The sequence below is a fragment of the Cobetia sp. 1AS1 genome, from assembly GCF_029846435.1.
GTDB lineage: Bacteria > Pseudomonadota > Gammaproteobacteria > Pseudomonadales > Halomonadaceae > Cobetia > Cobetia amphilecti.
The window spans coordinates 115,343-230,685 of the sequence record NZ_JARWKU010000002.1; the positions used below are offsets into that span (position 1 = coordinate 115,343).

Sequence of the window (115,343 nt, forward strand, 5' to 3'; positions counted from 1 at the left end):
CAAGGTCGGTCTCTACTTCCTGCTGCCGGTCGTGGTGCTGGTGTGGTGCCTGACCGTCGAGCGCATGTCACCGGGGCTGTCGGCCTTCTGGGCCGTGCTGTTCATGATCTTCATCACCGTGACCCAGCGTCCGCTGGTGGCCATCTTCCGCAAGGAAGGCAATGTCGGCGGCGCCGCACAACGCGGTGGCGAAGACCTCTTCCATGGCCTGGTGATCGGTGCCAAGAACATGATCGGCATCGGTGTGGCCACCGCGGCGGCAGGTATCGTCGTGGGCACCGTGACCCTGACCGGGCTGGGCCTCAAGATGACCGCCTTCGTCGAGTTCATCTCGGCCGGCAACCTGATGCTGATCCTGATCTTCACTGCCGTGATCAGCCTGATCCTGGGCATGGGCCTGCCGACGACCGCCAACTACATCGTCGTCTCGACGCTGATGGCGCCGGTCATCGTCAATCTGGGCGCGGAAAACGGCTTGATCGTGCCGCTGATCGCCGTGCACCTGTTCGTGTTCTACTTCGGGATATTGGCCGATGACACGCCACCGGTGGGGCTAGCCGCCTTCGCGGCGGCCGCGATCGCCAAGGCAGACCCGATCAAGACCGGTATCCAGGGCTTCACCTACGATATCCGCACCGCGATCCTGCCGTTCATGTTCATCTTCAATACCAACCTGTTGCTGATGAACATCGACAGCTACTGGCACCTGGCGATCACGGTGGCCTCGGCCGTCGCGGCGATGCTGGTCTTCGCGGCGGCGACGCAAGGCTACTGGCTGACGCGTACGCGCTGGTACGAGACCATCGGTCTGCTGCTGATCACCTTCACGCTGTTCCGTCCGGGCTACTGGTGGGACATGATCTATCCGCCCACCACCATGGCCGCGCCGCAGCAGATTGAGACGCTGATCGCCGAAGCGCCGGTGGACAGCAAGCTGCCGATTCACGTCTCGGGCATCAACCTGGATGGCGACGAGGTCTCCAAGACCGTGTTGCTGCCAGTTTCTGATGCCGAGAGTGGCGAAGCCCGTCTGACCGATGTCGGCCTGACGCTGGATATCAGCGACGAGCAGGTGCTGGTCAGCATGATCGAGTACGGCAGCGTGGCACAGCAGGCCGGCATCGATTTCGACTACACCATCGATGGCATCCAGCAGACGGCTGAGCGTCCGCCGAAGGAAATCGCCATGCTGCCGGCACTGGCATTGCTGTGGCTGATCGGCTTCCTGCAAGTACGTCGACGTCGTCAGCAACCCGCCGTTGCCTGACGCCCAAGCGCTATCTGCTCGACAAGATAGCGCTTGAGCACCAACCCTCACGGCTGATGCCGTGAGGGCCTAAACAAAAGCCGCCCCCGAGATGCTCGGTGGGCGGCTTTTTCATGCCTGCGGCGCTGACCTATACCTGAGGCGCTGACTTTGCGTGCGGCGCGGCTGGCTCTCTCTGCTGCCAGGTGGCGCTGCTCAGCATGACGCTGTTCACCACCAGGCAAGGGGGCATTTCATGAGGGAGCAACAGTATGCGCCTGCCTTGCGTGACCTGTCTGCAAGGCTAGCGTGAAATATGAACGCGCTTTTGCAACACGATCGACATATTCAGCGTGCTAGCTTCAAGGGGCACACTCCAACGGAAGGCATGTCGCCAATGGTAAGAGTCGAGAAGCAGTCCCGTCGTCTGTACGTCCTCGATACCAACGTGCTGATTCACGACCCCTCAGCCCTGTTCCAGTTTGACGAGCATGATGTCGTCATCCCGATGACGGTGCTGGAGGAGCTGGACAAGCACAAGAATGGCAACAAGGAGATTGCCCATACCGCCCGCCAGATCAGCCGTACGCTGTCCGATCTCACCGCGGATGTCACACCTCAGGAAATCCTGCGTGGAATTCCGCTCCCGCCTTCCATGAATGGCGCGGGCAACCTTCACTTCCTCTCCGGCCATGTCGATCAGAGCGACGCCTGTGCCGACAATCGCATTCTTGCCGAGACCCGCAGCCTGTCTGCACGCTGTCAGGACGCCTCGGTCATCCTGGTGACCAAGGACATCAATCTACGCATCAAGGCCGCCGCCCTGGGCATGGCGGTGGAAGACTATCTGACGGATCGCGCCTTCACCGACAGCGACGCCATGATCGAGGGCGTCAAGCTCTTTCATGAGGCCGGCCACGACGGCCAGGGCGTCTGGGACGACATGCAGGTCGATGTCACCGTCACGCGCGAGCACCATCGCACCTTCTATGAACTGTCAGGCCAGATGCCCAAGGACTGGTACCCGGGCATGCTGATCGCGGATTGCGATGGGGATGATGGCGCCAGTTTCGAGGCCATCGTGCGCGAGCTGGAGCACGATTATGCACGCCTGGAAGTGCTGCAGAACTATCGCAACGAGCGCAGCGCCTGGGGGGTGAATGCCCATGACAGTCGCCAGAACTTCGCCCTCAACCTGCTGATGGACGACAGCGTCGACATGGTGTCGATCGCGGGCAGTGCAGGCACCGGCAAGACCTACATGACGCTGGCTGCCGCGTTCGAGCAGACACTGGAGAAGAAGCGTTTCGAGCGCATCATCTTCACCCGCGCGCCGATCGCGATGGGTGAAGAGATCGGCTTTTTGCCTGGCACCGAAGAAGAGAAGATGTCGCCGTGGATGGGGGCCTTCCACGACAACATGGACAACCTGTTGCGCAAGGAGGGAGAAGGCACCAGCGCCTGGAACGAGGAGGCCACGCGCGCCTGGATCGGCAATCGCGTCCAGATTCGCTCGCCGTCCTTCATGCGCGGCCGCACGCTGAGCGACACCTTCCTGATCATCGATGAAGCCCAGAACCTGACACCCAAGCAGCTCAAGGGCCTGCTGACACGGGCGGGCGCCAACACCAAGGTGGTACTGCTGGGCAATGTGGGCCAGATAGACACTCCCTATCTGACCGCCAACACCTGCGGCCTTGCGGTGGCAGTGCAGCGCTTCAGCTCGTGGCCGCATGCCAGTCACGTGACACTCAAGTGCGTCGAGCGCTCACGTCTGGCACTGGTCGCGGAAGAGCTGCTGTGAGGTATTCGCTGCACCTTCGACAACTTGATAGCCACCCGATGGCGTCGCCATCACGACACTGACGGCTCTGATATCACAAGCTTGGTATCACGAGAATGAGAACACGGTAGCACTGACAAAAAACGCCGCCCTGATGGGCGGCGTTTTCGTGTGCATTGCGTCATGTCAGTCACGGAGATCACGCCGCAAGTGCGTGGTGATCACTCGACAAGGCTTTCAGCATACGAAAGGCGGCAAGGGCGCAAAGGCCAGCCGTTCCTTGAGCAGTTTGTTCTCATGCGTCAGCTGCCCGAGCTGGGCCTCCAGGCGTGAGTATTCCGCCGAGGAGTGCTCCAGCTGCGCACGCATGTCCTTGAGCTCCGTCTCGCGCTGCTGGCGAGCCGAAGTCTCCTCAAAGCGGCGACGCTCTTCTTCCTGCACCTGCTTGCGTTGCTCGGCTGCCTGGGTATCGAGACGCTCGACACGCTTCTCGAGCTGCTCCTGACGACGTCGATGCTGCTTGTCGAGCTCGCTCTTCTCGAGACGTGCATCATCCAGCATCTTCATCAGGCGCGTTTCACTGGCTTCATGACGCGCCTCTTCCTGCGCGAGGCGCTCCTTCCACTCGCTTTCCTGTGCCTGAATCGCCTGCTGATGGCGCTCATGGTCCACTTCACGCGTGCGCTCCATGGCCGCGATATCTTCCTGGGCCAGGGTCAGACGCTTTTCGAGCTTGTCCTGCAGCTGCTGCCAATGTTCCTGCTCATTGGTCAGCGTCGCCAAGGCCTGCACGCGCTCTTCAAGGCGCGCCTGCACCTGGGCCAATTGCTCGGACAGGGCGCTGAGGCGCTGTTCGGCATCTTCCGCGCGGCGCTGTGCCTGCGCTTCGGCCTCACGCGCCTCGATGGCCTGCTTGTCCGCTTCCTGGCGATAGTGCACCAGGCTTTCATTGGCCAGTGACTGCGCCTCCTTCCAGACCGTGGCCAGGGTCTCGGTGAGACTGTCAGGCATGGCCTGGCTCAGCGGCTCATCACGTTTCTCGGCGCGCCGCTGGCGCCAGTCACGCAGGTGATCGCTGATGGTGGTGAAGCTGCCGGTCCCCAGCACTTCACGAATCTTCTGCACGCTCGGGGCCTCGCCCCGTGCCATCAGTGACTCGATGGCTCGTTGTACATCCTCGTACTGGACGCCAGTGCGCGCCATGGGAATCTCCGTCCGTAGTCTGTCATTGATACGTCGTCAGTCGTTGCTGCTTGACCGCCATTACGCCATGAAGCGCGGCCAACTACCACTCTCCAGTACGCACTCTCATACACGCAAAGGCAGCGGATGGTGCACGCCGTCTGACGAGAGCGTCAGCGTGGCTGCCGCTCGCCTTCTTCTGCCGTCAGCCTGTCATCAGCCTGGCGGCCATCTTAGCGATGTTTTCTGACAAGATAAAGATAATTACATATTACGTAATACGTAATTTACGATATGGATAGGTTAATAAATTCATGATTACGCGCCTTATCTTGAATTATCATGGCCGTAACGTCACAATCAGCCCCGAGGACAGGCCAAGCCTGGTCAGAACAGGGAAGGATAGAGCAGGAAAGGGGCGCCACAGAGCGGCGCACGCCTGATATGACGCGCCAGACGGGCGATATACGGCCAAGATTCTGCAACGGGAGTTGATCGGTGGAAGAAAGCACGCATGACGGTATCACCGCGCTGGTCGGGCATCTGGAGGGCGAGCTATCCAGAATGCAGCGGCATGCCCAGCTGACGACCGCTGACGATCGCTCATTAATTCGCGCCCGCACGGATGTCGAAGCTGTGGCCGCCTGGATCAATGAATACCGGCACAGTGCTCAGACGTTGCGTGCCTATCGCAAGGAGGCGGAGCGCCTACTGCTATGGCTCAAGGCCGAGGGAGAGCAGGGCAGAGAATCCGCTCTGGCCAGTCTGGATCGCGAACGCCTCGAGCACTTCGAGGCGTTTCTGGCCGACCCTCAACCTGCAGAGGTCTGGATTGGCAGCGTGCGCGCCCGCAAGCATCCGCAGTGGCGACCCTTTCGCGGCCCGCTGGCCCCCGCCAGCCGCCGTCAGAGCCTGGTGATTCTGCAGGGCATGTATGCCTGGCTGATCGAGGCCGGCTACCTGTCACGCAACCCGTTCCGCCTGATGCGCGACAAGCGCCGCATGGACAACCGCACGCTGCGCATCGAACGCTATCTCGAGCGCCCCTTGTGGGACTGGTTGTGGGGGCGTATCGAAGCGCATTGCGAGGAGCTGGCACCGGTCGGTGCTTCGCCTGAGGACGGGGTGTCCCGCGAGCGCTTCGTAGCCGAGCGCCAGCGCTTTCTGTTCGCATTCGCCTACTTGATGGCGCCGCGCATCGCGGAAATGGCCGCCGCGAGGATGGGCGATATCATCAAGCGGGAAGACCAATGGTGGTGGCGCGTGATAGGCAAGGGCGCCAAGCTGGCCGAGATTCCATTGCCGCCGCCGATGCTCGAGGCGCTGGTTCGCTGGCGACGCCTGCGCGGGCTCAGTGATCTGCCGCAGGCACTGCCCGCCGACGAGTCGCTGCCGCTGCTGGCGCGCCTGGATGGCACGACACCGCTCGGCGACAACCAGCTCTACCGCTTGATCAAGCAGACTTTTGCCCAAGCCGCCATCGACATGCGCCAGCGAATCCAGAGTCCCGGCGACGCCAGCGAGCTGATGGCACGCACTCTCGATCAGGCAAGCCCTCACTGGCTGCGCCACACCGCGATCACCCATCAGGCACAGGCCGGGGTAGAGCTGCGCTTTCTGTCGCGCTCCGCCAGACACTCGCGACTGGATACGACATCGCGCTATCTGCACGCCGAGGACAGCGAGTGGCAGCAGCAGATGGCCAGGCATTCTCTGGCGACGTCAGGCCATCCGCCCAAGGCGCCAGAACACGACCCATGAGCGCTGTCACCACGCTCAGACCCCAAGGCGCCGTGCGTCCGGCAAGGTCAGGCGTTATCATGGCGACAGCGTATCTTCAGACACTTTGCAGTGACATCATCGGGAGTCAGCATGAGCGACGCGCAACAAGCGCAGGCGGAACTGGTCGAGGAATTCAGCTTCTTCGACAACTGGATGGACCGCTATCAGTACATCATCGACATGGGCAAGGCGCTGCCGGAATACCCGGAAGCGCTGAAAGGCCCTGAGACCAAGATCGATGGCTGCCAGTCCAACGTCTGGATTCATCCTGAAGTGCGTGGCGAAGGCAGCGAGCAGCGCCTGCATTTCCAGGCGACCTCGGACGCCGCCATCGTGGCAGGCTTGATCGCCGTGGTGCTGCGCATCTACAACGACCGGACGCCGCAGGAAATCGTCGCCACCCAGCCGACCTTCCTCAATGAGCTCGGCCTCGACAAGCACCTGTCGCCGACGCGCTCCAACGGCCTGCATGCGATGCTCAAGCGTATCTACGGCGTCGCCGAGCTGCACGCCAACGCCTGAGGCCTGGCGCTTTAGCTCTGATGCTTAAGGTCTGGGCCAACACGAGTAACGCAAGACGCCCGCCATTCCAGTCTCGAGATTTCGAGCGGAATGGCGGGCGTCTTTTTTTGTGTCTTTCTAAATAATTTCTCAGGGCTTTCTCACCCAGGGCGTTCTCAGGGTAATTTCAGACTGTTCAGCAGGGCGCCTGCACGCTCTCAGCGATGCTCGCGCACTTCCAGCACATGCGTCATGGCCTGATGCTGGCCATCCCAGACATAGCGCAGGTGCGGCCCCTGAATGGGGATGCTGACCGCCGGCGGACGCAGGATGGCAGCGCACTCGGCGCTTGCATCCACCTGAGCGTGGCGCACGCTGGGGTAGAGCAGGCCGAAGCTGCCAGCCTCCCTCAGTCTGGCGGCAAAGGCCTGACCGGCGGGGTAGCTGGCCATGTCTGGCTGGCAAAGGGCGTCATGGCCCTCGCGAATGTCATGCAGTGGCTGCGTCACGCGATTGACGTAGCTGCGCATGGTCATTTCCTGACTGGGCTGCGCGGTATCGGCCAGAAAGCGCGCCATGTGGAAGCGGGTCTCGCTGATCGCGGTATCCAACGTACTGGCGCAGTAATAGACCCCGAAACTGCCATCGGTGAAGCGCGAGGCACGCCCGATGTGCGTGAAGGCTGCCATCACCGGCGTGGAGCCCGGCCCGCTGATGCGGTCTTGCGGCGCGACGCGACTCAGCTCGCCGGCTTCTTCGCGCAGGCGGTCATTGGTCAGCGCCTCGATGGCAAACGCCATCTCCAGCTCATCAGGCTCGAGAATATCCTCGAATACCGAAATGGGCGGAAAGGCGCTGGAGATCACGCGCCAGGCGCTCTGCCAGTCCGGCAGCGTCAGCGCGGGCAGGGCGGAGTCATCGACATGCTTGCCTTCGCTCGTCCATTCGCTCATCCACGCACTCCGTCGAGATAACGGCGAGTGTCGGCCAGCGAGACCACCTGACCGGCCAGCATGTAATCCAGCGCACTCTGACCATTGAAGGGCGCCGCACGATTGGGACGACGCACCCATTCATGGGCCATCTCGGGCGTATTGCTGAACAGGATGCGCAGGGCCTTGTGGATCCCCATCACGTAGGAGATACGCTCCAGGGTGTCGTTGGGCAGGCGCACTTCCGGCAGCTTGCGATACTTGTGATAGGTGGTGGTGCCGATGCCCCCCAACAGCACGCGCTGATCCGCCGCGCTGCACTGCCACTTCTCCATGATGTTGAAGAAGGACTTGAGGGCGACACGGCCCGCACTGGGGCTGGTCGGGGACACACGATCGAGGGCGGCTGCGGTGGACATGACATTCTCCTGCTGACTGACGATGGCATCACAGCTGACGCCATACACATGTGAATGATAGCACAGAAACACTTCACATGCGTGCAGCCAGCCGCAAGACTCCGCCGCTCGCAGGGCACTCAACCCAGTCAATCACAAGGCGTATGCCCTCAAGGCCTGGGCGCGTCGTCCTGATCATGCGCACCGCAGCAGCTGGCAGACGAGGCGTGACCCTTGCGCGGTGGCACGGGGTCCACGCCACCCGGCCCGCCCAGCGGGTGGCAGCGCGACAGACGCCTGGCCGTGAGCCAGCACCCCTTGAGGGGCCCATGCACCTTGATGGCCTCCAGTCCGTAACTGGAGCAGGAAGGATAGAAGCGACAGCGCGGCCCCAGCAGCGGGCTGAGCACCAGCTGATAGCCGCGCAGCAAGCCGGTCAGCAGGCGCGTCATGACCGACGTCACGCCGCGCCTGAGCGGGTGGCGACGTTCAGGCGTTGCCATACAAGGTGTTCGGATCAATGATCGGTGCATCGGTAATCTCGGCGCCTTCAGCATCCAGGCGCCAGTAGAAGCAGCTCTTGCGCCCGGTATGGCAGGCAGGGCCTGTCTGATCGACCTTGACCAGCAAGGTGTCGCCATCACAGTCCAGATGCGTACTGACCAGCTTCTGCTGCTGGCCCGAGCTCTCGCCCTTGCGCCACAGCTTGCTGCGCGAGCGTGAGAAGTAGCACACGCGACCGGTGGAGAGCGTCTCGCGCAGGGCTTCGGCGTTCATCCACGCCATCATCAATACCTCGCCGCTGCCATGCTGTTGCGCGATGGCGGGAATCAGGCCGTCGCCATTCCAGGGCAAGGCGGCGATCAGCGCTTCCAGCGCGACCTTCTCGCCGACGTCGGCATTCTCCAGCGACTTGAGCAGTCCATCCTGTGCCATCGAGGGTGTTTCCTTGCAGAGTCCATATCGAAGCCCCTGTCAGCGTCATGTCACGCCGGCAGGGGCTCACGCAGTATTCAATATCACAAGCCGCGAATCAGCGACGCAGCCCGCCACGGGCGCTGCGCCAGATGAGCGACAGCAGGTAGGCGACACCGGCCACCAGCACGATGGTCGCGCCGGCCGGCAGGTCGAACTGCCAGGAGAGCGCCAGCCCACCGGTGGTGAAGGCCATGGCCGCCAGGCTAGCGATCATGATCATCATGCCCAGTGAGCGCGCATGATGACCGGCAAGCGCGGCAGGCAGGGACAGCAGGGCCAGCACCATTATCAAGCCCACTGCCTGCAGCAGCAGCACGACGGTGATCGCCACCATCACCAGCAGCAGCAGGTAGAGGGTCTTGACCGGCACGCCCCGCAGACGCGCGAACTCTTCATCGAAGATCACCGCAGTCAGCGGGCGATGCACCAGCAGCAACACCAACGCCAGACCTCCCACCATCCAGGCAAGGGTGCCGATGGCATCCGCGGGCACCAGCAACAGATTGCCGAACAGATAGCTCATCAGATCGACCTTGTAACCCGGGGTCTGACTGATGAACAGGATGCCGGTGGCCATGCCGATGGCCCACAGCGCGCCGATGACGGTGTCTTCCTGATCAAAGCCCTTGAGACTGATGTAACCGATCAGCAGGGCGGCAAGAATGGCACTGATGAAGGCGCCGACCAGCGGGCTTGCGCCCATGAAGTAGGCGATCCCCATGCCGGCAAGCACGGTATGGGCGATACCCCCGGCCAGATAGCCGATGCGGCGTACCACGACATAGGGGCCGACCAGCCCGGCCGCAAGACTGGCCAGCAGGCCGGCGAAGAGGGCGTTCTGGAGAAAATCCTGGCTGCCCAGGGCGGTGATGAAATTCATGTAATGTAAGCCTAGAGCGCAGAGCGGGCGACGTGAAGGAAGTGAAACAGGCCAGACGGACAGTCACCGGCCGCGACATCAGTGATGGTGATGGATCATCTGGACGTTTTCACCATAGAGTCGCTCGATCGATTCAGCGGTGAGCGTCTCGGTGTCATGGACGATCATCTTGCGGTTGAGGCAGGCGACCCGATCGACGTAATCGCTGATGAAACCGAGATCGTGACTGATCACCACCACGCTCATGCGATTGGCCAGCCGATTGAACAGCTCGAACAGGGAGCGCTCGCCATCGCTGTCGACACTCGCGGTGGGCTCATCCAGCAGCAGCAACTGAGGCTCGGCCGCCAGGGCGCGGGCAATCAGCACACGCTGCAGCTGACCGCCGGAGAGGGCATCGATATGCCGACGGCGCAGATGACTGATGCCGACTTCTTCCAGCACCGCACCGATCGCCTCACGGTCCGCGCGTGGCCAGGGGCCCCACTGACGACGACGCCCCTGACGTCCCATCAGCACGACATCTTCCACGCGGATGGGGAAGCGCTTCACGAAGTTGGCAAACTGCGGCACATAGCCGATATGGCGCGCGGCAGCCTTGGGCGTGCGCCCCAGCACCCGGACACAGCCAGCCGCCGGCTTGTGAAGACCGAGTATCAGCTTGAGCAACGTGCTCTTGCCGCCACCGTTGGGCCCGATCAGTCCCACTATCTCGCGCGCGCCGACCTGAAAGTCGACATCGTCGAGAATGACCTGCTCGCCATACCGGAAGGTCACGCCGCGAATATCAATGGCATCCGGTGCATCTGCCGGCACCGGGCGAAAGACCGGTCCGACACTGCGCCCGGTGGCTGACGCCTCCGGATGGCTGTCCGTGCGCGGGCGCGCGACGGAGATGGGACTGACCATGACGTAAGCTACCTCGTTGCAACGCAGACGGGCGCATGAGCGCCCGTCTGACTTTTCGATGGGGCAGGGCATTGTGCAAGATCAGACGATATGCGCAATACCCGGCCGGCAATTACTGGCTGTCAGTCAACTCGAAACCCGCCTTCAGCGCTTCGGTGGCGTGCTTCAGGTTGTCGAGATAGTCCTCTGCCAGCGGGTCCAGCACGGCCACTTCGGCCTCCAGGGAGCTGGCGATCCGCTTGGCCGCCGTCTGGGAGAACTGCCCCGAGACGAAGATGGTGCCGATGTTCTCATCCTTGGCACGCGTGATCAGCGTGGCCATCTCGCGCGGCGTGGGCTCACGGCCACTGACCTCAATGGCATGCTGCTCGAGCGAGTAGCGATCCGCGAAGTAGCCGAAGCTGGGATGGAAGATCAGGAAGTTGCGGCCCTTGTAGGGCGCCAGCGTCTGAGCGATCTGCGCATCCAGCTCGCTCAGGGTCTTGAGCAGACGCTGCTCATTGGCATCGATCTCGCCGGCATGCTGCGGCAGGCGGGCCTCGAGCACCTCGGCGGCACGCTCGACGACGGTCTGCATGCGCTGCGGGTCCAGCCAGAGGTGGGGGTCGGCTTCGCCGAGGTCCTCATCCTCGCCATGCTGGGCACCATGCTCCTGATGATCAGCGTGCTCATCGTGGTGTTCTTCGTGGGCCTCATGATCAGCATGCTCGTCATGATGCTCGTCGTACTCATCACGATCGTCGTGATCACCATCGTGATGCGCGTCCTGCTCATGAGCATGCGCTTCATCATGACCGTGGTCATGGGCCTCACCACTGCCGAAGTGGCGTGTGTTGAGACCCTCTTCCAGATGCACGACCTGCATCTCGGCGTTGTTCTTCACCAGGCGCGGCAACCACACCTGCTCGAAGGGCACACCGATGGCGAGATAGAGCGGGACCGTCGACAGCTCGGCCACCTGGCGCGGGGTCGGGTCGTAGGCGTGCGGGCTGTCGCCCGGCTTGACCAGCGTGGTGATCTCGACATGCTCACCGGCCAGCTGATCGACCATCCACGCGATGGGCGGCACGCTGACGGCCACATGCAGAGGAGCGCTGTCCTGGGCGTGGGCGGCAGGCGTCGCGAACGCGGCAAGCACGCCCAGCACACTCAGCGGCAAGACACGCGCAGCCCGCGGACCCAGCGTGCGCTGGACCCGGGACAGCAGCTTTTCACACAACACTTGGCGAGACGCCAGGGGAGAGCCCGCATGCATACTCATGACACCACTTCCTTTGCTAGTGATCACGGCATGATGCGGGCAGGGCGTGCCGAGAACCGGCACGCCAGGACCGCCATCAGCCGCGGTTGAACGAGAGACGCTGGCCGTTGGCCACCGGATTGACGGTCTTGCCGTCATAGGCTTTCACGCCGTTGACGAAGGTCGCATCGATACGTGCCTTGAAGGTCACGCCATCGAAGGGGCTCCAACCACACTTGTAGAGCACGTTGTCACGCGTGACGCTGGTCTCGCCATTGAGGTCGACCAGCACGAGGTCTGCGAAGGCCCCTTCACGGATGTAACCGCGATCGACGATGGAGAAGCGATCCGCCACGTTGTGGCTGGTCTTCTGCACCAGGGTCGCCAGGTCATAGATGCCGTCCTGTACCTGATCGAGCAGTGACAGCAGGGCATGCTGCACCAGCGGCAGGCCGGAAGGCGCCTTGAAGTACGGGTTCTGCTTCTCTTCCCAGGTATGCGGTGCGTGATCAGTGGCGATGATGTCGATACGGCCATCCATCACGGCAGCGCGCAGGGCGGCGCGGTCTTCGGCGGTCTTCACTGCCGGGTTGCACTTGATCAGGCTGCCACGGGTGTCGTAATCGGCGTCGCTGAACCACAGGTGGTGCGCGCAGACTTCGGCGGTGATCTGCTTGCCCTTCATCGGGCCGGCCTTGAACAGCGCCATTTCCTCGGCGGTGGTCAGGTGCAGGACATGCAGCTGGGTACCGTTGCGGGTCGCCAGGTCGATCGCCAGACGCGAGCTCTTGATGCAGGCTTCGCGCGAGCGGATCAGGCCGTGTTCGGAGAAGGGCACGTCTTCCCCGAAACGCTCACGCCAGCGCGCCTCGTTCTCGAGAATCATCGGCGTGTCTTCGCAATGCGTGACGATGGGCGTCGGTGCATGCTTGAAGATGCCTTCGAGAATCTCCGGATCATCAACCAGCATGTTGCCGGTAGAGGCGCCCATGAAGATCTTGATGCCGCAGGTCTGGTTCGGATCCAGCGTCTTGATCGCTTCCAGGTTGTCGTTGCTGGCCCCCAGATAGAAGGCGTGGTTGGCATGAGCACGACCGGCCGCCACGGCAAACTTGGCTTCCAGTGCATCGCTGTCCAGGGTCGCCGGCTTGACGTTGGGCATGTCGAAGAAGGTGGTAATCCCCCCAGCCACGGCAGCAGCGGACTCGGTGGCGATGTTGCCCTTGGCGGTCAGGCCCGGCTCACGGAAGTGCACCTGATCATCGATCATGCCCGGCAGCAGATGGCGGCCGGCGGCATCAATCACTTCACGTGCAGCAAGGTGAGACAGGTCGCTGCCGATGGCGTGAATACGCCCGTCCTTGATGCCCACATCCTGAGTGGAAATGGTGCCTTCGTTGACGACTTGCGCCTGTGAGATGCGGATGTCCAGCATGTGACGTCCTCCGTGGGAAGCAAATGTTATATCGTATCAAAAGCGCTCGCAAGCGCCGTTCACTGAGCGTTTTCTGCCATGGCAGCTGCTTGAGAGGTGCAATCTTGGCAACGCCCCTCGAGTTCGATGGTCTGGCGTTCGATCGAGAAACCATGGCGATCGGCGCTGGCGACAAGCCGGGTGCCGAGATCGTCATCATGCATTTCCTCGACACGACCGCAGCCGCGGCAGATCAACAGCTGAAAGCCGTGCTGATGTTCCGGGCAGTGGCAGGCAAGGTAGGCATTGAGTGATTCGATGCGATGGACGAGGCCCTGTTCGAGCAGGAAGTCCAGTGCACGATAGATCGTGGGAGGGCGGGCAGCGCCATGTTCCTTGGCGAGCTGGTCCAGCAGGTCATACGCCTTGAGTGCGCCATGACTGGTCGCGATCATTTCCAGTACACGTCGCCGAATCGGCGTAAATCGCACACCGCGCGCCAGACATTGACGTTCGGCCTGGTCGATCAGCGAAAGTGGCTCTGGCATGAAGAATCCTGAGTGTCGTGAATCCCGGATGTCAAAAGGCGTCAAGCGCGATGAGGGCAAGTGCGTCAGCGCGCAGCCTGAATGACCAGATGCTTATTCTAGGGCAAACGGGCCATGGCGGGCCACCGGCAAAGGCATCGGGGCTGCGTGAGTCACGTAAAGGCAACGCACGGCGCGGAGCTAACATGAAAGCATGGACAAGTGATCAATATGATATAACATAACAATTATCGCTTTCTGGTCGCGGTGATAGACCCGCGACCATCCCTGACAGGAGGAATTCATGGCCCAGTTCGAGGCGCTGCACCCACCCCTTCACACACGACCCGAGACACGCCTGGCAGCCAGTTCGTCACCTTCGACCCTCGCGTCGGCGCCAAGGCCCGCGACCCATTGGCATATCGGTCACGAGGCACGTGACCTGGGGGCCATCTTCGACCCCGACATCAGTCTGGCCGTGATGCAACGCCGCATCGATGCGGCATTGAAGATGGCGGTCAAGGCCCAATCCTCGGGTGCCTACCCGCTGCGCATGCGCTGGCGCGGCCCGATCAGTGACCTGCGTGAGGCGCTGGAGCGCTACCTTCCCGCACCGGATGCCGGGACTGCGCTGATAGAGGATATCCGTGTGCTGGGTGAGGCCATGGGCGAGCTCTTCGAGGTCAAGGATATCGGCATGCGACTGGAGATGACCCAGAGCGCCATGTGCCCGCGCTTTCATGTCGATCGCATCCCGGTCAGATTGGTGACGACCTACGATGGACCGGGCACCCAGTGGCTGCCGGAACATGCCGCCGACAGACTGGCGCTGGGCCACGGCCAACCCGGCCATCAGGACATCTGCCTGGCCCCCGGCGAGATACATGAGCTGCGCCCGGGCAGCCTGGCGTTGCTCAAGGGCGAGTGCTGGCCGGGCAACGAAGGGCGAGGGCTGATCCATCGCTCACCGGTGGTACCCAATGGTAGCCGCCTGATGCTGAGCATGGACCCCGGCTGAGCCGAGGCTTCGCTTGCGACTCACCAAACAGAAACACCCCGCCAAGGCGGGGTGTTTCTGTTTGCGGGTTGTCAGGCTGCCTGATCATTCATTCAGCAGACCTTCAGGACCTATATCAGTCCGCGATGGGCGCCATGCCGACATTGGCGACATCTTCCTTGCTGCGCGAGAAATGCTTGCGCGCAAAGGCGACACGCTCGGCGACCGGCACACCGTCGGGCTGACGCTCGATCAGCTCGAGTCGCTTGCGCAGGCCCTCGCCATTGGCCATCTGGATGGCCAGCCCCGGTCGAGCGTTGAGCTCCAGAAGCATCGGACCATGGCGACGGTCCAGCACCATGTCGGTGCCCAGATACCCCAGTCCCGTCATCTCGTAACAACCGGCAGCCAGCTCGAGCAGGGTGTCCCACTGCGGCACCTTGAGCGAGAAGATATCGTGCCCGGTATCGGGGTGCGCGAACTGCGGGCGATCGTACTGCACGCCGCGCACCGCCCAGCCACTGCCGATATCCAACCCGACACCGACCGCGCCCTGGTGAAGGTTGGCCTTGCCATCCGAGGCCGCCGTCGACAGGCGCATCATCGCCATCACGGGATAGCCCTTGAAGACGATGACACGAATGTCCGGCACACCCTCATAGGTGAACTCGGCGAAGGCCTGATCGAAGGAGATCAAGCCTTCGACTAGCGCCACATCCGGTGAGCCGCCCAGCGAATAGAGCCCTGACAGGATGTTGGAGACGTGGCGCTCCATGTCGGCACGCGTGATGCGCGCGCCGCTGGGCTTCACATACTCTTCGCCATCATGGTGCTCGATGACGAGGATCCCCTTGCCGCCTGAGCCCTTGGCCGGCTTGATCACGAAACCCGCGTGATCACGCACCATGTCGACGACGCGCTCGACCTCGAACTGACTGGCGACCTTGCCGATCATCTCCGGCGAGGCCAGGCCGTATTTCTGACACAGCAGCTTGGTCTGCAGCTTGTCATCGACCAGCGGATAGAGACGGCGGTCGTTGTATTTCGAGATATACCCGATGTTGCGGCGATTCATGCCGACAACCCCCCGGGCGCGCAAGGCGCCCGGCGTGGTCCAGTTGCGCGACCAGCGATTCAGCCATGACGAGAGCATCTCAATCCTCCGTCAGCGGCTTGAAGCGGCGCAATTCCAGCAGACGATAGCCGGTGTAGTTGCCGAGCAGCAGGATGAAGGCCATCAGCACCAGTTGCAGACCGAGGAAGTTGAAGGTCAGGTGACGCACCCACGGATTGTTCATCGCCAGATAGGCCAGCACAGCGGTCAGAAGGCTGCCGCCACCTTGCTTGAGCACTTCCTTGGGACCTTCCTCTTCCCACAGGATCGACATGCGCTCCACGGTCCACGACAGGATGATCATCGGGAAGAAGGTGATGGTCAGGCCGGCGTTCAGACCGAAGCGATAGGCGAGTACCGAGAAGATCGAGATGATCGCGATCACCGTGATGATGACCACCGAGACCCTCGCCACCAGCAGCAGATTGAGCCGTGACAGGTAACTGCGGATCACCAGGCCCGTCGCGACGATCAGCAGGAAGCCGATCAAGCCGGTCACCAGACTTGTCTGGATGAAGGCGAGGGCGATCAATACCGGCATGAAGGTACCGGAGGTCTTGAGACCGACCAGCACACGCAGCAGCACCACGACCAGTGCGCCGATCGGGATCAGCAGGATGGTCTTGAACAGCGCCTGCTCTTCCAGCGGCAGGGAGTGGATCGAGAAGTTGAGCAGCTCGTCATTGGCCAGCTTGTTGCGCACCGCGACGGCCGCCGGCTCGTTGTGACGGATCATCGAGAAGCTGACACGGGAATTCACGCCGCCTTCGACTTCCAGCATCGGCGCGCCACGACCTTCCCACAGCAGTAGGTTATCCGGCTCACCTTGCTTGCCGGTTTCCGGGTTGATCAGCACCCAGTCGGTGTTGATGTTTTCAGCGTCGGCGGCCTCGACATCCACTGCCTCGTTGCCTTGCGGCGTTTCGGCGAAGACCTGCAGCCAGGACGAGACCGTCTGGCGGCGACGGCCGTCTTCCAGACTCAGGCCGCTGACCAGACGCGCACTGACACCGGCCTCATTGAGCAGGCGCAGCATGAGCTCCGGACGCTCGAACTGGGTCAGCAGCAGGCGCGCATTCTCGCCCTGACGCTGATTGTCGAACTGCTTGATCAACTCGCGGGCGAAGGTAAACGAATCGGCACTGCGCTCACGGGCCTGATCGATGACCTGGGCCGCGGCGGTATCGTAAGGACGCTCCCAGGAGACTTCCTGAGGGGCCGGCAGGCGTTTGATGGCCGCAGGCGTCGCGTTGTCGGACTCCAGCATGGTCACGGTGTAATACAGCAGCTGCGAGCCTGCCGCTTCACGGATCGACCATTCGGCACGACGCCCCGGCAGGTCATCCAGATAGGACAGCCCGAAGCCCGAGGACGCCGTGTTCTCGGTCAGGACGCTGTAGCCTTTCTGATTTTCCGGCAGCGCCAGCGACGCCTTGACCGGGCCGCCAGTGGCCGTGAAGGCCACCTGGGCTTCGATATCCCACACTTTCTGCTGTGCACCGGGCACCCAGGGCACATCAAACGATATATGGCGATAGGCGGTCAGGCCCACACCGATCAGCATCAACAGGCCGACCAGAAGATAGAAAGCAAAACGCGACATGGGAGTCCTTGAAATGTCTGGAGCAGTCATGATGGCTCGGTGGAGCACCGAGCCATGTCAGGCAGCGAAGCCGGGCAGAGGAGACAGGAGGGCGCTTGCCACTCAGTCACGGTTGCCTTCGTTCGGGTCCTCGTCCTTGGCCGCTTCGTTACTGGGTGCACTGCCCGGATATTCCGGACGTGCATTGATGAAGGTACGGCTGACGTCCACCGCAGCGATGTCCATCATGAAGCGACGGCCAAGCAATACCGGATAGGTGAGATCACGACGATCATTGAGGGTGAACTCGACCTTCTGCTTGATGTCACCCAGCGTCATCAGCAGGCTGACGACGGGACGCTCTTCGCGACCGGAGGCCTGGATGATGGTCACCGTGCGGCTGACCTGGGCTTCGACCCATTTGTCACGGTCGCCCGCCACGAAATACTTGCCGTCATCCCGCAGTGCCAGCTTGAACTTGACCCACTTGGCGCCATCGCGCTCGAATTCGGTGATATCACGCGCGGACAGCGACGAGGTGTTGGCCCCGGTGTCGATACGTGCCTTGAAGTAGCTGCTGATGGTCGGGAAGCCGACCCACTCGACGCGCCCAAGCAGGGTCTTGTCGAGGATGGGGTTGTCGGTCACGGCCTTGCAGGCTTCCACGGCCTGCGGCTGTGCGGGCTGCTCCATTTCGGCATGGATCTGGCGCAGCTGACTGCCGACTTCCCGCACGTCGCGACGCAGAGAGCGGCTCAGCGCCTGCTGGTCGGCAAGTTGCTGCTGTTGGACGTTGCATTGGCCTGCCAGCTGTTCCTGCAGGGCGTCGATGCGCTGCGAGAAGGCATCTGGCGTCAATACCGGTTTCTGCGGTTGCGGTTGTGCCGGGACGCAGCCGGCCATGACGACGACACTGGTCAAGGTAACAGGCAATAGCAGCTTGCGGATCAGCATAGGGGAGAAGGTTCCTGTTCAGCCTTGCTGCCGCTCTACAACCTGTGTGAACGGCAGACATAATTCTTGTCCATCGTCAGTCAGTCAGCACACTGATCCGACGATGCCTGGGTATTCCCTTGTATAGCTTGGGCGTTCTAGCACCGAAGCGTTACTGGGGGCGATCATACGTAGCCCGAATGGTGACTGTCCATGTTTCAGCACCTGACGCCGAGCCATTGCCTGCGATTCACCAACGTAGCGATCACTTTCTGTCGCCAGTCGAGGACAGGCCACACGAGCTCCCACCAGGCGTGGGTCAGGGCCGCTGTCAGCCGGCTAGAGATATAACGCCAGCTTGGCTTGCGTCGCCTTCAGGTGACGAAAACCTTGATGGAATCCAGCCCCCAGACAGGAGCATCCTTCGCGGCAGTTTGCACAGCCAGACCTCACTGTTTGCGCATTGTTCAGGATATAAGCGCATCATCAGCGCGGGATCACAACATGGCAACGACACGATCTCGGATGAGAGCCCGCCGACGAAGCGAGTCAGACTGTCGCCAAACTGACAAGGCACGCCAAAAGAGACGACGTCAGCACACTCAATGCATCCGCTATGGGCAGGTTGTCGCTCAACTGATCAAACGCAGGGCACTCAGCAAAAGATAGGCGGGAACGTCGATTGACTCCATCGGCTGACTTTATCGACAGGCAGAACCTGAGATTCAGAGGCAGGCATGCAGAAGCTGACATTCGCGCGGAGGAGGCTTTGCACCTAGCGATTGACGCACGAGCATTTACGTACACAGTCCGGATGTACAAAGCACCGACGTACACAGCTTGAGCACCCTCACAAACTACTGAATTTAACATAATATATATTATACGAACTAAAGGGTATGCAGGTTTCATCAGTGATCCTGGGCGCCCGTAGAGTCAGTTGCCTTGATCCATCAGGTCAGGTCCATCAGGTCAGGTCCATCAGGTCGAGTCGTCGGGCCAAGTCCAGCGAGTTGAACCTGTCGGCTTGCATCAGCGATAGCCTGTTTCACGATCCAAGTGCCAAACAGCCCGTTGCCCAAGAGCGCGAACAAACTTATCCTTGATAGCATTCATGCACAAGTGTTGTAGAATAATTCGGACCACATGTGACCTACACCGCTCATCTTGTCACTCAACATTGCCGCGCGCCGTGATGACTCACGGATCGGCGCGAACCGGAGTCAGCGATGCCCTCCTTCCCGTCCTGCCTGTCAGCAACCTCTGGATTCGTGCACAACGGCATTCGATGCCTTAGCGGCCGCGCAGCCATGTTGATCATGGCAGCGGGATTGTCAGCCTGTAGCGGGCCTCAAATAGAGGATTACGCGGGCAGCAGCCCTGAGCTGCGCATCGATGACTACTTCCTGGGCCACACACGTGGCTGGGGCATGGTGCAGGATTACCGTGGCGAGGTGACGCGGCGGTTCGTGGTCGATGTCATCGGCAGCATGCAAGGCAACCAGCTGATTCTGAAGGAAGACTTCGTCTATGCCGATGGCGAGACACAACACCGCCGCTGGACCTTTACCCCGGCGGGTGATCGCCAATGGACTGGTCGAGCGGCGGATGTAACGGGCGAAGCGACAGCGACGACCCGCGGTAATGCCTTGCGCATGAACTACGTGCTTCAGGTACCGATCAACGACAGTACCTGGGAGTTCAGCATGGATGACTGGATGTATCTGCAACCGGATGGTCGCATCCTGAACCGGACCTCGATGCGCAAACTGGGCCTGGAAGCCGCCAGTATCACTCTGGCATTTCAGCGCTGTCCCTGTGACTCATCGGCAGCTGAGTCGAAATGACGCTCGTGCGCGGCAATGACGTGAGCCCCTGATAGCTTCAAGCCTTGCCTGATAGCTTCACCCCTCGATAGCGCCAGCCTTTGTCGATTCAAGCTTCTGATAGCCCAACCCTCATGAGGCGGCGGAGTCACCCGCATGCTGCTCGAGCGATGTCTCCACCTTGGAAAGCCACTTGCCGTAATCCTCTTCTGGCGCCATGGGCTCTCCGAAGGCGTATCCCTGCAACTGGTCAAAGCCCAGATCTATCATGGTCTGGCGCTGGCGTGAGTGTTCGATACCAACCGCCACGGCGGAGATCTCCAACACATGCAAGGCCGCCGTCCAGGCTTTCAACAGGCGCGCCTGACGCGGATCCGTCTGCAACAGACTGATCCAGCGCGGATGCAGTTTCACGCTGGTGATGGGCAGCATGCTCAACAAGCGCAGGCTGTCATGCTCAGGGCCGAAACGGTCGACACAGAAGCTGATGCCGTCATTGGCCAGCGATTTCATCGCCAGCACCAATGGCTCGGGCGTCGCGGAAAAACTCTCGACACCGCTGACATCAAGGCGCAGGCAATCTCCCTTGAGCCGGTAAAGGCGCAGGACACGGCGCAGGGCATCCATGTATTCGGTTTCGATCAGGCGCGACGCCGTGATGTTCAGCGATAGCGGCAACAGGCTGTCGTTGCCCTTCCTGGTCGCCAGCCAATGACTCAGCAAGGCGCAGCTTCTGCGCAGCACCCAGATGTCGAGTTCCTCATCCAGCCCCGCGTGTCTGGCGATGCGCAACATCTGATGGGGGGTGATCCAGCGGTTCTTGTCCTGCCAGCGCAGCAGCACTTCCTGGCCGCTGAGGCCTTGGCTGCCCGCAGTGACGATGGGCTGCAGGTGGATGCACAGCTCATTGTCGCGCAGCGCCTGGGCAAAGCGATTGTTCATCTCGAGGCGCAGATTGAGGTTGTCCGTGAGATCCGCGAACTGGACGCCCTTCTCTTTTGGCGCCCACTCACTGGCACAGGCAAGCTCCTCTTCCACCACCTCGACCAGTTCCGCTGCTGACATGCTATCGCTAACAAAGGTGCCCGCCCCGATCAACAGATCAGGCCGGCTGTTGGCGGAGAGATGCAGCAACCAGGGTTGTTCCACGAAGCGATGCCAGCGCATGCCGTGCAATGCCTGGTCACGCGGCAACAGGATCATCAGGGTGTCGTGACTGACGCGCCCCTTGAGCAGGCCCTCGTCATCGAAGTTTTCATTGAGCTGGTGGGACAGGGATTGCAGCACGCCTTCGTAGAAGTCGACGCCCTGCTGCTTTCGCAGCCTTTCGGCGTTCTGCAGCTTGACCAGAATGACCTGCAGCTCCCCCTGGCTGGCGCGCTCCTGCAGCCAGGCCGTCATTCGCTGCAGGTAGCGACGACGCAGACTGTAGCCGGTGATCGGGTCGATATTGGCTTGCAGGGTGGCGCGTGCGCGCTCTGCCAGCAGCGCATCACGCTGGATGAGCTCGTTCTCGACCAGCAGTGCACAGCGCTCCAGCCGCTCCAGCTGGGCCGTATCCAGTTGACGGGGCTTGTGGTCGATCAGGCACAGAGTCCCCAGCGGCAGCCCGCTGCTGTCACGCAGCACGGCACCCGCGTAGAAGCAGACATGCGGTGGCCCCGTCACCAGGGCGTTATCAAAGAAGCGTTCATCCTGGCGCGCATCATTGATGACCAGAAAGCGCTCTTCATGCAGCGCGTGGGCGCAGAAGGCGAGATCCCTGCCCGTCTGCCGTGCATCCAGCCCGCAATGGGCCTTGAACCACTGGCGGTCTTCATCCACCAGCGACACGAGGCAGATGGGCACATCAAAGATATCGGCGACCAGCCGCGTCAGATCGTCATAACGCTTTTCATGATCACTATCCAATACATGCAGAGAATGCAGACTATTGAGACGCTCTTCTTCACGCGGATGAGGTGCCGCCGGCCTGAAGCCGGGCCGGCCACCCGGCGCGAGGGTCGTCTTTGGGGTGGAATCTGCCATGGCTTACTGCCTCGTTGGAATTTCCAGGAGATATAACCGCATGTTCGTACTTGAGCATACTCGTCTCGACTGTTGACAGGCAGAGCCGGCAAGCTGCGCACCACTAACGATAATTGAGCGTGGAAATCCCTGCACGCTCTGCTGTGCGGCAACCTCACGGAGTGGTTTCTCACCACCACGACGCAGAAAGCCCCGCAGCAAGGCTACGGGGCTTTCTGGATGACGCTTGTCCCTTTGAGGTCAGACGCTTCGCGCCTCACTCACGACGAGACAGGGCCTCAGGCTTCGGCAGGTGCATAGGAGCCATCTTCACGATGGACTTCCTTGCCGGTCAGGCCCGGGGTGAACACACAGGCCAGGTGCATGGTCTTGGTGGCACGCAGCAGGTGATCATCATGCTCGTTGAGGATATAGATGTCGCCCGGCTTGATCGGCCAGATCTTGCCATCAGCCAAGGTTTCGACTTCACCCTCACCTTCCATGCAATACACCACTTCATAGTGATGCTTGTAATGGATGTGGGTCTCGGTACCTTCAAAGATGCGGGTGATGTGGAACGAACACTTGCCACCATCTTCATCGAGCAGCAGGCGCGTGCTATCCCAGTTGCCATTCTCGGCCTTGACCAGACGATCGGTGCTGCGGGCTTCTTCGAGATTACGAACGATCATGTGTTTTCCTCACTAGGCTGCCTGACATCGACAGCTGACAGATGGCGATTACCGTAACGAAGGGATGACCTGGATGGGCAATCGGTGGGGATGGCAAGCCAAGAGCTCACCAATGACCCGCGGGGCGCCGATGACCGGGCGCCCCGCGGGAAGACAGTGTTACTTGGACAGCACTGCGGCAGCGTTTTCCTCGATGATATCGAGGGCTTCCAGCAGGTCTTCGTCGCGGATGGTCAGCGGGCACAGGCACTTGACGACCTGACCGGAGTGGCCACTGGTCTCGATGATCAAGCCCTGCTCGAAGCAGCGTGAGGTGATGGCATCGGCCAGATCACCGTCACGGACATCGATACCGCGCATCAGGCCACGGCCCTTCTCGTGCGCTTCGAAGCCGTTCTCACGGGCCTTGGCGGCAATCTTCTGGAAGCGATCTTCGACGATACGGCCCTTGCGCTGGATATCGCGCTCGAACTTGTCATCACTCCAGAAGTGGCGCAGCGCGGCGGCGCCGGTCACGAAGGCCAGGGCGTGGCCACGGAAGGTGCCGTTGTACTGGCTCGGCTTCCACTGGTCCAGCTCGGGACGCATCATCACCATCGCGAACGGCACACCGGAGGCAGACAGCGACTTCGAGTTGCAGACGATGTCCGGCACGATGTTGGCGTGCTCGAAGCTGAAGAACTTGCCGGTACGACCACAACCCGCCTGGATATCATCGACGATCAACAGGATCTTGTGCTCCTTGCACAAGGCATCCAGACGCTGGAGCCATTCGATGGAGGCCGGGTTGATACCGCCCTCACCCTGCACGGTCTCGACCAGCACCGCTGCCGGGCGATCCAGGCCGCTGGAGGAATCCTTGAGCAGCTTGTCGAGGTAGGCAACGGTGTCGATGCCCTCACCCATGTAGCCATCGTAAGGCACGAATTGCGCACCCTGCGCCGGCAGGCCCGCTGCATCACGGAACTTGGCGTTACCGGTGGTGGCCAGCGCACCCATGGTCACACCATGGAAGCCGTTGGTGAACGACACGATGTTGTGGCGGCCGGAAACCTTGCGCGCCAGACGAATGGCAGCTTCGACCGCGTTGGTGCCGGTCGGCCCCGGGAAGTGGACCTTGTAGTCCAGACCACGCGGCTTGAGGATCACTTCCTCCAGCGCTTCGAGGAAATCGCGCTTGGCGGAAGTCCACATATCAAGGCCGTGGATGATGCCATCATTGCTGATGTAATCGACCAGTGCCTTCTTGAGTACCGGATGGTTATGCCCGTAGTTGAGCACACCGGCACCGGCGAGGAAATCGATGTAGCGCTTGCCGTCCTCGGTGAACAGGTGGGCATTCTGCGCCTTGGTGAAAACGGTCGGGAAAGAACGCGAATAAGTGCGTACCTCGGATTCCATCTGTTCGAGAATCTGCGTATTCATGCTGTCACCTCCCTGGTGATGGATGGCCGACTACTGAAATGGCCATACCAGAATGTAAAGACGATCCAACGAATGACACTGACCCTACCTCATTCACACATGGGGTCAGCAGGAGATGTCACAACCTTCCTGTCGTGAACATCTGCCGGACGGGACGTGATTCTTCTCGACGACCGACACAAGAATCATGACGGCGTCCCGTCCGGGACTTCTTGCGACTTGCTATTCGCCCGTGCTGCACATGGGCTCTGGCGGCACAAGAGCCTTGAGCGCGTCGAGCACTCAGATGTCGCGCGGCAAAAACGGGCCGATGCGCACCAGGTTTTCGGCAAGGTGCTCGCCACCCAGCTGGTCTGAAGAGAAGTACTCACGCGAGTGCAGCGGCACCTGCCAGCGCTCCGCGAGGCGAGTGAACAATGCCCAGGACGCCTCGTTGTCCGGCGTGATGGTGGTCTCGAGATGACGCACGTGCGCCATTTCGGGACGCTTCATCACGGCTTCGATCAAGCGACGTGCCAGGCCAGTACCACGCGCCTTCTCACCGACGGCGATCTGCCACAGGAAGAAGGTCTGCGGGGCGTCGTTGCGGGTGTAACCGGAAACGAAGCCGACGACCTCACCTTCCTCATCTGTCGCGATGGCGCAGCTGTCACGGAACTGCGTGGCCAGCAAAACGTACGAATACCCTGAATTGAGGTCCAGCGGCGGGCAGGCCTTGACCAGCTCGTAGATGCCCCAACCATCATCGGTAGTCGGCTGACGGATGAACAACGGCGCGCTGGCGCGGTTGATCACGGCATCGTGGGTGTGGTGGGCCAGGCCCTGAATCGTGGAAGTCATTGTCATGGTTTTCATAAAATATTTCGCAGTTGGCGAATTCGCTATAAACCATAACAAACCGTTATGGATGTCGCAAACCATAAATTATTCTCGCGAAGCGTATGGATAACGTAGAATTATCCCAAGCCCCGTATCGGTGAGCGTGCAAGCTCGGGCCAGTACAAGTACCAGTAACCAGTACCAGTACCAGTACCAGTACCGGGCAACTCTCGCCCTTGCCCACCGCCCGCTGATGATTTGTCCCCACCAGACGCAAGACGGCGCCCCTCGGGGCGCCGTCTGTTTGGCTGCTCATGCGGCATCTGGCCTTGCTTGCGTTGCCGCTGCCTTTCCATTACCGCAAAGGCGGCTTCTGCTCTAGTGCTTGAGCTCCAGGGCTTGAACCCAGGGCTTCCGTCACTGCTGTTTCTGCCCCTCACGTTTCTTGCTGGCGGTCGCGACAATCTGGCCCAGCTCATCATGGCGGCTGAACTGCACCGCGCAATTGCGGCCTTCATTCTTGGCGGCGTAGAGCGCCATGTCCGCATTGTGTGATAGCTGTTCACGGTCGCTGCCATGCTGAGGGGCGATGGCAATCCCGATGCTGCAGCCCACTTCCAGCTTGTGCTCTTCATACAGGAATGGCTTGCCCAGACTGTCGATGATGCGCTGGGCCAGCTGGGCGAGTTCCCCGTGGCGACCCAGATTCGCCTGGATGTCAGCATTGTGGACCAGCACCACGAACTCATCGCCTCCCAGACGTGCGACGAAATCGCCCTTGCGCACCACCTGGTTGAGTCGCTCCGCGATCACCTTGAGCGCCACATCCCCGGCGGCATGGCCATGGGTGTCATTGATGGGCTTGAACTTGTCGATGTCCAGCATCAGGCACGCCAGCTGCCCGCCTTCGTCATTGACGCTTTCGAGCCAATGCTCGACCCGCTCATAGAAATGCTGTCGATTGGGCAGTCCCGTCAGAGAGTCATGCATCGCCAGTTGCGTGATGCGCTTCTTGTAGTTGTTGCTCTCGATGATGTTGTACTTGAACTTCTGCAGCGCCCGCGCCATCTGGCCCACTTCATTGGTGTGCTGGGTGCTGTCGATCACCACGCTGACATCGTCATTGGCCAGGGTATTCATGGTCTGGGTCAGACGACGTATCGGCACCAGCACATAACGCCCGAACAGCCACATCGAGATGCCGATCAGCACCACGATCATCGCCAGCGCCAGGCCATTGACCACCGGGGCCACCGTGGCCAGCAGCTTGAGCGTCTTGCCGACCGCGGCAGAGGTGGCCCCGATCCGCATGCGGCTTTCATGATCCAGCACCGCCAGTGCGTCAAGCGCCGGCGCATCATTGACCTTGACCAGTTGATCGATCTCACGCGGTGAAAGGTCTGCCTGCTCGTCATGCAGCTGGTTGACCTTGTTCAAGCGGTCACCGTAGGACTGGATGACGTCGGCGATATCGCGGATGGCACGTTGCTCGGCGGTGTTCATGCCCAGCGCACGATAAGCCGCCAGGGTGGCGCGCAGCGATTCGATGTCCTGCGCCGCCTGCTGACCGTAGATGGCGTCACTGCGCAGCACGTAATTCTTGAAGTGGTGGATCATCTCGCCATAGCCGAGGTCACGGCGCAGGTTGGCCACCAGGCGAGCCTTGCCCATGCCGTTCTCGAGCGGATTGTCATTGTCACGCAGCTCCGCGATGGAGATACGCCGCAGGGTATCCAGCCCCGAGACGGCCTGGAAATCATCGATCTGAACCAGCTTGTCGATATCGGCACTCGAGCGCCCCTGCTCGATCATCGTGCGTATTCTGGGCACCATCAGCTCATAGCGGCTGATGGTGGCACGCAGACCCGCCACCGCATTTTCCTCCCCCTGGGTCAGTCCAAGGTTCTGATAACGGCTCAGAGCGCTGCGAGCGGCACCGATCTCGTTCTGCACCTCGCCGATCAGCTCGAGGTCCTGACGCAGCACGAGATTCTTGAAGTCATGCACCATGCCGCCATAGCCCAGGGCCTTGGTCAGCTGACCTTCCAGGCGCGGCTTGTCGGAGCGTGCCTGCTGATATTCCTGCCAGTCGCTCTGCAGGTCGGACACGTTGCGGGTAATGAATGCCAACACGACCAGCAACACCAGCCCCGCCAAGGCGGAAAGCACACAGATGATGATGTTGATGGTGCGAAAGCGCAGGTTGGCCAGACTCATGAAGGCTATCTCTTGACGATGGGAGGAAACGTTCGACGAAAACGCGTCATGCCGGCCAGCCGATGGGCGCTGCCAGCATGAAAAAGATACTGCCACGATACCAGATAAATCTAATACTTTACGCAGCAACTTCCCTGAACCTCCCTTCATACGCTGTATGCCCTGGCCTGGATGTCACAGGCTCGCGTCAGATCACCTCAGCCGGTTGAAGGCTGACGTCGCGCCCATAAAAAATCTCCCACCGAAAATCGATGGGAGATTGCGTTTCTGGCCTGTGCTTGGCTTCGACCCTGTCCTCGGGCCCGAAGTCAGACCCGACATCAGCTGTAGTAGGCGTTGGTCGTGTCGGTGTGATCGGTGACGTCACGCACACCGGTCAGCTCCGGAATACGCTCCATCAGCGTCTTCTCGACTCCATCCTTCAGCGTCAGATCGACGGCGGAGCAGCCCTGGCAACCGCCACCGAACTGCAATACGGCGACCTGCTCTTCGGTCAGCTGCACCAGCTTGATCTCGCCACCGTGAGCCGCCAGACCCGGGTTAATCTCGCTGTAGAGCAGGTAGTTGATGCGGTCTTCCAGCGGGCTGTCGGCGTTGACCTTGGGCATCTTGGCGTTCGGCGCCTTGATGGTCAGCTGACCACCCATGCGATCGGCATTGAAGTCGACGGTCGCTTCTTCCAGGAACGGCACGCTATGCGTGTCGAGATAGACCTTCAGCTTCGGTAGATCCAGGATCTCATCCGTCGGCTCTTCTTCGCCGGGGCGGCAGTAGGCGAGACAGGTCTCGGCATACGGCGTGCCCGGCTGGGTGATGAAGATGCGCACACCGATACCTTCGACGTTCTGCTTCTCGAGCAGCTCGGCAAGATACTCTTGGGCGCTATCGGTAATCTGGATGCTCTCACTCATGGCGCAGAGACTCTCTTGATGTCAGGTGACTAATGGCTCCATGTTAAGGAAAACCTGCTGCACTCGCAATCCTGAGCAAATCACTCGGGTTTGGTGTCCTGCGCGCGACCACTCCCTTGCCGGCACTCCTGACTGACTCATGTTGCGCATGAATCATGCTCATCGTGACGATTCTGCAGTCTGATACGATATCCCAAACTGGCCAGGCGGGGATTTCGTGAGCGGATCCCTCGCCAGCGCCTCTCAATAGCAATGAGTTCGCGCCTGTGGCGTGTGACTTTCTCGGCAAGGTACTGGGCTCAGAAGGTACTGGCTTGGCAAAGTACTGGCTTGGCAAAGTATTGGCCTGGCAGAGAACGCTACACGTTCGGGAGACAACGCGACAGGTCACGCACGCTGGAGTCCGTCATGGCGCAAGCCCTATCCCCTGTTCCTTATTCTCTGCCCCTGCCCGACGCGCTGAGCCAGGCGCTGCAGGAGCGCATCCTGGTCCTCGATGGCGGCATGGGCACCATGTTGCAGAGCTATGGGCTGGAGGAAGAAGACTTCCGTGGCGAGCGCTTCGCCGGCTGGCCAAGCGACATCAAGGGCAACAACGACCTGCTGGCGCTGACCCGGCCGGACATCGTCGAGGCGATCCACCGCGCCTACTTCGAGGCCGGCGCCGACATCGTCGAGACCAACACCTTCAATGCCACTCAGCTGTCGCAGTCCGATTACGGCATGCAGGCGCTGGTCCACGAGATCAATCTCGAATCGGCGCGCCTGGCGCGCAAGACGGCGGATGCCGTGGCCGCCGAGACTGGCATCCCGCGCTTCGTCGCCGGGGTGCTCGGCCCGACCAGCCGCACCTGCTCCATCTCGCCGGATGTGAATGACCCCGCCAAGCGTAATGTCACCTTCGATATCCTGCGCGACAACTACCGCGAGGCCGCATTGGCGCTCTTCGAGGGCGGCGCGGACCTGATCCTGATCGAGACCATCTTCGACACCTTGAATGCCAAGGCGGCGATCTACGCCCTCGAGGAGCTGTTCGACGAAGGTCATCCGCGCCTGCCGGTGATGATTTCCGGCACCATCACCGATGCCTCGGGACGTACGCTGTCCGGCCAGACCACCGAAGCCTTCTGGAACTCGGTGCGTCACGCGCGCCCGCTGAGCATCGGCCTCAACTGCGCGCTGGGCGCCGAGGAGCTGCGCCCCTATCTGCGTGAGCTGTCCGAGAAGGCCGATACCTTCGTCTCCGCGCACCCCAACGCCGGCCTGCCCAATGAATTCGGCGAGTACGACCAGACCCCGGACGAGATGGCCGAGATCATCGGCTCCTTCGCCGCGGCGGGTCTGCTCAACATCATCGGCGGCTGCTGTGGCTCCACCCCAGAGCACATCCAGGCGGTCAAGCGTGTGGTCGCCCAGTACCCGCCGCGCAAGGTGCCAAAGATCGCGCCGGCCTGCCGCCTGTCGGGGCTTGAGCCCTTCAACATCCAGCCGGACTCGCTGTTCGTCAATGTCGGTGAGCGTACCAACGTCACCGGCTCCGCGCGCTTTCGTCGTCTGATCAAGGAGGAGGACTACACCACCGCGCTGGAAGTCGCCCTCGAACAGGTCGAGAACGGCGCGCAGGTCATCGACGTCAACATGGATGAGGGCATGCTGGAGTCACAGGAAGCCATGGTGCGCTTCCTGAACCTGATCGCCTCGGAGCCGGACATCTCGCGCGTGCCGATCATGGTCGATTCCTCGAAGTGGGACATCATCGAGGCGGGGCTCAAGTGCATCCAGGGCAAGGCGGTGGTCAATTCCATCTCGCTCAAGGAAGGCGAGGAAAGCTTCCGGCAGCAGGCGCAGATCTGTCGCCGTCACGGCGCCGCCGTGGTGGTCATGGCCTTCGATGATGTCGGCCAGGCCGATACCTATCAGCGCAAGATCGAGATCTGTGAGCGCGCCTACCGGATGCTGGTCGATGACATCGGCTTCCCGGCCGAGGACATCATCTTCGACCCCAACATCTTCGCCATCGCCACCGGCATCGAGGAGCACGACAACTACGGGGTCGATTTCATCGAGGCCACGCGCTGGATTCATGACAACCTGCCCCATGCGATGATTTCGGGTGGCGTCTCCAACGTGTCCTTCTCGTTCCGCGGCAACAATCCGGTCCGCGAAGCGATCCACTCGGTATTCCTCTATCACGCCATCCAGGCGGGCCTGAGCATGGGCATCGTCAACGCCGGCCAGCTGGCGCTCTACGATGACCTTCCCAATGAGCTGCGTGACGCCGTCGAGGACGTGGTACTCAACCGCCGCGATGACAGCACCGAGCGCCTGCTCGACATCGCCGACAAGTACAAGGGCGATGGCAGCAGCGGTGAGAAGAAGGAAGACCTCGAATGGCGCAGCTGGTCGGTCAACAAGCGCATCGAGCACGCGCTGGTCAAGGGCATCACCGTCCATATCGAGGAAGATACCGAAGAGGCGCGCCTGCAGGCAGCCCGACCCATCGAGGTCATCGAAGGGCCGTTGATGGACGGCATGAATGTGGTCGGCGACCTGTTCGGCGCGGGCAAGATGTTCCTGCCCCAGGTCGTGAAGTCGGCGCGCGTCATGAAGCAGGCGGTCGCCCACCTCATCCCCTTCATCGAGGCCGAGAAGAGCGGCGAGACCCAGGCCAAGGGCAAGATCGTCATGGCAACCGTCAAGGGCGATGTCCACGATATCGGCAAGAACATCGTCGGCGTGGTGCTTCAGTGCAATAATTATGAGGTGATCGACCTGGGCGTAATGGTGCCGGCGGAGAAGATCCTGCAGACCGCCATCGACGAGAAGGCTGACATCATCGGGCTTTCCGGGCTGATCACTCCGTCGCTGGACGAGATGGTCAATGTCGCCAAGGAGATGCAGCGCCGCGGGTTTGAATTACCACTGCTGATCGGTGGTGCGACCACGTCCAAGGCACACACCGCAGTCAAGATCGAACCGCAGTATGAGCAGCCGGTCATCTATGTCACCGACGCCTCGCGCGCGGTGGGCGTTGCCTCGCGCCTGCTGTCGCCGGAACTCAAGGCAGCCTATGTCGATCAGATCCGCACCGAGTACGCCGTGGTACGCGAGCGCAACGCCAAGCGCCGCCCCAAGGCCGCGGACCTCGACTACCGCGAGGCGCGCAAGCGCCGTTTCCAGCCGGACTGGGAGCATTACACCCCGCCGGCCCCCAGCTTCACCGGCCTCAAGGTCTTCGATGACTACGATCTGAATGAACTTGTCGAGCGCATCGACTGGACGCCCTTCTTCATGAGCTGGCAGCTGGCGGGCAAGTACCCGAAGATTCTGCAGGATGAGACGGTCGGGGAAGCGGCGCGTTCGCTGTTTGCCGATGCCAGGGTGATGCTGCGCAAGCTGATCGATGACAAGGTGCTGTTGGCACGAGGCGTGATCGGCTTCTGGCCGGCCAACTGCGTCGACGACGACACCCTGGAAGTCTACGCCGATGAGTCACGCACTCAGGTGGTCGAGCGCCTGCATCATATCCGTCAGCAGATGACCAAGAACCGTGATGGCGTCTGTCACAGTCTTGCCGACTTCATCGCCCCGCGTGACAGTGGCAAGCCGGACTGGATCGGTGGCTTCGCCGTGACCACCGGACATGGCGCGGATGAACTGGCCAGGGAGTACGAGGCGGCGGGCGATGATTACAACGCCATCATGGTCAAGGCGCTGGCGGACCGTCTCGCCGAAGCCTTTGCCGAGCGCCTGCACGAACGCGTACGCAAGGAGTTCTGGGGCTACGATAGTCAGGAAGTGCTCGACAACGAGGCGTTGATCGCCGAGAAGTATCGCGGCATTCGTCCGGCGCCCGGCTACCCGGCCTGTCCGGATCACACCGAGAAGGCCACGCTGTTCCGCATGCTCGAACCGGAGACGCATGCCGGCATGGTGCTGACCGAGAGCTTCGCCATGTGGCCGGCGGCCGCCGTCTCTGGCTGGTACTTCGCGCACCCGGAGTCGAAATATTTCTCCACCGGCAAGATCACCCGCGATCAGGTGCAGTCTCTGGCGAGCCGCAAGGCAATGGAGCTTTCCGAGATGGAACGCTGGCTGTCGCCGGTGCTGAGCTACGATCCCGACGCCGAGTGATCCCCTCCATCAGCCGCCCCGCCGGTTGATGCAGCCAATGTCAGCTCCACGCGCCTCACCTCTCAGGAGATGGGGCGCGCTGTCGTCTGAGAGGCGATGTCTTCAGTTTGCCGAGCGCGCTATCATGGCGCTCTTCCTTGTCCGCTGTCGTGAGTCGCCCGTGCTACCGTTGTCACTGCTTTGTTTATCACTGCTTTGTTTGTCACTGCTCGGTTTCTCGCTGTTCAGTTCATCGCAGCCCAGTTCACTGGTTTCCCGCTTGTCAGCCGCCTTCGAGGCTTTTGACCCCTCCTGTTCCTATCACCTTTCCGACTCCCCGCGTGGGAGCGTCTGATGCTGGGGGATCTTGCGCGCAATACACGAATTCTGAAGCTGGCGCTGCCGATCATCGGGGCGATGCTGTCGCAGAGCCTGCTCAACCTGATCGACGCGGCACTGGTCGGCAGCCTGGGCGAGACGGCGCTGGCGGGTGTGGGGATCGGTGGCTATGCCATGTTCATGGTCACGGCACTGATCTTCGGGCTGTCCTCCGCCGTTCAGGCCCAGACCTCGCGACGCCTGGGCGAGGAAGCGCCTGAGCGTTGTGGTGAAGGCCTGAATGCCGGCCTGGTACTCGCGTTGTCGATCGGCATCCCCGTCACCCTCGCCTGCCATCACTGGGCTGAGCCGCTGCTCTCGCTGATCAATGACCAGCCCGGCGTGCATGAAACGGCCTCCTCGTATTTCCAATGGCGCGTGCTGGGGCTGATACCGGTCGCCATGGCGTTCTGCTTCCGAGGCTTCTGGAATGGCCTGCAGCGCACCGGCATCTATCTGCGCATCATGTTGATCACCCAGGCGGTCAATGTCGTGCTCAGCATCATCCTGATCCACGGTCTGTTCGGCGCCCCGCAGATGGGCGCCGATGGCGCCGGGGCCGGTACGACGCTGTCCTTGCTGGTCGCATTGGCGCTGTGGATCAAGGCGACGCTGGGCGAGCGCAGTCTGCACGGTGTCCTGCACGCCTGGCCGCCGATGACGCATTACCTGACGCTGCTCAAGCTGGCGGTGCCCCACTCCTTTCAGCAGCTATGGTTCGCGGCGGGCTACGCGATGCTGTTCTGGATACTCGGTCAGATCGATGCAGCCAGTGTCGCGGTCGGCCATGTGCTGGTGAATCTCTCCCTGCTGCTGATATTGCCCGGGGTCGGGCTTGGGCTTGCTGCCATGAGTCTGGTGGGTCAGGCACTGGGCAGCGGTGAGCATGAAGAGGCCCATCGCTGGGGGTGGGACACCGTGCGCGTGGCACTGCCGTGTCTGTTGCTGCTGGGCTTGCCGCTGTGGGTCGCGCCCCAGAGCGTGCTCGGGCTGTTCCTGCATCGCCCGCCATTGATCGAGCTGGGCCTGCTGCCGCTGCAGATGACGGCCGCCATGATCGTGCTCGACTGCACCGCCATCGTGCTGGCCCAGGCACTGCTGGGCGCCGGCGCCCATCGCACCGTGATGCTTGCCACCTTGAGCCTGCAGTGGCTGATCTTTCTGCCCGCGGCCTGGTGGTGGGGCGTCCATCAGGAAGGAGGCCTTGTCGCCATCTGGGCAATCCAGCTCGCCTATCGCCTGCTCAACTCGCTCGTCTTCGGGCTTATCTGGCAACGCAGAGCGTGGCAAGCCTTGCGCCTTTAAGAGTGCTGTGGCCGCGCTAATCGCTTGCTGTATTACGGGGCTTCTTGATTCTCCCTATTGTTCCTCGTTAGAGCTCTCTGCAGCCTCTTACTCCTGCCGCCCATGGTATATTTAGGAGTAGCGATATACGCCGCCCAATCGTTGAAGATTGGTGAATTGCAGCCTTGTTGAAGTCAATTCCCTGCTTACCCAGTCGCGTACCCTGATAGAAACAAAAGTAAATGCACTAGGGAGAACACCATGTCCGCTGCCACCATCAGGACAGGACGAGCACAACTTGGCTTGCCAAGGCTGATCGTCCTGTGTGGTTGCCTTGCCCTCAGCGGGCTGGTCGACGCCTCATCCTCTGGCTCTTCCTCCTCCGATCTCACGTCTCGAACCTCCGAAAACACTCAAGCCTCTGCCTACCCTACAGGCCAATCGAGGGCGCGTGGTGCACAGGAGGCGATGCCAGGACGCCCGCTGACCGCCACCTTCGTGAACCCCGGACTGCGTGGCGAACGCTTCTGGGACATGGTGACCGACACCATGCAAGCAGCCGCCCTGGACCTGAATATCTCACTGGAAGTCGTCTACGCCGAGCGCAATCCCTACCTGCTCAAGAAACTCGCGAATCAGGCTTTGGAAAGCCCTGCCGCTCCGGATTACCTCCTGCTGGTCAATGAAGAGCAGGCGGCCTCCGAGTTGTTGACGATTGCGGATGGCCACGACACTCATGTCGTGATGCTGTTGAACGGACTGACCCGCGAAGAGGCGCTGACCCATGGCACCCCGGGGTCCCTCCACCCCTCCTGGATCGGCAGCGTCATCCCGGACAACCACACTGCGGGAAAACGCATGGCGACCCAGCTGATCAAGGTGGCGCGAGAAGGCTCGCCCACCGGCCAATTGCATGGGCTTGCCTTGATCGGCGATACCCGAACCCCTGCCTCGATTGCCCGCAATACCGGCATGGTGGTCGGCTTTTCCCAGGACCAGGACGTCCAGATAGACCGCATACTCGAGGCGCGCTGGAATACTCGGGATGCCGAACATCTTACTGCGCAATATCTCAAGTGGGTCAGCCGCTCAAGCGGTCAGAATGATCTGATCTGGGCGGCGAATGATGCCATGGCCGAGGGGGCCATTCTTGCGCTCGAGTCAGCGGGCCTCACGCCCGGCGTGGATGTGCTGGTGGCAGGGCTCAACTGGTCACCGGAGGGGATCAGCATGGTGAAGGACCAGCGCATGCTGTTGACGGACGGCGGTCATTTCATGGCGGGAGCCTGGGCAATGGTGATGGCAAGAGACCATGCCGATATAGAGGAATGGACCCCCAGAACCGTCAACTTCCCGATGAGCGCCATCACGCATGACAATGTGGCGCGATATGGCCCGCTTCTGGAAAACCCTGACTGGGAAGCTGCAGATTTCGCCGCCTTCGGCTTGCAGGCATCGCGGGATGACTATGAGTTTGATCCGATGAGGGTATTGACGCAGATGCTTGGCCACCAGGCCGCGGCATCCGGATTGCCCCGTCAGGCTCCTGCCACCCAGAGGAAGACTGCACGTTCCAGCGCGCTCATGGACGCCCCTCAATGAGGAGGCTCAAGGAGAGCTCGCAGGGCGACTTTCATCGCCGCTGGACCTCACCACGTTGCCTGAATCACGGAGTCAGCATGAAGCTGACACGTTTGCTTTCTTCACTTCGGTATCTCAATGTGGTCTGGGCAGGCATCGTGACGGCATTATTAAGCTCCCCCATGATGTTCCATGCCCAGGCTCAGGCAGAGCCAGGGGCCGAGACCGCCATATCGACCAAGTCCATCAAAGAGGTCGTATTCCTGAATCCTGCTCATGCTACAGAAAACTTCTGGGAACAGATGATCAAGGCGGCCTCCACTACCGCAGCCTCGCTGGGAATGACATTGGAAGTCATCAGTGCCAAGCGCAATACCGATGAATTCATTCGTCTGGGTACGGAGGTGATGACGCGCCCGGATCCACCCGATCTACTGATCACCACCAACAATCATGGCCTGGCTATTCCGCTACTGGCCACCAGTGACACCACTGGTGTTCCAGTGATGATAGTGCTGAACAGCCTATCCCCTGAGCAACACCAGGTCGAGGGCAAACCCCTCGGCGGTCATGCCCATTGGCTGGGCAGTGTAGCGCCTGATCATCAACAAGGTGGCCATGACACCATGCAGGCTCTCATCGAACGCCATCGCCAAGTGCATGGCGAAACCGAGGGCACGGGCATCGCCCTTGTGGGCGGACAACACGACGAAGCGACTCACCTGAGGCTGCGTGGGATGCAGGATGCTCTGCGTAAAGCCCCTTACCTGTCCGTGGATAGAACATTTCAAGCCAATTGGAACTATGAGGATGCATTCAAGGCAGTAGACCGCTATGTGAAGCGCCAGGACGGCAGCTTGCCGCTGCGGGTCATCTGGGCTGCCAGTGACCTGATGGCGATCGCCGCGATCGACGCGCTGAAGCTCAATGGCTTGCGTCCGGGCGAGGATGTAGTTGTCGCTGGCATGGGCTGGACACGCGAAGGGATAGACCATCTACGTTCCGGTGAAATGGAGGCCAGCGCGGGGGGTGGCGCCCTGGCGACAGCCTGGGCACTGGTGTTGCTGGCCGCTGTGCAGCAAGAGGTGATCACGCCTGAAGCGCTCGGCACCCGCTACTACAGCATGGGCCTCGCCACGAGTGCTGACCCCGACTCTTATCTCGACGAGATCCCACTGGAAGTGCTGGCGCTCAAGCCGTTGAGTCATCTGGTAGAGGTGGTGGCGATATTGTCCGACAACGCCGCGCCTTTCCTGCCGCCATCGCCACGTCAGGCCTCCACTGCCGGTGCATTGAAACCTGAACCTCCGGCTTCCGCCACTGAGGGGGAACAGCGTCATGATTGATGACCAGAGACTCACAAAGACTCCCGATGCGGTGCCCAATAGTGATGGCGAGAATGCGTCACCGCTCAGATGGCGCATACTGCGGATACTTGCACCGCTGGTGTTTGCCATCTGTGCCATCAGTGGAATCGTGAGTTATTACCTGTATACCAGCGAGGCCGTCGAGCACATGCATGATGACCATCAGGAAATGATGGATATCGTGGCGCTGTCGATGCCGGACGCGATATGGAACTTTGACGATGAGAAAGTTCATGTCTACCTCGAGGCACTCAGTCACCACGCCAGCGTTCACGCCGTGCGCTACTTCAATCATGAGGGTGAACTTGTCGAGGAGATTGCCAAGAGCGGCACAGCGTTGGACCCCATCACGCATTCGAAGAATCTTGTCTACCAGAATTCACTGGTCACGCAGGCTGTTGGCAGGCTTGAGCTGGAGAGCACCAACGCCCCGTTGCTTGCCGCCCGTTATCAGGGTGGAGCTGTGCTGTTCGGGATCGCCCTGACCATCATTCTGTCGATCCTGCTGATGCTTTCCTGGCAGTTGAAGCGCTATGTGATGGACCCCTTGAGCAATGCCGTGAGGCGCATGCGGCAGCTGGAGGGCCAGCACGCCACCTTCCAACGCATCCCCCCCGTTCACTCGCGCGAGATCAACAAGGTCATCGTGGAGCTGAACAAGCTGGGGGAGCGAATCTTCAACATGATGGAAGCGCTGCGCGATAACGAAGAGCGCTATCAACACTTCTATCGTGATACCCCCGCGTTGCTGCTGGTGATCGACGACAAGGGCACGGTACAGGATGCCAGCGAGCAAATGCTGGAGGTGACCGGTTGGGCTCGTGAACATCTTGTCGGCATGCCCTTCCATGCTCTCATCAGCAGTCAGAATGGCAAGCACATCCATCGCATCAGCACAGCCTTGCGACTGGGCAATGCCTGCAACGACCTGGTGATGACATTGAACTGCCAACACCAGGAAGACCGTCAGGTTCAGGTGGTCATTCCGGCCGCCAATGGCAGCCAGGCCCGGGGCACGATGATGCTGCTGTCGGACATCACCGAACTGACCAGGACCCAGCAACGGCTGTTGGAGCATGAGCTGATTGACCCCTTGACGCAGTTACCCAACCGGCTGTCGCTCAATCAGCATGTCCAGCAGTTGATCGCACGTGACGCTGTCTTTGGTTTGCTGCTGGTCAATATCGATCGATTCCACAGCATCAATCACCACCTGGGGCCGATGGACGGCGATCTGCTGTTGAAAGAGGTTGGCGCACGGCTCAAGGAGTGTGACCCCGACTGGATCGGACGTACTGGTGGTGATGAATTCGTCATGACCTGTGATATCAATGACTTGCGCCCACTTGTCCACCGGATTCAAATCGCTTTCTCCCATCCGCTGCTCAAGGCTGGCGAACCCATCCATCTCAGCCTGAGCATGGCGGGCCTGCAGGCGCAGGCAGATGACGAGAGCCCCAGCCGCCTGATGCGTCTGCTGGAACTTACCGTGGTGGACATCAAGCACGAGGGGGGCAATCAATACCGCACCTGCGTCCGTGATAGCGCGCTGGAAGACGGTGAGCCGTTGTTCCTGAAGGAGCGCATGATTCGCGAAGCCTTGACCATGGGCTGGTTCCGCCTTTATCTACAGCCCATCTTCCGGGCGGCCAGCGCGGACCTGGAGGCTCCGGAACTGCTCGGCGCGGAGGCACTGATCCGCCTTGAGCACCCTGAGCTCGGCCTGGTGCCCCCCGATGAGTTCATTGCGGCGGCAGAAAAGACCGGACAGATCGTCGAGATCGGTAACTGGGTATTGGAAGAGGCTGCCATCATTCTGTGTGAATGGCGACGACTCGGGATCGAGGAGCGCTATCTGTCCGTCAATGCCTCCGTCATCCAGTTCAGGGATCAAGGTATTCTGCACCAGCTCGAGTCACTGCTCGAGCGCTACCCGATTCGTCCCTCGCAGCTGGTGGTCGAGGTCACCGAGAACTTGATGCTCGACAGCAAAGACAGCCTGCGTTATCAACTGCAGGCCATACGTAGGCTGGGCGTCAACCTTTCGCTGGATGATTTCGGAACAGGCTTCTCATGCCTCTCTTATCTGCACGAACTGCCTTTCGGCATCCTGAAGGTCGATCGCTCCTTCGTCATGAACGTCGAGACCAGTCGCCGGGACAGGGAGCTGGCACGGGTCATCGTCGCGATGGGCCAGTCACTCGGTATGCAAATCGTTGTCGAGGGGGTCGAGGAACGGGGGCAAGCCGAATTCTTCAGGGATATGGGCGTCTACGCCTTCCAGGGCTATCTCTTCGGTCGCCCGATGCCGCAGCAGGCCTTCGAGACGCGCTTTCCCGCCAACGCGGATGCGCGTGTCAGTCTACTGAAACCTGTCAGGAGGGCACCAGGCACAGGCAATGATCCGGGCTGATGGCGTCTGACTGAGGCCCTCCGTTCTGCGCAAGCCCGGCATGCGGCAGGCCCGTGCCTTTCGTGAGGCCCCGGGCAACATGACCAGACGCCTCCCCTCCGGCGTCTGGTCTTTTCTTTTTCACTGCTGGTAGGCAAACTCAACGCGCCTTCTTAATAACGTCATCATCGAAAACTATGAGGATTTATTCTTTTAAAGAATAAAGAATAGAGGGTATGGTGGCTTCAGCATCAACAAGATTCGCATCAGTGGACGATCATCTGATGCCCGACCGCAGGACACCCCTGACATGTATCGCTATGACACCTACGACCAGACACTGGTCGACGAGCGGGTAGCTCAGTTCAAGGACCAGATGGATCGCTATCTGGCGGGCCGTCTGGGAGATGAAGAATTCCGCCCTCTGCGCCTGCAGAACGGCCTCTACATCCAGCGTCATGCCCCGATGCTGCGTATCGCCATTCCCTACGGCATGTTGAGCGCTGTTCAGCTGCGCGCCATGGCGGCCATCAGCCGTCGTTATGACCGTTCCTATGGACACTTCACCACCCGTCAGAATCTGCAGCTGAACTGGCCGAAGCTGGAAGATGTCCCGGCGATTCTCGCCGAACTGGCTCAGGTCGAGATGCATGCGATCCAGACCAGCGGCAACTGCATCCGCAATACCACCACTGACCAGTTCGCCGGCATCGCGGAAGACGAGACCGTGGATCCGCGTCCGTGGTGTGAGCTGATCCGTCAGTGGTCCACGCTTCACCCGGAATTTGCCTATCTGCCGCGCAAATTCAAGATTGCCGTCACCGGTGCCAGCGCCGACCGTGCTGCCATCCAGGTCCACGATATCGGCATTCGTCTCAACCGCTCCGACGATGGCAGCGTCAAGGCCACCATCCTGGCGGGTGGCGGTCTCGGCCGCACGCCGATGGTCGGCGACATCGTGCGCGAAGACCTCGACTGGCAGCACTTGCTGACCTATCTGGACGCCATCGTGCGTGTCTACAACCAGTGGGGCCGTCGCGACAACAAGTACAAGGCGCGCATCAAGATCCTGGTCAAGGCACTGGGAATCGAGGAATTCCGTCGTCGCGTCGAGGAAGAATGGGCCCACCTCAAGGATGGCCCGGAAACCCTGACCGACTCCGCCGTCACCAAGGCGACCAGCTACTTCCCCGAGCCTGAGCGTCGTGAAGTCAGCGCCGAGGCCATCGAGGCCTATGAAACCCTGCGCCGCGAGAACCGTGCCTTCGCGCGTTTCGTGACCAACAACGTCGTCGGCCACAAGGTGCCGGGCTACAAGGCCGTCACCCTGTCGCTCAAGCGTCGTGAACTGGCCCCGGGTGACGTCACTGCCGACCAGATGGATGCAGTAGCTGACCTCGCGGAGCAGTATGGCTTCGGTGAACTGCGCGTGACACACGAGCAGAACCTGGTGCTGTCAGACGTGCCGGTCGATGAACTCGAGACACTCTGGAAGGCGCTGGAAGAACTCGGAATGGCCAACCCGACCGTGGGCACGCTGGCGGACATGATCTGCTGCCCTGGTGGCGATTTCTGCTCGCTGGCCAATGCCAAGTCGATTCCCATTGCTCAGGCACTGCAGGACCGCTTCGAAGACCTCGACTTCCTGTACGACCTCGGCCCGCTGGACCTGAACATCTCGGGCTGCATGAACGCCTGTGGCCATCACCACGTCGGCAACATCGGCATCCTCGGTGTCGACAAGAAAGGCCAGGAGTTCTACCAGGTTTCGCTGGGCGGACGCAGCGACGACAACGCCACGCTCGGCAAGATCCTCGGCCCGTCCTTCAATGCCGAAGACATGCCGAACGTCATCGACAAGGTGCTGCAGGTGTATGTAGAGCAGCGTCTGGAAGATGAAGTCTTCGTCGATACCTACCACCGCATCGGCATGAAGCCGTTCAAGGAGCGGGTCTATGCCTGAGGTGACTGCAGAAATGACATCAGCACGTGAATTGACCGATCAGCGCCAGGGTGGCGTCATCCGTCAGAATCAGCTGGTGAGCGAAGATGCCTGGCAGGTCGTGCGTCTGGATGAAGACGGCAATCTGCCGAGCTATCAGCAACCCGCCCTGCTGCCGCTGGCAGAATGGCAGGCGCTGGTCGCCGCCGGCGAAGGCTCTGATCATCTGGCGCCCTGGCTTGCCAGTGACACCGAGCTCACGCCGGAGCTGGGTAAGGCACTGGCGGACGCACCGCTGCTGGCGGTCGACTTCCCGAATTTCAATGATGGCCGCGGTTACACCATCGCCCGTCTGATGCGAGAGCGCTTCGGATACCAGGGTGAGATTCGCGCCATCGGTGACGTTCTGGTGGATCAACTCCACTACATGAGCCGTTGCGGCATCAGTGCCTTTGCCCTGCGTGATGATCAGTATGTGGAAGATGCCTTGCATGCCCTGAGCTCGTTCAGCGTCAGCTACCAGACCGGCGTCGACCAGAAGACGCCGCTGTTCGCGCGTCGCTGATCGCCCGCTCTTGATCACTCACTGCTTCTGCCTTCGGATAGACACTGGATAGAAGGCAATCGCAGCCGAGTGAGCCAAGCAAAAGCCCCCGTCCAGGATGGCCTCCTGGGCGGGGGCTTTTTCCATGTCTGATGTTTCGTATCTGAAGAATCTTGTCTGACATTTCGTCTCTGTCGCCTGAGCGGCTCATCAGCCGGCGACGACCGTGGACAGCAGCGCCATCCCTCCCACCAGCAGTGCGGCCATCACCAGTCCCACCACCAGAAAGTCCAGCGCATGGCCGTGCTCGAAATCACGCTTGCGATTGGCCTCCTTCTGGACACCAAAAAATGCTGCCAGTACGGATTTGACTTCATTGATCATGATCGCCTCCTAGTCGGTGACCTCACGCAATTCATCATCTGGGCACAGGGTTGTTGAAGCCTGAGTTGACTGGGGACAAGCACAGGATGCTCGCGCGCATTCCAGCAGAGGGAGCTATGCTCAACTCAGCTCAGGTTGCGAAGCCTGTGCCACCAGACACCAGCAACTATCACTATTGGTCACAATAACGCCAAACACCAGCCGCCCCGCAGGTATTGCCCCCAAGGTTTGCACTCATCAGCTATCAGATACCATGAGACAGGAGTCCAGAATGCCAGTCGCCAATCAACCGATGCAGCCTTTCGCTGCCATGTTCAGCACCCCACTGCCCTGGATGAATCGACCCGACGACCTCGTGCATCCCCTCGCCCCCTTGATGCGTTGTCAGCAGGTATGGTGGACCCTGAGCCTCAAGGCATATGAGCAGGAAATCGAGTTTATTCGCATGTGGCAGACCAAGAGCATGGAAATGGGCCAGTGTCTGCTATCGACCGGGTTCGTTGACCCTCACGAGTCGAAGGAGTGCCTGACGGAGATCGTCAGTGATGTGCAGGAACATACCGTCAAGCGCCTGCAACGCCTGCAAGGCCTGACGGATGAGTTGAAGGAAGCCATCTGGGAGGAGATCTAGGCCCAAGGGCGAGGGCTGGTGGGAGCGTTGTCGAATGGAGATTGTCGCCAAACAGGCAAGCGGTTTCGTCAGTAGGCCGGCAAGCCGATAATTCGCTAGCCGGTGAGCCAATAAACAGACGTCAGAAACTCTATCGGGCTAGATAATTCACTGGATCCAGATGAGCCAAGCGAGAAACGCACAACGCCCAGCCTTCAGGAAGAAGTGCTGGGCGTTGTTCTTGCAGGCTTGCAGGCCTGATCAGACCATCGCGACACGCAGAGTCATATCTGCATAGCTCAGGACAAAGTGCAAAGAGACGTCAGTCAAGACGAGGGCTTAAGCTGAATTCTCTGACTCCGCGCCTCCCTTGAAGGCCTCGAGTTCACGCAGCCATGTCTGGGCGGCCTCGCGATCGAGATCGAATTCCGCGATCAGGCTCTCGAGCCGCGCCACGAACTCCGCTTCACGCTGCTGGGCGCGCGCGTCGTCGGCGTCGTGGTTCGACTCAGCGGCGGGCGCCGGCTGAGAAGAGCGATCCAGCGCATTCAGCTCTTCCGCCAACGCCTTTTCGAGCTCATCAAAGAGAGCACGCTGCTTGCGAGCACTGGCAATGATCTTTTCATCATGTCGGTTCATGCACGATTTTCCACTTTTGATCTTGTCGACAACAAGAAGACAACGCTATGAGTTCACTGCAGGACGATGAGCGACAATTTGACTTGCAGCTTATGCACGACACCTTCAACACTCGACCGGCGCGCCTCAAATCAAGATGTTAGCGAGCCTCTTCTGGACAGCCATAGACAAATGACAGATATCTTCTTGAAAGCCATACAGAAAACTAGCTTCATCATGCCCCTTTCAACGCCTGCTCGCAAGACATCGCGCGATACGCAAAGCGCGCAAGTGCCCTGAACTGGGGCTTCGCGGAATGTTGAGCGCCCTCACTTGGCATCTGGACGGCAACACAGTAGCGTTGGCTAGATGACGTCGATGCCTGAAACGACATCTCATGGGTGTTGCGCTAGCCGCTATGCTCGAAACAGTGCCATCATCGCCCTTCGCAGCGCCACCGCATCACTCATGGATGACGTGACTCGATGATCAAGGATAGTGATCTCTCTCGACATGGACCAGATACTGGCCCGTCCGATCTTCGCTCCCCGGACAGACAGCGTCCGTTCGGCAAACCCTTGAGGCTGTGGCTGGGGTTGACCGCACTCTCATGCCTTTCTCTGGGCGGCTTGCTGGTATTTCAGGAATCGCAGAGTCGCAAGCAAGACATTCTGCAGGCCCAGGCGACACAAATGCTGGTCGCCAAGGAGCGCCGACATCAGGCCAGTCTGATGGTAGAGCAGACACTGGGCATGATCGCCTCGCGACATCGCGATTATGAGCATCGCCTGCAACGACTTCTCATCACCACCATGCGTTCCCCATCGCTGGGCATAAGTCACCTTAGTGGCCGCGATCGCTCTTATGTCAGCACCGAACTGTTGCGCCAGTTCCCGGACCTGCGCATCAACCCGGACTGGATCGGTATCACGCAGCTCCCCACCACGCTTTACCCTGACTGGTGGAGTCGGGAGCTGAATCAGCGCCTCAACGCGGATATGCGCAAGGCACAATTCCTGCGCGGCACGGATGCCGGACTGGTGTTTGCCGTGCCTCTGGGGCAAGAGGAAGACAGCCCCGGCGCCGTGCGCCTTGATCGTCGACAGCAGCCTGCCCCCTGGGCGCTAGTGCATATCGACCCGAAGATGGTGGCCTTTCTGGTCGCCAATGAGCTGAGACAGTCACTGCACGCGAGTATCGAGCGCGAGGAAAGCCGCTATGTCTGGATCAACGAGATCCTGGACCCGGCCGGCGGTGAGGGCTATGCACGCCGCTTGATCCATCCTCTGCTGCCGGCCACCGAAGGCAAGTTGCTGTCGACCGAGTACCAGGACAGCAGTGGCCGCTTCCCGTATCGCACCGAGCTCGAAGGTGTCTTGAACGGCAGTGGCATCTACTTCGATTACCGCTTCCCCAAGCGCCCGGGCGCCGAGCAGGTCGACAAGACCGCCTACGCCGCCCTGTATCCCCCCTTCCAGTGGATCATCGCCAGCGGCGTCTATCTCGATGACATCAGTGAAGCCGCCTTCCAGGCGCACGAAGACTTGATGAAGAAGAAGCACGCGCTGGAGCGTTGGCACTTCCTGATCACCCTGCTGGTGACCTTGATGCTCTGCCTGGCCTTTGGCTACGCCTTCCTGCGCCAGTATCGCGAGCGACAGCTGCAGATGCGCCAGCGCATGAATCAGCTAGAGCATGAGCTTGAGCAGCGCGGTGAAGACAGGCTCGGGTCGGTGATGCGCATGATCCGCGAGGAACGCTGTCCCGAGCGCTCGGGTGAAGACTGGCTGGCCGCCAATCTTGTCAGCGCCATCGCGACACGACTCGGGATGGACCGCCAGGAAATCGCCACGCTGGAACGCGTCGCCATGCTGCATGATATTGGCAAGCTGGCGCTGCCTGACTCACTGCTGAGACCACGCGATGAACTCCATTTCGATCAGTATCACTTGCTGCGTCGCCATGTCGAGATCGGGGCACGCATGATGGAAGACGCCCTGATGGCGCCCGCCGAAGCTGACCTGTTACGTGCCAGCCAGCAATTCATGCTGGGGGCCTGCAGCAGGTTGGCGCCGCATGCAAACGGCAACGCTGACGCGCCCTCCCAGCTCTCGCAAACCTCTTCAACACCTCCTGCTGCGCCTCAGTCTGGGTCTCCTTCTGCTCCTCCTAATGCAGACATCCCACAGGCGGAGCAGGCCTCTACCGATATTGCTGCAACGTCGCTTGGCGAGACGTCGCTCGCTGCCAGCACTCTGGCGCTGGTCGTGCAGGTCATCGAGCTGGTGCGACACGCCGGGGTCAGTGAGGCCCAGGCGCTGTGCGATATCGAACACCGTCATGGCCATCTACCGCCAGAGTTGCTGAAGGCGGCGCGTGAAGTGCTGACGGAGCAACCGATACCGCCGGCGCCCACCCTGCATCGACTCTGCCCGCAGCAGGTAGAACGTGACCCGAACCGGTGGCGCGACAGCCACAGTGGCTGCTTCACCCGCGCACTGATGGATGCCGCTCTCGAAGCACTGGCCCGTGAGTGTCAGGACGCCATGGGGCAGCACATCACGCTGTGCCATCTTCGTCTGAGCCGGAAGGGAGGCGCCCGACGCGACGCTGGCGACAGACAACTTGCGCCACTCGATGCCCAGCTTGGCCCGCACCTGAATGCCTGCTTCTATCCGTTGCGTGTCTTCCGCGTCAGTGAGGGCAACTTCATCGTGATGGGCCATCAATGTCGGGATATCTCGCCTGCGCAGAAAGTGACTCGCCACCCTGAAGGCAATGAACCACTGTTCGAGGCGCCAGCCAATGGCACCGCCTCGCCGCCCACCGCCGACTCCCTGACATCGCTGCTGTCATCGCTGGAGGACACCGCGACGCTGGAGGTCACGCTGCTCGATCTCTCCTGTGCCCAGACACTCAAGGAATGGCAACTGACCCTCAATGGCCACCTGGCTCGCTACCCGCCATCGGCTTGACCCGGTCATGGCGTTTTGCATGTGACCCACCTTCCCAAGGCCACATGGCGTGACAGGGGCCAGACATCGCGTCTGGCCCCTGTCGTTGTGGGCACACCCCTTTTTACTACCATCCTTGTTACCCGCCTTCTTGTTAGCTGCGCCCTTGTTAGCTGTGTCGGGCGAACTTCTCGCGCGACCAAAGTTGAAGTGTTTGCGTCTTGTTGAAATGTCCGACATTTATTAATGTGTGTTCAGACATTTATTCTGATGCTCGGAACCTCATGCGTCAGCGCCACGCTCGCAGGCGGTGCGATGCAGTGACTCTCCTGATCATCTCCTCACGACAGGCATCTCAATGACCGACTCTCTGGCGACAGCCGCGCTCGCCACTGACAGCGCCTCGGCGGACGACGCGACCCCGCGCAGCATGGAGGCCATCGCCACCTGCATGGCGCGGGAAATCCTCGCGGGCAGCTTCGGCCCCGGTGACAGTTTTCCGCGTGAACTGGACCTCTGCCAGCGCTTCGACGCCAGCCGCAACCGTGTTCGCAATGCCCTGGCTCAGCTGGTGAGCGCCGGACTGCTGGAGCGTACCGCCGGGCGTGGCACCATCGTGCGCGAGATGAGCGAATGGCAGCTGCTGGACCCGCTGATGAGCCATTGGGTCAGCGGTCTCGACGGAATCAACCCGGACCTGATGCGCGAGATCTACGCCTTCCGCCTCTCCGTCGAGCCCTATGTCAGTGCGCTGGCCGCGATGAAGGCCAATGCCCAGGACCTCGCACGCCTGGAGCGCGCCTTCGAAGGCATGGTCAATACCGCCAATGACAGCTCGCGCGAGGCGCATGCCGAGCACGATGTCGCCTTCCACGAGGCCATCTACCACGCCACGCACAATCTGGTGTGGACACAGCTTGGCAGTTTGCTGCGCCCTTCCATCAGCCAACTGATCCACAGTACCCAGCAGTCCGCGCAGCAGCATGATCACAGCCATCATCGCGCCAGCCTCGATCGTCACCGTGCGGTGATGGAGGCCATTCGCCTGCGCCAGCCCGAGATGGCACGCACCTGTGCCGAGCGGGTACTGGAGACCGCAGCGCGCGATCTCGGCTTCTCACCGGACCACCCGCAGCTGGGCCACCGCCGCTTCTGATGCTGATCGGGCGTCAGCCGATGACGGCCGATCCCACCACTCGCTTCGCCTGGCGCTGACCCTCGTTCAAACGCCCATTCTCAACAAGGATGCATCCGTGAAAATCACCCGACTCAAGACCTGGCAAGTTCCGCCGCGCTGGCTTTTTCTCAAGATCGAGACCGATGAAGGCTGCTATGGCTGGGGCGAGCCGGTCATCGAGGGTCGCGCCGCGACGGTCGAGGCCGCTGTGCACGAGCTGTCCGATTATCTGGTCGGTCAGGACCCGCGCAATATCGAGCACCTGTGGAACGTGATGTACCGCGCGGGCTTCTACCGTGGTGGCCCGATCCTGATGTCTGCCATCGCCGGCATCGATCAGGCGCTGTGGGACCTGAAGGGCCGTGACCTGGGAGTGCCCGTGCACCAGCTGCTCGGCGGCCCAGTGCGCGACAAGATGCGCATGTACGCCTGGACCGGCGGCGATCGCCCGTCAGATGTCGGCGCAGGCGCCAAGGCGCTGGTCGATCAGGGCTTCACCGCCTTCAAGATGAATGGCACGCCGGAGATGCAGATCGTCGATTCGCACAAGAAGATCGATGACGCCGTGGCACGTGTCGCCGAGGCCCGTGACGCGGTCGGTCCGGATGTCGGCATCGGCATCGACTTCCATGGTCGCGTGCATCGCCCGATGGCCAAGGCGTTGCTGCGTGAGCTGGAGCAGTTCCACCCGATGTTCATCGAGGAGCCGGTCGCGCCTGAGCACCTGCCGTCGCTCAAGCACATCGCCGAAGGCATCGCGACACCCATCGCCACCGGCGAGCGCCTGCACACCCGCTTCCAGTTCCGCGATCTGCTGGCGGACGGCATGGTCGACATCATCCAGCCGGATCTTTCCCACTGTGGCGGCATCAGCGAAGGCCTGAAGATCGCCACTCTGGCCTCGGCCTACGATGTGGCGCTGGCCCCGCACTGCCCGCTCGGCCCGCTGACGCTGGCGGCCTCGCTGCAACTGGACGCGGTGTGTCACAACGCCTTCATCCAGGAACAGAGCATGGGAATCCACTACAACAAGGACAACGACGTACTGGATTACCTGGTCGACAAGGATGCGCTGGCGATCAAGGACGGCTTCTGCGCCATTCCACAGGGCCCGGGGCTGGGCGTCGAGATCGACGAAGCCTTCGTCGAGGAGCGTGCCAAGGTCGGCCATCGCTGGCGCAACCCGCTGTGGACCCACGAAGACGGCTCCGTCGCCGAGTGGTAATGCCGAGCATGCCGCAACGCACACACTGACAACACAGACGCCATGCCAGGACAGGTCTTCCGCCGAAGACCTGTCACGCTCAAGGAAGGATTCGACATGACTCGTACCGCATCATCCGAACGCCCCGCCTTCGCCGACTTTCGCTACCCGGATCTCGAAGGTGCCAGCGTCTTCATCACCGGCGGTGGCTCCGGCATCGGTGCCGCGCTGGCCGAAGGCTTCCTCGCCCAGGGCGCCAAGGTCGCCTTCGTCGGCCTGTCCGATGCCAGCGAATTCTGTGACGCCATGGAAGCTCGCTACGCCAATCGTCCGTTGTTCATCCCCTGCAACATCCAGGATATCGAGGCGCTGCAGGCCGCGGTCGCTCAGGCGCGTGAGGCCCACGGCCTGATCAACGTGCTGGTCAACAACGCCGCGCGTGATACCCGTCATACGCTGGATGAGTGGACGGTGGAACAGTGGGATGAATCCATCGCCACCAACCTGCGCCCGCAATTCTTCACCGCCCAGGCCGTCGCCCCCGACATGCGCGCGCTGGGTGGTGGCGCCATCATCAATCTGTCCTCCAACAGCTACATGCTGGGACTGGGCGGCTACCCGACCTACGTCACCGCCAAGGCCGGCATCATGGGCATGACCAAGGCGCTGGCGCGCGAGCTGGGCCCGGACGCCATTCGCGTCAACTGCCTGATTCCGGGCTGGGTGATGACGGAGCGTCAGCGTGAGCTGTGGGTCAACGACAAGGACCTGAACGAGTGCATTGATCAGCAATGTCTGAAAGAGGCCATTCCGGTCGAGGACATGATCAATCCGTGCCTGTTCCTGGCCTCCAGCGCCTCGCGCATGATGACCGGCCAGCCGATGGTGGTAGACGGAGGCCGAGTGTGAGCGCCGTCAGCGTCACGCCGGCCTGGATCGCCGTCGACTGGGGCTCCAGCAATCTGCGCGCCTGGGCCGTCAATGGCGACGATGCAGTCATCGCCCAGGCCAGCAGTGCCCGCGGCATGCTGGGGCTGGCGGCGGATGAGTTCGAGGATGTGCTGCGCGTGCTGATCAATGACTGGCTGCCCGACGATGCGAGCTCTCCCATGCCGGTGCTGATCTGTGGCATGGCCGGCGCGCGTCAGGGCTGGCAGGAGGCGGCTTACCTGCCGTTGCCCACGGACAAGACGCCTTCCCGTGATGTGCTGGGGGCACTCTCCGAGCAGCTGACCCATGTTTCGACCCGCGACAGCCGCCTTGCCGTCGCCATCGTGCCGGGCCTCTGCCAGCAGCAGCCGACCTACGATGTCATGCGTGGCGAGGAGACCCAGCTGGCGGGCCTGGTCGCCGCCCAACCGGACTACAGCGGTGCGGTGTGTCTGCCCGGTACCCACGCCAAGTGGGCACATCTCGCCAGTGGCGCCATCACCGGCTTCAGCACCTTCATGAGCGGCGAACTCTACAAGCTGCTCAGTCAGGATTCGGTGCTCAAGCACTCCGTCGCCGCGGGAGATCTCAGCGACGCCGCCCAGCGCGATGCCTATCTGGAGGGCATCGATACGGCGCTTGCCGCCCCGGAGCACACCACCGCACAGCTGTTCGGCATTCGTGCCCGCGATCTGCTCGATACGGCTCTGCCTGAGGGTGATGCTCGCAAGGCGGTACTCGGCGCACGCCTGTCAGGGCTGGTGCTGGGGCTTGAGCTGGCGGGCGCCACTGCGGAGCTTTCGGATCACACCACCATCACCCTGATCGGCGACGCCGTGCTGTGCCAGCGCTATCAGGTCGCGCTGGAACATCTGGGCTATCACGTCACCACCGCGGCCAACGCCGACATGATTCTGGCGGGGCTCGGACGCATCCAACGTGCACGATCATCCGCGCAGGCATCGTCATCAGACCGTGGCTCGTCCTCGGCCCGTGTGTCGTCATCGGATCGCGCCTCTGTGAGCCATTGATTCAGCGTTGCTGGCATTGCCAGTCAGTGAGCCACGTCACTCCTCACTTCACACAGCCCTTATTCAAAGAGCTCCTCTTCAAATAGCCCCATTTCTGGAGATCGCCATGAGCCTGCCTCTGGTCGCCATACTGCGCGGTGTGACACCGCAAGACATCCTCGCCATCGCCGACGAGATCATCGCCGCCGGTATCGCCCGTATCGAAATCCCGCTCAACTCCCCTCAGCCGCTGGAAAGCATCGCCGCGCTGGTCGAGCACTGCGAGCGCGCGCATGGCGGCAAGATCCTGATCGGCGCCGGCACCGTGCTGACCCCGCAGCAGGTGCGCGATGTGCACGCCGCCGGCGGCCGTCTGATCGTCTCACCCAATGCCGATGTCGATGTCATCCGCGAAAGTCGCCGGCTGGAGATGGTCTCGCTGCCCGGCATCGTCACGCCGACAGAAGCCTTCGCCGCCCTCGCTGCCGGCGCCTCGGGCCTCAAGCTGTTCCCGGCGACTCAGGTCGGCATCGTCAACATGAAGGCCATGCTGGCCGTGCTGCCCAAGGACACCGAGCTTTATGCCGTCGGCGGCATCGGCAGTGACAACTTCGCTGAATGGCGCGCGGGCGGTGTCCACGGCGCTGGCCTCGGCACGGCCATCTACACGCCCGGCCTGAGCGCCGCCGAGGTGGGCGAACGGGCCCGTACTCTGGTCGCGGCATGGCAGGCGGCTGACTGACAGCCACACACGAATGGCGAAAAGCCACGTCGCTGCAAGAGCGACGAGAGCGCGCCAATAGCCCATGGGTATAAGCGACCATGGCTAAAAGAGACCACGGTTATTGCAAAGGAGCAGCAGATGACGTCATCACCATGCCTTGGCACTGCCAGGCGCCTCGTCGCCAGTGGCTGCGAGCTGGGCGAAGGGCCGGGCTGGACGCCCGCGACGAACACCCTGCCTGCGCGAGTGCGCTGGCTGAACATACTCGCCGGCGAGCTGCATCACGCCGCTGCGGACGGCAGTGATCACGTCATCACTCAGCTTGCGCGCCGCACCTCCTACGCAGCCGTTACCCAAGACGGCGATTACCTGCTGGTCGCGCAGGGGATGCTTTCGCGCTTCACCCCCGAGACCGGCGCCGTGGAAGATGTCATGCCCTTCGAGGCGGAAACGACGCCGGCCACGCGCAGCAATGACGCGCGGGTCGATCGCCACGGCAGTCTGTGGCTCTCGAGCATGGGCTGCAACGCCGAGTCCGGCGCCGGTAGCCTCTATCGGCTGCATCGCGGTGAACTGACCCGCGTGCTCGAGGGGCTGAGCATTCCCAATGCGCTGTGCTTTTCGCCGGATGGCCGCTTCGCCTATTTCACCGACACCGTCACCGGTCAGGTGATGCGCTGGCAGCTGGACGCCGATGGCTGGCCACTGACGTCGGCAGGCGAATACAACGCCCCTGAGGTCTGGGCCGATCTGCGCGATGCCGGTGGTGGCCCGGATGGCGCCGTGATCGATGCCGACGGCCACATGTGGATCGCGCTCTGGGGGGCCGGCCGCGTGGCAAGGCTGGACCACGACGGCAAGGAAATCGCCCATGTGGCGCTGCCGGTCAGCCAGCCTTCGTGCCCGCTGTTCGGTGGCGAGGGGCTGAGCACGCTGTACATCACCACGGCGCATGAAGGCATGACCGCGCCGGATCATGCGGCGGGTGACGGTGACCTCTTCGCGCTGGACCTGTCAGCACACGGCTTCAAGGGACTGGCAGAGCCACCGCTGGTGCTGGGCTGACACTGCCATTCCGTCTCTGATCTTTCTTCATTTCTGGACCTCTCATGACCGCAGACGCCCCATCTTCCCGACCGTCGGCTGCGCCTGACGCGACCTGGTCAAGCGATCAGCAGTGGTTGAGCCTGAGTGCCGATGGCATCCAGCTGCAGCTGGATCTCGCCGATGGCCTGCTCAAGCTGGCCCATTTCGGGCGCATCGCGCCCATCAATCCGGCTCAGCACCGCCTGATGAGCGCTGCCGCCACGCCCCAGGCGAGTTTGGATCAGCTGCCGCCCAATACCCTGTTCAATGATGCCGGACTCGGCTTTGCCGGCTATCCCGCGCTGATCGGTGACCGCGAAGGCCGTGACTGGCTGACGGCGATGCGCCTGAGCGATGTGTCCTGCTCGATGGATGCCACCGGCGCCCACGCTCGCCTGACGCTTCGCGACAGCCTGAGTGAGCTGGAAGTGCTGCTGGCGCTGACCGTCACCCGCGAGGGCGTATTGCGTCAGCAGACGACCCTGAGCAATCAGTCATCAGCGCCCTACCGGCTAGAATGGCTGGCGGCCGCCTGCCTGCCGCTGCCGGTCCGCTTCGAGGAATGCCTGAGCTTCGGCGGCCGCTGGGTACAGGAATTCACCGAGACGCGTCATCGTCTCAGCGAAGGCACCTTCACGCTCGAGAACCGTCGCGGCCGCAGCTCGCATCAACGCGTTCCGACGCTGATCACCGGCACGCCAGGCTTCAGTGAGCAGCGTGGCGAAGTCATCACCGCGCATCTGGCGTGGAGCGGCAACCATCGCGCCCTGATCGAGCGGCAGTTCGATGGCAGCACCCAATTGCAGATGGGCGCCCTGCTGCTGCCCGGTGAGCAGATGCTGGCCGCCGGCGACAGCGTGACCACCCCGGAGGTGGTAATGGCCTGGTCGGATACGGGCATCAATGGCGCCAGCCAGCGCATGCATCGCACCCTGCGCGCGCGCCTTGACTGGCCGGTGGCTGACAAGCCGCGCCCGGTACACGTCAATACCTGGGAAGCGCTCTACTTCGATCACGATGCGACGCGCCTCCAAGAGTTGGTCGTTGCCGCCGGTGAGGTGGGTGCCGAGCGTTTCGTGCTCGATGATGGCTGGTTCGTCGGCCGGGATGGCGAGCGCGCCGCCCTGGGCGACTGGTATCTGGATACCGGCAAGTACCCGCAGGGGCTGGGGCCGCTGATCGAGTCCGTACAGGCGCACGGCATGGAATTCGGCCTGTGGGTCGAGCCCGAGATGGTCAATCCCGACAGTGAGCTCTTCCGCACCCATCCGGACTGGATCCTCGGGCTGGAGGGACGCGAGCAGCCGCTGGGGCGCTATCAATGCGTGCTGGATCTGACCCGCCGCGAGGTCTGTGACTACCTGTTTGCGCGTCTCGATGCGCTGCTCAGTGAGTACCCGATCAAGTATCTGAAATGGGACATGAATCGCGACCTGACCCACGCGGGCGGCCAGTCGGAGGAAGGTCGCGGCAAGCCTGCCGCGCATGCTCAGGTCAGCGCGCTCTACTCTCTGCTGGCCCGCCTGCGAAAGGCGCATCCCGGCGTCGAGATCGAGAGTTGCGCCTCGGGTGGCGCGCGCACCGATCACGGCATTCTGCGACACACCCATCGCGTCTGGACCTCTGACTGCAATGACCCCCACGAGCGCACGCATATCCAGCGCGGGGCCAGTCGCGTACTGCCGCCGGAGCTTCTGGGCGCCCATATCGGGCCGCAACACGCTCACACCACCTCGCGGCGCACGACGCTCGCCTTCCGTGCCTCCACGGCACTGTTCGGTCATCTGGGGCTGGAGCTGGATGTCAGCCAGCTCGATCAGGCGGAGCGCAGTGAGCTGGGCGGCTGGATAGCGCGCTACAAGGCGCTGCGTGGCCTGCTGCACAACGGCGTCAGCTGGCGTCTGGATTGCCTGGATGACAATCAGCATGCCCACGGCGTGGTCAGTCAGGATGGCCAGCAGGCCCTTTTCAGCATCAGCCAGCTGGCCATGCCACGTCACGCCGTGCCCGCCGCCCAGCCGCTGACCGGCCTGCAAGCCGACACGGCCTACCGGCTCGAGCTGCTGGAACTGCCGGAGCACCCGGAGCGACGCATGAAACATCTGCCCGCCTGGATCAGCCGACAACAGGCCGGCGAGCCGGTCGTCGTCTCCGGTGAGTACCTGATGCGTGAAGGCCTTGCCCTGCCGGTGCTGGACCCTGACCAGGCGATCCTGATTCACCTTCAGGCGGTTGCGGCATGACCCGTGCCGCGCCGGCCGTGATTGCGTGCGCTGCGCTCGCTCCCCATTTTCAGCTTCAAGGATGACCCCCATGCAGCTCGGTGTCTGTTACTACCCGGAACACTGGCCACGTGATCGCTGGCCGCAGGATGCTCGCGACATGATGGAAGCCGGCATTCGTGTCGTGCGTATCGGCGAATTCGCCTGGAGTCGCCTGGAACCCAGCGCGGGTGACCTGCGCTTCGAGTGGCTGGATGAGGCCGTCGAGGTCCTGGCGGCGGCTGGTCTCAAGATCGTGATGGGCACGCCCACGGCGACACCGCCGAAATGGCTGGTGGATGCTCACCCGGAGATTCTGGCCGTCGATGAGAATGGCGACACGCGTGGCTATGGCTCGCGTCGTCATTACTGCTTCTCTTCACCGACGTTTCGTACCTTGAGCGAGCGCATCGTGCGCCTGATGGGCGAGCGCTACGCGCACCATCCCGCGATCATCGCCTGGCAGACCGACAACGAGTACGGCTGCCATGACACCATCCTCAGCTACTCCGCGGCCGCCCGTGCCCGCTTCCCCACATGGCTCGAAGCACGCTATGGCACGGTCGAGGCCCTCAATGAGGCCTGGGGGACGGTGTTCTGGAGCATGGAAGTCAGCGAGTTCTCCCAGGTCGAGGCGCCCGTCGGCACCGTGACCGAACCGCATCCGGCCATCGTGCTCGATTATCGACGCTTCTGCTCCGACATGGTGGTCGAGTACAACCGCCTGCAGGTCGACACCCTACGTGCCGCGGGTGTCAGCGGCGATATCGTGCACAACTTCATGGGCCTGTTCACCGAATTCGATCACTTCGATGTCGCCCGGGACCTGGATATCGCCAGCTGGGACAGCTACCCGCTGGGCTTTCTGGAGCGCGGTGCCCACGACGATGCCACCAAGGCCCACTATCGCCAGCAAGGTCATCCGGACTTTGCCGGCTTTCATCACGACCTCTACCGCGCCATGTGCAAGGGCCGCTGGTGGGTGATGGAGCAGCAGCCGGGCCCGGTCAACTGGGCGATCAGCAACGCCGCGCCCTTGCCCGGCATGGTGCGACTGTGGAGCCACGAAGCCTTCGCGCATGGCGCCGAAGTCGTCTCCTACTTCCGCTGGCGTCAGGCACCCTTCGCGCAGGAGCAGATGCACGCAGGCCTGCGGCGCCCGGACGGCTCACCTGCCTCGGCTTGGCCGGAGCTTTTGCAGCTGCGCGATGAGCTGGCGACACTCGCGGAACATGACACGACGACTGCCCAGCAGGCGCCCTTCGCCCTGATGTTCGATTACGCCTCCATCTGGGCCTGTCAGATCCAGCCCCACGCCGAGAATTTCAATCCGCTCGAGCTGTACCTGAGCTGGTACAGCGCGCTGCGGCGTCTCGGGCTTGATGTGGATATCGTCTCTCCGCGCGACGCGCTCAGTGGCTATTCGTTGGTCGTGCTGCCCTGTCAGGTGATCGCTGATGAGGCACTGGCGGCGCGTCTGAGCGCGGCGCGCGATTCAGGCAGTCGCGTGGTGGTCGGCGCACGCTCCGGCTCGCGCACGCCGGAGTTTCAGATACCCGCGCAGCTGGCGCCCGGCGCACTCAGCGAGCTGACGGGCGTCACGGTCGATCGAGTCGATGGTCTGAGGCCAGGCGCCGAGCCTGCCATCACCCTGAGCAACGGCGCACGCGGTCACGCCCTGCGCTGGCGCGACCTGCTCGATCACCAGCGCACCAGTGCACAGGTGGTAACGCGATTCGAGGATGGCGAACCCGCCATCCTGCATCAGCGCGGTGTCAGCTATCTGACCGCCTGGTTGAGTGAAGACAGTCTGGTGGCGATGCTGCAGGCGGAGTGTCAGGCCTGCGGCATCACCACCCATGCGCTGCCCGACGGCGTGCGTCTGCGGCGGCGCGGGCCGCTCTGCTTCGCCTTCAACTATGCGCCCGAGCCGCGCTGGCTGCCCGAAGGCCTCGTCAATGACAGCGGGCTGCTGGCCGGTAGCCGGGTGCTGGCACCCGCTGACGTCTGTATCTGGTTCAGTGACGAAAAGCGCCTCTGAGTGCGGCGGCGCCTGCCCACTCATTCAACGCGAAAATCGACTTTGCTTGAAAGCAGGACATCTCTCGGATTTCGCGACCGGCAGACTGTTCGATCACTTGTCGCGGCGCCTTCGGGCGCCGCTTTTTTTGAACAGCTATCCTGGGCATCCATGTCACCTGCCCAGGCTTCATGAGTGATTACAACAGCGTGCTGACACAACTCCCCTGCTTACCGGATGACTGAGGTTGCCATATTGTCGGAATAAAGCAGACAGAAGATAACGGTATATTGTTCGATGTAAAACGACCTCTCTTTTCGCTGCGCAAGGCCAGATGGAGTTTGCCCTTGAGGGCTCGCTGACCGCACAGCGCTGCCACTTAAGGCGCATTGTTCTCATGTCAGACAATCTCTAGTGTGCTGGATGTCTCTGTATATAAGCCAATAAATAGCAAAAACAACAGTCCACGCACCTGTAAACAGGACAACCGTCGTCAATGGCAGACGACCCACGACTACGATAACGCCAACTACGAGATACCCCCATGAGTATTCTTGCCATTCTGATATCGCTCGGGCTGCTGATGTTCCTGGCCTACCGCGGGATCACCGTTCTCTTGCTTGCCCCTCTGATGGCCGCCCTCGCCGTCGTCCTGTCAGGAGATGCAGCCGCCCTGCTACCCAGCTACACCGTGACCTTCATGAGTCAGCTGGGCGGCTATCTGGCCAAGTTCTTCCCGCTGTTCATCCTCGGTGCCCTGTTCGGCCAACTGATGGCCGATTCGGGGGCCGCGCATGCCATCTCCGAAGGCCTGGTCAAACGCCTGGGGACACGCCATGTGATCCTGACCGTGGTGCTGGCCTGTGCACTGCTTACCTATGGGGGCGTCTCGCTGTTCGTGGTCGCCTTCGCCGTCTATCCGATTGGCGCCCAGCTCTTCCAGCGCACCGGCACGCCCAAGCGACTGCTGCCCGCGGCCATCGCTCTCGGCTCCTTCACCTTCACCATGACGGCACTCCCCGGCACGCCTGCCATCCAGAATGCCATCCCGATCCCCTACTTCCAGACCAACAGCTTTGCAGCGCCAGGCCTGGGCATCATCGCGGGCCTGATCATGCTAGGGCTGGGTACCTGGTGGCTGAAGGGACGTGCCAGCAAGGCTCAGGCAAAGGGGGAAGGCTACGGGGTCCACAAGGACGAAGCGCTTGAGGAATCGCCGGCACCCGCCGCACAGATGGGCATGATCACGGCGCTGATTCCGCTGGTGATGGTCATCGGCCTGAATGCTCTGCTGACCTATCTCGTCTTCCCGCGCATCGATTTCTCCTACCTGAGCGAGGCCTTCCCGGAGCTTGACCCTGCGGGTGCCACCGGCATGTGGTCGATCCTGATCGCGCTGGCCTTCGCGTCCACCTGGCTGGTCATTTCACGCTGGAAGCAGTGGGCCGACCTGAAGACCACCGTCAACAATGGCTGCTTCGGCGCCATGCTGCCGGTCTTCAATACCGCCTCAGAGGTGGGATATGGCGCGGTGATCGCCAGCCTGGCCGGCTTCGCGATGGTCAAGGAGGCGGTGCTCGGCCTCTATCCGGCCAACCCGCTGATCTCGGAAGCGGTGGCGGTCAACGTGCTGGCCGGCATCACCGGCTCGTCATCCGGCGGCATGAGCATTGCGCTGTCGACATTGGGCGAAACCTACCGCGAGATGGCCGTCAATGCCGGCATCAATCTGGAGCTGATGCACCGCGTGGCGGCGCTGGCGGCGGGCAGCATGGACACCTTGCCGCACTCCGGCGCGGTCATCACCCTGCTGGCGATCTGCAAGCTGACTCATCGCCAGTCCTACGGCCAGATGTTCATGATGACGGTCGCCTTCCCGATGCTGGCCCTGATTGCCGTCGTGACCCTGGGCAGCCTGGTCGGCAGCTTCTGAGCCCTAAAGCTCCACAACAGTGGGAAGTTTTCGAACATGAGTGGAGCAAAATGACGCCAGGCCTATGACAAGAAGGCCACCCGAATGGGTGGCCTTCTTGTTGAGCAATCACGCTGGCCAGCAACATGCTGACATCTCAATAGACGTGGTGAGCCCGCTTCGGGTCCAGAGTCTCATGGCGTGCCCGCGTCTTGATCCACAGCGTCAGGTCATCGCGGTCGGTGCCGGGATTCTCGGCGACCCACTCGACGATGCGCGAGGCAATGAATTCGGCATGAAACTCGTCGTCGAACTGCAGCAGCATGAGGTCCTCGCCCGCTTGGGAGATGCGCAACAATACCTCGCTTGCCGGCAATACATAGAGATTCAACTCATGCAGATATTGCGTCGTGAAAGTCACGCGCCGAAAACGCTCGGGAACATTGCGCCCACTGTTGCTGATATCGTTCATGAAAGCCATGGCTCTCTCCTACAGTAAGGCGCTAATACATTTCGCTCATTTTTGAGCTGACCTTCTTATCATAGCGCAGAAGATATGCTGCGGGCCGGTTTATAAGAACATTTTGTTGGAAACTGCAAGGGACTCTCATTGACGCAGTATCAGCTACGTTGTTGGCGCAGGGCATCACTTTGCAAGGTTAGCTGAACTCGCGTCAGCCAGCCCGCCAGCAGCGCCTGCTTATGCCGACTCATGGTGCGATGTTGCTCGATCACTTCGCATAATCGGTCGCCGGCCGCCCGCATCCTGGTGGGACTCTCTCCTCGTGCACAGCGCTGATAATCATCCGCCAGCGCATGGATCAATTCGCGCAGGGCGTGCTGTACCGGGCGTGGCACATCGTTGCCCAATTCCCGCCGCACGAAGCCTATGCCGCGTCCGATATCCATCCCTGTCAGCCCCAGCGTCAGTAGCGGCATACCGAGCACTTGCTGCTGTGCATCATCGGGCTGACCACTTGCATTCTCGCCACTACGACGCGCTTCCTGTTCACGACTGCGAGTCTGTTCATGCCGGGCGAGACGCAGCAGCCTGTCGCCCATGCGCCCGCCGAACCAGCTATCCAGGCGCTCGGTGGAGCGTTCCGCCAGCTCACGAATATCACTCGCCGTGGCGCGAATCAGCTGACGCTTGTCCCAGCCGGCCCCCGGCACGGGAATCAGGCGGAAACCGATGATGGTCACGATGAGACCGATCCCGGCCGCCAGACTCCGATTGAGGGTGTAGGCGACATCGAAGGTCATCCCGTTGTCCGGCATCACCAGCAGAATGTTGAACACCACGAAAGGCAAGGCGATCCCCGCCAGCGCAGGCACGACGGAGCCCATCAAGCCGAGGAACAGAGGGATACTGAAGATGATCACGAAGGGCACGAAGTGCTGGGCGTGACTGAGCATGACATTGCCGAACAGCAACACGCTCGGCACCGCCAGCAGCAAGCCCTTGAGCACCATCGGAATGATCGGTGCCGGATCACCGCGACTGACGAAGATGCCCGAGAACAGCGTGCCCAGCAGCATGGCCACCGCGCCGTTGTCCCACGCCGTCGCAAGCCAGAAGATCGCCGTGGCACTGAAGATGGCCATCGCGCGCAGCGCATCAATGGCGGCACGACCATGATCGCGGTGCCAACTCATGCTTGGCTGACGCAGCTGATGACGGCCGGGATGATTGATGACCTCGCGTGCCTGCAGGATGACCAGCGCATGCCCCAGCACCTCACGCAGACTGAACAGCAACCGGGCTTCCAGTGCGGTGATGCTTCGCTGACCGCGCGACAGGCGCAGACATTCCCCACGCAGCTCCTTGAGCGTCTTGCGCGCCTGGGCCGTGCCCTGATTGTCGGCCATGCTTTGAAAGGCCGCGCCCAGGCGTTGCATCAGGTCCTGCGTCGGCTGACTGAAACGTTCGGCTTCCTGTCTCTGGGTCTGGGTCTGGGTCTGGTTCAGCTCACCCGTCGGTGCCATCGCCTCACCGTCATCGCCTTGTGAAGGCACAAAGAACTCGGGATGACGCAGCTGGTGCAGGGCCTTGAGGGTCGCGTAGAGACGCATGCTTCGCCGCGTCAGCAGGTGTACGCCGCGAATGCGCCCCTTGCCCTGGGGGCCTTCATAACGCGCCGAGTGGGCATCGATCTCGAGATTGTTGAGCGCATCCAGCCCGGTCATCATCTGCTCGAGCATCGCCATGCGTTCGCGTTGCTGATCTTGTGAATGAGCTTGTGACTGACCGGCAGTGTCTTGGCTCCCAGCCCTGTCCGCCTCGAGCGGCATCGAAAAGGCCAGCGCCATATAACGGAAGGTGGCATTCACCGCCGTATCCGCCAGCTGGCCGAGATGATCACGTACACGAATCGGCCAGACCAGCGCACTCACGACGACAGCACACAGCGCGCCGAGACTCAGCTCGCTGAGACGTGCCAGTGCCACCGAAAAGAAGTCATCCGGCGCCGAGGACGTCAGCACCACGATGATCATGCAGGCCACCGCCGCCATCACACAGCCATAGGACAGATTGTTGTGCGTCAGCGAGGCGCCATAGATGCATAGCCCGATCCACAGCGTGACCGAGCCCAGCGCCAGTTCGGGCACCTGGGCAAAGCAGCCCATGATCACCACGGCCACACAGGTACCGACGAAGGTACCCGTGACCTGACAGATGCCCTTCTCGACCACCATGCCCGACATCGGACGTGTCTGCAGAAACGCCGCCGAGATCAGCGCCCAATAGGGTCTATCGAGATCGAAGAAGAAGGCGGCGTAGAGGGCCAGCGCCATCGCCAGCACACCCTTGGTGGCGAACTTGAGCGCGAACGGCGAAGGCCTGAGGAAGGCGGCCAGAGCGGGAGACATGGATCAGTGCTTCCCATCTTCGTCTTGGACGGCCTTAGCTGTCTCGACCGGTTCCGCCTCGACAGGTGCCGCCTTGGCCTGCGTCGCCTCATCATTGCCATCTTCCGCAGTGATCAGCCTGACACTCGCCGTCATGCCTGCGGCAAGATTGACACCTGAGGCACGTACCGCCTCGATATCATCGAATTCCACCCGCACCGGAATGCGCTGCGCCAGACGCACCCAACTGAAGGTGGCGCTGACCTGAGGCAACTGCTGGGCATTGGTCGCGGTATTGTCATCGGCGATGCCTTGGCCTATCCCCACGACGCGCCCCTTGAAGTCTTCATTGCCGCTCATCAGGGTGATCTGGACCGGATCGCCCGGACGCACATGCTGCAGCTTGGTCTCCTGGAAGTAGGCGCTCAGGTAGAAGGAGTCATCCTTGATCAGCGCCATCACCGCCGTGCCTGCCGTGACGTAATTGCCCTGACTGAGGTGCATGTTGAGGATGCTACCGTCGGCGGGTGCCACCAGACGCGTACGATCGAGATCCAGCTGCGCGGATTGCACCGCGGCTTCGGCCTGTTGTACATCAGCGCGGGCGACCTCGGCCTCCAGGCGCGCACTGTCGCGCTCTTCTTCGCTGATGGCACGATTGGTCAAGCGACCACGACGATTGGATTCATGCTCCTTGAGGCTCAGGGTCGCCTTGGCACTGGCGAGACTGGCCTCGGCCTTGGCGAGCGCCGCCTCATAGCGCGCACGATCGACCTGAAGGATGACATCCCCCTCCTTGACCCGCGTGGTATCCGCCACGTTCAGCTCACGCACCCAGCCGGAGACATCCGGGCTCAGCGTGATCACCTCGGCGCGCACCCGGGCATCCCGCGTCCAGGGGCTGTACATGTAGGTATTCCACAGCCACACCGCACACCAGGCTGCAGCCGCCACCAGACATAGTGTAATGATCCATTTGACGGCTTTCTGTCGCAGGTTGCGCATGCGGTTTCCTTGGGGATAGAGGGGCTGGAGGAAATGGGTGCCACGAAAGGGTTCGCGGGGAAATCGGGATGACGAATGGCGAGACGCTGGGGCAATGACGTACGTCACGTCACGAGGGCCACCACCGCCGCCAGACAGATGACAAACAGCGAGATATCGAACCAGGCCTCGAACCAGAGCTCGTGATTGGCCAGCAGACGATGCAGCAGCGTGCGTATGAGCCCCGCCGCCAGCAAGGCGACCAGTGCATAGACCAGCATCGGGCTGATCAGGAATTCCCCGACCACCATTTCATGCAGCGCATTGAAGCCAGACGTAACATCATTGCCTGCGGCGATTTCCTTCATCGAGATGTCCTTGACTTGCGTTGTGCGAGAGCTGGCTTGCGTATGCGATAGCGGGCTTACTTTATGCGAGATATGAGTCCCGACTGCCATGCGTGCAATCAGCGTTCAACGATGGTGGCTGCCTGGCGTGCATTCAAGGCCCGCGGGTGAACTGTTCCACTGCGCGAATCTTGAGGGCAGCGTCATCGCTGAGAATATATGCAGGCTAACATTTTTCACCGCCGTGCACCGTTGCGTGAGAAGAATCACCCCATTCCTTGCACAGCGCGCGACCAGAATTCGCGCTCCATATGGCTGCGCGCTAACCGGCACAACCGGAATGGACACCAGGCATTCAGGTGATAGCAGCGGTCAAGGTAGCCTGAGACGCAAAACGGCTTACCCAGAAGGCAAGCCGTTTCATTTCGCACAGTGAAGACCACAAGTGATGATCGTGAGGGTCGACTACACCGCGTAGCCGAGTACGCGTGGCAGCCACAAGGCGAGCTCTGGGAACAGCATCACCACCGCCAGTGCCGCCAGCATCGCCACCACGAAGACCATCGCCCACCCGACCGTCTTCTCGAGCCTTACTCCGGCCACACTACTGGTCACCATCAGGTTGACCGCGACTGGCGGGGTGAACTGCCCGATCGCGATATTCATCGCCAGCAGGATACCGAACCACACCGGATGCCAGCCGAAGTGCTGCATCACCGGAATCAGCACCGGCATCAGGATCAGGTAGATGGAGACCGCATCCAGCAGCATCCCGGCAATCAGCACCGCCACCATCACCAGTATCAGCAGCGTCGTTCCGCTATCCGACAGCGTGATCAGCCATTCGGCGAGATGTCGGAAGGTGCCCAGCATGGTGCCCGCCCAGGCGAATATGCCCGCCAGCGCGATGATCAGCATCACCACACCGGAGATGACGGCCGCCTCCCTGAGCAGCTCCCACACCTGAGAGAGCTTGAGCTCGCGGGTGATGAAGAGCCCGACACACAGCCCATAGGCGGCCGCGACCACCGCCGCTTCCGTGGGCGTGAAGAGGCCTGAGCGCAGCCCGCCGAGGATGATCACCGGCGCCAGCAGGGCCGGGATCGCCGAGCGGAACGCCGGACCCAGCGCGATACGCTCGACCTGAGTCGGGTCTTCCCAGCGATAGCGACGCGAGAGGAACCAGGCCGGCAGCAGCAAGGCCACGCCCACCAGCAGCCCCGGAATCAGGCCCGCGGCAAACAGTGCGCGTAGATCCACCCCCGGTACCACGATGGAGTAAAGGATCAGCGCGATGGACGGCGGGATCAGGATCGCCGTGGAGGCCGAGGCCGCAATCAGCGTCGCCGAGAACGCCTTGGGATAGCCCGCCCGCGTCATGCTGGGGATCATCACCATCGCCACCGCGGCGGCATCCGCCGGGCCGGAACCACTCATGCCGCCCATGATCAGACACACCAGCACCGCCACCAGCGCGAGACCGCCATGCCGTGGGCCGATCAGCGCCTGGGCGAAGCGCACCAGCCGCGCCGCCACTCCGGCACGCTCGAACACCAATCCAGTGAGGATGAACAGCGGAATGGCGATCAGCGGATACTTGGCGATGCTGTTGTAGGTGTTGGTGCCGAGGGTAGCCAGCATGCTGACCGGCAGCCCCGCGACGATCCCCACCGCCCCCGAGAGTCCCAGCGCGAAGGCGACTGGCACGCCGAGTATCAACAGGGCGGCAAAGCTTGCGAGCAACCAGAGATCAGGACTCATGATCTGACTCCTTGTGCTCCGGCGACGCATTCTGACCGGGCCCCTGCCCAGGCCCTTGCGCAAGACGCTCGACACACTGCTGCAGCTGACGCCAGGCCATCGCCAGCGCCAATATCGGCAGCCAGATCACGTACCACCAGTTGGGCAGGCCCAGTCCCGGTGACAGCGAGTCCCACTGATACTCCTCCAGCGCGAAGGTGCCCCCGAACCACGCCACCAGCCCCAGCACGACCAGCACCGCCAGGGTCTGCAATACCACCACCAGTCGCCAGAGCGGCAACGGCAGCACGTCTTCCAGCAATGCGATACGAATATGTGCCTGGCGGCGAATCGCCACCGAGGCGCCCGCCAGCGTCAACAACACCAGCAGGAAGACCGAGAATTCCTCGGTAAAGGCAAAGGAGGCATCGGTGGCATAGCGCACCACCACATTGGCCAGACTGATGAGACCGATCAGTCCCAGCGCCAACGCCGCCAGCCAGGATTCCGGCCGCACGCGTGGCGATGGCCTGTCTGCGGGAGCAGGCGCTCCGTTGGCGGCGTCTTGCAGCGCTCGTTGTGATGCTTCTTGAGACGTATGTTGCGACTTTTGCGACATGACACGCGATCCACACGAACGCCGAGGCTGTCAGGCCCCGGCGTGGTTCTTCACTCAATAACGCGCACAGACCGCATTATTCCCGATGTCATCTGCTCAGTGAGCAGCGGCGATGGTGGTCCTGGCGGACTCAGCGCGAGGCTTCGACCTCGGCACGTGCCGTCTCGACCAGCGCCTCACCGATCCTGGGTGTCCAGCTGGCGTAGACCGACTGGGTGGCGTCACGGAAAGTCTGCATCGCATCCTCATCGAGCTTGACGACATTCACGCCGCGCGCCTCGATGTCCGCCAGCCGCTGGGCATTGCCCTCACGACTCATGGCGATCTCCCAGGCACCCGCTTCCTTGGCGGTCTCGGTCAGCAGAGTGCGCTCCTGTTCACTGAGCGACTTCCACACCCGCTGGTTGGCGGCGAAGATCAGCGGGTCCGCCATGTAGTGCCATAGCGTCAGGTGGGTCTGACCGACCTGGTCGATGCGCGCGACATCGAACACCGACAGCGGGTTCTCCTGCCCATCCACCGCGCCGGTGGTCAGTGCCGGCTTGGCATCCGCCCAGCTCATCTGGGTCGGGTTGGCGCCCAGCGCCGTAAAGGTGTCCTGGAACAGCGGCGAGCCCACCACACGAATCTTCAGGCCCTTCAGGTCATCCGGCGAGGTGATCGATTTCGAGGAGTTGGACACCTCACGGAAGCCGTTCTCGCCCCACGCCAGCGGCTTGATGCCCTTGGACTCGATGGCGGCGAAGACCTGCTTGCCCGACTCGCCCTGGGTCAGTGCATCGATGGCGGCGTGGTCCGGCATCAGGAACGGCAGCGAGAACAGATTGAGCTCCGGCACCTGGGGCGACCAGTTGATGGTCGAGCCCACCGCGAGATCGATCAGCCCCTGACGCATGGCAGAGAACTCCTTGGTCTGGTCCCCCGCCACCAGCTGGGCATTCGGATAGACGCGCAGGGTGAGCTCGCCACCGGAGCGCTCCTCTACCAGTTCGGCCCACTTCTCGGCCGCCTGCCCCCACGGGAAGGCATCCGACAACACGGTGGAGACGGACAGCTCACGCGCCTCGGCATCACTGGCCATCAGCGGTGACAGCAGAGCCAGGCCAAGCACGCCGGCCATCAGGGCAGAGTGACCCGTGGCAGCGACGCGCGGGCGCGCGGTATGGCTTTGTGAATGATCTGAAGAGCGGGGACGCAAGTGACGAGAGGCGGGGCCAGCGTTGGCGTGTGCAGCGGTCAGGGTCATGAATAACCTCTTGATTATGATGTTGTTGAGTGTGTCCAGAGGCAGATTCGCATCTACTTTGGTCGCTGACCATTCGACCATGCGACAGATCGGCGCTTTTTCGACGCTCACATGCTATCTCGCTGCGTTACCGATCACTGTATATTCATCCAGCCCTCGGGTTTTCCGAGACCTCTTGCGTACGAAACGCTCGACCATGTGGTGTCATCAGCGTGTGTTGCCAAGGAGTGTACCCAGCGATGCAAGAGGGCCAACCCTCGCGCAGGCCCCGCCAGCAGGGAGCTTGACGATATTGTCCTTTGCAGGATGCCGTGCTTTTACAGCGCCAGCGTGTCCCGAGTCCATGTCGGGTCATGATTTCATGAGGCACTGTATATTTATCCACTCCATTACATCCTTGAGACAAATTTCACGATATGTCGCCTTTCAACCACACAATGGCGCACCACGGGTCGCAGACTCCGGATTCGGTCGGTAGACTGAGCGCCGTTCCCGCAAGGACCGACCACGACTGACCAACATCACGCACGCAAGTGTCGTACCTGACATCTCGTCGGCACCGCTCCCACGGTCCCGACCCTGACCGATGAGGCCCCCTTCCATGCCGAACCCCCAGCAGGAAGCCATACCCACTCCCACCTTCGAGACCGAGCCGCTCGACACCTCGCGCAAACGACTGCAGCCGACCAGCAGTCTCGGCGCAGCGGTCGTTCTGTGGTCGCTGCTGCTGGGAATGGGGATGCTGATGCTGGCCAACGGACTGCAGGGCAGTCTGTTGGGGATTCGCGCCTCCTCGGAAGGCTTCAGCAACACCATGACGGGCATCATCATGTCGGCGTACTTCGCCGGCTTCCTGCTCGGCTCGACACTTGCACCCCGCAAGCTGCGCCGGGTCGGTCATGTGCGCACCTTCGCGGCGCTGGCCTCCATCACCTCGGTGTGCATCCTGATCCACGCACTCTATGTGGTACCCGAGGTGTGGATCGCCATGCGCTTCATCACCGGCTTCGCCTTCGCCGGCCTCTACGTGGTCGCGGAGAGCTGGCTCAACAGCCAGGCGACCAACCAGATGCGTGGCCGCCTGCTGGCCATCTACATGGTGATCACCTATCTGGGCATGGGCGGCGGCCAGTTGCTGCTCAACGTCGCCAACCCGGACACCTACCTGCTGTTCATCCTGGTCTCGGTGATCATGTCGCTGGCGCTGGTGCCGATGCTGCTGTCCGCCTCACCACAACCGGAAGGCGCGCAGCCGGAGGCGATGGGGATCGTTCGTCTGCTGCGCCTGGCGCCGCTGGGCACCCTGGGCGGCTTTGCCACCGGTATCGCCAACGGCACCGTCTTCGGCATGGGCGCGGTGTATGCCGACCGCGCCGGCCTGCCGGTGCAGGAAGTCTCCTGGTTCATGGGCGCCTTCATTCTAGGTGCCGCCCTGCTGCAATGGCCGCTGGGCAAGCTCTCCGACAAGCTGTCGGCCAAGAAGGTGATTCTGGGCTGCAGTCTCGGGGCGATAGCGCTGTCCATCGGCGGCGTGCCGTTCAGTGGTGGCAGCATGCTGACCATGGCACTGCTGGGTGCGGGCCTCGGCGGGCTGATCCTGACCCAGTACTCGCTGTTCCTGGCGGCGGCCAACAACCTGCTGACCACGCCACAGATCATCTCCGCCAGCGGCACACTGGTGCTGATGCATGGCGCAGGCGCGATTCTGGGCCCGCTCACCGCGGGTCTGCTGATGGAGCGCTTCGGGGCCGTCGGCTTCCTCTATACCCTGACCGCCATTCACGTGCTGATCGTGATTCTCGCCGCCAGTGTCACCAGCAAGCCGCGACAGGAACTGGATGCCGAGGAAGGCGATCACCCCGGCCACTATGTGGTGGCGCCCTCCACCACCAGTCCGCTGAGCGCCGCCTGGGTCGAGGAAGCCATCACCGAGCCGGAAACCGGTCAGCTGGAATTCGACTTCGATGCCGAACCTGAGCCGGAGTTGAGCGAGGAAGAACTCGCTGCCCAGCAACAGGAAGCCGCCTCTGAAACAGAGGAAGGGGTCGTTCAGCAGGTCGACAACGAGGAAGGCGTGATGAACGATCGCGTCACCGGCATGGAAGACGACTGGCATCTGGATGGCCATATCGACGAACAGGCCCAGCACCTCAGCGAAGAGGAGCGCCGCGTCAAGTCGGAGCCGGAGCGTGAGAGCTACTGATCACGTCTGACGACATGCTCGAGTGATAGACAAGAACACCGCCTCTCGGGGCGGTGTTCTTGTTTTGGGCGGGCGAAACAGGGACAGGAGAAAGTGAGACAGGAGAAACTGAGACAGGAGAAATTGGGACAGCAGAAACAAGGCAGGCGTAACAGCAAGACGGTACAGCGAGAGGATAAAGCTCGGGGAAACGAAGAAGGCTCACAACGATAGAGACTCAGGATAGAGACTCAGCGACGACGTTTGCCCGCCCGCGCCACCAGATGCGGTGCCAGCACACCCTGCAGACGGCGCACGGCCTGGGAATGCAGCTGCGAGACACGCGACTCGGTGACATCGAGTACCGCGCCGATCTCCTTGAGGTTGAGCTTCTCCTGATAATAGAGCGCCATCAACAGCTTCTCGCGCTCCGGTAGCCGCGCGATGGCCTCATTCAAGGCCCGCCGCGTATCGGCCTCTTCCAGCGCATCATGCGGCAAGGCAAACGGCGTGGTGAAGGGGGTCGCCTCGGGCGAGGCATAACCGCCCGCCAGCCCGCCTTCCTCATCCATCATCTCGTCCAGCGACATCACCATGCCGTTGTTGGTGTCCAGCAGCAGGCGTCGGTAATCTTCCAGCTCAAGCCCCATGGCAGCGGCGATCTGGGTCTCCTCGGGCGGATAACCCAGGCTCTGCTCCAACTGCTGAATCACGCTCTCAAGCTCGCGCCCGGCACGGCGCACACTGCGTGGCAACCAGTCACGCGAGCGCAGCTCATCGAGCATCGCGCCACGGATGCGCTGACTGGCATAGGTGGCAAAGCTGGCACCGTGGCCCTGCTCATAGCGGCCCACGCATTCACACAGCCCCAACATGCCAGCCTGGATCAGATCCTCGAGATCGACGCTCGCTGGCAAGCGCACCTGCAGCTGCAGCGCGATGCGGCGCACCAGCGGCTGATACTCGGTGTAGATATCCTGCTGGGCCATGCGCCCATTGGCGGTATACATCGGCGTCCTGGTCCTCGCTTGCATCCCTCGGGGTCGTTTGACTCAGGGTCGTGCCCCCATCCTCGGGACTCCTGTTCCCAGCGTATTGTCGCGCCCTCGCCACAAACCATTCGCTCGAATAGCTACCCTCAGCGACGGCTTTCCTGCCTTACGTCGCCACTCCGCCTCGGGGAGGCGGAAATGAAGGCAGGCGTGAAGAGACAGAGAGGGAAGACGAGACACGCACAACGCCCACCAGCCGGTCGACAGAACGTCGCGAGAGTGGAGCGAGAGTGGAGCGAGGATGTCACGAGGAGCGCCCGCAAGAAGAGCGCGCAAGGAAAGCCAGCGGGACAGCCGGAATGAGAAAGGTCAAAAGGCCGCAAAAAATTTCTAAAGTTCTGTCGCACCGCGACGATAACTGAAGCAACGGCACAGGAGTCGTTACTGGCGACACGCCATCTATCTCCCCATTACGACAGGAAGTGACACATGGCTTCAGTGATCAATACCAACACCCTTTCCATGGTGACTCAGCAGAACCTGAATCAGTCCCAGAACGCCCTGAACACCTCCATGGAACGTCTGTCCTCCGGCCTGCGCATCAACAGCGCCAAGGACGACGCCGCCGGCCAGGCCATCGCCAACCGTATGGACTCCCAGATCACCGGCCTGTCCCAGGCACAGCGTAACGCCAACGATGGCATCTCTGTTGCCCAGACCGCTGAAGGCGCATTGAACCAGGTCAACGATAACCTGCAGCGCGTCCGTGAACTGACCGTTCAGGCAGCCAATGGTACCAACTCAGCATCTGATCTTGAGTCGATTCAGAATGAAATAGGCCAACGATTAGATGAAATTAACCGTATTTCAGAGCAGACCAGTTTTAATGGCACAAATGTTCTAGATGGGTCAAAAACTGAGATCAATATTCAGGTCGGTTCAGAGGATGGTCAGACAATAACTTTGAATCTTAGCAAGATAAACTCAGAAACTTTAGGTCTAAAAGACTTCCGCGTATCCGATGGTATAGATGACACTATTGTCGATACCGCAGCGGCGACAACAGCACGCGTAGGAGACAAGACTACATTATCGACAGCTGTTGACAGCGACGCAGCAGACTTGCAATCAGAAGGTGTTTTTGAGCTTAAAGATGGCACTGGGTATGCAGTAAAAGCTGACAATGGTAATTACTACAGTGCAACGGTTAATGATACAACCGGTGCAGTTGGCTTTGATAGCAATAGCACCGCTCTCGCAGCAGATAGCATCAATGAATCCACGGAAATCACCTCTGTCAAGAAAGATGTAACACTTGACACCACAAATCTTAATTCTAATCAAACTGTATATGACTACAAAAGCACAGAAGATGGTGCACCTGATTACGTCGTTAAAGATACAAGTGATCCGAATGCAACAAAATTTTACGAAGCCGAAATATCCTCCAGTGGAGAAGTATCTATTGGTGAAGAACTGAGCACTTCGCAAAAGACGGTTGATCCACTTTCAGCACTCGATGATGCTCTTAATCAAGTGGATGAGCTCCGCTCGGACCTCGGTGCTGTGCAGAACCGTTTCGATTCTGCCATCACCAACCTGGCGACGACCGAAACCAACCTGGCGTCTGCCCAGTCGCGTATTCAAGATGCTGACTATGCAGAAGAAGTCTCCAGCATGACCACTGCACAGATTCTGCAGCAGGCAGGAACTTCCATGCTGACCCAGGCCAACCAGGTGCCGCAGAACGTGCTGTCTCTGCTGGGCTGATCTCTGGCTCACATGCTGCATAGGCCTGTCACTCAGCATGAGTGGCAGGCCCGTCGCTGGCAGAGGATAGTGGCCTTGTTGATATTGCTCCTTTTAGTCAACAGCGCTCGTGCATTTCAACCTCCGCCAGCGATATCCAGCAGCAGCAAACAAAAAAGGGCAGACGCATCGCGTCTGCCCTTTTTCATTGGAATGCGAACATGAATCACACCGCCATGTTCATGATTTCCTTGTAGGCACTCAGCAGCTTGTTGCGCACCTGCACGGTCATCTCGAATTCCAGTGAGGCCTTCTGGCCCGCCACCATGACCTGATCGAGGCTGACATCCGGGCTGCCCAACTCGAAGGCCTTGGCCTGGCCTGCCGCGACCTGCTGTGACTGGCTGACGCGCGCCAGCGAATCCTTGAGCATGCCGGCAAAGCCCTGTGCATCAGTGCCGCTGGCCTCTGACACTGCGCCCACCGATTGAGCGTTGCTCCCGGCTGCCTGCGCCGCCATCTGATCGAGCTGCTGCAGACTGCCCGTCATCGCGGATGACATCGCCGCGCCGACTGCCTCAATCGCCATCCCGCCTCTCCTTTCTCAACACGCGCCATTCGTCTGCCGCTTTCAGTGGGGCTCAGACTACCAGTCAGTCGAGCGGCTGAAAGTGACTAATACCCCTGTTTTGCGACGCTATTCGTCTGATTGGATGTGCGCCCAGCTTCGATAATGGCCAGCCTACGCAAGAAGGCGCTGCGAAACGCGACATTGTTGATCCATCGTTTTCATGTTTCGCCCTGCTTGCTGGAATCACCCGCTGCGAGTTCAGACCAAGGCGCTTATCGGACATCTGCATGAGTACACCCAGCCAGACAGCGCCCCAGTCGGGCACCTCGACAACGTCAGAATCATCAGACAAGCCAGCCAATCCCTTGTTGGCGCGTCTGGCGGCATTGCCACGTCTGCCGCTCATCATGGCGGCTGCATTCAGCGTGGCCGTCATCGTCGCGTTGTTGCTGTGGGGCGCTGGCACCCAGTGGAGTGTGCTCTATCGTGATCTGCCCGCCAGCGAAGGCGGCGAGATCGTCGCGCAGCTGGAGCAGACCGGCGTGCCCTATCGGCTGAGCAATGAAGGCGCCACCGTCGAGGTCCCCAAGGAAGATGTCTATCGCCTGCGCCTGGCACTTGCCCAGCAGGGCCTGCCCAGCCAGGGCGGCTCCGGCTTCGAGCTGATGGATACCCAGGCCTTCGGCATCAGCCAGTTCACCGAACACGTCAATTACCAGCGCGCCCTGTCCGGCGAGCTGTCGCGCACCATCGCCAGCCTCGAGCCGGTGTCCAGCGCCCGTGTGCACCTGGCACTGCCGGAAGATTCCGTCTTCGTGCGCGAGCGCCGCCCAGCGACGGCGTCCGTGGTGGTTGAACTCAAGGGCGGCCAGCAGCTCAAGGCGCGTCAGATCCAGGCCATCCAGCATCTGGTAGCCGGCAGCGTGCAGGGGCTGGCAAGCGAAGATATCACCGTCGTCGATCAGGACGGCAATCCGCTGTCGCGCCCGGCAGGCGATGCGCTCAATCTCGATGGCAGCGCGCTGGAATATGCCCAGGCACTGGAGCGCAGCTATCAATCGCGCATCAATGCTCTGCTGACGCCACTGGTGGGGCGCGACAACTTCCGCGCCGAGGTCAGCGCCCAGCTCGATTTCTCCCACGCCGAAGAGACCGAAGAGCACTACACGCCCAATCAGCAGCCGGGCAGCGCAGCGGTGCGCAGTGAACAGCTCAACAATACCGGCGCCGGCGAGATGCTCGGCATCGGCGGCGTGCCGGGTGCCCTCTCCAACACGCCCCCGGGAATTGCCGCCTCGCCCATCAATGCCGATGACGCGGCGAATGCTGGCGGCACTACACAGACTGACGACGCGACCAGCGGCCTGAGCAACTATCAGCGCAGCAGCACCATCAACTATGAAGTCAACAAGCGCGTGCGCCACACCCGTGCGCGCCTGGGTCGCCTCGACAACCTCTCGGTGGCGGTGGTGATCAATCACCGTCGCATCATGGACAGTGACGGCAACCCGACCAGCGAACCGCTGGCAGACGACCAGCTGGCACAGATCGATTCGCTGGTGCGCGAGGCGATGGGCTTCAATGCCGAGCGTGGCGACAGCCTGAGCGTGATCAATGCGCCCTTCATGACCGCTGAGCAGCAGAACGCCGGCCCGCCGCAGCAGTGGTGGGAAAAGTGGCTGAACAATCCCGAGATGCAGGCGCTGGCCATCGAGCTTGGCCGCTACCTGATCATCGGCTTCATCGCCTGGCTGCTGTATCGCAAGTTGCTGCGTCCGCTGTTGCAGCCGCTGCTGCGTCCGCAGGAGGCCTACCAGACCATCGGTCAGCCGCCCGGCACTCAGGCAGCCGGCAGCGCAGTGGGTGGTATCGGCGGCATGGAGTCAGGCCTGACGACGGCCAATAGCGAGCTGGGCAGCATGATGGCGAGTCAGACAGCGCCGGCCAGTGGCCCGCGCACGCCGACCACCTATCAGCAGAACCTCAAGGATGCACGTGACATGGCCCGCGATGACCCGCGCATGGTCGCCATGATCCTCAAGAACTGGATGAGTCACCATGAGTAAGACACTGACGAACATGGAACGCAGCGCGGCCCTGATCATGAGCCTCGACGAGGACAGCGCCGCAGAGGTCTTCAAGTTCCTGTCTGCCCAGGAGATCCAGCAGCTCAGTGCGACGATGACCAACATGCCGCAGGTCACCCAGGAGCAGATGGCGAAGACGCTGGAGGAATTCCACGCCGACAGCGAGCAGTTCAGTGCCGTCAATCTGTTGTCTACCGACCATATCCGCTCGGTGCTGGTGAAGGCGCTGGGGCAGGAGCGCGCCAGCTCGCTGCTCGAAGACATCTACGAGAGCTCCGGCCAGAACAATGGCATCGAGACGCTGAACCTGATGGAGCCACCGCTGGTGGCCGAGATGATCCGCGACGAACACCCGCAGATCATCGCCACCATCATGGTGCATCTGGAGCGCCATCAGGCCTCACAGATTCTCGAGCACTTCTCCGACACCCTGCGCAACGATGTGCTGCTGCGTATCGCCACCTTCAGTGGCGTGCAGCCGGCGGCCCTGCAGGAGCTGACCGAAGTGCTGAGCAACATGCTCAGTGGCCAGAACCTCAAGCGCAGCAAGATGGGCGGCATTCGCACCGCGGCCGAGATACTCAACCTGATGCCGGGCCAGCAGGAAGAGCAGGTCCTCGAGGCGGTACGCAATCACGACGAGAGTCTGGCGCAGCAGATCATTGACGAGATGTTCGTGTTCGAGAACCTGGTCGGGCTCGAGGATCGCTCCATCCAGCTGCTGCTCAAGGAGATCGACAACGAGACGCTGGTCACGGCGCTCAAGGGCTCCCCCGAGGCGATCATCCAGAAATTCCTGCAGAACATGTCGCAGCGTGCTGCCGAGATGCTGCGTGATGACATGGAGGCGCGTGGCCCGGTGCGTGTCAGCCAGGTCGAGGCCGAACAGAAGAGCATCCTGCAGACGGTGCGTCGACTGGCCGACAGCGGCGAGATCGTGATCAACAGCGGTGGCGAGGATTATGTCTAGCAAGGAGCATGTCTAGTGAGGACCATGTCCAGTTCTGATCCGCATCATGACGCGCCTGACCCGTGGGCCGAGCGCGACGTGGCAGGCAGCGATGACATGCATCAGTGGCAGCCGCTGGAACTCGACGCGCTGGATGGCAAGTCCGCATCGCCTCAGTCGGGCGGCGGCTTTCAAGCCGGCATGCCGCACACTGCGGCGCCGGATGTCGGCCTGATTCGGCGCATGGCGCAGCGTGCCCGCTCGACCTTCGAGCAGGAGACGCTACAGCAGCAACAGGCGGCGCGTGACGAAGGCTATGCCGCGGGCGAGAAAGCCGGTTATGAAGCGGGTCTGGCGCGTGCAAGGCAGGAAGCCGCCGAGCAGGCGGCGCGTCAGGCCGAGGCCGCCCAGCAGGCACTCGAACAGCAGGCAGCTCAGCTGGCACCGCTGATCGAGAACCTGCAGCAATCACTGGCGTGCCTGGATGAGCAGATCAGCGATGAACTGGCGGCACTGGCCATCAGCGTCGGACAGCATCTGGCCCGTGAGGCATTTCGTGCCCACCCCGAGCACATCATCGACAGCGTGCGCAGCCTGCTGGCGGCGGATCCGCCGCTGATCGGCCGTCCGCGTCTTTATCTGAATCCGGACGACCTGCCGCGCGTCGAGCAGGCGATGGGCGAACAGCTCGCCAAGCTGGGCTGGCAATGTCTGCCGGATGCCAGCCTGAGCCTCGGCGGGTGTCGCGCCGAAGCCGACAGCGGCTGTCACGATGCCAGCCTCGAGAGCCGCCTGGAGATGCTGTCACGCCAGCTGCGCCATCGCGGCAGCGCCGACGGCAGCCTGCATGGCAAGGATGAGGCCAGCGGCTCGCGCATCGTGCAACGCCAGTCGTCAGAACATGCACAGCCAGAGCAGGCACGCACCGAGCTGGCAGGAGATCGCACATGAGTGACACGCCATGAGCACCTCTTCCGCACAGCAATGGCGCAGCGCGCTGGGCGCCATTCGTGAGCGCGTCGAGAGCCTCGAGCCCCAGCGCAGCAATGGCCGCCTGGTACGCGCGACCGGCCTGGTGCTGGAAGCGGTCGGCCTGCGGCTGCCGGTGGGCGCCAGCTGTCTGGTCGAGCTGGGCGCGAATCTGCCGCCGGCCGAGGCCGAGGTGGTCGGCTTCGCCGATCAAACCCTCTACCTGATGCCCATCGACCCTCTCAGCGGCGTCGCACCGGGGGCGCGGGTGTTTCCCCTCGGGCATGGCAATGTCGGCGAGCGACGCTATCCGGTCGGCGAAGCGCTGCTCGGGCGGGTCGTCGACGGCGTGGGTCGCCCGCTGGATGGCCTCGGCCCGCTGGAAGATGTCGAGCATGCGCCGCTGGAGAGCCGCCCGCTCAATCCACTGGAGCGCGCGCCCATCGACACGCCGCTGGATGTCGGCATTCGCGCCATCAACGCCTTGCTGAGCGTCGGCCGTGGCCAGCGCATGGGGCTGTTCGCCGGCTCTGGCGTCGGCAAGAGTGTGCTGCTGGGCATGATGGCGCGCTTCACCGATGCCGATGTGATCGTGGTCGGCCTGATCGGCGAACGTGGGCGCGAGGTGCAGGAATTCATCGAGAACATTCTCGGCGAACAAGGTCTCAAGCGCGCCGTGGTCGTGGCCACGCCGGCCGACATGACACCGCTGCATCGCCTCAAGGGCGCCAGCTACGCGACGCGCATCGCCGAGTCCCTGCGCGACAAGGGCCAGAATGTGCTGCTGATCATGGATTCGCTGACCCGTTACGCGATGGCCCAGCGCGAGATCGCCCTGGCCATCGGTGAGCCACCGGCCACCAAGGGCTATCCGCCTTCAGTCTTCGCCAAGCTGCCGGCGCTGGTGGAACGCACCGGCAACGGCCGGCGTGGCGGCGGGTCGATCACCGCCTTCTATACCGTGCTGACCGAAGGCGATGACCAGCAGGACCCCATCGCCGACAGTGCCCGCGCGATTCTGGATGGGCATATCGTGCTGTCGCGGCGCATCGCGGAAAGCGGCCACTACCCCGCCATCGATATCGAAGCCTCGATCAGCCGCGCGATGTCGGCGGTGGCGCCGGAGCGGCAGCTCACTCGCGCCCGTCGCTTCAAGCAGTTCTATTCCAGTTATCAGCGCAATCAGGACCTGATCGCCATCGGCGCCTACCAGCCCGGCAACGACAAGGTGCTCGACGCCGCGGTTCGTCTGCACGAGCCGATGGGACGTTTCCTGCAACAAGGCACTACACAGCACGCAAGTCTTGCCGATAGTACGAACATGCTCGAACAATTGCTGGCCCAGCCATGATGGCCGCCTTCACCTGTCATTGATCGGGAACCCTCACTGAATGGCCATCTCATCGTCACGTTTCGACACCCTGACCCAGCTGAGCGAGCGCCGGCGTGATGGCGCTGCGCGCCAGCTCACCAGCCAGCGTCAGCGTCAGGAAACCGCCGCCCAGCAACTGGTCACCCTCGAGCAATACCGTCTCGACTACTGCCAGCAGATGCAGGCACGCCTGACTCAGGGGCTGGACCCGGCCAGCTGGCACAACTATCAGGCCTTCATCGCCTCGCTGGACAAGGCGATTGCCCAGTGTCGCATGCGGGTGGCCCAGGAACAGACCCAGACGCACCATCAGCATCAGCGGCTGGTGAAGGAACAGCAGACCCACGCGGCCTGGCAGGGCCTGGCGGACCGCGCCAGCCTGAGCGCCGCGCTGCAGGCACGTACCGCCGAGCAACGCCAGAGTGATGAACAAGCCACCCAGGCCTGGTTACGCCGTGCCAATGGCTGAAGACGGCCAGTCGGAGGAGTGACACCATGACAGACACTGCACGCATCTCGATGTTGTCGGCCACCTCGCCAACCAGGGTGCCGACCAGCGCCAAGGACTCCTCTGAGGAGGCTGGCTCGCGTAACGACACAAGTTCATCTTCCTCAGAGAGCGCCTTCGAGGCACATCTGTCACGCGCCCAGCGTGAGGATCGCCAGCAGGACAGGCAAGCGATAAAGACAGAAACGAAAGACGCACAGCAGCAGCGTATCGAGCGTCGCGAGGCGGCTGAAGACAAGCATGCCCAGCACCTCGAGCAGGCTCAGGCAGCCTCGTCAGAGACATCACCCACTCCGGACCCGGTCGCTACCGCCCTCCAGAATGGCACCCTCCCCCCTGCCCAGCCCTCATCGGCAAACGGACAGCGATCAGCGCAGTCACTCGAGACCTCACGGCTGGATAGCAGCGTCGAGCGCGGCATCTCGCGCATGCAACAGCTGCAGCACCTCACGCAAGGCGGCCAAGGCACCTCTGGCAGCGACGAGGCAGCACTGAAAGCGGCAGCGGCAACGCTCGCTAGCACGCAGGCGCTCTCTACAGCGGGCAGCACGGCGCTGCAAGGTGACTGGCTCGCCACGCTGCGCAATCCTGCGGCGGCGGGACTGGACGGCGCGATTGCGGATCAGGCGCCCAGCAGCAGAACCTCCGCAACAGCGGCAGGCAGCCTGAGCCAAGATGCGCCCTCCTCGCTGACGGGTGGCGCGCTGGGTCCACTGTCCGAGGAGGCCATTGAAGGCGTCACCGCCAAGGCCGACGGCGCCCTGCTTGATGCAAATTCTTCACGTAGCGGTGGCGATCAGTCCCTGCTATCGGGTGCGTCATCTGCTGGCGCGTCGAGTTCGACCGCTGCAGGCAGCGGCGCCATGCTCAATGGCGCGGGCAATCCAGCAGCCACTCCAGCGGGCTTGGCATCACAGGCGGGCACCTTGATCCCCGCAAGCGTCGGCACTCAGGCCTGGCAACAGGCACTCAGCGAGCAGGTGATACGCATGCAGCTGAGCAAGTCGCCGCAGGCCGAGATCGCGCTCAATCCGGCCAACCTGGGCAAGCTGACCATTCGCCTCAACATCGGCGAACAGGGCACCAGTGCGCACTTCGTCGCGGGCCACCAACAGGTGCGCTCGGCTGTCGAGTCATCCCTGAGCGAGCTGCGTCAGGCGCTGGAATCCCGGGGGCACGAGCTGACGGCGATCAGTTTCAGTGCTCAGGACGACACACCGGGCGACACTCCGGACGGGGCGGCGGACAACGCGGCCAATCAGGGTCAGTTCGCCCAGCACCTCGAGGGTCAGCCGGCGAGTGATATCAGTACAAGCGCTGACGCCATGGAGGGGAGCCTCGCCGCGGGCAATCTCACAAGCAATCTTGCAAGTGCATCCCAGGCAGCCTGGGGGCAGCGTGAATGGCAGGCATGATGGGCCTGACGCTTGCCAGATGCATCTGTCAGCGGCTCCCGTCAGGTAGCTGTCTGATGAGTCCGCCTGACGCGTCATCATTCAAGTAAGCGCTCGCACGTGGCGTTATTCCGCCGTTCGATCACCACGCCTTCGGTCATACTGGCCCCGCTACCGACTCCAGGGACACCGCACCACGATGTCAACGATTATCACCACCCCCGCCAGTCAGCGTCGCTCCTGGCTGCTGATCGGGGTCATCAGCCTGATGAGTGCCGTGATCGCGGCGCTAGTGGCCGTCTATTTCGCACTGCCGATGCTCAGTGATCAGAAGGCCGCACAGGACGCCGAGCCGGAAGTCGTGGTCGTGCCGCCCCCGGTCTTCATGCCGCTGGCGCCCTTCACGGTCAACCTGGAAAGCCCGCGCGGCAATCGCCTGCTCTATATCGGCATCACGCTCAAGATGGCCGATCAGGACGCGGTGGCGCGCGTGGAAGAACTCAAGCCCGAACTCAAGAGCCGTCTGCTGCTGTTGCTGTCGGGCCAGAGCCCGGATGAGCTGATCACCCAGGCCGGCAAGCAGACGCTGCAGAGCACCCTGACCGAGGCGCTTTCGCGCCCCTACAGTGAAGGCGGCCAGCCACTGGCCATCTCCGGCGTGCTGTACAACGACTTCATCGTGCAATAACTGGCCATGGCTCAAGACGATCTACTGTCACAGGACGAAATCGATGCTCTGCTCTCCGGCGTGAACGGTGACAGCGGTGCAACGGCTGACGCCTCGAGCACGCCCGGCGAAGCGCGCATTCGCCCCTTCGACCCGGCGAGCCAGCACCGCATCATCCGGGATCGCCTGCATGCCCTGGATATCATCAACTCGCGCTTCAGCCGCCAGTTCCGCATGGGGCTGTTCAACCTGATCCGCCGCGGCGCCGATATCACCGCCGGGCCGGTGCAGTTCCTGAGCTACAACGAATTTTCTCGCAACGTGCCGGTGCCGACCAACATCAACCTGTTCACCATGAAGCCGCTGCGCGGCACCTCGATGCTGGTGTTTCCGCCCAGTCTCGTGTTCATGGTGGTCGACAGCCTGTTCGGCGGTGACGGCCGCTTCGTGACCAAGTCAGAGGGTCGCGAATTCACGCGCACCGAACAACGCGTCATCCAGCGCCTGATGCAGCTGGCCTTGAATGCCTACCGCGACGCCTGGTCGGCGGTCTACGCCGTGGAAACCGACTATCTGCGCAGCGAGATGCAGGTCAAGTTCGCCAATATCACCAGCTCTCCCAACGAGATCGTGGTGTGCACCAGCTTCCATCTGGAGGTCGGCAATCACAGCAGCGACTTCCAGATCTGCCTGCCCTACTCGATGATCGAGCCGCACCGCGAGCTGCTCTCGAGCCCGCTGCAGGAAACCAGCGCCGAGGGTGACAGTCGCTGGGGCGAGCGCCTGCGCAAGGAAGTGCGCGCCACCGATGTCGAGCTGCACGCCGACTTTGCCAGCATCACCACCACGCTGGGCGCATTGGCCGAACTTTCCGTGGGCGATGTGCTGCCCATCGAGAAGCCCGAGCGCGTCAACGCCTACGTCAACAATGTGCCGGTGCTCGAAGCCGGTTTCGGTCGCGCCAATGGCCACCGCGCCCTGCGCGTGACCCGCATCATCAATCATCCGATCAACACTGCCAGCGAGGACAGCGGCGATGAGTGAGCCCAATTCGCCAGACGCGCCCGCGCCCAAGGCCACCCCGAATTCCCCGACATCCGGCACTGACGACCCCTGGGCCGATGCGATGACCGAGCAGATGGGCGACGAGTGGGCCAAGGCGCTGGAAGAACAGCAGAGCGAGGCTGCCCCCCAGGGCGGCGATATCTTCGAGCCCCTCGATGGCAGCGGTGGCGGCGCACATCCGCGTGAGCTGGACATGATCATGGACATCCCGGTCAAGATGACCGTGGAGCTGGGGCGCACGCGCCTGACCATCAAGCAGCTGCTGGAGCTGTCGCAGGGCTCGGTGATCGAGCTGGATGGCCTGGCCGGTGAGCCGATGGACATCCTGATCAACGGCTATCTGATCGCCCAGGGCGAGGTGGTCGTGGTCGAGGACAAGTACGGTATCCGCATCACGGAAATCATCACCCCCAATGAGCGGGTACAGAAGCTCAACCGCTAAGGCTGTTCCTGTCATGACCTCCGATGCCCCTGACGGCGCGATCTTGCTGCCGGATGCCAGCCCCAATACCAACGCCACCACCCAGGCGCCGTCGCCGGCCTTTCTCGGTAGCGACGCAAACCTGACTGCCGACACAGGCCACAGCTCACCGCTGGGCGCGGCCAGCCTGGTCAATACCGGGCTGGCACTTGCCGGCGTGATCGGCGTGATCCTGCTGCTGGCATGGCTGATGAAAACGCTCGGGGGTGCCCAGACACTGCACGGCAATCGCATTGCCCTGCGCCCGCTGGCGCGTCTGGCGCTGGGTCACAAGCAGAGCCTGGTGGTGGTAGCGGTGGGCAACCAGCAATTGCTGCTGGGCGTCGGGCCGGCGGGCATCACCTCCCTCGGTGAGCTGACGGCCGAGAATGGCGGCCTGGTACCCGCAGACGCTGGCAGCACGCCGAACGACGCATCGCTGGCCTCGCCTGCCTCCCCAACCGGCGGGAGCGGCGCCGCGGCCGGCTTCGCCGAGCTGCTGCGCGATCGTCTTGCCAGACGCTCGTCGGCTGCCACGACGCCCTCTGATGTGACGCAAACTACTACCTCAGACAAGACAGATGATGCGGAGCCTCGCTCATGACGTGGCTGGTGAGGTCGCCGCCGGGCTTGAAGAAAGCAGGAAGGCTGAAGACAAGAGAGCTGCTGACAGGGCTAATGATCGCATTGTCGGCATGCCTGCTGACCAGCCAATCGGCGCATGCCGATGTGCTCAGCGGCCTGACCAGCCAGCCACTGCCGGACGGCGGCGAGTCCTGGTCGCTGAATATCCAGACGCTGATCCTGCTCAGTGGCCTCGCCCTGCTGCCGGCGGCCTTGCTGATGATGAGCGCCTTCACGCGCATCATCATCGTGCTGGGCCTGCTGCGCACCGCGCTGGGTACCGCGTCTGCGCCGCCCAATCAGGTGCTGGTCGGCATCGCGCTGTTTCTGACCTTCTTCGTGATGTCGCCGGTGCTGGAGCGCATCTACGACGAGGCCTGGCAACCCTATGACAGCCAGACCATCAGCCTGCAGGAAGCCATCGAACGTGGCGGCGATCCACTGCGCGACTTCATGCTCGGTCAGGTGCGTGAGCCGGATATCGCCCTGTTCGCGCGCCTGGCCAAGGTCGAGGAAATCCAGACCCCGCAGGACGTGCCGTGGCGCGTGCTGCTGCCGGCCTTCGTCACCAGCGAGCTGAAGACCGCCTTCCAGATAGGCTTCAGTCTGTTCGTGCCCTTCCTGATCATCGATCTGGTGGTGGCGAGTGTGCTGATGGCGCTGGGGATGATGATGGTGCCACCCGCCACCATCTCGCTGCCCTTCAAGTTGATGCTGTTCGTGATGGTCGATGGCTGGCAGCTGCTGCTGGGGTCGCTGGCCGAGAGCTTCTATTGAGAGAGCTGCTACTGAGAGAGCATCTACTGAGCCAGCCCAGACATCACGCCGTCACCGGGCTTTCTAGTCGTGCCGCGCAACCGTGCATTGCCAGCCTCAACACCTCCCATCTGCCCATCGAGAACGCGCCGCCATGACCCCTGAAGTCATCACCAGCCTGGCCTCGCATGCCATGTACATCACCCTGTTGGTGGCAAGCCCGCTGCTGGCCAGCGCCCTGTTCATCGGCCTGATCGTCAGCCTGTTCCAGGCCGCGACCCAGATCAACGAGATGACCCTGTCCTTCATCCCCAAGATTCTCGGCGTGTTCGGCACCCTGGTACTGGCCGGCCCCTGGTTGCTGGAGACGCTGATGGACTTCACGCGCAGCGTCTTCACCGGCTTCCCGCACCTGATCGGATGAGCGACACCTGCATGAGCATCGACAACAGGCTCGACGCAAGCCCGGCGGGAGGACGCTCCATTGCCGAATGACCTGCTGTCCCCCGAGCATCTCCAGGCCCTGCTGCTGAGCGTGATGTGGCCCTTCGCGCGCCTGTCCGGTTTCATGATCAGCGCGCCGCTGTTCGGTCACCGCAGCCTGCCCACGCCGGTGCGCCTGTTGATGGCCTTTGGCCTGGCGCTGATCATCGCGCCGCTGGTCGATAGCCCGCCCCCGGTGGATGTGCTCGGCCCGGCCGCCGTCTGGCAGCTGGCATTGCAGATGGGCGTCGGCCTGGCACTGGGCCTGGTGATGCGCATCACCTTCGCCATCGTCGAGGCGGCCGGGGAATTCATCGGCTTGCAGATGGGTCTGGCCTTCGCCAGCTTCTTCTCGGCCGACACCGGCACCAATACCCAGGTGCTGTCGCGTCTGCTGGGCATGCTGGCCATGCTGCTGTTTCTGGCCTTCAATGGCCATCTGCTGGTGCTGGAAATCCTGGTCACCCACTTCCACGAGATTCCCCTCGACCTGCGCCGCATGGGGCCCGTCGGGCTCGAGAATCTGTTGCTGTGGAGCGCCAGCCTGTTCAGCGCAGGCCTGCTGCTGGCCTTGCCGCTGGTGGCCTCGCTGCTGGCGATCAACCTCGCGATGGGCGTACTCAACCGCTCGGCGCCGCAGCTGTCGGTGTTCTCGATCGGCTTCCCGCTGACCCTGCTGCTGGGCATCGCGATGCTGTGGCTGATGATGCCGGGCATGACGGACTGGCTGTCGCTGTTGTTCCGTCAGGCGCTGGGTGCCTTCCAGGCCGTGCATGAAGGCCTGGGCACGATGCCATGACACGCAAGCACTGAGCTGAAAAGCAACCACCAGCACGCAAGAGCCGCACCGAATGCCATCGCGAGAGCGAGTATCCAGTGCGGCTTTTTCATCATTTTTCGAACGCGGTCACGCCATCACTCAGCGCAGATAATCGAACAGCGACATGCCCGAGATATCCGAGAACGCCTGCTGGGAGGCCTGCAGCCCCACCTGGGTCAGCGAGTAGTCGGAGATCGCCTCGTTGTAATCCAGATCGATCAGGTCCGAGCGGGTCGAGGCATAGTTGAGCTCACGGTCATCCCCGATGATATCCAGTGAATCCAGCTCGTTGAGCTTGGTGCCGACATCGGCGCGCACCGTCAGCACATTGTCGAGACTGTTGCTGAACTGGCGACTGGCGGTCGAGATGGCGTTGTTGAAGGCGGCCTGGTCGGCCTCGCTCTCGATCGGCGTGCTCAGCGCAGTGATCAGCCCATCCAGGTTGGCGAACAGATCGGCGCTGGCCTCACCCTCCTCGACCACCAGCTGCGTTGCCTTGCCGGAGGCCTGGGCCTCAGACACCTGTTGCTCATCACCGGACAGCGTCATCGACAGGCCATTGAACGCAAGCGTCATGCCATCGCTGTACGCCATGGGCGATGGCAGCGGGTTGCCTTCGCCATCCATGATCGAGAGATCATTGCCATCGGCATCGGTGCCGCTGATCGTGACGCCAGCGGCATCGATGCTGACGCTGTAGGCCGCGCCATCCACCCGCGCCGCGGCATCGACGACTTCCGGCCCCTTGAAGGTGATCGGCAGTGACGACTCGCTCTCGCTGGTCTGGCGGGCCAGCTGCTGATTGCCGGATGCCACGCCGCCAAAGATCTGGCTGCCGGTATGATTGACCTCCATCAGACGCGAGCTGTCGACGCGCTGCTGGCGCTGCTCATCATCGCCGCGATAGCTGCCATCCTCGCCAAAGGGCGCCGTGTCACCGCTCATGCCGCCGAACAGATAGTTGCCGTTGCCGTCGGTGCTGTTGGCCAGTCCCAGCAACACTTCGCGGCTGCCTTCAAGCTCGGTGGCCAGCGCATCACGGTCACTGTCACTGAGGGTGCCGTTGCCCGCCTGCACGATCAGGCTCTGGACACGCGTGATGGTGTCGGTGACCTGATTGAGCGCGCTTTCCTCGATGGAGAGGTTGTTGCGCGCCGTGGTGCGGCTGTCGCTGAACTGTTCATTGACGGCCTGGGACTGCGAGATCGTCACCGCCTGGCTGGCCGCGCTCGGGTCATCCGAGGGATTGACCACGCGCTTGCCGGTGGCCAGCTGCTCGGACACCTTGGAAAACGCCGCCTGCTGATCCAGCATCGAGGTGACGCCCTGGGCATAGAGGGTTTGGGTACTGATGCGCATCACGGCCTCGTTAACGGATGTTCAGAATGGTATCCAGCACCGTCGACGCGGTCTGGATGACCTGGGCGTTGGCCTGGTAATACTGCTGATAACGGATCAGGTCCGCGGCCTCTTCATCCAGATTGACCCCCGAGATCGACTGGTCTGCCGCCGACAGCTGCTCGGTCAGGCCCTGCTGAGCCTCCAGGTTGACTTGCACCTGACGGGTCTGGTTGCCGACCTGGCTGACCAGTGACGCGTAGTGATCATTGAAGCTGCCGGCGCTGCCCAGGGCGTCGCTGCTCTGCAGAGACTGCAGGGCGAGAATGTTGCGGTTGTCGAGACTGGCATCGCTTGAACCCGCCGCGATCTCGGCGCCCTCGTCGATCGCGACCCCGAAGGTGTCGGCGATATTGCGCGTCGGCTGGATGGTGAAGCTGTCTCCGTCCGCCATGCCGGTGGCGGTGAACACCAGGCCATCCTGGCGCATCACGCCTTCGCTGTCCGGGGTCAGAGTCTGCACGGCGCCGCTGCTGAGGTTTTCCAGCTGGTAGGTGCCGCCGTCAAGACTCAGGCGGTAGTCATCACCGGTCAGCGCGACACTGTAGAAGTCGTCACCTTCCTGCTGGGTGGCGGGGGCGAATGTCACCTCAAGGTCCGCTCCGGCGGCGTTGCCGCTGGCCGGCAGCACTTCCGGATCGCCGAGAGTGAAGAAGTCGCCCCCCGCGTTGCCATTGGCGTCGACACCGTCGGCGTGCTGGGCATTGAAGGTCAACGCCAGCCCCGCGGCCAACTGGCCGAGCTGACTCTGGGTCGGCTCGAGGCTGTCGGCGCGGAAGCTCAACAGCCCGCCCAGGGTGCCGCCTTCGAGCTGCGCCTCATCGATGGCGCTGGTCACGCCCGGCGCCACGCTGTAGGTGACCACCGAACGGCTCATGTCCTGCGGGTCTGGCTCCACGGCCAGTTCATAATTGCTGCTGCCGTTGACCAGCAGCTGGCCATTGCCGAGGCTGACGCTCAGCCGACCATCCTGCTCCTGCACCTCGACGCCGACCAGCGTCTGCAGGTCGGTCACCGCCTGATCGCGCTGGTCCAGCAGTCCCAGTGACTCTTCGCCGGTACGCGCACGCGTCAGGGAAATCTGCTCGTTGAGCGAGGCTATCTGGCTGGTGGCAGTGTTGATATCGCCGACCACATCATCGAGCTGTGAATTGACCGCAGCGTCCATGTCATCCAGATAGGCGGAGAAGGCATTGAACTGCCCGGCCAGACTCTCGGCGCTGCCCAGCAGGCTCTCGCGCGCCGCCGGATCACTCGGCTGACTGGCCACGCCTTCGATGGCGCCGAAGAACTCCTGCATCAACGGCGCCAGGCCCGCCTCGTCATCGGCGAGCAGATTGTCGATCTGACTGATGTTGGCTTCGTGGGTCTCAAGCGCCGTGCTGGCGCTCATGGCGCTGTCCAGCTGCGCCGAGAGATAGCTGTCGGTCTGACGACTGATCGACGCCACACTGACACCGCCACCACTGCTGCCACTCAGTTCGACCGTTTCACGGCTATAGCCCGGCGTGTAGACGTTGGCGATGTTGTTGCTGTTGGTGGCAAGCGCCGTCTGGGCGGCTTGCAGACCACTGACACCGATACTCAACATGCTGCTGGCCATGGCATTTACCTGAAAGGAACAATGGGAAAAGGGAGAAGGTGAATGACGCCACACCGGCGCACGGATGCTGTGAATATCGGCGCGCCAGACGCCAACTTGAGGCCGTAGGCAGCAATAGTTGCCAGCGATTCATCGACAGTGAATCCTCATCAGCGGCTCTAGCGGATCAGCGGCTCTGAACGGCCCATCGCCAACTGGATGGCCCCTGATGCAGCGCCTTCACTGCCAGTACCGATCTCTTTATTCGTCGCAGACGCCAAACCCGTCGCAGACGCCACATCCGCCGCAGACGCCAGCTCGACCAGCGGCTGAGCATCGCGCGCATCGAGGGCAAACAGCGGCGCAGAAGCCTCAAGCAGCCCGCGCGGGGAGCTTGAGTTGGCGGTTGCGACAGGCGCTGACGCAGGCACGGCATCGCGTGACGCCAGGCGGGTCTCCGCTGTCTCGAGAGTGCCGCTGGCCTCCAGCGGGCCGACCCGACTCATGATCGAGATCAGCTTGTCGGCATAGTGCGGGTCAGTGGCGTAGCCCGCCTCCTGCAAGGCGCGCGCCGCACTCTCGGCGTCCGGCGACCGGGTCACGTGGGCATAACGCTGGGCGCCGGTCAGCAGCGCGGCATGATCGCGCAGCGCACTGGCCTGATCGGGATAGACGCGGAAGCTGTCTTCGAGACGCATGCGCCGCCCATCGCGGTATTCGGTGGTCAGCACCGTGGTGCTGTCGCCCTGCCAGCTGCTACCGGCCTTGATGCCGAACAGATTATGGCTGTCGGTGCCGGTCTCGGTGTGAATGCGACGCTGACCCCAGCCTGTCTCCAGCGCGGCTTGGGCCAGAATCAATTCTGCGGGCAGCCCGCTTTCACGACTGGCCGCCTGTGCGGCGGGGCCAAATTCCGCCACGAAGCGCTGCACATTCTCGGGCTGGCGACGTTGTTGCTCGCTGAGCGCTGCCACGTCGGTCACTGCCACCGGGCTGACGGTGTCAGACACGTCTTCCTTGCCTGTCGTCGCCATCGGCAGCTCGGCATAGACGCCTCGCGCCGTGTCGCCGGGCGCCAGCGTATCGAGCATCGCCATGAAGCCGGTGACCTCGTCTGCGGCGCGTGTCTCCACCGCCGCCTGCCAGTCATCTTCGCGAGCCGCGCCCACCTCCGGGGTCAGCCCTACCGCCGACAACCAGTCATCGGCACCCTGTTCATCGTCCGACTCACCATTCACTGCAGCGCTAGGGGAGATTGCGGTGCTGCTATCCGTGTTCGTGCCCGTCGCCGTGCTGGAAGACAACTGCTGAATCAGGATCTTCGACAGGCCGATACCGTCGCCGACACTGGCCAGTTGCTGGGAGAGCTGCTGGTCCAGCATCGAGGTCATCATCTCTTGCTGCTGGGAGCCGGTCAGCGCTGAGTTCTCGGTGGCCGAGCGCATCTGCTTGAGCATCATGTTGAGCATCAAGGCCTCGAATTGACGCGCACTCTCCTCCAGCGCCTCCTGCTGGCGCTCGCCGCCACTGCTGGCCGCCCCCTTGAGGCTCGCCAGACCCTGGGTGTCGAAGGCCAGACGACCGGCATCCACGTTGGCACCGCTACCAAGCACACTCATCAGATCACCTCGAGATCAGCACGCAGCGCACCGGCTGCCTTGAGCGCTTCCAGAATCGAGACCAGGTCCTGCGGCGTGGCGCCCAGCGCATTCAGGCCATCGACGACCTCCTGCAGGCTGGCAGTCCCCTCGACCATGCGCAGCGCACCGCCCTGCTGGTTCACGCTGATATCGGGGTCGTTGACCACTGCCGTCTGCCCCTGGGACAGCGGCGCGGGCTGACTGATCACCGGATTGGCGTCGATCACCACCGACAGGTTACCGTGGGTGACCGCGGCGCGCGCCAGGCGCACTTCGGAATTCATCACCACCGAGCCGGTCCGCGCATTGACCACCACACGTGCACGCGGCACGCCCAGGGCGACTTCGATGTTCTCGAGTCTGGCGATGAAACCGACACGCTGACTGAGATCACGCGGTGCCTGCACCACGATATCGCGACTGCTGAGCGGCGAGGCCAGCGAGCCGCCGAAGTTGCGATTGATGGCGCTGGCGACGTTCTGGGCATGATTGAAATCGCCCTCGAACAGATCGAGATGGATCACGCCATTCTCATCACCGAGACGCGTCGGCACGCCGCGCTCCACCGTCGCGCCACTGGGAATGCGCCCGGCGGTCAGCTGGTTGACCTGCACGCTGGAACCGCCGGCCGAGGCACCGGCGCCACCGATGATCAGATTGCCCTGCGCCAGCGCGTAGACCTGGCCATCCACGCCCTTGAGCGGCGTCATCAACAGGGTGCCACCGCGCAGACTCTTGGCATTGCCCAGCGAAGACACCACGACATCGATGGGCTGACCGGAGCTTGCAAAGGCCGGCAGGCTGGCGGTGACCATGACCGCCGCCACGTTCTTGAGCTGCATGTTGGTGCCCGACGGCACCGTCACGCCCAGCTGGGAGAGCATGTTGGTCAGACTCTGGCCGGTGAACGGCGCCTGGGTGGTCTGGTCCCCACTGCCATCCAGCCCCACCACCAGGCCGTAGCCGACCAGCGGGTTGTCACGCACGCCGCGCACCTGGGCGAGGTCCTTGATGCGATCGGCCTGCGCCGCCTGCAACGTCAAGGTCAGGCAGCTCACCAGCATCAGGCAGGCGGCCAGCGCAGCGCGCCAGCGGGGATAAGGGAGCATCTCAGGCATCGGATAGCGACTCATGATGGGACAGCGTGGTGAGAAATCGGGACGGGCCATTCAGGGCGAGGCAATTCGCGGCACAATTCACTGCAGAACAAGCCTTTGCAGAACAGGTCTTTGCAGAACAAGCCTCTGCAGAACAAGTCTCTGCAGAACAAGTCTCTCCAGAACAAGGACATTGCACGGCAATCAGCACGCCAGGCTCAGAACGGCGCCAGATTGAGGAAGAAGCGCTGCATCCAGCCCATGTTCTGTGCCTCGTTGATATAGCCATCGCCGACATATTCGATGCGTGCACTGGCCACCTGGGTGGACTGCACCGTATTGGCCGAGGAAATCGTGCGCGGATTGACCACTCCGGAGAAGCGAATCGACTCGGTGCCCTGATTGATCGCGATGCGCTTCTCACCGCGCACCTCCAGATTGCCGTTCGGTTGCACCTGACTGACCGTCACGGTGATGGTGCCGGTGAAACTGTTGTTGGCATTCGAGCCACCGCTGCCGGTGAAGTCATTCTCACCCTCGATATCGGCATCGGTGCCATCCAGCAGGCCCGTCATGAAATCGGGGATGGCGGTCAGCGAGAAACCGAGGCTGCCGTCACGGCTGGCATTGCTGGCCGAGCTCTTGCTGGCGCTGACATTCTCGTCGAGCAGGATGGTGATGATGTCGCCGATGGCACGTGGGCGGCGATCCTCGAACAGCGGCTGGTTGCCATACAGCGGCTGGAAGATGGCGCCATTGGCCATCGGTTCCGGGCGCGGCTGCATCGTCGATTCCATTGGCGTGGTATCGACCAGCGGCTCGCTGGGGATATGGGCACACCCGGGGCCTACCAGCGTCATGGTCAGCATCGCCAATCCGGCCAGCGCGCGGCGCATGCGACGCCAGCCAGGCAATGCCAGGTTGTCATAGCGAGGGCAAACAGCTGCCAGGGATGGCAGTGCCACCACCGGGAGATCACGCGAAAGCGACATGCGACAACCCTTACATCTGGACCAGACGCTCCAGCATCTGATCGGTGGTGGTCACGGCCTTGGAATTGATCTCGTAGGCACGCTGGTTCTGGATCATGCCCACCATCTCTTCCACCACGTTGACGTTGGAGGTCTCGACGAAGCCCTGATAGAGAGTGCCCGCACCATTGAAGCCCGGCACGTTGTCACTGCGCGGCCCCGAGGCATCGGTCTCGGAATACAGATTCTCGCCGCGACTGAACAGCCCCGTCGGGTTGATGAAGGTAGACAGCTGCAGCTGACCGACCTCGGTGCTGTTGGTGGAACCGGGCTGGGTGACACTGACCACGCCATCGGAGGCGATATCGACACTCAGGGCATTGGCCGGAATGACGATCGCCGGGTCCAGCGGGTAGCCACTGGCGGTGACCATCTGGCCGGTACTGTCGAGCTGGAAGGAGCCATCGCGGGTATAGGCATTGGTGCCATCCGGCAGCATCACCGCGAAGAAGCCCTGACCATTGATCGCGATATCCTTGGAGTTCTCGGTCTGCTCCAGATTGCCCTGGATATGCAGACGCTCGGTGGCCACGGTGCGCACCCCGGTGCCCACCTGCAACCCCGAGGGCAGCTCGGTGGTGGCAGAGGAGGCAGCGCCGGGCTGGCGCATGTTCTGGTAGAGCAGATCTTCAAACACCGCGCGCGACTGCTTAAAACCATTGGTCGAGACATTGGCCAGGTTGTTGGCCGTGACGTCCATCTGCATCTGCTGAGCTTCAAGGCCGCTCTTGGCTGTCCATAGGGCACGAATCATCAGGGGGCTCCGCCGTGATTACTGGGTCAGTCGGTACCAAGCAGGCTGTTGCCACGCTCGGCCATGCGCTCTGCCGTGTCGATGCTCTTCATCTGCATCTCGAAACTGCGCGCGTTGTTGATCATGGCGACCATCGCGTCGGTCGCCGAGACGTTGCTGCTCTCCAGGGCGCCGGAGACGACCCGCACCAGCGGGTCGGCGGCCAGCGGTGGCGCGGCCTCACCCGCCGCAGTCGGCGGCTGACGGAAATAGCCGTCCTCGCCGCGCACAAGCGCCGGGCTGCCGGGAATGGCCTCGGGATTGACCAGCTTTAGCTGGGCCTGCAGCACCATGGTGTCAGGCGCATCCGACGCCGAGCGCGCACTCACGCTGCCATCAGCGGAGATATGCACGATGGCGTTGAGCGGCAATTCGATCGGCCCACCATCGCCCATTACCGGCAAGCCGCCGGAGGTCAGGACACCATCGGCATCGATCTGCAGCGCGCCGTTACGGGTGTAGAGCTCCTCGCCATTCGCGCCCTGCACGGCCAGCATGCCGGGGCCGTCCAGCGCGACATCCAGCGAGCGATCCGTGGTCTGGATCGTGCCCTGGGCCATCGAGGCCCCCGCGGTGGTCAGCTGACTGGAGACGCGTGTCGCCAGCCCTTCGCCCTGCACATCCACCGCCCGCGACAGCGTCAGCATCTCGCGAAAGCCGGTGGTCGAGAGGTTGGCCAGGTTATGACTGGCGACATCCTGAGCCGCCAGGCTGCGCTGGGCGCCGCTCATGGCGGTGTAGAGCATTCTGTCCATCCGCTATTCCCTCACACCTTGCCGTGTTGCCGTCAGCGCCCGACCCTCAACGCCCGCTCTTGATACGCTGGTTCGTCGCTGAGTACTGACGCTCGAGATGACCCGGTTCGCCTCGACATTTCTGCTGTTTTCATTGCAGAAGACGAACCGCGTCACATGTCAGGAGTGGCATTAGCGCATGTTGATGACGCTTTGCTGGACCTCGTCCTGGACCTTGATGGTCTGGGCGTTGGACTGATAGTTGCGCTGAGCGATGATCAGATCGACCAGCTCGGTGGTCAGGTCGACGTTGGAGGCCTCGACGACCCCGGACTGGACCTCACCGAAGACGCCCTCACCCGGCACACCGACCAGCGGAACACCCGAGGAAGCGGTGGCGACCCAGCCGTTGTCGCCATTGGGCTGCAGACCCTGCTCATTGGCAAAGTTGGCCAGCGCGATGGTGCCCAGTGTTTGCTTGAGCTCATTGGAGTAACTGCCGATCACGCGGCCATCTTCCTCGAAGGACACGCCGACAAGACTGCCGGAGGTATAACCATTCTGGGACAGGGTGATGACTTCAAAATCGTTGGCATATTGGGTGCTGCCGGTGAAGTCGATACTGAAACTAAGATCACTCGCGCCATTGGCCAGGGCGTAGGTTTGAGCCGTCTGACTGTAATCAAGGAGCTGACCGCCTGCCCCGAAGGTGATCACCTCTGTCTGAGGATCAAAGTCGACAGAAGGGTCAGCGACGCCTTCGTCGATCTGTTCCTGCAATTCCGCAGCCTTGCTGGAAAAGTCCATCACGTGATGGACGTTCCAGGTGTTATTTTCGGTCTTGGCATAAAAGGACGTCACGACATGTTCATCGCCAAGACTGTCATACACCGTCATCGCCGAGGCGTAGTTGTAGGTCGCGGCATCCGTCGGATCAAAATCGGCAGTGGCCGGCACAAGGTCCGCGGCATCCAGATTGAGCGCGACTTCAGCGCCATAGACCTCGAGAGCGATGTTGTCCTGCGTCGCTTTTGCCGCCAGAGGGGCTGTCGGAATCTGCAATACCACGGGTTCCCCGGTGACTCCTTCGCCGGAATAGCCAGTCAACTGGGCACCCTGGGCTGTGACGATATAGCCCTCGGCATCGATGTTGAGCTGGCCATTGCGCGAATAGACGATCTGACCACTGGTGTCCGAGAAACGCAGGAAGCCATCTCCGGAAATCGCCAGATCGAGATCGCGTCCGGTGGATTCCAGCGAGCCGGAAGTGAAGTCCTGGGCAACGGATGCCAATTGCACCCCGATCCCTGCTGCCTGTGAGCCGGCATAGATGTCGGAGAATTGCGCCTCAGAGGATTTGAAACCCACCGTTTCCGAGTTGGCAATGTTGTTGCCGATCACATCCAGATTGGTAGAAGCCGCACTCAAGCCGCTCAATGCCTGTGAAAACGCCATGGTCTGTCCCTTTGATCGCGATGAAGATGAAAGCCCGAGACCTGTCAGCGAGCTCGGGGGCGGCCAAACGGCCTGAAACTGGTGGCCCGTCCGGCGGGCTCGCTGGCGCTATCCCGGCGCCATGGGCTCAGCTCAAAGCACCTGACGCACGGCGTCCAGACTGACGACACCCAACACCGGACCCAGGTCCAGCTGAGCGCCGCTGTCGGTCTGATTGACGCCACTGACCACGCCATAACTCAGCGTCTGCAGGTCGTCATAGCTCTCGCCTGCCCGCTCGGCCGTCACGGCCAGCTGGTAGGAGCCATCGGCGGCTTCAGTGCCATCATCCAGCAAACCGTCCCAGACGAAGCCATGAATACCCGCCTCCAATGCGCCCAACTCGAAGGTCTTGACCACACTGCCATCCGCGCCCAGCACCTCGACGGTGGCATTGTCGACATCGTCAGCCAGCTCAAGGCCGAAGGGTGTCGAGGTCGCGTTGCCCACCAGCACCGCATTGCCACCGACCAGCACGCCCTGATCGAGCAGACTGGCCGCCTGCAGCGCTTCACTGCTGGAAATCTGCGCCGTGATGCCCTCAAGCGTGGTGTTGAGTTCTTCGATACCACTGACGGTGCTGATCTGGGCCAGCTGCGCGGTCAGGTCGGAATTCGACACCGGGTCCATCGGGTCCTGGTTCTGCATCTGCGCCACCAGCAGGGTCATGAACTGATCATTGAGCTCCTCGGTACTGCTCACCGACTGCGTGCTGTCGGTGACACCGGAGGTCGTGGTGGTCTGGTTGATGCTGTTGAGCACACTGGTGTCTAGCGTCGCCATGCGGTTACCCGAAATCAGAAGAAGCGGTCAGAAGGCCAAAGCCCCGAGCGAAGGTCATTCCCCTAGCGTCAGCGTCTTGCGCAGCAGGGACTTGGAGGTATTGAAGACCTCGACATTGGCCTCGTAGGACTTGGAAGCCGCGATCATGTCGACCATCTCGGCGACCGGATCGACGTTGGAGAAGGTCACATAGCCCTGCTCGTCGGCGAGGGGATGATCGGGGCGATACTCCTGGCGCGCCGGGGCATCGCTCAGCTCCACCGAGCTGACCCTGACACCACCGAGGCCTGCACTGCGTGACGCCATCTGTGTCGCCAGACCGCCACCGGCCAGGTTGGCCGTCGCCAGCGAGGCATTGGCCTGACGCGCGAGGGGCGCGTACTCGAACACCACCTGACGCGCCTGATAGGGCTTGCCATCCGGGCCCGCCACACTGTCGGCGTTGGCCATGTTGCTGGCCACGGCATTGATGCGCTGCGACTGGGCCGCCATCGCGGAACCCGCGACGTTGAAGATGCTGAACGCTGCCATCAACTGTTCTCCGATTGCATGGCCAGACGCAGGCCCTGGATCTTGCCGGTCAGAAGCTCAAGGCTGGCCTCGTAATGCAGACTGTTGTCCGCGAAATTGACCCGCTCCACATCCATGTCGACGGTATTGCCGTCCAGACTCGGCTGTGTGGGCACTCGATAGAGCAGGTCCGCGCCCAGCGACAGCCCCGCCCCACTGGCGGCCTGATGGCCGGCCTGAGTCGTGTTCAGCGCAAGCGGCCCCGGCGCGGCATTGCCCGCCGTCGCCTTGGCCAGGGTGGCGGAGAAGTCGATATCGCGCGCCAGATAGCCCGGCGTGTCGGCATTGGCGATATTGGTGGCCAGCACCTGCTGACGCTCGGCGCGAAGGCCCAGCGCCTGCTGGTGAAAGCTCATGAGGGAATCAAGTCGATCAAACATGGAAGTGCCCCGCTGTCGGCACCTCGCCCTGATGTGAGCGAGGGAACATCCATCGATCAGCTCACGCGTAGGGGAGCATGACGGAAAGCAGGACTGAGAATAGTCAGCCAGCGCCAGGATGAAGGTAAGAACAAGCCACTTTATCGCGGCTATTTCTGGCCATGCCGGTGTCGGGGGCGGCTTACAATCTCTCGCGGCACTGATCCAGCGCCCTGAACCTTGTGCCCTGAACCAGGGACGCTTGACCCCGCCTTCCGCCCCGGACGCCACTCGCGATGAGAGACAGCATGCCGAAAATCAGCGTAGCGAAAGGTCTGTCTGTGGCTAGAGGACTGTCTGTTGCAAAAGGACTGTTTGTGACAAAAGGCCTGACGACGGCAAAAGGCCTGTGGCGCACCATCGCCAGCACCGGGCTGTTGGTCCTGCTGCCCGCGGGCACCGCTGTGCATGCCAACACTTCATACGCGATCGGCTCTGCCATTCAGCCGTCTGCCGCCCAGGCATCAGCATCAGCATCAGCCTCATCAACACCAGTGCCTTCAATAACAGCGCCTTCAGTCAAAGACGCGCAGACACGCGCCGTCGAGGCCCTGCGCTGGCAATTGAGCAACTTCTTCACCGCCGAGGACAGCGGCCCCGTCAGGGTACGCATGCCCGGCGAGCCGCCGCTGGGCGCGCCCAGCGAGGCCTCCGTACAACTCGAGCTGCGTCGCCTGCCCGCCCGCCTGAAAGATTGCTCGGCACCCCAGCTGAGCCTCAATGCCGCGCGCAGTGACCGCCATGCACCGGGCCTCAAACGCCTGCAGCTGCTGTGCGCCAACGGCCAGCAACATATCGTCAGCGTTCGCATGGAACGCTTCGCCTGGCGCCAGAGCACGCCACAGCCGCTTGCGAGCGGCACGCCGCTGGCACCCGCGAGATTGACGCCGGTACTGACGCCACTGGGCAAGTTGCGTGGCAATGGCTTCGAGAGCGCCGCGGCGCTGTCAGGCTTCGAGGTACGCCGCCGCCTGCGCGCCGGCGAGGTCATCACCCGCAACAGCGTGCGCGCCATCCCGCTGGTAAACTTCGGCGATACCGTGACCTATCAGGTCAGCGGCACAGGCTTCAGCATGCAGCGCAGTGCGCGGGCACTGGAGGCTGGGGGGCTCGATGAACGCATCCGCATCGAACTCGCTCCGGGCGACTGGGTGCGCGCTCGCGTCATCGGGCCGCGGCGGGTAGCGCCATGATGACTTCAGTTGAGATGAGCCGAGCTGATCCGCGCCGGGCCAACCCGAGTCATCCTGTTGACTGTGCACGCCCAGCCACGACACGCTGACGCACCGGAAAGACATGCTGACGCTCGAAGGCCGAAATGCTTGATACTGACAAGTCGCCACCCGCACCAGATACCTCATTCCTGAGGGACCATATTGCCTGTGTGGGGTAAAGCTTGTGCCGGCATGGCCGATAGTCGATTCAAGCGCGCAGATGACGCACGCAACCCATCCATGACAGGCTCGTCGTCGAGCCCGGCCCGACGGCCAGAGAGGACAGTCAATGAAGATTGAACATGGCGGCCCGATACAGCGCAGCGACACTCAAGCCCCGCGCGAACTGCGTCCCGAGACGGCCAAGGACACCACCGCCACCACGGCGGCGACCTCCACGGCCGACTCCACCCAGGTCGAGCTTTCCAGCAGCGCGATCGATGCAGGCCAGGACATCGACCAGGCGCGCGTCGACAGCCTCAAGCAGGCCATCGCCGATGGCAGCATCAAGATCGATGTCGATCGCATCGCACAAGGCCTTATCGATGCCTTCGAAGGTGACGCATGACACTCGATGACGCCTCGACGGCCTTGCTGGGCGAGATCTTTTCCGGCCTCGAGCAGGAGCTGAATGACTTCATCGCCCTGCTCGAGGAAGAACAGCGCCTGCTGGGCCAACGCCTGCCGAGCGCGGCAGACCTTGAGGCCTCGCGCGAAGCCAAGCTGGCCAACGCCGCCCGCCTGGAAGCGCTGGAGAGCCGCCGGCGCAGCTGGCTGAGCAACGCAGGGCTCACCAATGACCCACTGGAACTGCATGCGGTGCTCGCCAGCCAGCCGGTGTTGGCTACCCAGTGGTGGCATCTGGTGACGCTAACGCGCCGCGCCCAGGCACGCAATCGCCTGAATGGCGAGCTGATCGGTCAGCGCATGGCGCTGCACAGCAAGATTCTCGACAGCCTGCATCAACGTGCGCCCGGCCATTACGGCGCCGATGGACGGCCTGCGGCGGGCGCCTCACGCCTGAACGTCTCGGCCTGAATGTCCTGACCAGACTGTCCTGGCCTAAGCGTCCGGACTTGAATACCTAAGGCGTGAGGCTCGCGGGCTGCACACCCCGACTGTCTTTCCTTTTTACTGACCCAGAAACACGCGAGGCCCGGCATTCTGCCGAGCCTCCAGACACTGCTGCTGCACGCCACTCACTAGCCAACCAGCCAGCTGATCGTCAGCCACTCATCGCCGTCATTCATCATCAGTCATTCAAAGACAGCCCCTTTCGCTGACAACGCCGCCAGTCACGCGCCTTCCAGACTCTCGACGTCGATCACCAGCTGGATGTCATCCAGATGCGCCGCCGGCTTGAGTACGCCACGCCCATTGCGATAGACCTTCAGCGAGAAAGGCGCCGTCGCCAGCTCCCGGGTCGGCAGGGTCAACTTGCCTCGCCTCGCCTCGAGCATGGCGCAGCGCTCTTCCAGGCAGAGCATGATCTGCCATTCCCCCGGCGCACTCGTGAGCGAATAGCGCCAATGAATCGCGGTGACGCGCGTCCTGTCAGGCGCCATCAGCCCTGAATCACGCACGGCATCTGCCACTGCCAGAGGGCGCATATACCAATGCCCTCGCTGAGCGATGGTCAGCGATTCGACGGACATCATCACCGCCGCGCTGGCGGCCTGCACCGGCGTGGACAGCGTCGCGGCCCACAGCGCTGCTGCCGTCATCAAGGCCGCCATCGGTGCCGTCCTGCTTTTTGGCTTCGCACTCAGCTTCGCTCTCGACGCCACTCCCGCCCTGGCCGTACTGCAGCCTGTCACCACTCGCCTTCTTCTCTGCACCGCTGACTCCTTCAGATCCGTCTTGCTGCAGACGCTCGACACACCCCTTGCCGGCGCCTTCCCTGTCGCACTTCTCTGCCTTTGCGGCATGTTGTTGTCTTGCTCAGTGGTGAGTCGCACCGCCCTGACGTCACGCCGCACGACCCCCGATCATCTGGGTGACCCGCAGCTCGCGGTCATCGGGAATCTCTGCCTGGGACAGCACCGCCAGGCTCTTGAAACGACGACGCAGGAAGCGACCCACCAGGGGTCGCAGCGCATGCCCGACCACCAGTACGCTGGGTTCGCCATTGGCGTCCTGCGCGGCGACGGCATTCTCGGCATGCTGCATCAAGGTATCGGCAAGGCCGGGCTCCAGAGCATTGCCGCTGCTCAAGGCCTGCATCAGCACCTGCTCGAGCTGCGCCTCCAGACCGATCACGCGCAAGACGCGCTCGGCGCCGAACCAGTACTGGGTGATGGCGCGCCCGAGGGCGACGCGCACCATGGCGGTCAGGTCGTTGGGGTCCTTGCTGTGCGGGGCATGCTCCGCAAGTGCCTCGAGGATGGTGCGCATGTCGCGAATCGAGACCTCCTCATCCAGCAGGTTGTGCAGGATACGCTGCAGGGTGCCCTGACTGATCAAGGCCGGCACCACTTCCTCCACCAGGCCGCCATCCTGCGGGCCCAGCTTCTCGAGCAGCTTGCTGACCTCACTGCGCCCGAGCAGCTGATCGGCATGGCGGGTCATCAGATGATTGAGGTGGGTCGTGATCACGGTCGGAGTATCGACCACCGTGTAGCCATAGACCTGGGCCTGCTCGCGGGTTTCCGGCTCGATCCAGGTGGCGGCCAGACCGAAGGCCGGCTCGGTGGTGGCCACGCCTGGCAGCTTGCCGGACACCTTGCCCGGATTGATCGCCAGCCAGCGGCCCGGATAGGCCTCACCCCGCCCGACCTCGGCGCCCTTCAGGCTGATGACATACTGATTGGGACCGAGCTCGAGGTTGTCGCGGATATGTACCACCGGCGGCAGGAACCCGATCTCCTGGGCGTACTTGCGACGCACCCCCTTGATGCGCGCCAGCAACTCACCGCCCTGGCGCATGTCGACCATCGCGATCAGGCGATGACCGACCTCCATCGCCAGCGGCTCGACCAGTCGCACATCATCCCAGCTGGCCTCGCTGACCTCCTGCACGGCCGCCGCAGGCGCGGGCGCCGCCTCTTCCTTCGCCTCGCTGCTGACCTCCTTCTCGCGCTGGGAGGCCCACCACCCCAGCCCCGCCAGCAGCAAGGTGAAGAGAATGAAGACCATGTTGGGCATGCCCGGCACCAGACCCAGCAGCCCCATCACGCCAGCCGCCAACCACAGCACCTGCGAGCTCTTGAACAGCTGGCCGATCATCTGCTGACCGACGTCTTCATTGGTGTTGACCCGCGACACCATCACACCCGCGGCAGTCGAGATGACCAGCGACGGAATCTGCGCCACCAGGCCATCGCCGATGGTCAGCAACGTATAGGTGCGCGCCGCATCGGACATGCTCAGGTCGTGCTGCCCGACCCCGATGATCAGCCCGCCGATGATATTGACCACCATGATCACCAGCCCCGCCACCGCATCGCCGCGCACGAACTTGCTGGCACCGTCCATCGAGCCGAAGAAATCGGATTCCTGCGACACTTCCCGGCGGCGCTCGCGCGCCTGGTCTTCGCCGATCAGGCCGGCGTTGAGGTCGGCATCGATCGCCATCTGCTTGCCGGGCATGGCGTCCAGCGTGAAGCGTGCGCCGACCTCGGCGATACGCCCGGCACCCTTGGTGATGACCATGAAGTTGATGATGACCAGAATCGAGAACACCACCAGACCGACGGCGAAGTTGCCGCCGACCAGAAACTGACCGAAGGCCTCGATGACCTTGCCGGCCGAGTCACCGCCGTTGTGACCTTCCAGCAGCACCACCCGCGTCGAGGCGACATTGAGCGACAGGCGCAGCAAGGTCGAGAACAGCAGCACCGCGGGGAAGGCCGAGAAATCCAGCGGCTTCTGCGCAAACATGCTGACCATCAGGATCATGATCGACAGCGCGATATTGAAGGTGAACAGCAGATCGAGGATGAAGGGCGCCAGCGGCAACACCATCATCGACAGGATCATCATGATCAGCAGCGGACCGGCCAGCACCTTCAGCTGGCTGGAGGTGTTGAGCCCCACGCGGTCAAACAGTGTCAGCAAGGTATTCATGCAAGCGGCTCATCGATCGTGAAGGGCGTTGCGCGTGCTGCGCAGCGGCCCGGGCTTGGGGAGCACAAATGGCGGTCGGTCATGGGGTTCGGGCAGCAGCATCAGCCAGCAGGACGGTTATCAATTTCGGGCCTCAACTTCGATCATCCACATCGGTCATCAACTGCGGTCATCAACTGCGGTCATCAACTGCGGTCATCAACTTCCGACACGAGGATCCGTCGTCGCGCCACCGTCAGGCCCGGGCTTGGCGCTGGGTTGGAAGACCGCCCCGGCATCGGCGTCATCAGAATCATGATCAGAAGACATCGCGCCTGCGGCTGAAGCCTCAGCTTCGGCTGCCGGCTTCCCGTCATCACGCTCGGTGCCTGGCGGGCCAGCCTCCTCAGCCGTCCCTTGCGCCTCCTCCGGCACCTGATACTCATCGGGAACGGACAGATCTGCCGGCAGACTCGGGCGCAGGCCACCCTGCTGGCGCGCCCGCTTGAGTCGCATCGCCCAGGCCAGCACCTCGGCGATCACCTGGTAGAGCGCAATGGGAATTTCCTGCTCGAGATCGACATGGGTGTGCAGGGCACGCGCCAGGGGCGGCGCACTCAGCATCGGCACCCCGTTCGCCTCTCCCACTTCACGAATGCGCAGTGCCACCTCATCACGCCCCTTGGCCACCACCCGCGGTGCGCGCATGTCGCCCTCGTGATAGACCAGCGCCACCGAGTAGTGCGTCGGGTTGTTGACGATGACATCGGCCGTGGGTACGGCGCTCATCATGCGCGCACGCGCCATGGCCTGCTGCTGCTGACGGATGCGCGCCTTGATCTGCGGGTCGCCATCCGTCTCCTTGTGCTCGCGCTTGATCTCCTCGAGGCTCATGCGCAGCTTCTTGGCGTGACTCCACAACTGATACGGCACATCCATCAGCGTCGGCACGATCAGCATCAATATCGCCAGCGCCGTACAACGCGCCACGATCGCCAGCGCATCCGCCATGGCGTTGCCCAGCGGCATCATCATCAAGGCCATCAATTCCTGGCGCTGGGCATGCAGATACATCACCACCACGCCACCGACCAGTATCGACTTGGCGATGGTCTTGAGCAGCTCGGCCAGCGCCTGGGAGGACACCATCCGGCCCAGCCCCTTGATGGGATTGAGCTTGCCCAGCGACGGCGCCAGCGACTTGGTGGAGAACATCCAGCCGCCCAGCAGCACCGGGCCGACCAGCGCCAGCACCATCAGCAGGGCGAACAACGGCAACAGTGCCAGCAAGGCCTCCTGGCCCAGCATCAAGGCGTTGGCAAGCATCACGCGACTGTCGAGTGCCTGAGCGCGATCAAAGCCGAACGAGGCGCCCAGCACTCGCTCCAGGGTGTCGCCAAGCGGCCCGGCCAACAGCCACAGGCCTGCCGCACCTCCGCCCAGCAACAGAAAGGTCGCAAGCTCCCGCGAACGGGGCACCTGCCCTTCCTCGCGGGCCTTCTGTATTCGATGGGGCGTGGCGTCTTCTGTCTTGTCGTCGCTGCTCTGCTCGTCAGCCACCGGCTACTCCGCTTGCCTGGGATCGCATCTGCCTGGACTGCCTGGGAGCATGACGCTCGCTCACACTGGCGCGCACGGCGAACGCATCATGCCGAGAATGGGCCTCATTGTGCCAAGCACGGCGGGGATCAAAGCGCGGAATAGCGCCCAAAACGCCCTTGCCCGCCACGCAGGGCGTGATGGGCAAGGGCATGAAGGACGAGAGTATTAAGAACAAGGACCAGCGGGTGCCACTACACGGAAGGCGGCTAGAAACCGAGGCTATCCAGCAGGTCATCGACCTCATCCTGACTGGCGACCACCCCCGGTGCATCGGCTCGCACCTGGGGGCCATTGAGCAAGGCGCCAGACTGGGCGTCCACGTCGCCGGGGCTTGCCTGCTCATCCAGCGCCGAGGCTGAAAGCTCTGCTGCCGAAAGCCCCGCAGCGGCCGTCGTGGTGGCGGCCTGCCCGGAAGACGCCAGCGCCGAACGTGCATGGCCCTCCGGGACATTGTCGAGCAGCAACTGCAACAGCTGCATCTCGATCTGCTGGATGACATCCATCATGCGCTTGATCACCTGACCGGTAAGGTCCTGGAAATCCTGCGCCATCATGATCTCGAGCAATTCACTGTTGGTGGCGCTGGTCTGATCAGGCACCACGGCCAGATAGGCACGCGTGTCGATCACCAGCTCACGCGCCTGATCCAGGGCCACCGGCTCGGCAAACCAGGCGTCCCAGCGCCCGCTGAGCGACTTCGCCTCACTGGCCAGGGCATCCTGCAGCGGCTGGGCCCGTTCACAGGCGTTGAGAGCACGATCTGCCGCCTGCTCCGTCTTGCTGGCCACGTAATTGAGGCGATCACGAGCATCGGGGATCGCCTCGGCAGCACGTTCGATCTCCCGATCCAGCCCCAGTTCACGCATGTTGTCGCGCAGCATGCGTGTCAGCTGGCCGATACGCCGAATCAGGTCTTCGCTGCTGTCCCCCGTTCTGGCGAGGTTGGCTGCCCCATCGCGCGCCATCACACCAGGATCAGCGCCCGAGGATGACTGGGGTTCAGATGATGATTCCAGATGACTCATGACACCCTCCTTGATGTGACCAACGACGCGATCAGCGTGGCGCGGCCAACGTGGCCCGGCCAGCGTGGCGCGATGGCTCAGAGGCCGTGTTTCTCGAAGACCTTGCCCAGCTTCTCTTCCAGCACCGCCGCCGTGAAGGGCTTGACCACATAGCCACTGGCACCGGCCTGGGCGGCGGCAATGATGTTTTCCTTCTTGGCCTCAGCGGTAACCATCAGCACCGGCAACGTGGCCGTGGCGGGATTGGCACGCACGCGCCTGAGCATCTCGAGCCCATCGAGGTTGGGCATGTTCCAGTCGGAGATCACCAGCTCGAAGCTGCCTTGATTCAGGAACTCCAGGGCCTGTTGCCCATCTTCGGCTTCCTCCACATTGGTGAAGCCGAGCTCCTTGAGCAGGTTGCGCACGATCCGACGCATGGTGGGAAAGTCGTCGACGACGAGGATTCGCAGGTTCTTGTCGGCCATCAGCGGTCGGGCTCTCTTCCAGAATCACATGAGGGAACGGCTGAAAATTCCAGCCTTGTGAGGGGGTTATCGGCCACAAGCTGGCAGACTTTACCCTCTGCGCCCATCTTCTTCCCGGCGACTCACACCCACTTAATCTCCACGCCCAGGCAGAACGAAGCGGTCTAGACGCGCTGCGAACGCCCGGCCAGCTGTACCTGGTGAAGCAGATGCCCACTGATGCGACTCAACGGCAACACGCTTTGTGCGGCCCCGAGCTCGACGGCTTCCCGCGGCATGCCATAGACCACGCAGCTTTGCTCGTCCTGGGCGATGGTGTGGGCGCCGGCTTCGCGCATCTGCAACAACCCCCGCGCGCCGTCGCGGCCCATGCCGGTCAGGATCACCCCCACGGCGTTGCGACCGGCCACCCGCGCCACGGAATCGAACAGCACATCCACCGATGGGCGGTGACGATTGACCGGCGGACGCTGATCGAGGGTGACCACATAGTTGGCCCCGCTGCGCGACAGCGTCAGGTGGGCGTCACCAGGCGCGATATAGGCGTGCCCGGGCAGGATGCGCTCACCGTGCACGGCTTCCTTGACGGCGATACGGCACAGTCCATTGAGTCGCTCGGCGAACGAGCGTGTGAAGCCCGGCGGCATGTGCTGAGTCACCAGAATGGCCGGTGCATCCGCCGGCAACGACTGCAACACCGCGCGTATCGCCTCGGTCCCGCCGGTCGAGGCCCCCACCGCGATCAGCTTCTCGCTCGACAGCAATGGCCGGCGGCTGGCAGCAGCGGTCGCAGGCGGCACCGTGTCCTGACTGACCGTACCCTGACTGACCATGTTCTGACTGACCGAAGCGGCGACTGACCTGTCTGCCAGACTGGGCTGATATGGCTTGGACTGAGGCAGGCTGGACTGATCCGGATTGGACAGGGTCGAATTGGACAGAACCGAGCCGGCCTGTGCACCGCCAGCAGACGGCGACGTCACGGCGCGACCAGCAGGCCGCACACGCGCCCGCGCGGCGGCGCGAATCTTGTCGGCAATCGTCTCGGCATACTCGAGCATGCCGGCACGTATGCCCAGACGCGGCTTGGAGACGAAATCCACCGCACCCAGCTCCAGCGCGCGTAGCGTGATTTCTCCGCCGCGTTCGGTCAGCGAAGACACCATTACCACCGGCATCGGTCGCAGGCGCATCAGGCGCTCGAGGAAGTCCAGCCCATCCATGCGCGGCATTTCCACATCCAGCGTCAGCACATCCGGCTCGTGACGCTTGATCAGGTCTCGCGCGACCAGCGGGTCCGGCGCGGTGGCCACGACCTGCATGTCAGGCTGGGCATTGATGATCTCGGCCATCAACTCACGAATCAGCGCGGAGTCATCGACACACAGCACACGGATCATGCGCCCCGCCCCGGTCTGGGACGTGCCTGCGCCAGCAGCTGCACTTGAGTTCGAATCTGATCTTGAACCAGCATTGGAGCTTGAGACCGAGCATGACGATGAAGCGGGAGTAGGCATCCAGACACTCCTGGAGAGTGGGTAAGGGAAAGGAAATCATCACCAGCCATCACGTCGCATCACGCGCCCTCCGTCCGGCGGCGAGACAGGGTATAGACCGTCTGGCCGCGCAGCGTGAAGGCATCATTGAGCCATGAGAAATTCTCGGAATGACCGGCAAACAACAGCCCATCGGGCTTGAGCATCAGCGCGAAGCGATCCAGCAGACGTGACTGGGTCTGCTTGTCGAAGTAGATCATCACGTTGCGACAGAAGATCACGTCAAAGCCGCTACCGAGGTCCCAGTGGCTATCCAGCAGATTCAGGTGGCGAAAGCGCACCAGCTGCTTGATCTCCGGGCGCACCCTCACCTGCCCCTGGCGACTGCCGCTGCCACGCAGCATGAAGCGCTTGCAGCGTTGCTCACCCAGTTTGGCGATGCGCTCGAAGGGGTAGATGCCGAGTTCGGCTTCCCGCAGCGCGTCCGTGTCGATATCGGTGGCGATCAGCTCGACCTGATTCGCCGCGGCCCCCAACACCTCGCGCAGCACCATCGCGATGGAATAGGGCTCCTCCCCGGTCGAGGCGGCCGCACACCAGATACGCAGCGGCGCTCGCTGACCCGACACCTGACGCTGCAGGCGCTCGCGCAGGAAGTTCTCGAGCATGACGAAGTGATGGGGCTCGCGAAAGAACGCGGTCAGATTGGTGGTCAGCGCATTGATGAAGGCAGGCCACTCGTCGTGATCACTGCGACTCAGGCTGGCCTCCAGCATGGTCAGATAGTCATGGAAACGTGTCAGACCATGCACTCTGAGCCGGCGTGACAGACGGCTGTAGACCATCTCACGCTTGTGACGCGCCAACACGATGCCGGCGCGCTGATAGATGAGGCGCGCGATGCGCTCGAAGTCGTCATCGGTCATCACCAGGTCCCGCCCGAGGGCATGGGAGGCCGGTGACGGGGCGGACCAGGCGGGTGGCGGCGTGAGATCTGTCACCGTCGCGGACCCTGTGAGCCGCCAGGCACCTGCGCTCGAGTCGCGGCCTGAGCGTGCACAGAAGAAGTCTGCTCGGCTGATGCGTCCCCCGGCAGGCGCGCGGGAATCTGCTCCAGGCCTTCGCCGCCAAAGCGGAAGACGTTGACCGCATGCGACAGCCCCGCGACCGAACGCTCGAGATCCTGCGCCAAGTGAGCGCTGCTCATCACACGCTGGGCGTTCTGCTGAGTGGCCTGGTCCATCTCGTTGATGGCGGTGTTGATCTGCTCGATGCCGCCGCTCTGCTCACGCGAGGCCGAGGAGATCTCGGCGATCAGATCATTGACCCGCGAGATGCCGGTCACGATCGCCTCCATGGTGCCGCGCGCCGCCTCGACCTGTTCCCCGCCGTCACTGATCTCCCGCTTGGTGGTATCGATCAGGGCCTTGATCTCGCGCGCCGCCTCGGCGCTGCGAGAGGCCAGATTGCGCACCTCACCGGCCACCACGGCAAAGCCGCGACCATGTTCACCGGCGCGCGCGGCCTCCACCGAGGCATTGAGGGCCAGCAGGTTGGTCTGGAAGGCGATCGAGTCGATCACCTTGATGATGTCGGCCATCTTTTCAGAGGTGGCGGTAATTCCCTGCATGCGCACCACCACCGCCTGCATCGCCTCGCCACCTTCATTGGAGGAGCGCGTGGCCTGATCAGCCAGTTGCGAGACCTGGATGGCATTGTCGGCATTCTGGCGCACGGTGCCGGTCATCTGCTCCATGCTGGCCGCCGTCTCTTCCAGCGATGCCGCCTGCTGTTCGACCCGCGCCGAGAATTCCTGATTGCCGTGCGCCATGTCGCCAGCGGCAGGCCTGACCACATTGATGCCGGCATTGACCTCGCTGACGATGCCGACCAGCGACTTGCGCATGCTGTCCAGCGCTCGCACCAGGCGTGCCATCTCATCATTGCCCGCCAGCGTCATCGACTGGGAAAGATTGCCCGCGGCGATCTGGCGCGCGAAATCCAGGGTGCTGCGCAGCGGACGCACCAGACTGCGGTAGGTACGCAGCGCCAACCACAGCGACACCACGCCCACACCAGCGAAGGCGGTCCACAGCCCCCACTGCAGACGCGCATGGCTCGCCTCAAGCGCTTGTTGGCGCTGCTCAAGCGCCGCCAGCTGCGCCGCGGGCAGCTCGGCGGCAAGCTGGTTCAGCACCGCGCGGGCATGCGCCTGGCTATCGGCCAACACCTGCAGCAGCTCGCTGCCCATCAAGGCTCCGGCCACCAGCGGCAGTGCGGCCAGCAGCGCGATACGCGGCGCCATGCGCCACTGGGTGAGGCGCTTGAAGGCCCCGATGAGGCCAGCACGCACGATGCGGCCCTTGCTCAAGCGATAGTCGCGCTTGCCCTGCTTGAGGCCCGCGTAGACCTGCTCAGCCTGGGCGATCTGCTCGCGACTGGCCTTGACGCGCACCGAGGCAAATCCCATCACCTCGCCCTGCTCGATCAGCGGCGTCACACAGGCGTCGACCCAGTAATAGTCGCCATTCTCGCGTCGATTCTTGACCAGTCCCTGCCAGCTTTCGCCTTGCTTGAGCGTCGACCACAGATTCTCGAAGGCGGCTTCTGGCATGTCGGGGTGGCGCACCAGATTGTGCGGCGCACCGATCAAGGCATCACGCGTGAAGCCACTGACCTCGATGAAGACAGAGTTGGCGTAGGTGATGCGTCCCTTGAGATCGGTACGCGAGATCAGGTAGTCATGCTCACCAATGGGGTATTCCCTTGCCGTCACCGGCTGATTGTTTCGCATTGCCCTTGCTTAGCCTCGTACTCGTCACAGCGTGATCGTCATTGACCCGGCGAGACCACTGACCGGCAGCATGACCGTCATTGCCCGGTACAGCCGCCCACGACCTTGTGGTGCACACCTTATCGGCCGCTGTCGGCAGTTCTTGAACGCAAGAGCGCCGCTGACCAGCAGGCCAGCGGCGCTCGAGACGAAACGGGTGGAAAAGCTCGCGAGATCATGCGAGCGCACGCCGCAGGCAACATGCCGCCTATTGCGCCTGACTCATGCCGCGAGACAGCCGGTCATGCCGGCTGCGCCGCGGGCTCCATCAGCGCCATTTCATCACTGGTCATCATGTGCTCGATATCCATGATCAGCAGCATGTGGTCATTGACGGTCGCCAGCCCCGCCAGGAAGTCACTGTTCATGCGCGCACCGAATTCCGGCGGCGGCAGCACCTGATCGGCCGCGAGACTGATCACATCGGAGACACCATCGACGACGATGCCCACCACACGCTCACCGATATTGATCACGATCACCACCGTCTGCGCCGTGTATTCGGCCTGGCCCAGTTGAAACTTCAGCCGCAGATCGACGATCGGCACGATGACGCCACGCAGGTTGGTCACGCCCTTGATGAAGGCCGGTGCATTGGCGATACGCGTGACGTTCTCGTAACCGCGAATCTCCTGCACCTTGAGGATATCCACGGCGTAGTGCTCCTCGCCGAGGCTGAATACCAGGTATTCGCCGCCGTCATTGACCTTGGAGGCGTGGTCCTGCGCCAGGCCGACATTGGACGTCTGCGCCGCGGCAACTTGAGTGTGAGACATGCTCATCTCCTGTCTGTGATGGGGTGACGCTTCGCGCCGAGGCGCAAGGGGCGAGGATGCGGCCGGTGAACGGCCATCGCCTCAGCTGACAATAGCGTCCCGGGGCATGATGGCGCCCCGGGGCATGGCGGAGTCAGTGACGGCCTCTGACTGCCGCTGCACCGCTGGCATCTGGTTGGCGAGGCGATGCAGGTCCGAGACATCCAGAATCAGCGACACCCGCCCATCGCCCAGGATCGTCGCCGAGGAGACGCCCGGCACCTTGCGATAATTCCTTTCGAGATTCTTGACCACCACCTGCTGCTGACCGATCAGCTCATCCACCAGCAAGGCGAAGTGGCGCCCCTTGCCCTGCACCACCACCACGATGCCCTGCTCCGGCTGCGTCTGGGCGCCAGGTACCGCGAACACCTCATGCAAGGCGACCAGGCTCAGGTATTCGTCTCGCACCTTCAGCAGGCGATCATTGCCGACCATGCTGAACAGCATGTCGGCCTGCGGCTGCAACGACTCCACCACCACCGACAGCGGCAGGATGTAGATTTCCTCGCCGACGCGAATGGCCATGCCCTCGAGGATCGCCAGCGTCAGCGGCAGCACGATGCGTGTGGTGGTGCCCTGTCCGGTCACGGAAGCAAGCTCCACATGCCCGCCCAGCGCCTGGATGTTGCGCTTGACCACATCCATGCCGACTCCACGCCCCGAGACGTCACTGACCTGCTCGGCCGTCGAGAAGCCGGGGGCGAAGATCAGCTGCCAGACCTCGTCGTCGCTCATGCCATCGCTGACCGCCAGGCCGTTGCTGCGCGCCTTGGCCAGAATGCGCGCGCGATCGAGGCCGGCGCCGTCATCCATCACCTCGATGACGATATTGCCGCCCTGATGGCGGGCAGACAGCGTCAGGGTGCCGTGGGCGCTCTTGCCACTCGCCTCACGCTCGCTGGGCGATTCGATACCATGATCGAGGCTGTTGCGCACCAGATGGGTCAGCGGATCGATGATGCGCTCGATCAGGCTCTTGTCCAGCTCGGTGTCATGCCCCTGACTGACCAGCTCGACCTGCTTGCCCAGCCGCGAGGCAAGGTCGCGAATCAGGCGCGGAAACCGCGAGAACACGTAATCCATCGGCATCATGCGCACCGACATCACCGCTTCCTGCAGATCTCGTGCATTGCGCTGCAGCTGACTGATACCACTGACCAGCGCCGCCTGATCCGGCGGCGTGGTCGCCGATGCCGTCTGCTCCAGCATCGACTGGGTGATGATCAGCTCGCCGACCAGGTTGATGATGGTATCGACCTTGTCGACGCCGACGCGGATGGAGCCCTGTTCGGTGGGCGCATCAGTGGCGCGCCGCCCCGGCTGGCTGCGTCGCTCACCACTCGCCGGGGTAGCGGCAGATGGCCCTGCCACGGCAGCGGAAGACGTCTCTGCCGCGCCAGCGGAAGAAATACCTGCCGAAGAGCCTGGGTCGGCTGTCGCCTCAGCAGGCGCTGGCTGGTCAGCAAGTTCGACCGCTGCGTCGTCAGCCATGCCGTCGGCGACGTCCTCGACCTGCTTTTCAGTCAGCGCTTCAACCAGCCCATCCGCTACGCCGCCCACTACGCCATCAGCTACACCATCAACTACGTCATCAACCTCCGCTGGTGGAGCAGATGTCGCGGGCTCGATAAGAATCTGCTCCGGCTCGATGACGAAGCACATTACTGCCTCGATATCCGCGGCACTGACCGTGGTACTCACGATGACGCGACATACCTGCTCGTCACCGCTGCTGGAGATGACCTCACCGAGGTTGGCCAGCTCTTCGATCAGCAGTTCACGCTCGCGGTCGGCGACGAACATCAGAGTGACCGAGAGCAACGGCACACTTGCGTCGGCGCTGGGGTGTGGCTCGAGCGCAGACGGCGTGGCCATATCGCTGCCGACTGGCGCAGACGCTTCGCCTGACGGCCCTGGTGCCCCCGGGCCATCAATGTCAGATGGCACTGGTACGCTCGGGGCATCCATCACCGACGGCTCCTCGCCCAGCTGCTTGAGCACCGCAACGATATGCGCGTAGGCCTCGGGGTCGGGGGACTGGGCATTGCGATAGGCCGCCAACTGGTCGTCGAGCATGTCCTTTGTCTCCAGGAAGCGATCGATATGCTGAATGCTCAACCGCAACTCGCCACGGCGGGCACGGTCCAGCAGGTTCTCGAGGTGATGGGTGGTGTCCTGCAAGGCCGTGAAGCCGAAGGTCGCGGCACCGCCCTTGATGGAATGGGCCGCACGAAAGATGGCGTTGAGCTGCTCGGCATCCGGCGCCTCGACATCCAACGCCAGCAGCAGGCGCTCCATCTCGGCCAGCAGCTCCTGTGCCTCCTCGAAGAAGGTGTCGTAAAACTCACTGATATCCATGCATGTTCTCGCTGGCTGTCATTGCGCTATCACTCGTGAAACGGCGCCGCTTGAGTTCCGGCACGAGGCGCCTTGAGCGCACTCAGCTGTCCAGCCCGGAAGCGACGGGGCTGTCGGCGACAGGACTGCCAGCGACGGGATTCGTCACGCGTACCGGGCTTGCCAGCTGCTCGAGACGCTCGCGCAGGCTGTTGATGTCCTCGGCGGGCTGGGGATTGACGCCGTTGCTGTCGGTGATATCGCGATAGGCCGACTGGCTGAGCACCATCAGGCTGATGCGACGATTGATGGCCGCCTCGGGGTTCTGGCTGTCGAGGCTGATGCGCGAGCCCATGCCGACCACGCGCACGATGCGCTCATAGGGCAGCCCACTGTTGCCCAGCACGCGGCGCGCGGCATTGGCGCGATCGGTGGAGAGTTCCCAGTTGCCGTAGCCGCCTTCACCGACGAAGGGACGATTGTCGGTATGCCCGGTGATGCTCAGATGATTGGGCAGCCGCTTGAGAATCGGCGCCAGCAAGCCAAGCAGCTGCGACAGTTGTGGCGAGGGTTGCTTGCTGCCCAACGCGAACATCGGGTGCTGGTCGCTATCGGTGATCTGGATGCGCAAGCCTTCGGAGGTCAACTCGATCTGCAGCTGCTCACGCAGTTCGGCCAGGTCCGCGTCATCGGCCATGCGCTGCGTCATGGTGGTATCGATCTCGTCGCGAATGGCGGCCATGCGGGAATCATCGGCCAGCGCCTGGCGCTGCAGGCGTTGCAGATCAGCGCCCTTCTCGCCCTGGGTCTGCTCGGCCATGAAGCCGCCACCGGGAATGGCGCTGCTGGAGGCCGAATTGCGATCGCCCCCCAGCAGCGAGACTTCCAGCGGCGCACCGAAGTAGTCGGAGATTTCCCGCAGGTCGTCATCCGAGGCATTCGAGATCACCCACATCACCAGGAAGAAGGCCATCATCGCGGTCATGAAGTCGGCGTAGGCGATCTTCCAACCACCGCCATGATGTCCTTTGACGATACGCGGCCGCTTGATGACGATGGGTCTGCGCTCTTCACTCATCGAGACCTCCGAGCTTCAGTCCAGAGACACCCACTGACTCGACCACGACAGCCAGCGACACCTGTGTCACTGACACGCTGGTGACGGGCGCGCTTGAGACTGCCGCACTTGTGAGTGATGCACTTGCGACTGACGAACTGGCGAGAAACAGCAACGCCATATCAGCCCGCCCCCTTGTTCTTGATCTCGCGTACATGCTCTTCCAGCTCGTTGAAGCTGGGGCGCTCGGCGGTGAACAACGCCTTGCGGCCGAATTCCACCGCGACCTGCGGGGCATAGCCATTGAGCGAGGCCATCAGGATGACGCGAATGCACTGCATCATCTTCACGGCCTCGTGCACCTCGTGTTGGATCTTGTTGGCGACCGGCGTGACGAAGCCATAGGCCAGCAGGATGCCGAGGAAGGTGCCGACCATGGCATTGGCGATCAACACGCCCAGCTGGGCGGCGCCCTGGTCCGCCGAGGCCAGCGCATGCACCACCCCCATCACGGCGGCGACGATCCCGAAGGCCGGCAGACCATCGGCCACCGCCGAGAGGGAATGCACCGGAATCTCGGTTTCGTGCTTGAAGGTCTCGATCTCGTGTTCCATCAGCGACTCGAGCTCGAAGGGGTCCATGTTGCCGCTGACCATCAGGCGCAGGTAGTCGGTGATGAAATTCATCAGAATGGGGTCGGAGAGCAGGCGCGGATACTCGGCAAACAAGGCGCTTTCCTGCGGGTTGTCGATGTCCTGCTCGATCGCCAGCATGCCCTGCTGACGGGCACGCGACAGCAGCAGATACAGCAGCCCGATGACTTCCATGTACAGGGACTTGTTGTAGCCACGCGTGCGCTTCAACTTCGAGAATGCCTTGCCGGTGGCCTTGATGGCCTTGCCGTTGTTGCCGGCCAGAAAGGCGCCGACGGCAGAGCCACAGATGATGAGCAATTCCGCGGGCTGCATCAGCACCGCCAGGTGCCCGCCCACCATCAGATACCCGCCCAGGGTGGACCCGATGACCACTAGATAGCCTATGAACAACAACACAATAACCCCCTTGGCATTCGGTCAACGTCGCATGAATCTGACTATCGGCGTCGCTGAGCATGTCTTTAGGGTCACGGCGGATTATTCGTTGAGGCAGTCGTTGTGGAAAGCACAATGGCCGAATGAGCCGTGGTCGAAAGCACCATGGTCGAAACAGTCATGGTCAAAACAGTCATGGTCAAAACAGTCATGGTCGAACAGTCGGCAATGAGCCAGGCGTCAGAGCAATGGCGCACAACGCAAGAAGGCCTGCCCGGGGATGGGCAAGCCTTCTGGTCTTTGCACGCTCGTCTTGCTCGTTCGCCTGGCGCAATCCTGGCGCCTTCACTGACACGAGACAGCTATCAGCCGAGGCTAGCGACGGCTGCCGACTGCTCCAGTGCCAGTTCTTCACGGGCCTTGCGGCGGGCTGCCGTCTTGCCGGCACGCGATGGCGGCTGGCAGATGCCACACACGTAATCGTGTGATGGCGTGTGGGCGTGCACCACGAAATGGCCACTGCAGGTCTTGCAGCTGGCCACTTCCAGCAGATCGCTTTCGAAAAAGCGCACCAGTGTCCAGGCGCGCGTGAGCGCCAGCACCGGCTCGTCTTCGCCGACATGCTCCAGGTAGAAGCGATATGCCTTGACGAAGGCATTCATGCGCGACGCGCCCTGCGCCTTGAGCCGGCGGTAGAAACCGTGGAACAGCGATGCATGCAGATTGGGCTGCCAGGTCATGAACCAGTCGGTGGAAAACGGCAGCATGCCCTTGGGCGGCGAGACACCACGAACTTCCTTGTACAGCTTGACCAGACGCGCGCGGCTGATCTCCGTTTCCGTCTCGAGCACCTGCAGGCGGGCCCCCAGTTCGATCAACTCTACTGCCAACTGCAGCTGTTGCAGTTCATCGACGAGACTTTTCTGGGTCATCAGCTGACTCCCCCCTGGCGAAGTCCAGCATCGTTCTGGCGCGCATTCAGCAGCATGGCAGTGTGCATCGCGCTGAAATCCTGGTCGCGTCCACCCTGCAATACTCCCTTGAGCAGCGAGGCATCATCCAACGCCAGCTCGCACAGCAGTTGATTGCAGGACGACAACGACACCAGCTGACTGACACTCATGCCAGACAATAGATCCGCCATCTCTTGATCGAGACCCAGGCGTACCAGCGCCATTTCCGTATCTTCGACCAACAAGCGCTGCACAAGCAGAAGATACGACAGATTGACACTCTGTATATCATTGAGCAGTGAGGACATCATGATTCCCTGAGTGGTCTGATCGTCCCGAGCTACCGCCAACCCTGGCGCTCGACCGTCATTCCTTATGGTTTTGATGTGATGAAACGAAATACTCAATGGCGCCAGACCAGTGGCGCCATGCGGGCTAGCGGCTTCATGACCAAATGAGCCACCCACTTTAAGATGGCGATTCTAATACTTAATCACGTAATGGACCAGACTCTTCATCAACATTTTTTTACATACCACTACGCTATATGCACAAAAGCTGCATCAAGCCGCCGAAATGGCAGCAAGGTGTGTCAGAAAAGCCCTCAATCTTGTCTTCAAGACGACTTGCATAATCACGATGCACCAGATTTGTCATACAAAGCAATAGCAAGCGGATGGTGCGCACAGAGTGTTGCATTTTCGT

Annotated in this window: 97 protein-coding genes (1 of these 97 cut by a window edge); 42 read left to right on the forward strand and 55 right to left on the reverse strand. The window is 62.3% G+C overall.

Annotation, left to right across the window (positions count from 1 at the left end; all coding sequences use genetic code 11):
- Together QD280_RS04305 and QD280_RS04310 are read left to right on the forward strand one after the other, a co-directional pair.
- Window positions 1–1,267, forward strand: the final stretch of a protein-coding gene (locus QD280_RS04305) for a TRAP transporter permease (RefSeq protein ID WP_279838431.1). 1,316 nt of this gene lie to the left of the window's left edge; the window shows 1,267 of its 2,583 coding nt (coding positions 1,317–2,583); its start codon lies off the left edge, out of view; its stop codon occupies window positions 1,265–1,267.
- A gap of 376 nt (window positions 1,268–1,643) precedes the next feature.
- Window positions 1,644–3,050, forward strand: a complete 1,407-nt coding sequence (locus QD280_RS04310; protein ID WP_043334244.1) for a PhoH family protein — start codon at window positions 1,644–1,646, stop codon at window positions 3,048–3,050.
- A gap of 216 nt (window positions 3,051–3,266) precedes the next feature.
- Here QD280_RS04310 and QD280_RS04315 read toward each other — a convergent pair whose 3' ends face one another.
- Window positions 3,267–4,232 (reverse strand): DNA-binding protein, encoded by a 966-nt coding sequence (locus QD280_RS04315; RefSeq protein ID WP_279838432.1) that lies wholly within the window; start codon window positions 4,230–4,232, stop codon window positions 3,267–3,269.
- Window positions 4,233–4,709: 477 nt separating this feature from the next.
- Here QD280_RS04315 and QD280_RS04320 point away from each other — a divergent pair, with 477 nt between their 5' ends.
- Together QD280_RS04320 and QD280_RS04325 are read left to right on the forward strand one after the other, a co-directional pair.
- The gene (locus QD280_RS04320; RefSeq protein WP_279838433.1) at window positions 4,710–5,972 is read left to right on the forward strand and encodes a site-specific integrase; all 1,263 of its coding nucleotides are present in this window, start codon (window positions 4,710–4,712) and stop codon (window positions 5,970–5,972) included.
- Window positions 5,973–6,083: 111 nt separating this feature from the next.
- A complete protein-coding gene (locus QD280_RS04325; protein ID WP_054556665.1) occupies window positions 6,084–6,515 on the forward strand; it encodes a SufE family protein in 432 nt (143 codons plus the stop codon).
- 197 nt (window positions 6,516–6,712) lie between these two features.
- On the opposite strand, the gene QD280_RS04330 is transcribed toward QD280_RS04325, so the two are convergent.
- From QD280_RS04330 to QD280_RS04370, 9 genes are all read right to left on the reverse strand, one after another.
- On the reverse strand, window positions 6,713–7,447 hold the full coding sequence (locus QD280_RS04330; protein ID WP_279833645.1) for an RES family NAD+ phosphorylase: 735 nt from the start codon (window positions 7,445–7,447) through the stop codon (window positions 6,713–6,715).
- Complete coding sequence (locus QD280_RS04335; RefSeq protein WP_052384668.1) at window positions 7,444–7,845, reverse strand: MbcA/ParS/Xre antitoxin family protein; 402 nt, start codon at window positions 7,843–7,845, stop codon at window positions 7,444–7,446. Before QD280_RS04335 ends, QD280_RS04330 begins: the two co-directional genes overlap by 4 nt.
- A gap of 149 nt (window positions 7,846–7,994) precedes the next feature.
- Entirely contained in the window at window positions 7,995–8,276 is a 282-nt protein-coding gene (gene yidD / locus QD280_RS04340) for a membrane protein insertion efficiency factor YidD (protein ID WP_279838434.1), read from the reverse strand.
- A 37-nt stretch (window positions 8,277–8,313) separates the two neighbouring features.
- Window positions 8,314–8,760, reverse strand: coding sequence for a phosphoribosyl-AMP cyclohydrolase (gene hisI, locus QD280_RS04345; RefSeq protein ID WP_279838435.1), 447 nt, complete (start codon window positions 8,758–8,760; stop codon window positions 8,314–8,316).
- A 97-nt stretch (window positions 8,761–8,857) separates the two neighbouring features.
- Complete coding sequence (locus QD280_RS04350) at window positions 8,858–9,682, reverse strand: metal ABC transporter permease (protein ID WP_279838436.1); 825 nt, start codon at window positions 9,680–9,682, stop codon at window positions 8,858–8,860.
- Between the two features lie 78 nt (window positions 9,683–9,760).
- Complete coding sequence (locus tag QD280_RS04355) at window positions 9,761–10,591, reverse strand: metal ABC transporter ATP-binding protein (protein WP_082388762.1); 831 nt, start codon at window positions 10,589–10,591, stop codon at window positions 9,761–9,763.
- Window positions 10,592–10,703: 112 nt separating this feature from the next.
- Window positions 10,704–11,852: a zinc ABC transporter substrate-binding protein gene (locus QD280_RS04360; RefSeq protein WP_279838437.1), complete on the reverse strand. Its 1,149-nt coding sequence runs from the start codon at window positions 11,850–11,852 to the stop codon at window positions 10,704–10,706.
- A 76-nt stretch (window positions 11,853–11,928) separates the two neighbouring features.
- Window positions 11,929–13,266 (reverse strand): dihydroorotase, encoded by a 1,338-nt coding sequence (locus QD280_RS04365; RefSeq protein WP_279838438.1) that lies wholly within the window; start codon window positions 13,264–13,266, stop codon window positions 11,929–11,931.
- Window positions 13,267–13,325: 59 nt separating this feature from the next.
- Window positions 13,326–13,793, reverse strand: a complete 468-nt coding sequence (locus QD280_RS04370) for a transcriptional repressor (protein ID WP_043334236.1) — start codon at window positions 13,791–13,793, stop codon at window positions 13,326–13,328.
- Window positions 13,794–14,076: 283 nt separating this feature from the next.
- Between QD280_RS04370 and QD280_RS04375 the strand changes: the two genes are divergently transcribed.
- Entirely contained in the window at window positions 14,077–14,790 is a 714-nt protein-coding gene (locus QD280_RS04375; protein WP_279838439.1) for a DUF1826 domain-containing protein, read from the forward strand.
- A 115-nt stretch (window positions 14,791–14,905) separates the two neighbouring features.
- On the opposite strand, the gene QD280_RS04380 is transcribed toward QD280_RS04375, so the two are convergent.
- The 3 genes from QD280_RS04380 to QD280_RS04390 form a co-directional block, all read right to left on the reverse strand.
- Window positions 14,906–15,922 carry an alpha-L-glutamate ligase-like protein gene (locus tag QD280_RS04380; RefSeq protein WP_043334235.1) on the reverse strand — a complete coding sequence of 339 codons (1,017 nt, stop codon included), beginning with the start codon at window positions 15,920–15,922 and terminating at the stop codon, window positions 14,906–14,908.
- A 1-nt stretch (window position 15,923) separates the two neighbouring features.
- Entirely contained in the window at window positions 15,924–17,486 is a 1,563-nt protein-coding gene (locus QD280_RS04385) for an inactive transglutaminase family protein (protein WP_279833638.1), read from the reverse strand.
- 102 nt (window positions 17,487–17,588) lie between these two features.
- The gene (locus QD280_RS04390; protein WP_043334233.1) at window positions 17,589–18,419 is read right to left on the reverse strand and encodes an ATP-dependent zinc protease; all 831 of its coding nucleotides are present in this window, start codon (window positions 18,417–18,419) and stop codon (window positions 17,589–17,591) included.
- A gap of 1,310 nt (window positions 18,420–19,729) precedes the next feature.
- Here QD280_RS04390 and QD280_RS04395 point away from each other — a divergent pair.
- Entirely contained in the window at window positions 19,730–20,245 is a 516-nt protein-coding gene (locus QD280_RS04395; RefSeq protein WP_279838440.1) for a DUF3833 domain-containing protein, read from the forward strand.
- A gap of 111 nt (window positions 20,246–20,356) precedes the next feature.
- Here QD280_RS04395 and QD280_RS04400 read toward each other — a convergent pair whose 3' ends face one another.
- The 6 genes from QD280_RS04400 to nfuA form a co-directional block, all read right to left on the reverse strand.
- On the reverse strand, window positions 20,357–22,252 hold the full coding sequence (locus QD280_RS04400) for a sensor domain-containing phosphodiesterase (protein ID WP_279838441.1): 1,896 nt from the start codon (window positions 22,250–22,252) through the stop codon (window positions 20,357–20,359).
- Between the two features lie 278 nt (window positions 22,253–22,530).
- Window positions 22,531–22,923, reverse strand: coding sequence for an ectoine synthase (locus tag QD280_RS04405; protein ID WP_043334232.1), 393 nt, complete (start codon window positions 22,921–22,923; stop codon window positions 22,531–22,533).
- A gap of 159 nt (window positions 22,924–23,082) precedes the next feature.
- Window positions 23,083–24,348, reverse strand: a complete 1,266-nt coding sequence (ectB, locus tag QD280_RS04410; RefSeq protein ID WP_192838801.1) for a diaminobutyrate--2-oxoglutarate transaminase — start codon at window positions 24,346–24,348, stop codon at window positions 23,083–23,085.
- Window positions 24,349–24,630: 282 nt separating this feature from the next.
- Entirely contained in the window at window positions 24,631–25,194 is a 564-nt protein-coding gene (gene ectA / locus QD280_RS04415; RefSeq protein ID WP_279833635.1) for a diaminobutyrate acetyltransferase, read from the reverse strand.
- A gap of 390 nt (window positions 25,195–25,584) precedes the next feature.
- The gene (locus QD280_RS04420; RefSeq protein WP_279838442.1) at window positions 25,585–27,384 is read right to left on the reverse strand and encodes a sensor domain-containing diguanylate cyclase; all 1,800 of its coding nucleotides are present in this window, start codon (window positions 27,382–27,384) and stop codon (window positions 25,585–25,587) included.
- Between the two features lie 320 nt (window positions 27,385–27,704).
- Complete coding sequence (nfuA, locus tag QD280_RS04425; RefSeq protein WP_054556652.1) at window positions 27,705–28,295, reverse strand: Fe-S biogenesis protein NfuA; 591 nt, start codon at window positions 28,293–28,295, stop codon at window positions 27,705–27,707.
- A gap of 408 nt (window positions 28,296–28,703) precedes the next feature.
- On the opposite strand from nfuA, the gene metH reads away from it, so the two are divergent.
- From metH to QD280_RS04460, 7 genes are all read left to right on the forward strand, one after another.
- Window positions 28,704–32,429 (forward strand): methionine synthase, encoded by a 3,726-nt coding sequence (metH, locus tag QD280_RS04430; RefSeq protein ID WP_279838443.1) that lies wholly within the window; start codon window positions 28,704–28,706, stop codon window positions 32,427–32,429.
- A 333-nt stretch (window positions 32,430–32,762) separates the two neighbouring features.
- A complete protein-coding gene (locus tag QD280_RS04435) occupies window positions 32,763–34,091 on the forward strand; it encodes an MATE family efflux transporter (protein ID WP_192838805.1) in 1,329 nt (442 codons plus the stop codon).
- Window positions 34,092–34,331: 240 nt separating this feature from the next.
- Window positions 34,332–35,672 carry an ABC transporter substrate-binding protein gene (locus tag QD280_RS04440; protein ID WP_279838444.1) on the forward strand — a complete coding sequence of 447 codons (1,341 nt, stop codon included), beginning with the start codon at window positions 34,332–34,334 and terminating at the stop codon, window positions 35,670–35,672.
- Between the two features lie 77 nt (window positions 35,673–35,749).
- Entirely contained in the window at window positions 35,750–36,997 is a 1,248-nt protein-coding gene (locus tag QD280_RS04445) for an ABC transporter substrate-binding protein (protein WP_279838445.1), read from the forward strand.
- Between the two features lie 130 nt (window positions 36,998–37,127).
- On the forward strand, window positions 37,128–39,431 hold the full coding sequence (locus QD280_RS04450) for a bifunctional diguanylate cyclase/phosphodiesterase (protein ID WP_279838446.1): 2,304 nt from the start codon (window positions 37,128–37,130) through the stop codon (window positions 39,429–39,431).
- Window positions 39,432–39,720: 289 nt separating this feature from the next.
- On the forward strand, window positions 39,721–41,373 hold the full coding sequence (locus tag QD280_RS04455; RefSeq protein ID WP_279838447.1) for a nitrite/sulfite reductase: 1,653 nt from the start codon (window positions 39,721–39,723) through the stop codon (window positions 41,371–41,373).
- Window positions 41,366–41,917 (forward strand): DUF934 domain-containing protein, encoded by a 552-nt coding sequence (locus QD280_RS04460; protein WP_082388755.1) that lies wholly within the window; start codon window positions 41,366–41,368, stop codon window positions 41,915–41,917. The genes QD280_RS04455 and QD280_RS04460 overlap by 8 nt, the downstream gene beginning before the upstream one ends.
- Before the next feature lie 189 nt (window positions 41,918–42,106).
- Here QD280_RS04460 and QD280_RS04465 read toward each other — a convergent pair whose 3' ends face one another.
- Complete coding sequence (locus QD280_RS04465; RefSeq protein ID WP_082388754.1) at window positions 42,107–42,280, reverse strand: DUF2970 domain-containing protein; 174 nt, start codon at window positions 42,278–42,280, stop codon at window positions 42,107–42,109.
- A gap of 271 nt (window positions 42,281–42,551) precedes the next feature.
- Between QD280_RS04465 and QD280_RS04470 the strand changes: the two genes are divergently transcribed.
- Complete coding sequence (locus tag QD280_RS04470) at window positions 42,552–42,911, forward strand: hypothetical protein (protein WP_153635789.1); 360 nt, start codon at window positions 42,552–42,554, stop codon at window positions 42,909–42,911.
- Between the two features lie 318 nt (window positions 42,912–43,229).
- Here QD280_RS04470 and QD280_RS04475 read toward each other — a convergent pair whose 3' ends face one another.
- Window positions 43,230–43,529: a hypothetical protein gene (locus QD280_RS04475; protein ID WP_279838448.1), complete on the reverse strand. Its 300-nt coding sequence runs from the start codon at window positions 43,527–43,529 to the stop codon at window positions 43,230–43,232.
- A 671-nt stretch (window positions 43,530–44,200) separates the two neighbouring features.
- On the opposite strand from QD280_RS04475, the gene QD280_RS04480 reads away from it, so the two are divergent.
- From QD280_RS04480 to QD280_RS04525, 10 genes are all read left to right on the forward strand, one after another.
- Window positions 44,201–46,483: a cache domain-containing protein gene (locus QD280_RS04480; protein ID WP_279838449.1), complete on the forward strand. Its 2,283-nt coding sequence runs from the start codon at window positions 44,201–44,203 to the stop codon at window positions 46,481–46,483.
- A 337-nt stretch (window positions 46,484–46,820) separates the two neighbouring features.
- Window positions 46,821–47,618 carry a FadR/GntR family transcriptional regulator gene (locus QD280_RS04485; protein WP_225996562.1) on the forward strand — a complete coding sequence of 266 codons (798 nt, stop codon included), beginning with the start codon at window positions 46,821–46,823 and terminating at the stop codon, window positions 47,616–47,618.
- 97 nt (window positions 47,619–47,715) lie between these two features.
- Window positions 47,716–48,864, forward strand: a complete 1,149-nt coding sequence (gene dgoD, locus QD280_RS04490) for a galactonate dehydratase (RefSeq protein ID WP_054556643.1) — start codon at window positions 47,716–47,718, stop codon at window positions 48,862–48,864.
- A 96-nt stretch (window positions 48,865–48,960) separates the two neighbouring features.
- Window positions 48,961–49,752 carry an SDR family NAD(P)-dependent oxidoreductase gene (locus QD280_RS04495; protein ID WP_279838450.1) on the forward strand — a complete coding sequence of 264 codons (792 nt, stop codon included), beginning with the start codon at window positions 48,961–48,963 and terminating at the stop codon, window positions 49,750–49,752.
- Window positions 49,749–50,804 carry a 2-dehydro-3-deoxygalactonokinase gene (locus QD280_RS04500; RefSeq protein ID WP_279838451.1) on the forward strand — a complete coding sequence of 352 codons (1,056 nt, stop codon included), beginning with the start codon at window positions 49,749–49,751 and terminating at the stop codon, window positions 50,802–50,804. Before QD280_RS04495 ends, QD280_RS04500 begins: the two co-directional genes overlap by 4 nt.
- A 106-nt stretch (window positions 50,805–50,910) precedes the next feature.
- Complete coding sequence (locus QD280_RS04505) at window positions 50,911–51,525, forward strand: 2-dehydro-3-deoxy-6-phosphogalactonate aldolase (RefSeq protein ID WP_279838452.1); 615 nt, start codon at window positions 50,911–50,913, stop codon at window positions 51,523–51,525.
- A gap of 120 nt (window positions 51,526–51,645) precedes the next feature.
- The gene (locus tag QD280_RS04510) at window positions 51,646–52,572 is read left to right on the forward strand and encodes an SMP-30/gluconolactonase/LRE family protein (protein WP_279838453.1); all 927 of its coding nucleotides are present in this window, start codon (window positions 51,646–51,648) and stop codon (window positions 52,570–52,572) included.
- 44 nt (window positions 52,573–52,616) lie between these two features.
- Window positions 52,617–54,836 (forward strand): alpha-galactosidase, encoded by a 2,220-nt coding sequence (locus tag QD280_RS04515; protein ID WP_279838454.1) that lies wholly within the window; start codon window positions 52,617–52,619, stop codon window positions 54,834–54,836.
- Between the two features lie 70 nt (window positions 54,837–54,906).
- Window positions 54,907–56,895 (forward strand): beta-galactosidase, encoded by a 1,989-nt coding sequence (locus QD280_RS04520; RefSeq protein WP_279838455.1) that lies wholly within the window; start codon window positions 54,907–54,909, stop codon window positions 56,893–56,895.
- A 523-nt stretch (window positions 56,896–57,418) separates the two neighbouring features.
- Window positions 57,419–58,807 carry a GntP family permease gene (locus tag QD280_RS04525; RefSeq protein WP_279838456.1) on the forward strand — a complete coding sequence of 463 codons (1,389 nt, stop codon included), beginning with the start codon at window positions 57,419–57,421 and terminating at the stop codon, window positions 58,805–58,807.
- A gap of 136 nt (window positions 58,808–58,943) precedes the next feature.
- Here QD280_RS04525 and QD280_RS04530 read toward each other — a convergent pair whose 3' ends face one another.
- The 7 genes from QD280_RS04530 to QD280_RS04560 form a co-directional block, all read right to left on the reverse strand.
- On the reverse strand, window positions 58,944–59,267 hold the full coding sequence (locus QD280_RS04530) for a hypothetical protein (protein ID WP_192838819.1): 324 nt from the start codon (window positions 59,265–59,267) through the stop codon (window positions 58,944–58,946).
- Between the two features lie 140 nt (window positions 59,268–59,407).
- Window positions 59,408–61,657: an FUSC family protein gene (locus QD280_RS04535; RefSeq protein ID WP_279838457.1), complete on the reverse strand. Its 2,250-nt coding sequence runs from the start codon at window positions 61,655–61,657 to the stop codon at window positions 59,408–59,410.
- Window positions 61,658–61,660: 3 nt separating this feature from the next.
- On the reverse strand, window positions 61,661–62,641 hold the full coding sequence (locus tag QD280_RS04540; RefSeq protein WP_279838458.1) for an efflux RND transporter periplasmic adaptor subunit: 981 nt from the start codon (window positions 62,639–62,641) through the stop codon (window positions 61,661–61,663).
- A 104-nt stretch (window positions 62,642–62,745) separates the two neighbouring features.
- Window positions 62,746–62,988, reverse strand: coding sequence for a DUF1656 domain-containing protein (locus QD280_RS04545; protein ID WP_054556634.1), 243 nt, complete (start codon window positions 62,986–62,988; stop codon window positions 62,746–62,748).
- Between the two features lie 444 nt (window positions 62,989–63,432).
- Window positions 63,433–64,728 carry a TRAP transporter large permease gene (locus QD280_RS04550; RefSeq protein ID WP_131432069.1) on the reverse strand — a complete coding sequence of 432 codons (1,296 nt, stop codon included), beginning with the start codon at window positions 64,726–64,728 and terminating at the stop codon, window positions 63,433–63,435.
- On the reverse strand, window positions 64,718–65,224 hold the full coding sequence (locus QD280_RS04555) for a TRAP transporter small permease (protein ID WP_279838459.1): 507 nt from the start codon (window positions 65,222–65,224) through the stop codon (window positions 64,718–64,720). Before QD280_RS04555 ends, QD280_RS04550 begins: the two co-directional genes overlap by 11 nt.
- 232 nt (window positions 65,225–65,456) lie before the next feature.
- Window positions 65,457–66,446: a DctP family TRAP transporter solute-binding subunit gene (locus QD280_RS04560; RefSeq protein ID WP_279838796.1), complete on the reverse strand. Its 990-nt coding sequence runs from the start codon at window positions 66,444–66,446 to the stop codon at window positions 65,457–65,459.
- Window positions 66,447–67,173: 727 nt separating this feature from the next.
- Between QD280_RS04560 and QD280_RS04565 the strand changes: the two genes are divergently transcribed.
- On the forward strand, window positions 67,174–68,775 hold the full coding sequence (locus QD280_RS04565; RefSeq protein WP_279838460.1) for an MFS transporter: 1,602 nt from the start codon (window positions 67,174–67,176) through the stop codon (window positions 68,773–68,775).
- A gap of 230 nt (window positions 68,776–69,005) precedes the next feature.
- On the opposite strand, the gene QD280_RS04570 is transcribed toward QD280_RS04565, so the two are convergent.
- Window positions 69,006–69,764 carry an RNA polymerase sigma factor FliA gene (locus tag QD280_RS04570; RefSeq protein WP_279838461.1) on the reverse strand — a complete coding sequence of 253 codons (759 nt, stop codon included), beginning with the start codon at window positions 69,762–69,764 and terminating at the stop codon, window positions 69,006–69,008.
- A 471-nt stretch (window positions 69,765–70,235) separates the two neighbouring features.
- On the opposite strand from QD280_RS04570, the gene QD280_RS04575 reads away from it, so the two are divergent.
- A complete protein-coding gene (locus QD280_RS04575) occupies window positions 70,236–71,516 on the forward strand; it encodes a FliC/FljB family flagellin (RefSeq protein WP_279838462.1) in 1,281 nt (426 codons plus the stop codon).
- Between the two features lie 205 nt (window positions 71,517–71,721).
- Here the strand turns inward: QD280_RS04575 and fliE are convergent, their stop codons facing one another.
- Entirely contained in the window at window positions 71,722–72,084 is a 363-nt protein-coding gene (fliE, locus tag QD280_RS04580) for a flagellar hook-basal body complex protein FliE (protein ID WP_279838463.1), read from the reverse strand.
- Between the two features lie 269 nt (window positions 72,085–72,353).
- Between fliE and fliF the strand changes: the two genes are divergently transcribed.
- From fliF to fliR, 13 genes are all read left to right on the forward strand, one after another.
- Window positions 72,354–74,132 carry a flagellar basal-body MS-ring/collar protein FliF gene (fliF, locus tag QD280_RS04585; protein WP_279838464.1) on the forward strand — a complete coding sequence of 593 codons (1,779 nt, stop codon included), beginning with the start codon at window positions 72,354–72,356 and terminating at the stop codon, window positions 74,130–74,132.
- Complete coding sequence (gene fliG / locus QD280_RS04590) at window positions 74,125–75,123, forward strand: flagellar motor switch protein FliG (RefSeq protein ID WP_192838828.1); 999 nt, start codon at window positions 74,125–74,127, stop codon at window positions 75,121–75,123. Before fliF ends, fliG begins: the two co-directional genes overlap by 8 nt.
- Window positions 75,124–75,147: 24 nt before the next feature.
- Entirely contained in the window at window positions 75,148–76,053 is a 906-nt protein-coding gene (locus tag QD280_RS04595) for a FliH/SctL family protein (RefSeq protein WP_279838465.1), read from the forward strand.
- 10 nt (window positions 76,054–76,063) lie between these two features.
- Window positions 76,064–77,422 (forward strand): flagellar protein export ATPase FliI, encoded by a 1,359-nt coding sequence (fliI, locus tag QD280_RS04600; protein WP_107334754.1) that lies wholly within the window; start codon window positions 76,064–76,066, stop codon window positions 77,420–77,422.
- Window positions 77,423–77,462: 40 nt separating this feature from the next.
- Window positions 77,463–77,912 carry a flagellar export protein FliJ gene (gene fliJ, locus QD280_RS04605; RefSeq protein WP_054556626.1) on the forward strand — a complete coding sequence of 150 codons (450 nt, stop codon included), beginning with the start codon at window positions 77,463–77,465 and terminating at the stop codon, window positions 77,910–77,912.
- A 26-nt stretch (window positions 77,913–77,938) separates the two neighbouring features.
- Window positions 77,939–79,366: a flagellar hook-length control protein FliK gene (locus QD280_RS04610; RefSeq protein WP_279838466.1), complete on the forward strand. Its 1,428-nt coding sequence runs from the start codon at window positions 77,939–77,941 to the stop codon at window positions 79,364–79,366.
- A 178-nt stretch (window positions 79,367–79,544) separates the two neighbouring features.
- Window positions 79,545–80,033 (forward strand): flagellar basal body-associated protein FliL, encoded by a 489-nt coding sequence (gene fliL, locus QD280_RS04615; protein WP_054556624.1) that lies wholly within the window; start codon window positions 79,545–79,547, stop codon window positions 80,031–80,033.
- A 6-nt stretch (window positions 80,034–80,039) separates the two neighbouring features.
- Window positions 80,040–81,056, forward strand: a complete 1,017-nt coding sequence (gene fliM / locus QD280_RS04620) for a flagellar motor switch protein FliM (RefSeq protein WP_131432079.1) — start codon at window positions 80,040–80,042, stop codon at window positions 81,054–81,056.
- Window positions 81,049–81,519 (forward strand): flagellar motor switch protein FliN, encoded by a 471-nt coding sequence (fliN, locus tag QD280_RS04625; RefSeq protein WP_279838468.1) that lies wholly within the window; start codon window positions 81,049–81,051, stop codon window positions 81,517–81,519. Before fliM ends, fliN begins: the two co-directional genes overlap by 8 nt.
- A 13-nt stretch (window positions 81,520–81,532) precedes the next feature.
- Window positions 81,533–82,141, forward strand: coding sequence for a flagellar biosynthetic protein FliO (gene fliO / locus QD280_RS04630; protein ID WP_279838469.1), 609 nt, complete (start codon window positions 81,533–81,535; stop codon window positions 82,139–82,141).
- Between the two features lie 74 nt (window positions 82,142–82,215).
- On the forward strand, window positions 82,216–82,938 hold the full coding sequence (fliP, locus tag QD280_RS04635; RefSeq protein ID WP_279838470.1) for a flagellar type III secretion system pore protein FliP: 723 nt from the start codon (window positions 82,216–82,218) through the stop codon (window positions 82,936–82,938).
- Window positions 82,939–83,071: 133 nt separating this feature from the next.
- A complete protein-coding gene (fliQ, locus tag QD280_RS04640; protein WP_054556620.1) occupies window positions 83,072–83,341 on the forward strand; it encodes a flagellar biosynthesis protein FliQ in 270 nt (89 codons plus the stop codon).
- Window positions 83,342–83,401: 60 nt separating this feature from the next.
- On the forward strand, window positions 83,402–84,199 hold the full coding sequence (fliR, locus tag QD280_RS04645) for a flagellar biosynthetic protein FliR (RefSeq protein WP_233593262.1): 798 nt from the start codon (window positions 83,402–83,404) through the stop codon (window positions 84,197–84,199).
- Between the two features lie 120 nt (window positions 84,200–84,319).
- Here fliR and flgL read toward each other — a convergent pair whose 3' ends face one another.
- The 11 genes from flgL to flgB form a co-directional block, all read right to left on the reverse strand.
- Window positions 84,320–85,579 carry a flagellar hook-associated protein FlgL gene (gene flgL / locus QD280_RS04650; RefSeq protein ID WP_279838471.1) on the reverse strand — a complete coding sequence of 420 codons (1,260 nt, stop codon included), beginning with the start codon at window positions 85,577–85,579 and terminating at the stop codon, window positions 84,320–84,322.
- Between the two features lie 10 nt (window positions 85,580–85,589).
- Window positions 85,590–87,221 (reverse strand): flagellar hook-associated protein FlgK, encoded by a 1,632-nt coding sequence (flgK, locus tag QD280_RS04655; RefSeq protein ID WP_279838472.1) that lies wholly within the window; start codon window positions 87,219–87,221, stop codon window positions 85,590–85,592.
- A 158-nt stretch (window positions 87,222–87,379) separates the two neighbouring features.
- The gene (flgJ, locus tag QD280_RS04660; RefSeq protein WP_279838473.1) at window positions 87,380–88,819 is read right to left on the reverse strand and encodes a flagellar assembly peptidoglycan hydrolase FlgJ; all 1,440 of its coding nucleotides are present in this window, start codon (window positions 88,817–88,819) and stop codon (window positions 87,380–87,382) included.
- On the reverse strand, window positions 88,819–89,904 hold the full coding sequence (locus QD280_RS04665) for a flagellar basal body P-ring protein FlgI (protein WP_279838797.1): 1,086 nt from the start codon (window positions 89,902–89,904) through the stop codon (window positions 88,819–88,821). Before QD280_RS04665 ends, flgJ begins: the two co-directional genes overlap by 1 nt.
- Window positions 89,905–90,155: 251 nt before the next feature.
- Complete coding sequence (locus QD280_RS04670) at window positions 90,156–90,833, reverse strand: flagellar basal body L-ring protein FlgH (RefSeq protein ID WP_279838798.1); 678 nt, start codon at window positions 90,831–90,833, stop codon at window positions 90,156–90,158.
- 106 nt (window positions 90,834–90,939) lie between these two features.
- Window positions 90,940–91,722 carry a flagellar basal-body rod protein FlgG gene (gene flgG / locus QD280_RS04675; RefSeq protein ID WP_279838474.1) on the reverse strand — a complete coding sequence of 261 codons (783 nt, stop codon included), beginning with the start codon at window positions 91,720–91,722 and terminating at the stop codon, window positions 90,940–90,942.
- A gap of 26 nt (window positions 91,723–91,748) precedes the next feature.
- Window positions 91,749–92,516 carry a flagellar basal body rod protein FlgF gene (locus QD280_RS04680; RefSeq protein WP_279838475.1) on the reverse strand — a complete coding sequence of 256 codons (768 nt, stop codon included), beginning with the start codon at window positions 92,514–92,516 and terminating at the stop codon, window positions 91,749–91,751.
- A 171-nt stretch (window positions 92,517–92,687) separates the two neighbouring features.
- On the reverse strand, window positions 92,688–93,950 hold the full coding sequence (gene flgE / locus QD280_RS04685) for a flagellar hook protein FlgE (RefSeq protein WP_054556611.1): 1,263 nt from the start codon (window positions 93,948–93,950) through the stop codon (window positions 92,688–92,690).
- A 132-nt stretch (window positions 93,951–94,082) separates the two neighbouring features.
- Complete coding sequence (locus tag QD280_RS04690) at window positions 94,083–94,772, reverse strand: flagellar hook assembly protein FlgD (RefSeq protein WP_131432086.1); 690 nt, start codon at window positions 94,770–94,772, stop codon at window positions 94,083–94,085.
- 54 nt (window positions 94,773–94,826) lie between these two features.
- A complete protein-coding gene (gene flgC, locus QD280_RS04695) occupies window positions 94,827–95,303 on the reverse strand; it encodes a flagellar basal body rod protein FlgC (RefSeq protein WP_054556609.1) in 477 nt (158 codons plus the stop codon).
- Complete coding sequence (flgB, locus tag QD280_RS04700; protein ID WP_318833290.1) at window positions 95,303–95,698, reverse strand: flagellar basal body rod protein FlgB; 396 nt, start codon at window positions 95,696–95,698, stop codon at window positions 95,303–95,305. Before flgB ends, flgC begins: the two co-directional genes overlap by 1 nt.
- Before the next feature lie 557 nt (window positions 95,699–96,255).
- Between flgB and flgA the strand changes: the two genes are divergently transcribed.
- From flgA to QD280_RS04715, 3 genes are all read left to right on the forward strand, one after another.
- Entirely contained in the window at window positions 96,256–96,954 is a 699-nt protein-coding gene (gene flgA, locus QD280_RS04705) for a flagellar basal body P-ring formation chaperone FlgA (RefSeq protein ID WP_279838476.1), read from the forward strand.
- A gap of 310 nt (window positions 96,955–97,264) precedes the next feature.
- Complete coding sequence (flgM, locus tag QD280_RS04710; RefSeq protein ID WP_054556606.1) at window positions 97,265–97,543, forward strand: flagellar biosynthesis anti-sigma factor FlgM; 279 nt, start codon at window positions 97,265–97,267, stop codon at window positions 97,541–97,543.
- Complete coding sequence (locus QD280_RS04715) at window positions 97,540–98,013, forward strand: flagellar protein FlgN (RefSeq protein WP_279838477.1); 474 nt, start codon at window positions 97,540–97,542, stop codon at window positions 98,011–98,013. The genes flgM and QD280_RS04715 overlap by 4 nt, the downstream gene beginning before the upstream one ends.
- Before the next feature lie 257 nt (window positions 98,014–98,270).
- On the opposite strand, the gene QD280_RS04720 is transcribed toward QD280_RS04715, so the two are convergent.
- The 14 genes from QD280_RS04720 to flhD all read right to left on the reverse strand — a co-directional run bounded on the left by QD280_RS04720 (window position 98,271) and on the right by flhD (window position 114,946).
- A complete protein-coding gene (locus tag QD280_RS04720) occupies window positions 98,271–98,711 on the reverse strand; it encodes a flagellar protein FlhE (RefSeq protein ID WP_192838845.1) in 441 nt (146 codons plus the stop codon).
- A gap of 232 nt (window positions 98,712–98,943) precedes the next feature.
- Window positions 98,944–101,040: a flagellar biosynthesis protein FlhA gene (flhA, locus tag QD280_RS04725; protein WP_131432092.1), complete on the reverse strand. Its 2,097-nt coding sequence runs from the start codon at window positions 101,038–101,040 to the stop codon at window positions 98,944–98,946.
- A 198-nt stretch (window positions 101,041–101,238) separates the two neighbouring features.
- Window positions 101,239–102,579, reverse strand: coding sequence for a flagellar biosynthesis protein FlhB (flhB, locus tag QD280_RS04730; protein WP_279838478.1), 1,341 nt, complete (start codon window positions 102,577–102,579; stop codon window positions 101,239–101,241).
- A 248-nt stretch (window positions 102,580–102,827) separates the two neighbouring features.
- The gene (gene cheZ, locus QD280_RS04735; RefSeq protein WP_279838799.1) at window positions 102,828–103,586 is read right to left on the reverse strand and encodes a protein phosphatase CheZ; all 759 of its coding nucleotides are present in this window, start codon (window positions 103,584–103,586) and stop codon (window positions 102,828–102,830) included.
- 137 nt (window positions 103,587–103,723) lie between these two features.
- A complete protein-coding gene (gene cheY / locus QD280_RS04740; RefSeq protein ID WP_131432094.1) occupies window positions 103,724–104,113 on the reverse strand; it encodes a chemotaxis response regulator CheY in 390 nt (129 codons plus the stop codon).
- Window positions 104,114–104,277: 164 nt separating this feature from the next.
- The gene (locus QD280_RS04745; RefSeq protein WP_279838479.1) at window positions 104,278–105,513 is read right to left on the reverse strand and encodes a chemotaxis response regulator protein-glutamate methylesterase; all 1,236 of its coding nucleotides are present in this window, start codon (window positions 105,511–105,513) and stop codon (window positions 104,278–104,280) included.
- 176 nt (window positions 105,514–105,689) lie between these two features.
- Complete coding sequence (locus tag QD280_RS04750) at window positions 105,690–106,535, reverse strand: CheR family methyltransferase (protein WP_279833766.1); 846 nt, start codon at window positions 106,533–106,535, stop codon at window positions 105,690–105,692.
- A 71-nt stretch (window positions 106,536–106,606) separates the two neighbouring features.
- A complete protein-coding gene (locus QD280_RS04755; RefSeq protein WP_279838480.1) occupies window positions 106,607–108,403 on the reverse strand; it encodes a PAS domain-containing methyl-accepting chemotaxis protein in 1,797 nt (598 codons plus the stop codon).
- 281 nt (window positions 108,404–108,684) lie between these two features.
- Entirely contained in the window at window positions 108,685–109,218 is a 534-nt protein-coding gene (locus QD280_RS04760; protein WP_215822765.1) for a chemotaxis protein CheW, read from the reverse strand.
- Between the two features lie 81 nt (window positions 109,219–109,299).
- Window positions 109,300–111,618 (reverse strand): chemotaxis protein CheA, encoded by a 2,319-nt coding sequence (gene cheA, locus QD280_RS04765; RefSeq protein WP_279838481.1) that lies wholly within the window; start codon window positions 111,616–111,618, stop codon window positions 109,300–109,302.
- Window positions 111,619–111,700: 82 nt separating this feature from the next.
- Complete coding sequence (motB, locus tag QD280_RS04770) at window positions 111,701–112,675, reverse strand: flagellar motor protein MotB (protein ID WP_279838482.1); 975 nt, start codon at window positions 112,673–112,675, stop codon at window positions 111,701–111,703.
- A gap of 161 nt (window positions 112,676–112,836) precedes the next feature.
- Window positions 112,837–113,706, reverse strand: a complete 870-nt coding sequence (gene motA, locus QD280_RS04775) for a flagellar motor stator protein MotA (protein WP_176677172.1) — start codon at window positions 113,704–113,706, stop codon at window positions 112,837–112,839.
- 344 nt (window positions 113,707–114,050) lie between these two features.
- Entirely contained in the window at window positions 114,051–114,617 is a 567-nt protein-coding gene (gene flhC, locus QD280_RS04780) for a flagellar transcriptional regulator FlhC (protein WP_054556600.1), read from the reverse strand.
- A complete protein-coding gene (gene flhD / locus QD280_RS04785) occupies window positions 114,617–114,946 on the reverse strand; it encodes a flagellar transcriptional regulator FlhD (RefSeq protein ID WP_279838483.1) in 330 nt (109 codons plus the stop codon). The genes flhC and flhD overlap by 1 nt, the downstream gene beginning before the upstream one ends.
- Window positions 114,947–115,343 lie beyond the last annotated feature (397 nt).

Excerpts from the sequence above, each read along its gene's own strand:
- fliM (WP_131432079.1), top strand. The coding sequence starts at position 80,040 with ATGGCTCAAGACGATCTACTGTCACAGGACGAAATCGATGCTCTGCTC.
- flgK (WP_279838472.1), bottom strand. The coding sequence starts at position 87,221 with ATGGCCAGCAGCATGTTGAGTATCGGTGTCAGTGGTCTGCAAGCCGCC.
- flgC (WP_054556609.1), bottom strand. The coding sequence starts at position 95,303 with ATGGCAGCGTTCAGCATCTTCAACGTCGCGGGTTCCGCGATGGCGGCC.
- QD280_RS04335 (WP_052384668.1), bottom strand. The coding sequence starts at position 7,845 with ATGTCCACCGCAGCCGCCCTCGATCGTGTGTCCCCGACCAGCCCCAGT.
- QD280_RS04565 (WP_279838460.1), top strand. The coding sequence starts at position 67,174 with ATGCCGAACCCCCAGCAGGAAGCCATACCCACTCCCACCTTCGAGACC.
- motB (WP_279838482.1), bottom strand. The coding sequence starts at position 112,675 with ATGAGTGAAGAGCGCAGACCCATCGTCATCAAGCGGCCGCGTATCGTC.
- fliI (WP_107334754.1), top strand. The coding sequence starts at position 76,064 with ATGAGCACCTCTTCCGCACAGCAATGGCGCAGCGCGCTGGGCGCCATT.
- QD280_RS04760 (WP_215822765.1), bottom strand. The coding sequence starts at position 109,218 with ATGTCTCACACTCAAGTTGCCGCGGCGCAGACGTCCAATGTCGGCCTG.
- QD280_RS04310 (WP_043334244.1), top strand. The coding sequence starts at position 1,644 with ATGGTAAGAGTCGAGAAGCAGTCCCGTCGTCTGTACGTCCTCGATACC.
- QD280_RS04535 (WP_279838457.1), bottom strand. The coding sequence starts at position 61,657 with ATGTCTCCCGCTCTGGCCGCCTTCCTCAGGCCTTCGCCGTTCGCGCTC.
- fliE (WP_279838463.1), bottom strand. The coding sequence starts at position 72,084 with ATGGCGATTGAGGCAGTCGGCGCGGCGATGTCATCCGCGATGACGGGC.
- QD280_RS04385 (WP_279833638.1), bottom strand. The coding sequence starts at position 17,486 with ATGTCGCGTTTTGCTTTCTATCTTCTGGTCGGCCTGTTGATGCTGATC.
- cheA (WP_279838481.1), bottom strand. The coding sequence starts at position 111,618 with ATGGATATCAGTGAGTTTTACGACACCTTCTTCGAGGAGGCACAGGAG.
- QD280_RS04720 (WP_192838845.1), bottom strand. The coding sequence starts at position 98,711 with ATGGCGGCCTTGATGACGGCAGCAGCGCTGTGGGCCGCGACGCTGTCC.
- fliF (WP_279838464.1), top strand. The coding sequence starts at position 72,354 with ATGAGTACACCCAGCCAGACAGCGCCCCAGTCGGGCACCTCGACAACG.
- QD280_RS04520 (WP_279838455.1), top strand. The coding sequence starts at position 54,907 with ATGCAGCTCGGTGTCTGTTACTACCCGGAACACTGGCCACGTGATCGC.
- QD280_RS04465 (WP_082388754.1), bottom strand. The coding sequence starts at position 42,280 with ATGATCAATGAAGTCAAATCCGTACTGGCAGCATTTTTTGGTGTCCAG.
- QD280_RS04670 (WP_279838798.1), bottom strand. The coding sequence starts at position 90,833 with ATGCGCCGCGCGCTGGCCGGATTGGCGATGCTGACCATGACGCTGGTA.
- metH (WP_279838443.1), top strand. The coding sequence starts at position 28,704 with ATGGCGCAAGCCCTATCCCCTGTTCCTTATTCTCTGCCCCTGCCCGAC.
- QD280_RS04420 (WP_279838442.1), bottom strand. The coding sequence starts at position 27,384 with ATGAGTCTGGCCAACCTGCGCTTTCGCACCATCAACATCATCATCTGT.
- QD280_RS04575 (WP_279838462.1), top strand. The coding sequence starts at position 70,236 with ATGGCTTCAGTGATCAATACCAACACCCTTTCCATGGTGACTCAGCAG.
- QD280_RS04370 (WP_043334236.1), bottom strand. The coding sequence starts at position 13,793 with ATGCCAGAGCCACTTTCGCTGATCGACCAGGCCGAACGTCAATGTCTG.
- QD280_RS04680 (WP_279838475.1), bottom strand. The coding sequence starts at position 92,516 with ATGGACAGAATGCTCTACACCGCCATGAGCGGCGCCCAGCGCAGCCTG.
- QD280_RS04485 (WP_225996562.1), top strand. The coding sequence starts at position 46,821 with ATGACCGACTCTCTGGCGACAGCCGCGCTCGCCACTGACAGCGCCTCG.
- QD280_RS04560 (WP_279838796.1), bottom strand. The coding sequence starts at position 66,446 with ATGGCCGGCGTGCTTGGCCTGGCTCTGCTGTCACCGCTGATGGCCAGT.
- QD280_RS04360 (WP_279838437.1), bottom strand. The coding sequence starts at position 11,852 with ATGAGTATGCATGCGGGCTCTCCCCTGGCGTCTCGCCAAGTGTTGTGT.
- hisI (WP_279838435.1), bottom strand. The coding sequence starts at position 8,760 with ATGGCACAGGATGGACTGCTCAAGTCGCTGGAGAATGCCGACGTCGGC.
- QD280_RS04755 (WP_279838480.1), bottom strand. The coding sequence starts at position 108,403 with ATGCGAAACAATCAGCCGGTGACGGCAAGGGAATACCCCATTGGTGAG.
- QD280_RS04545 (WP_054556634.1), bottom strand. The coding sequence starts at position 62,988 with ATGAAGGAAATCGCCGCAGGCAATGATGTTACGTCTGGCTTCAATGCG.
- fliQ (WP_054556620.1), top strand. The coding sequence starts at position 83,072 with ATGACCCCTGAAGTCATCACCAGCCTGGCCTCGCATGCCATGTACATC.
- QD280_RS04745 (WP_279838479.1), bottom strand. The coding sequence starts at position 105,513 with ATGATCCGTGTGCTGTGTGTCGATGACTCCGCGCTGATTCGTGAGTTG.
- QD280_RS04595 (WP_279838465.1), top strand. The coding sequence starts at position 75,148 with ATGTCCAGTTCTGATCCGCATCATGACGCGCCTGACCCGTGGGCCGAG.
- flhA (WP_131432092.1), bottom strand. The coding sequence starts at position 101,040 with ATGAATACCTTGCTGACACTGTTTGACCGCGTGGGGCTCAACACCTCC.
- QD280_RS04480 (WP_279838449.1), top strand. The coding sequence starts at position 44,201 with ATGCTGGTCGCCAAGGAGCGCCGACATCAGGCCAGTCTGATGGTAGAG.
- QD280_RS04325 (WP_054556665.1), top strand. The coding sequence starts at position 6,084 with ATGAGCGACGCGCAACAAGCGCAGGCGGAACTGGTCGAGGAATTCAGC.
- QD280_RS04525 (WP_279838456.1), top strand. The coding sequence starts at position 57,419 with ATGAGTATTCTTGCCATTCTGATATCGCTCGGGCTGCTGATGTTCCTG.
- yidD (WP_279838434.1), bottom strand. The coding sequence starts at position 8,276 with ATGACGCGCCTGCTGACCGGCTTGCTGCGCGGCTATCAGCTGGTGCTC.
- ectA (WP_279833635.1), bottom strand. The coding sequence starts at position 25,194 with ATGACAATGACTTCCACGATTCAGGGCCTGGCCCACCACACCCACGAT.
- fliO (WP_279838469.1), top strand. The coding sequence starts at position 81,533 with ATGACCTCCGATGCCCCTGACGGCGCGATCTTGCTGCCGGATGCCAGC.
- QD280_RS04715 (WP_279838477.1), top strand. The coding sequence starts at position 97,540 with ATGACACTCGATGACGCCTCGACGGCCTTGCTGGGCGAGATCTTTTCC.
- cheZ (WP_279838799.1), bottom strand. The coding sequence starts at position 103,586 with ATGGCGCGCGATGGGGCAGCCAACCTCGCCAGAACGGGGGACAGCAGC.
- QD280_RS04515 (WP_279838454.1), top strand. The coding sequence starts at position 52,617 with ATGACCGCAGACGCCCCATCTTCCCGACCGTCGGCTGCGCCTGACGCG.
- QD280_RS04530 (WP_192838819.1), bottom strand. The coding sequence starts at position 59,267 with ATGGCTTTCATGAACGATATCAGCAACAGTGGGCGCAATGTTCCCGAG.
- QD280_RS04690 (WP_131432086.1), bottom strand. The coding sequence starts at position 94,772 with ATGGCGACGCTAGACACCAGTGTGCTCAACAGCATCAACCAGACCACC.
- QD280_RS04405 (WP_043334232.1), bottom strand. The coding sequence starts at position 22,923 with ATGATCGTTCGTAATCTCGAAGAAGCCCGCAGCACCGATCGTCTGGTC.
- flgG (WP_279838474.1), bottom strand. The coding sequence starts at position 91,722 with ATGATTCGTGCCCTATGGACAGCCAAGAGCGGCCTTGAAGCTCAGCAG.
- QD280_RS04355 (WP_082388762.1), bottom strand. The coding sequence starts at position 10,591 with ATGGTCAGTCCCATCTCCGTCGCGCGCCCGCGCACGGACAGCCATCCG.
- flgE (WP_054556611.1), bottom strand. The coding sequence starts at position 93,950 with ATGGCGTTTTCACAGGCATTGAGCGGCTTGAGTGCGGCTTCTACCAAT.
- QD280_RS04610 (WP_279838466.1), top strand. The coding sequence starts at position 77,939 with ATGACAGACACTGCACGCATCTCGATGTTGTCGGCCACCTCGCCAACC.
- flgB (WP_318833290.1), bottom strand. The coding sequence starts at position 95,698 with ATGAGCTTTCACCAGCAGGCGCTGGGCCTTCGCGCCGAGCGTCAGCAG.
- flgM (WP_054556606.1), top strand. The coding sequence starts at position 97,265 with ATGAAGATTGAACATGGCGGCCCGATACAGCGCAGCGACACTCAAGCC.
- QD280_RS04375 (WP_279838439.1), top strand. The coding sequence starts at position 14,077 with ATGGCCCAGTTCGAGGCGCTGCACCCACCCCTTCACACACGACCCGAG.
- QD280_RS04665 (WP_279838797.1), bottom strand. The coding sequence starts at position 89,904 with ATGCTGGTGAGCTGCCTGACCTTGACGTTGCAGGCGGCGCAGGCCGAT.
- cheY (WP_131432094.1), bottom strand. The coding sequence starts at position 104,113 with ATGGCCGACAAGAACCTGCGAATCCTCGTCGTCGACGACTTTCCCACC.
- QD280_RS04400 (WP_279838441.1), bottom strand. The coding sequence starts at position 22,252 with ATGGCAGATTCCACCCCAAAGACGACCCTCGCGCCGGGTGGCCGGCCC.
- QD280_RS04475 (WP_279838448.1), bottom strand. The coding sequence starts at position 43,529 with ATGAACCGACATGATGAAAAGATCATTGCCAGTGCTCGCAAGCAGCGT.
- flhD (WP_279838483.1), bottom strand. The coding sequence starts at position 114,946 with ATGTCCTCACTGCTCAATGATATACAGAGTGTCAATCTGTCGTATCTT.
- QD280_RS04540 (WP_279838458.1), bottom strand. The coding sequence starts at position 62,641 with ATGCGCAACCTGCGACAGAAAGCCGTCAAATGGATCATTACACTATGT.
- flgL (WP_279838471.1), bottom strand. The coding sequence starts at position 85,579 with ATGCGCATCAGTACCCAAACCCTCTATGCCCAGGGCGTCACCTCGATG.
- QD280_RS04365 (WP_279838438.1), bottom strand. The coding sequence starts at position 13,266 with ATGCTGGACATCCGCATCTCACAGGCGCAAGTCGTCAACGAAGGCACC.
- fliP (WP_279838470.1), top strand. The coding sequence starts at position 82,216 with ATGATCGCATTGTCGGCATGCCTGCTGACCAGCCAATCGGCGCATGCC.
- ectB (WP_192838801.1), bottom strand. The coding sequence starts at position 24,348 with ATGAATACGCAGATTCTCGAACAGATGGAATCCGAGGTACGCACTTAT.
- QD280_RS04495 (WP_279838450.1), top strand. The coding sequence starts at position 48,961 with ATGACTCGTACCGCATCATCCGAACGCCCCGCCTTCGCCGACTTTCGC.
- fliG (WP_192838828.1), top strand. The coding sequence starts at position 74,125 with ATGAGTAAGACACTGACGAACATGGAACGCAGCGCGGCCCTGATCATG.
- QD280_RS04550 (WP_131432069.1), bottom strand. The coding sequence starts at position 64,728 with ATGAGTCCTGATCTCTGGTTGCTCGCAAGCTTTGCCGCCCTGTTGATA.
- fliJ (WP_054556626.1), top strand. The coding sequence starts at position 77,463 with ATGGCCATCTCATCGTCACGTTTCGACACCCTGACCCAGCTGAGCGAG.
- QD280_RS04505 (WP_279838452.1), top strand. The coding sequence starts at position 50,911 with ATGAGCCTGCCTCTGGTCGCCATACTGCGCGGTGTGACACCGCAAGAC.
- flhC (WP_054556600.1), bottom strand. The coding sequence starts at position 114,617 with ATGACCCAGAAAAGTCTCGTCGATGAACTGCAACAGCTGCAGTTGGCA.
- QD280_RS04470 (WP_153635789.1), top strand. The coding sequence starts at position 42,552 with ATGCCAGTCGCCAATCAACCGATGCAGCCTTTCGCTGCCATGTTCAGC.
- QD280_RS04435 (WP_192838805.1), top strand. The coding sequence starts at position 32,763 with ATGCTGGGGGATCTTGCGCGCAATACACGAATTCTGAAGCTGGCGCTG.
- QD280_RS04315 (WP_279838432.1), bottom strand. The coding sequence starts at position 4,232 with ATGGCGCGCACTGGCGTCCAGTACGAGGATGTACAACGAGCCATCGAG.
- QD280_RS04460 (WP_082388755.1), top strand. The coding sequence starts at position 41,366 with ATGCCTGAGGTGACTGCAGAAATGACATCAGCACGTGAATTGACCGAT.
- QD280_RS04570 (WP_279838461.1), bottom strand. The coding sequence starts at position 69,764 with ATGTATACCGCCAATGGGCGCATGGCCCAGCAGGATATCTACACCGAG.
- QD280_RS04440 (WP_279838444.1), top strand. The coding sequence starts at position 34,332 with ATGTCCGCTGCCACCATCAGGACAGGACGAGCACAACTTGGCTTGCCA.
- QD280_RS04455 (WP_279838447.1), top strand. The coding sequence starts at position 39,721 with ATGTATCGCTATGACACCTACGACCAGACACTGGTCGACGAGCGGGTA.
- fliN (WP_279838468.1), top strand. The coding sequence starts at position 81,049 with ATGAGTGAGCCCAATTCGCCAGACGCGCCCGCGCCCAAGGCCACCCCG.
- QD280_RS04445 (WP_279838445.1), top strand. The coding sequence starts at position 35,750 with ATGAAGCTGACACGTTTGCTTTCTTCACTTCGGTATCTCAATGTGGTC.
- QD280_RS04330 (WP_279833645.1), bottom strand. The coding sequence starts at position 7,447 with ATGAGCGAATGGACGAGCGAAGGCAAGCATGTCGATGACTCCGCCCTG.
- QD280_RS04510 (WP_279838453.1), top strand. The coding sequence starts at position 51,646 with ATGACGTCATCACCATGCCTTGGCACTGCCAGGCGCCTCGTCGCCAGT.
- QD280_RS04390 (WP_043334233.1), bottom strand. The coding sequence starts at position 18,419 with ATGCTGATCCGCAAGCTGCTATTGCCTGTTACCTTGACCAGTGTCGTC.
- QD280_RS04350 (WP_279838436.1), bottom strand. The coding sequence starts at position 9,682 with ATGAATTTCATCACCGCCCTGGGCAGCCAGGATTTTCTCCAGAACGCC.
- flgJ (WP_279838473.1), bottom strand. The coding sequence starts at position 88,819 with ATGAGTGTGCTTGGTAGCGGTGCCAACGTGGATGCCGGTCGTCTGGCC.
- fliL (WP_054556624.1), top strand. The coding sequence starts at position 79,545 with ATGTCAACGATTATCACCACCCCCGCCAGTCAGCGTCGCTCCTGGCTG.
- QD280_RS04750 (WP_279833766.1), bottom strand. The coding sequence starts at position 106,535 with ATGACCGATGACGACTTCGAGCGCATCGCGCGCCTCATCTATCAGCGC.
- QD280_RS04380 (WP_043334235.1), bottom strand. The coding sequence starts at position 15,922 with ATGCTCTCGTCATGGCTGAATCGCTGGTCGCGCAACTGGACCACGCCG.
- nfuA (WP_054556652.1), bottom strand. The coding sequence starts at position 28,295 with ATGAGTGAGAGCATCCAGATTACCGATAGCGCCCAAGAGTATCTTGCC.